Here is a 115,343-nt window from a genome sequence, read left to right on the forward strand (position 1 = left end):
ACAATTGATTCAGTCGATTGTACAGAAGTTACTGCCTCTGGGTGATGACATCACTTTTATCCCAGGCCATGGCCCCCGCTCAACCCTCGGTCATGAGCGTTTAACTAACCCTTTCTTACGTTAAAAAAGTGCCCGGCAATGACCGGGCATTTATTTTATCGCGTCACACTGATGATAGACTCGCACAGACGAGACATATTTTCAGGAGTCATGCCGGCAATATTGATCCGACCCGAGGCGACAGCGTAGATGGCAAACTCATCACGTAATCGCATAACCTGTTCTTTGCTTAGCCCGCTATAGGAAAACATTCCATTCTGATTATTGATAAATGAGAAGTCTTGTGTCGCCCCCTTTTCCTGTAACGTCTGCACGAATAGCTGACGCATACGCTGGATACGCTGGCGTACTTCTAGTAGCTCTTGCTCCCAAACCGCCTTCAAACTGTCGTCGTTCAGAATAGTGGCTACAACGGCGGCGCCATGTGAGGGGGGATTAGAGTAATTGGCACGAATTACGGCTTTGACTTGGCTAAAGGCATCCTGACCTTCTTTAGCGGTATTGGTTTTCAGCGTGAAAGCACCGGTACGTTCATTATATAAACCAAAGTTTTTAGAGAAAGAGCTACAAACAATAAACTCTTGATGGGATTCCGCAAATAAGCGTAGACCTTGCGCGTCTTCATCCAAACCTTGTCCTAGACCTTGATAGGCAAAATCGAACAGAGGAAGTAACGATTTGCGCAAAATCAGCTCTGAGAGTTGCTGCCATTGCTCCAAGGTTGGGTCTATACCTGTAGGATTATGGCAACAACCATGCAGAAGTACGATATCTCCGGCAGTCGCTGACTCCAGTGAGTCAAGCATCCCCGAAAAATTCAGTGTGTGCGTCTCTGCTTGATAGTAGTTATAAGTTACGACCTCTAAACCACTCGCGGAGAAGATATTATGGTGGTTTGGCCAGCTTGGATCACTGACCCAAATACGTTTGGCGGTAGTATGTTGCGCAAGAAAATCTGCAGCGATACGTAGGGCTCCGGTGCCCCCTGGCGTCTGCGCAGTGAAGAGGCATTGAGTGTCTAATATAGGATTGTCTGCGCCGAAAAGTAAGCGTTGGCTTGCTTGGGCATAGGCACTGTTGCCTTCAATACTGAGATAATTTTTGCTTGTTTCGGTGTCGACTATCTGCTGCTCAGCCTTTTTGACACTGACCATCACAGGGGTTTGGCCGGTCTCGTCTTTATAGACCCCTATACCTAAATTTATCTTGTTAGGACGAAGATCATTCTTATATAAATCCGCTAGCCCTAGAATAGGATCAGCCGGCGCAGCAGGGATTGACTCAAACATATTAATATCCGAATTGAAGTGTGGTAAGCATTAGGGTAGCGGTATGTCGAAATCCGTACAACGGTTTAAAAAAATTTTTCCGGTGAACAGGAGATGAAAAGTGGCTACCCCAATAGGTAGCCACAAGTAACACTTAGAATTGGTAGACAAGACCCGTTGCAACGATATTGTCGTTGTTAATGCCGAGCTTGTTATTGTTGCTAAGCTGGTTAATACGATAATCCACGTAGGTCGACATATTTTTATTAAAGTAGTAACTGGTACCGACTTCAATATATTTCACAAGGTCTACATTACCGATCCCTTCAACATCCTTCGCTTTTTGTTGGATAAAGGCTAAAGATGGGCGTAAACCGAAGTCGAACTGATACTGCGCGACAGCTTCGAAGTTTTGAGTTTTATTCGCAAAACCAGATTTAGAGACCCCATTAATATCGCTACTGATACGGGTCGCATTCTGTCCTTCTGCGTAAGTGACGGCAACATACACTGGTGCATTATCATATTTTAGGCCTACTCCCCAGACGCTGGCGGTATCGCCGCTACCGTAATCCATTGTATGTTGCTTGGTGGTACGGTTTTGTTGTTGGTAAGCGCCGGTGATGGCGAAGCTATAAGGCAGTGCATAACTGGTCGAAACGCCCCAGCCATCGCCATTAGAACGTTGTACATCATCGCGTTCATTCTTGCCTTGATACTGCAGGGCGATGTTTAATCCTTCGATTAAACCAAAGAAGTTAACGTTACGGTAGGTGGCAACGCCGGTGGTACGGCCTGTCATTGAATCGGAGTAACCAAAATCGCCACCAAATTCTGGCAGCATATCGGTATAGCTCAACACATCGTACGCAACGGCATAGTTACGTCCATAATCGAGGGACCCATACTGGTCGAAACGAAGACCGGCGAATCCTAAACGAGTTTTATTGCCGTTTTGTGCATCGCTCCCTTCACTATTATTGGCTTGTATATTGTATTCCCACTGACCATAACCAGTCATGTTCTCACTAATCTGTGTTTCACCTTTGAAACCAAAACGGACATATGAGAAATCACCATCACTGCTGTTATCATTTGAAAAATAGTGTAATCCAACAGCCTTACCGTACAAATCTAGCTTGTTACCGTCTTTATTATAGATCTCTGCAGCTTGAGCTGAAGAGATGGCTAAAAGACTTGGAACCAGTAGAGAAAGAATTTTACGCTTCATCATTAATACCCTCATGGCATTATTAATTATTTTTATGTTTTAGAGTTTGAAAGCCCGTTGCGGGCTCGTATTGAATAGCATTTTTAGCGATATTTACAACTATGTTGAAACGAAAAGAAGATAAACATCACATTTATAACCGTATCAAAAGGTAACATAATGTGACATTGTTTTTTATGCAATGATCTCAATCAACAGGCAAAAAAAAATCCGCCGAGGCGGATTTTCATTAGTAATGCTTATGTTAGAAGTTGGCACTACGAGGTGTACGGGGGAAAGCGATGACATCACGCACATTCTGTACCCCGGTAACATAGGAGACGAGGCGTTCGAAGCCTAGGCCAAATCCTGAGTGCGGAACCGTGCCATAACGACGTAAATCGCGGTACCACCAGTAATCTTCTTTATTTAAGCCCATTTCAGCTAAACGTTGGTCTAACACCTCCAACCGCTCTTCACGCTCTGAACCACCAATGATTTCACCAATACCTGGTGCAAGAACATCCATTGCCGCGACGGTCTTACCATCATCGTTCAGTCGCATGTAAAAAGCTTTGATATCTTTTGGATAGTTTTTTACCACAACTGGTGCAGCAAAGTGTTTCTCAGCGAGGTAGCGTTCGTGTTCAGATGAGAGGTCGATTCCCCATTCAACAGGGTTCTCGAAGTTTTGGCCTGATTTAAGCAGAATATCAATCGCATCGGTGTAATCAATTTGGGCGAAATCACTGCTAACGAACTTCTCTAAACGGCTGATTGCTTCTTTGTCTACACGCTCTGCAAAGAAGGCGAGGTCATCTGCACGCTCAGTTAACACCGCATTGAAGCAGTATTTTAACATTGCTTCGGCTAGCGCTGCGGCATCGTCTAAGTGAGCGAAGGCAACTTCCGGCTCAACCATCCAGAATTCCGCCAAGTGACGGCTAGTGTTGGAGTTTTCTGCACGAAATGTTGGGCCAAAAGTATAGATTTTGGACAATGCGCTAGCATAAGTCTCACCATTTAGCTGACCTGATACGGTAAGGAATGCTTCTTTACCGAAGAAGTCTTGGCTATAGTCGACTTTGCCCTGATCGTTACGAGGTAGATTTTCCATATCGAGGGTTGAGACACGGAAAAGTTCACCAGCTCCTTCGGTATCCGAGGCAGTGATCAATGGCGTCGAGACCCAAAAATAGCCTTGCTCGTTAAAAAAGCGGTGGATAGCTTGTGCAAGGGTGTTACGAACGCGTGCGACTGCACCGATCAAGTTCGTACGAGGGCGTAAGTGTGCCACTTCACGAAGGTATTCAATACTATGGCGTTTTGCCGCCATTGGATAGCTATCTGGGTCTTCAACCCAACCCACAACTTTGACAGCTGTCGCTTGAATTTCGAAAGATTGCCCTTGGCCAGGAGACGCTACAACGGTACCAGTGACTTCAACGGAGCAGCCAGTCGTGAGGTGTAACACTTCATCTTGATAATTACTAAGCGAATTATTAACAACCGCCTGAACAGGATTAAAGCAGGAGCCATCATAAATGGCGATAAAGGAAATACCAGCTTTGGAATCTCTACGGGTACGCACCCAGCCACGCACTGTAACTTTTGACTCTACAGCTACACGACCGTCTAGCACGTCCACGACAGGCACTATGCTCATAATTATCTCTCTGTTAGATGGAATCACTATTGAATAAGGTAGGATATGTTACTCAGGCAGGGTAAGTAAACAAGCAAAATAGATAGAAAAAAAAGGTTTAGGCCAGATTATCTCTGGCCTAAGGTTAGCCTGTACAATTTATCTTCGGTAAGTCGAAGGCTTTTTCCAACGCTTTAACGAATGAAATGTCTTGGCAGATGGTTTTCCCAGGGCTATCAGACAACTTGGCAACTGGCTTTCCATCACAACTCGTCAACTTAATCACGATATTCAATGGGTCGACGCCAGGAAGATCACAGGTTAGACGAGTACCAACTCCGAAGATAATGTTGATGCGTGGATCAAAGTGACGGTAAAGTTCAAGCGCTTTATCTAAGGTTAAACTGTCAGAGAAAACTAAGGTTTTCTCGCGAGGGTCAATGCCTAGCGATAGATAGTGCTTGATGATTTTCTCACCCCACGCAACAGGATCGCCTGAGTCGTGACGCACCCCTTGGTAACGGTTAGCAAAGTTAAAACCAAAATCTCGCAGAAACGCATCGGTAGCGATACAGTCGGTTAACGCTATACCGAGCATGTCATTATACTCTTCTAACCACGCCTGTAGTGCGGCGCGTTGGCTATGTGCTAACTCTGAACTGATCTGCTGATGTGCTTGAAACCATTCGTGAGCTTGTGTTCCAACTGGCGCTAATTGATGACGACGCGCGATATCATAATTACTGGTTCCGACAAGCCAAGGAACTTCTCTTACTAACTCTGCTACCACTGATTCTTGCACTGACTGGGAGAAACGACGACGAGTTCCAAAATCCATTAATTTAAAACGCGACATATCGAGGTCAGCCGAGTCTGCTTTAAATTTTGTAAGCTTAGTATTCAGCAGCCCTAATGCATCAGCAGCGGTGACGTTAGGCGAACGGTCACGATGGACGATTTCAGAGATCAAGGCTAAAAGCGGGACTTCCCAAAGAATCACTTCGATCCATGGACCAGCAATGGTCAGTATTAACTGCCCATGTTGATTGCTTACTTTGACTTGCTGCGGGTCAAAGCGGAAGGTCTTAAGCCAATTTAGATAATCGATGGTAAAAAAGGGCAGGGAAGCTAAATAACGGTATTCTTCATCCGTTAAGGCCAACTGCTGCATGGCATTGATTTGCGCGATGATCTCATCGGCATAACCGCCGAGTAATTCATCACCCCGGCACCTAAACTCAGCGGTGACGGATAAATGTCGATAGCGATGAAACACCGCTTGCTGCATATGCAATTTATAAGCATCTGTATCAAGCAGGGTGGTCAGTATCGGAGAAGCAAGTGATTTCATAGTGCTTATCGGCATCCTTTAGACATTATCGCTCTGCAGCCCAGCAGAAATAGTCGTTATATCAGGCAATAGTATAGCTTGTCGCCCTAAAAAGTGAATTGGATCACACCATAGATTATTCGCTAAATCGAGAATAAATTGTGCTAAATGTTAAAATTATGTTCATGGTAGGGCACGACTTGCTGTTGAGCACTGGAATCTGGTATAGAGAGCACCTAGACTTTGAGGTAACACTCTATTATTGACATGGACATGGCATGACACAGCAACCACAAGTTAAATATCGCAAAGATTATACTGCGCCTGAATTTACCATTACTGATATCGACCTAACGTTTCATCTTGATGAAAAAAAGACTAAGGTGCTCGCGGTAAGCCAAGTGAAGCGTTGCGATGCCTCTGCAAAAGACCTTCTATTACAGGGCGAAGGCTTAGTCCTCGTCAGCGTCAACATCAATGGTGAGTTGTGGCAGGACTATGCTATCGAGTCGGGTAATTTATTACTACGTAATGTTCCAGAGCAATTTACCTTAGCAATCGAAAACGAGATCCATCCTGATCAGAATAGTGCACTCGAAGGGCTTTATAAATCGGGTGAAGCCCTCTGTACTCAGTGTGAAGCTGAAGGATTTCATCATATCACATGGTACTTAGATCGCCCGGACGTGCTCGCGCGGTTTAGTACGACGATATACGCTGACAAACAACGTTATCCTTATTTACTCTCTAACGGCAACCGTATCGATGGCGGTGAATTGGACAATGGCCAGCATTGGATTACTTGGCAGGATCCCTTTCCAAAACCCTGCTACCTCTTTGCATTAGTGGCAGGACATTTCGACGTATTACGCGATACTTTCACAACACGCTCTGGGCGTAACGTCGCACTCGAGATATTTGTTGATGAAGGGAACCTTGACCGTGCGGGCTGGGCGATGACCTCGCTAAAACAGAGCATGAAGTGGGATGAAGAGCGTTTTAATTTAGAATATGACTTAGATATCTTTATGATCGTCGCCGTCGACTTCTTCAACATGGGCGCGATGGAGAATAAAGGGCTTAACATCTTTAACTCCAAATATGTGCTGGCTAAACCAGAAACAGCTACCGATAAAGATTATCTTGGTATTGAAGCGGTGATCGGTCATGAATATTTCCACAACTGGAGTGGAAACCGTGTCACCTGCCGTGATTGGTTTCAGTTAAGTCTAAAAGAAGGGCTAACCGTCTTCCGTGACCAAGAATTTAGTTCCGATCTAGGGTCGCGTGCGGTCAACCGGATTGATAATGTTCGAGTGATGCGGGGCGCGCAGTTTGCTGAGGATGCGAGTCCTATGGCTCATCCAATCCGCCCAGAGCAAGTGATGGAGATGAACAACTTCTATACCCTGACCGTTTACGAGAAAGGCTCTGAAGTGATTCGTATGATCCACACTTTGTTGGGAGAAGAAAAATTTCAAGCCGGCATTGCACTCTATTTCCAACGTCATGATGGCAGTGCAGCGACCTGCGAAGACTTCGTTAAAGCGATGGAAGATGCATCGGGGGTCGATCTGACACAATTCCGCCAATGGTACCGCCAGTCAGGGACGCCGATCCTCACGGTAGAGGATGATTATGATCCGAATAGTGAAACCTATACACTAACCGTGACGCAGGAAACCCCTGCTACGGCCGATCAGGCTGAGAAAAAGCCACTGCATATTCCTTTGGCTATAGAACTCTACGATAACGAAGGACAGGTGATCCCACTGCAGTATAAGGGTGAGGCTATCGACCCAGTGCTAAATGTGACTGAAACGACGCAAATTTTTGTCTTCGATAAGGTATGGTTCCAACCAACACCGGCATTACTCTGCGAGTTTTCTGCGCCGGTTAAATTGCATTATCAATGGAGCGATGCGCAACTTACCTTCCTAATGCAGCATGCTCGTAATGCCTTTACTCGTTGGGATGCCGCGCAAAGCTTATTAGCCATCTATTTGAAATTAAATATTTCGCGTTTCGCTCAACAACAGCCATTATCGGTTCCTCGTCATGTTGTCGATGCATTCCGATCTGTACTGGTAGATGAATCCATCGATCCTGCTCTTAAAGCACAGATCTTTACGCTCCCCTCTGAGAATGAAATTGCCGAATGGTTCGACGTCATTAACCCTACTGCTATCGCTGCAGTAAGGGCTTCACTGTTACAACTGCTCGCCACCGCCTTGGTGAAAGAACTTAAGACCACTTATGATAGTAATCAATGTGGGGAATACCGGGTTCAGCAAGAAGATATCGGAAAACGTTCGCTGAAAAATATCGCGCTATCTTACTTAGTCTTTGCAGAGCCGGAACTCGGAGAGCAATTAGCGGTAAGCCAGTATCAATCTGCTAATAATATGACTGATGCATTGGCTGCGATAAGTAGCGCCGTTTCAGCACAGCTCCCCGCCGCCGACCAGCTTCTTGCCCAATGGGATGAGCGTTGGTATCAGGATGGATTAGTCATGGATAAGTGGTTTATCCTACAAGCTACACGTCCGGGAGAGCAGGTGGTAGACCACGTCCGCCAGCTGTTAACGCATCGCTCCTTCACTATGAAAAACCCTAACCGAGTGCGTTCATTGATCGGAGCCTTCTGTTCTGCAAACCCGGCAGCGTTCCATGCTGAAGATGGTTCAGGCTATCAATTCTTGGTTGAGATGTTGACGGATCTTAATCATCGCAATCCGCAAATTGCAGCGAGAATGATTGAACCGTTAATCCGTTTGAAACGATACGATGAAGGCCGCCAGCAGCTGATGCGTGCAGCATTAGAGCAACTTTTAACATTAGATAATCTTTCTCGGGACCTATACGAAAAGATTACTAAGGCGCTAGCGGCGTAGTCACTCCTTCCAAGCTCTAGGCACCAGGCCTAGGGCTTATTTCTGCTGTCTACACGAGTTAAATTTACTTTCACCTTAAAAATGCTACCATCCCACCCTGACTGATGTCCGTCGCAATTACTATTGTCAGCCTTTGGAGGGGAAATGTTGTATCCATTAATTCGTTCTGCGCTATTCCAGTTTGATGCCGAAAAAGTTCATGAAAATACTATTCATGCGTTGAAAAAAGTTAGCGGAACGCCCTTTGAAGCGTTAATCACCCAACGCCTAGCCAATAAGCCGGTCGAGTCGATGGGGATTACTTTTCCCAATCCAGTAGGGTTAGCCGCAGGATTGGATAAAAATGGCGAATGTATCGATGCTTTTGCCGCGATGGGTTTTGGGTTTATCGAAATCGGTACAGTGACCCCACGTGCACAAGCGGGTAACGATAAACCTCGGTTATTTCGTCTCGAACAGGCGGAAGGCATCATTAATCGGATGGGCTTCAATAATCAGGGTGTCAATCAACTGGTCGAGAATGTAAAGGCTTCTCGCTACCGCGGTATTTTGGGTATTAATATTGGTAAAAATAAAGATACTCCGGTGGAACAGGGTAGTGATGATTATTTATTCTGCATGGAAAAGGTATATGCCCATGCCAGTTATATTACTGTAAATATCTCTTCACCTAATACGCCCGGCCTACGATCTTTACAATATGGCGAGGCACTGGATGAGCTATTGGCATCGATCAAAACCAAACAAAGTGATCTTCAACAACGTCATTTAAAATATGTGCCAGTAGTGGTCAAGATCGCGCCGGATCTTTCCCTTGAGGAATTAATTCAAGTTGCAGATAGTTTAGTCCGACATAATATAGATGGAGTGATTGCAACGAATACCACGTTAGATCGCTCCTTAGTGACGGGCCTGCCTTATGCGAGTGAAGCAGGAGGATTGAGCGGCCGCCCAGTCCAATTGAAATCGACAGAGATTATCAGACAATTACACAATGAATTAAACGGGCGCTTACCTATTATCGGTGTCGGCGGTATTGATTCATTGATGGCGGCGAAGGAAAAACGGGCTGCTGGTGCGACTTTATTACAAGTTTATTCTGGGTTTATTTATCACGGACCTAAATTAATAAAAAATATTGTGATGGGTATTTAATCAATGATCGACTCGCACAGATAAAATGGTTTATTTTTTGTGCGATGTCGTTTATATTTCATTCAGATTTGGTAATGAGTAACATTTTTTTTAATAAATTTTTTATTAAAGCTTAAGACTATTTAGGGGTAATTTATGAATTTAAAACCCGATGATTGCTGGCAGTGGCATTACGATTCGGAACAGGATTCCGTTATGTTAGATTTTAATGATGGGACAAGCTTCGCTTCTCAGTTCTCATCTAAGATGCTCATTCCTGACGCTTTTTCCTCTCATCCCTTCTGCGTAGAAGATGCGACGCTTTTCGAACAGTTCGCCGAGAGCTGCCATCAAACCCCCCTTGACGAAACGCAATCTCGACAACTTATTATTAATGGCTTAATAGCGTACCGGTTCCTGAAACCGCAAATGCCAAAAAGTTGGCATTTTGCCTCGCGTCGCCAAGCCCTTCAGCCTGAAGTCGGCGAAATGGTTCTCACCGAGCTCACCAGTAACAATGAACAAGCGCTACTTATGGTGGTGGAAACTAATCAACAAGCTTCCTTATGTGTGGTTGCCCAGCCTGAACTGTTATTAAACAGCGGTAAATCACTTCGCCTTGGCGATGCAATTAAGATTATGAATGATCGTCTCGCTGCTTGGCAGCCAGAACAAGTAGTCGTGTTTGAAAAAGTAGGTTAATTAAGCTCAAGCTTTAACGGACCTGCTTCTGGAACACAACAACAGCTTAATAAGGTTGATGCCGATAGCGCATGACTGTTTAATGCTTTGACTGAACCTGATAATTTGGTGAGACGACAGCTGCCACAACTGCCCATTCGGCATGAGTAGGGAATGGAGTGTCCTTGTAGTTCTAATTGTTCTAGCAAAATCTGTTGGTTATTACCCGTAAAGCGCTTCCCCGCAAACTCAATCTCTATTGCTTTATCCATTGGCGCAGTTCGGGGCATAACGTGAGTCGCTTCCTCTTCGCACCGCTCATTATAAAAACGTGGTGGTTTCGTTTGTAACACTGATAGGCCGTCGCCGACTTGGATTATCCCGCTATTACGGGCAATCAAATTGAGTCCGAAATCGATATCACCACTGCCATCAGCAGCCTGACGAAACTGTGTTAACGTGCGCATGGGTTCACCCTGCGGATGCTTGCGAGCGTTACGATTATTAACAGTAGTAAGAATACAGCGGCTGCAGGGTTTGGCCACGTCAAAAATAATGTCCCCAATACGTACCACAGCCCAATGATCTTCTTGCCATGGCTCAGCCCCTGATACCACAAGGTTTGCTCTGAACTGTTCAATAGCGACGCCAGCAGGACAACGATTTTGTAGATCGTGTAATGAGCCTTCGTTAACTAATAGGAAAGGGTAGCCATCAGCAAAAGAGAGTGGAAGTTCAGGCCGTTTCTTTATTTTGCGCTGCGGGGTTTCGCCAATCCACCGCAATTGCACTGGGTGCGGGAAAAATTGGCTTAGCCACTTATTGATCGCATCGGGCGCAATTTTCGCCGTAAAGTGATTACCCCACACTTCGGTTGGATAATTAATCGTTGAAAAATCGTCAAGCTTAATCCAAGCATGCTGTTGATCGGGGGCTTTAAGGTAAAGACCTTGTTGTGTCAAGGTCGGTGTAAACAACAACATTTCAGGGTATTTACGGGCTGTAACGAAGGTTCCATCCTCTAATGTCACCATAAAATGGCGGTCCCACGCCAACCCCGTCTCCTGCACTAACGCATGGGAAAGCTGAGTACCTTGCATTGACTTAACGGGATATGTGAAGAGTTTGGCGAGGCTAATCATGAGAAGGTGTCTCTTTCGTACGTAACTATTGCAGTAACTTTATGACATAGCGTTGTGATTCGCTATACTAGGCGCAAATTTTCTGATCTTAAGATATTAATTATGAATTCTCTTTTCGCCAGCACCGGTCGTGGACTGGAAGAACTTTTAAAAACAGAACTTGAGGGTTTTGGTGCTCAAGATATACGACTGGTACCGGGAGGTGTTCACTACAGTGGTAACGACGAGGTGATGTACCGGAGTTTACTCTGGAGCAGAATCGCCTCTCGAATCATGTTACCCCTTGGAGAATTCAATGTTTTTAGTGACCTTGATCTCTACGTTGGCGCACAGTCCATTGCCTGGGATGAAATCTTCGAACCGGAATCCTCATTCGTTATCAATTTCCAAGGCACGAACGATGAAATCCGTAATAGTCAATTTGGCGCGCTTCGGATCAAGGATGCCATCGTTGACAGTTTCACCCGTAAAAATCTCCCTCGTCCTAATGTCGACCGAGATTACCCTCATATCCGTATTAATGCGTGGTTACATCGCGATAAAGTGAGCATCTCCTTAGATTTAAGTGGGGATGCTTTACATCAACGTAATTACCGCCACGCTACCGGTCAAGCACCGCTTAAAGAGACATTAGCAGCCGCGATCATTATGCGCTCGGGCTGGAAACCAGGAACACCGATGGTCGATCCCATGTGTGGATCCGGCACGTTATTAATCGAGGCGGCAATGATAGCGGCTGACCGCGCGCCTGGATTACTGCGTGACCACTGGGGCTTCTACGCTTGGAAAAAGTTTAATGAAAGCGAGTGGGATAAGGTTGTCGCTGAGGCACAACAGCGTGCAAACTTAGGTATGCAGAGTAAGCAAATCCGTTTCTTCGGTTATGACAAAGATGGCCAAGTTTTAGAACGCGCGCAAACCAACGCACGTCGTGCTGGTGTAGCGCCCTTTATCAGTTTTAAACGTCAAGATGCGATTCAGCTTAAAAATCCGCAGCCGGAAGCGGAAGTGGGTACCGTCATCAGCAACCCACCTTACGGTGAACGTCTTGAGAACGAACCGGCACTTATTGCCTTACATAGCCAATTAGGCCGAATTCTTAAAGCGCAGTTTGGTGGTTGGAACTTATCGCTCTTTAGCGGTTCACCTGAGCTACTCGACTGCTTACAGTTACGTGCTGACCGTCAATTCAAAGCTAAGAACGGGCCGTTAGATTGCGTACAGAAAAATTATAAACTTCGTGCACCGGTAGAAGGGCAGGTCGTGGGTGAGTTAGCGCCAGATTTTGCTAACCGTCTACGTAAAAACATTAAGAAGTTGGATAAATGGGCGAAGCAGGAAGGGATTGAATGTTATCGCATCTACGATGCTGATCTCCCTGACTATAATATCGCTATCGACCGCTACGCCGACTGTGTCGTGGTTCAAGAGTATGCGCCACCGAAAACGGTTGAGCCGCATAAAGCTCGTCAACGTTTGTTCGACGTGATTAGCGTGACTTTACAAGTCCTCGAATTGCCAGCAAATAAGTTAGTGCTCAAGACCCGTGAACGCCAAAAAGGCACGCAGCAATATCAAAAATTGGCGACGAAAAATGACTTCTTCGAGGTAAGCGAGTTCAATGCACACTTTTGGGTGAACTTGACGGACTACCTCGACACGGGGCTGTTTATTGACCACCGTCTAGCACGTAAAATGCTGGGAGAAATGAGCCGGAATAAAGATTTCCTCAACCTGTTTGCCTATACCGGTACCGCCAGTGTACACGCAGCGTTGGGCGGAGCCAAGTCGACCACCACAGTGGATATGTCTCGGACATACTTGGAGTGGGCAGAGCGTAATTTCCAGTTAAATGATATTTCTGGGCAATCGCACCGCTTAATTCAAGCCGATTGCTTGAGCTGGATTAGAGAATCACGAGAAACGTTCGACCTCATCTTTATCGATCCACCCACCTTCTCTAACTCTAAACGGATGGAAGAGAGCTTTGATGTGCAGCGCGACCACCTGTCGTTGCTGACTGACCTGCAGTATCTATTACGGACCGGTGGCATCATCATGTTTTCAAATAATAAGCGTGGATTCCGGATGGACCACGAGGGCCTTGCCGCTATCGGTTTACAAGCGCGTGATATCACCGCTAAAACACAATCTCAAGATTTCTCGCGCAATAAACACATCCACAATTGTTGGTTGGTTACGCGTGTTGGTCAGGAACAATAACTATGTCATTAATTAGTATTCATGGGGCTTGGTTGTCCTATAGCGATGCACCATTACTGGATAACGCTGAATTACATATTGAAGAAAACGAGCGAGTTTGCTTAGTCGGCCGTAATGGCGCGGGAAAATCGACCCTGATGAAAATCATCAATCAGGAAGTGCCTCTCGACGATGGCCGTATTGTGTATGAGCAAGATTTGGTTATCGCGCGCTTACAGCAAGATCCTCCAAGGAACATTGCTGGTTCTGTCTATGATTTTGTTGCCGAAGGGGTTGCGGAGCAAGCTCAGCACCTCAAAGCTTATCACGCGATTTCTCATACCGTGATGCAAGACCCAAGTGAAAAGAATCTCAATGAGATGGCTCGCTTACAGGCCGTGCTTGACCACCAAAATCTCTGGCAGCTCGAAAGCCGCATCAACGATGTGTTGCTGAAAATTGGTTTAGATGCCGATACTGAGCTCTCCTCTCTGTCCGGGGGATGGTTGCGTAAAGCCGCTCTGGGGCGTGCGCTGGTCTCCAATCCAAAAGTATTGATGCTTGATGAACCGACCAACCACTTAGATATTGAAACCATTCACTGGTTAGAAAACTTTCTCAAGACGTTTAACGGAAGCATCATTTTTATTTCGCATGACCGTTCTTTTATTCGGAATATGGCAACACGAATAGTCGATCTTGATCGCGGTAAACTCGTCTCTTGGCCGGGAGATTATGATCAATACCTGCTAGGTAAAGAGGAAGCATTACGAGTTGAAGAGCTACAAAATGCAGAATTTGATCGTAAATTAGCACAAGAAGAAGTGTGGATCCGCCAAGGTATTAAAGCTCGCAGAACTCGTAATGAAGGACGGGTGCGGGCGCTTAAAGCATTACGTCGTGAGCGTTCTGAGCGCCGTGAAGTGATGGGCAAAGCGAATATGCAGGTCGGTGAGGCAAGTCGTTCCGGTAAGATTGTCTTTGAGCTGGAAGATGTGGTCTATCATGCAGGGGGTAAAACGCTGGTGGACCAATTCTCTGTGCAAGTGCAGCGTGGTGATAAAATCGCCCTAATTGGTTCTAACGGCTGTGGAAAGACCACCTTACTGCGCTTAATGCTAGGCCAACTTAAGGCTGAACAAGGTCGTGTGCACATAGGGACTAAATTGGAAGTGGCTTATTTCGACCAGCACCGTGCCGAATTAGACCCGGATCGTACCGTCATGGATAACCTGGCAGAAGGTAAGCAAGAAGTGCTGGTAAATGGTAAGCCTCGCCACGTGCTTGGCTATCTGCAGGACTTCTTATTCCATCCTAAACGTGCCATGACTCCGGTTAGGGCGCTGTCAGGGGGGGAAAGAAACCGTTTATTGCTGGCTAAATTATTCCTGAAACCGAGTAACTTGCTAATACTCGATGAACCGACCAACGATTTGGATGTTGAAACCTTAGAACTTCTCGAAGAGTTAATCGATGGTTACCAAGGTTCAGTGCTATTGGTTAGCCACGACCGTCAATTCGTTGATAATACCGTGACAGAATGTTGGATTTTCGAAGGTGACGGAGAAATAGGTCGCTATGTAGGGGGCTACCATGACGCTCAACACCAGCGCAGTACATCTCGGGGGACTCAGCGTAAGTCTCGTCCAGCACCTGTGGTGGAGAATCCTGTCGTTGATCAGAATAAATCATCCGTCGCTAAAAAAGCTCCTGCTAAACTAAGCTATAATCTGTCTCGTGAGCTTGAACAGCTTCCGCAGAAGATGGAAAATTTAGAGACTGAGATCGCGAAATTACAGAGCACGATGACAGACGCCAGCTTCTTCAGTCGTCCCCATGATGAGACTCAGCCGATCATTGATAAATTAGCGACGTTAGAAGACGAGTTCAATACTGCCTTCGAGCGCTGGGAATATTTGGAAAATCTTAAGAATGGTGAATAACGCATTGGTGCAGCATGAGTAGCCATTGCCATCAGGATCAGACTCACCGCTGGGTGCTATGCCCCCACTGTGATATGACCACTAAGCTACCCGGCCTTGTGCCGGGTACGCGTGCGACTTGTATGCGCTGTGAAAGCACTTTGGCAACTGCTTGGCAAGAACCTCTCCGCCGGCCAATGGTTTATGCATTCTCAGCTATCGTCATGTTAATTTTGGCCAATCTTTTTCCCTTTATTAGTATTAGCGTAATGGGAATGACTAACCAAATAACGTTACTCCAAATTCCGCAAGCAATGGTCGATGATCAATATCGTTTCTTGGCAACGATATTTCTACTTTTTGTTCAGATTATCCCAGCTATTTGCCTTGCCAGTGTCTTAATCCTTACTCTAAACCGACGCTTACCTCATCAACTGACCATTCCCCTTGCGAAGGGCCTGTTCTATATGAAGAACTGGGGGATGGCTGAGATTTTTATGGCAGGGGTTTTAGTCAGTTTTGTGAAGCTAATGGCTTACGGTAAAATTGGACTAGAGTTAGGGTTTTGGCCATGGTGCCTATTTTGCCTTTGCCAATTACGCACATTTCAATGCCTTGAGCGTCATGTTATTTGGCAGCGGATTAGCCCTGTTCCTCCTCTACCAAAAGAACCGGTTGCAGGTATCAGCGGATTAAACCAAAACTTACGTAGTTGCCCCTGCTGTACAGCGATAGTGGCAGCCGATGAACCCTATTGCCCCCGTTGCCACCAACGCGGACATGCACGTAAACCGCAAAGCTTGCAGTGGACGCTCTCATTATTAGTCACTTCACTCCTTTTATATATTCCCGCCAATATTATGCCGATTATGGTGACTGATGCCCTAGGTAGTGCATCAGGATCAAACATCATGGCGGGGGTAATTTTTTTATGGAACGAGGGATCCTGGCCGATAGCGATGATAATTTTTGTCGCCAGTATCCTTGTACCCAGCATGAAAATCCTCGCCATTGGATGGTTAAGTTGGAATGCGGGCGGCTATGGTTCGCGTGATAACCACCGCATGCAGATCATTTATGAAATTGTCGAGGTAGTAGGGCGATGGTCAATGGTCGATGTTTTTGTTATCGCCGTACTTTCAGCTTTGGTCCGTATGGGGGGATTGATGAATGTTTACCCGGCTGAGGGCGCATTGCTATTTTGCTTAGTCGTTATTCTAACGATGTTTTCTGCACAAGCCTTCGATCCCCGCTTACTGTGGGATCGTGAAAGTATTAAAAAGAGTGAGGAAGAGTCCATTGAGTAATAATCATTTTGGTGAAGCCAAGATTAAACAAATCAAACGCTGGTCACCGGTATGGATCGTACCCATCATCACCATCCTGATAGGATCATGGATTATTTATTACCATTTCTCGCATCAAGGACCGGAGGTGGTTCTTGTCACCAATAATGCAGAGGGTATCGTTCCAGGCAAAACGGCAATTAAAAGCCGTAGCGTTGATATTGGCATGGTCGAAAGCGCACAGCTTAGTGACGACTTGCAGCACGTTGAGATCCGCGCGCGGTTGAATACTGGTATGGAAAAGATGCTTCATAAAGATAGTATCTTCTGGACGGTGAAACCCCAAATCGGGCGTGAAGGCGTGACGGGTCTCGGGACCTTATTGTCAGGCTCTTATATTGAACTCCAAGCTGGAAGCAAAGGCGATGAATTGGCTCAGTATAATCTGCTTGATTCACCACCACTGGCTTCACCCGACGCGAAAGGTATTCATATTAGCTTGAATAGTGATCAAGCTGGCCAACTCAATGCCGGTGATCCGGTATTGTTTAGAGGATTTCGTGTTGGCTCGGTAGAAAAAAGCCGCTTCGACGCAGACCAGCGACAAATGGAATACCAACTTTTCATTCAAGCGCCTTACGATAGCTTGGTGACAAGCAATGTTCGTTTTTGGAAAGATAGTGGTATTGCTGTCGATATGTCCGCTTCGGGGATGCGCGTTGAAATGGGCTCTCTCGCGACATTATTTAGTGGGGGCGTCAGTTTTGATGTGCCTGAGGGGTGGGACCGCGGTGTCGCAGCGGAAAATAAAGCGCATTATCACCTCTTTAATGACCAACGAAGTATAAATGACTCACTTTATACCCAGCATACTGACTATCTATTATTCTTCAATGAATCTATTAGGGGCCTACAAGAAGGCGCGCCAGTTGAATTCCGCGGCATTCGTTTGGGTACTGTAGCGCAAGTTCCTTTCATCATTCCTAATATGTTGAAGAAATTGAATGGCGACTACCGTATACCTGTGTTAATTAAGATCGAACCTGAACGTTTCTCGAAAAAATTAGGAGCTGATTTTAATTTACAACAACGGTTGGCTGATGGGCTTCAACATGGGTTAAGGGCTAGCCTTAAAACGGCGAATTTGATTACTGGTGCGCTGTATGTTGATTTAGACTTCACTACCGATGCGGGTCCTTACAAAGGTCCTTCAAAGATAGGTCAATATAATATCATTCCGACCGTTAATGGCGGATTGACGCAGATGCAGCAAAAGGTAATGTCGATTCTTGATAAGTTTGAGAAGCTTCCTCTGAATCCATTGTTAACCGAGGCAACGGGTTCTCTCAAAGAGAGCCAAAAAACGATGCAACAGCTGCAAATCACTTTGGATCATGTTAATCAAATTACTAACAGTCCAGCGATGAAAACACTGCCGCAAGATATGCAGCAAACCCTGCGTGAGTTGAATCAGAGTATGAAGGGATTACAACCAGGCTCACCGGCTTATAATAAGCTCGTCGGTAACCTACAACGTTTGGATCAAGTTCTCGCAGAACTGCAGCCGGTGCTACGTACTTTGAATAACAAAAGCAATGCGCTAGTGTTCGAAGCCTCACCCGGTAAAGATCCACAACCTAAAAAGGCTAAATAGTGAAAAGACTTTTAATGGCACTGCTGGCTGTCTGTTTGACCGCTTGCAGTAGTAGCGAATCAACCAAGTATTATCAATTGACGACACCGCAGGGTGGCGCATCGGTTGCGACATCGACTTCTGCGTTCGGGCAGCAGCCGAAACACCTCTGGGTACAATCTATCAATGTGCCAGACGCGTTAGCCAGTACCGGAATTGCTTTCCAAACGTCTGACGTGGAATATCGCTTGGCTGAGCAAAATCTCTGGGCTAGCCCCCTAGACCAGCAATTACAACAAACATTGGTGACTAACTTAAGTAATCTGCTGCCGAATTGGTTAGTCACCAATAGCACTTTGGCGGGAGATAACGACTCATTAGCCGTAACGGTTACCGCATTTCAAGGGCGCTGGGACGGGCATGTACTAGTGAAAGGTTACTGGATCTACCAGCATCAAGAAAAGGTGGTGCGTCGCTCATTTGAGCAAATGGTTCCACTCAAGGATGATGGCTATCCTGCTTTGGTACAAGCGCTCTCGCAAGCATGGTACCAAGAAGCCCAACAGGTAGCGTCACAGATTAATCCTTAAATATTGTTAATAACTGAATAGTTTGACTTAGCTCAAAACTCGCAAAGCTGTTCAAAAAATACTCGTTGATCTCATTACGAGAGAGGGGTACAAAGGAGGAGGTGATGAAGTTATCACCGCTTCTTTTAACCAACTATCTTTATGAGGGTAAACGGATATGAAGAGACAAAAACGCGATCGTTTGGAACGAGCTTACTCACTGGGGTATAAAACGGGAAAAAGCGGACGATCGAAAGAACTCTGTCCCTATCAAACGTTAGACTCAAGGTCACATTGGTTAGGAGGTTGGCGTAAGGCCATTGAAGAACGCTCAGCTTTCGCATAAATCAGACATAAAAAAAGCAGATTTTACAAAATCTGCTTTTTTTTGGGCAGCCGGTTTTAGAAAGATTCAGTATCTTTGAACAGGCCCACTTTTAGGTCTGTGGCGGTATAGATTAATTTACCGTCTACAAATACTTCACCATCTGCAACGCCCATCACTAATTTACGATTAATAACGCGTTTAAAGTGGATTTTATAAGTGACTTTCTTAGCTGTTGGCAGAACTTGTCCGGTGAATTTCACTTCACCTACACCTAATGCACGACCTTTACCTTCTGCGCCCAACCAGCCCAAGTAAAACCCGACTAACTGCCACATAGCGTCTAAACCTAAGCATCCTGGCATAACAGGATCGTTGACGAAATGGCACTTAAAAAACCAAAGTTCTGGGTTGATGTCGAGTTCAGCTTCGACGAAGCCCTTATCAAAGTGACCTCCGCTCTCAGACATGAGAACCACTCTGTCCATCATTAACATATTATCTGCAGGAAGTGGTGGTCCATTTTCACCAAATAATTTTCCTTGTCCAGACGCGATGAGGTCATCTTTGCTGTAGGATTCGCGTTTATCTACCATAGTTACATTTAGCCCTTTTCAATTGAAGCCCGAAGAATAGCGTACACTTGTACGCTGAGCAAGCGTTGTTAATCACGCTTTAGCCAGTTAATCCATCGAGAAGGAGAAAAAAAACCTCCTGACTCTTTCACCGGCTGTTGGGCTTCATCTATACGTTGTTGGATAATTTCTAGAAGCGATTCATCATCATTATCAGTCACCCAAGGTAACGACATCAACAGTTGGAAAGCTTGTTCAACTGAACTGACCGGCCAAAGGTGAAACTGCTGCTGTTCGACTGCCTCAATGACTTCATCTGACAACGATAAATGGCTACAATTCCGTTCTGGTAAAATTACTCCTTGCTTACCTGTCAGTCCCTGCTGTGAGCAAAGGGAGAAGAAGCCCTCAATTTTTTCATTTAGCCCGCCAACTGGCTGCACATTACCAAATTGGTCAACAGAGCCGGTGACGGCGATAGATTGTTTGATTGGTTTGAGAGATAACGCACTGATCAGCACTGCTAACTCAGCCAGAGAAGCACTATCGCCGTCGACCTCAGCATAGGATTGCTCAAAAACCATTGAAGCGGAAAAAGGAAGCTGTTGTTCAAGTTCGAGCTCAGCCATTAACCAAGCATCAATGATCATCATCCCCTTAGTATGAATGTTGCCAGATAGCTCAGCTTTACGTTCCACATCATTAATTTCACCATCGCCATAATGAACTAAGCAGCTTATTCTTGAAGGTTCGCCCCATGGCCTCGGGTGGCCGGGTAGATCCAGAACGGATAAACCATTGATTTGTCCAACCCTCTTTCCTTGAGTTTCTAATAAGCTATGCGGCGCCGCTAGATCGCGTTGTAAGGTATCAGGCAAATAACTTTCGCGCCATTTCTGTTGCGCTAGCGCTTCACTAAGGCTACTTTCTACCAAAGATTGGCCTGCAGCATAGGCAGCACCAAGCTGCTTCTGTAACCACGTAGGATTGATTGGGAATCGTTGCTGCTCACCAGTATAGCGTGAAGCTTCGCGAGCTAAGCGCAATAAAAAACCAACATCTGGCTCAGGAAGCTTCAAGGTACGTGCTTGCAAGGCTACCCAACTTGCCCAATCGATAACTTGCTGATCGGTTTTAATTTCTGCAGTTTCTTCTATTTCGGTATAGACAGCATTGGCATGTAATTCAGGTTCGCTGTCACTAAATTCAGCTAAGCTTTCACGACTCCCCACTAGAATTAAGTTTAAAGAAAGCGGGTAATCCGGGATATGAATAGGAATAGGGCGGCGAGGATCCGGAGAATACCAAGCAATAAATTGTTCACTGATAAACTTTTTTAAACGTAACCACATTAATGGTTGAGAAAGTAGGCAGTGGACTGAGAGGATTAATGTCCCACCATTAGCTTTGTGCAACAACCCTAACTCAGGTGTCCAATGACCTTGCTGTTCAGAGAGGTAACCAAATAATTGATCTGATTCAATCCAATCAGCATAATAAACACTAGGCTTATCCGGATGTTCGGTTATTTTCTCTAATAGAAATTGATTAGCAGCAGGCGAGTAGTAACGCCAGCGATCAACGGCTTTTACTGATAACCTTTGCTCGACGATCTGTGCGAGCGTCCTCACATTAGTGGGGTGCTCTTCAAGCTTAATCAAAAGTAATGGCTTAATAGGATTACGATCAAGTTGGTCAATCGCATTGAGCAGCCTTGGCTGTAACGTTTCTAAGCCAGATGCCTTGGATGATAAGCCCTTAGTGAAAAGCGGCGCTAAATGCTGCGCATCGGGCATTAGTTCTTGCCATGAAAGTGTTGAGCTAGTCAAAGTAATCTTATTTTGCCTTGGACGTAAAAAGGCGATTATAGCTTAGTTCGCCACCCGACACCATGTAGCCAGTATGCGATGTACACGACTCTAATTATGTCTGCAGAAAACTGTAAAGCTGATATTCTACTATCAAGTGATTAATTTTAAGGAACCTGATGAAATATTTACAACTAGAGAATCTCGAGTCAGGCTGGAAATGGAAATATCTCATCAAGAAACACCGAGAAGGCGAATTGATCACTCGTCATATCGAGCAATCGGCGGCTGATGAGGCGATAAGATCACTGATAAGTTATGAGCACCAACCAGATAATATCTTAATGTGGATAAACGAACATATGAATCCACAATTATCGATTAGAATGAGTCAAACTATCCGCGCACGACGCAAACGTCATTTTAATGCTGAACAACAGCACACACGCAAAAAGTCGATAGATTTAGAATATTTGGTATGGCAGCGACTAGCCGGTCTTGCTCAAAGAAGAGGAGCCACTCTCTCAGAAACTATTGTTCAACTCATTGAGGACGCAGAACGAAAAGAAAAATACGCCTCACAAATGAGCTCCTTAAAAGAAGATCTCGCTTCAATATTGGGGTCAAAAAAAGGATAAAAAAAACCCCGCCTAAGCGGGGTTTTCTATAATGTTATCTTAGCCTTGTGGCTGAGAAACAACATCTTTAACGCCTTTAACTTCGATTTCTACGCGACGGTCTGGACCTAAGCAGTCGATCAGAGCAGCACGTTTCTTAACGTTGTCACAGGTGTTGCCTGTTACAGGGTTAGATTCACCCATGCCACGTGCAGAGATCTTGTTAGAAGGGATACCTTTAGATACTAAGTAATCCACAACTGATTGAGCACGTTTCTCAGACAGGTTTTGGTTGTAGCTATCAGAACCGATACGGTCAGTGAAGCCCAGAACCACAACAGAACCATCTTTAGGATCTAAGTTGCTTAACTGAGAATACAGTTGATCAAGAGCTGATTGGCCAGAAGTTTTCAGCGTAGCTTTGTTGAAGTTGAACAGTACGTCTGATTTCAGAGTAAAGTGCTTAGTTTCAACAACTGGAGCTGGAGCTGGTGCTGGAGCTGGTGCTGGAGCAGCATCATCTTGACCGAAACGGTAAGATAAGCCAAGGCTCAGCATGCCGTTGTCTGGACGAGCACCAGTGGTATTGCGATCACCGATGTTGTTAACCCATTGGTATTCTAAACGAGTTGCCCAGTTTTGGTTCAGAGCGTACTCGAAACCAGCTGCAGCCAACGGAGAAACACCAGTATCGATGTTACGGTGACCTTGGTAGTCTTTAGCATCTACACGCCACAACATACCACCTAAACGAGTGTAAACGTCTAAGTCGTCAGTAATTGGGTAGCTGAGTTTAGCAGCAAGTTGGACACCTTGACCGATGAATGCGCCGTGGTTTTGACCAGTATATTTCATACGGCCTAACCAATCGTAGCCCATTTCGAAGCCTAAGTATGGGTTTGCTTGATAACCAACGAATGCACCAGCACCTAATTGGTTGTCACGCGCTTCGTTAGTTACTTGGTAGTGGTTACCAGAGAAACCGGTGTCGTGGTATTGAGACCAACCTAATTTACCACCAACGTACCAAGTGTCGTCTTTTGGTGCAGCTTGAGCAACGGTAGTTGCTAAACCTGCCAGTGCCACTGCAATTGCGATAGCTGTTTTTTTCATTTTGCGCCTCGTTATCATCCAAAATTGGCAATGAGCATAAATTTTGCTCTGGGTTGCAATTCTTTGCTGGGTCTTTTTCGCTCGTTTTATACTCAGCTAAAACTGGAGGTTTTAGAGCACCCTAGCGAGCTAAAGTCTACAACGTGTTTAAAAACTTACAAGTAAGATATAACGATGTACAGTAAAAAACAGCATTTTATACACATTCAGTTACATTTAAAACTGAACTTCATTCGTGATAAAAAACTGGATAGGCCTTGGAAACGTTGTCCTGCCTGAAAACGGTAAATAATTAGGTCAGAATAAATTTTGATAAAAAAATTGTTCAGAAAAATCTCAATAAATCTAAAGAAATGCAAAAGTTGGAATTTTTTGCTGAGTTATTTGTCTGGCCGAAGGAGTAAGTGGGGGATTTTTGTGCAAAATAAACACCACTGTATCTGACTCTTTAGCAAGAAAATTGAGGCTGTTTTGTTGTTCAACTGTCAATGTACTGTTTAACCATACAGTAATAACACTATAATTCTCGGATTTTATAGCTCGAATCATAGAATCAATCTTTTGATCATCGGTTAGCAAAGGGATTTGTACTGATTTATTTAAAGAAATCCCTGAGTGCTCTAACCAAGAACGATCCAATTTATTCTCAGGAGTTAGCCACAACATCCATTTCGCTTGTTCACCAAGCTGCTTCACTGCCGGTAAAAGGAGTAAGTTAAGTAAGGCAGGCGAGGCATTATCATAGCAAATTTGATTTATACCGCTTACCGATGGAGAGACCTTAGGCATAGTATGTATTTGCTTTGAAAAATCATTAACAGAATGGGGGATGGTCATGATTAGCTCCTGTGTACTGTATGTATATACAGTAATTCGACTTACCCTAAAGATCAATCATTTCTTTCACCTTTGGTCAGATTTGGAATGTATCCCGAGCATTTTATAATTATTAATTGAACATGTACTTTAAGTTATTTAAGGTAAAAGGGTTAATAAGGATATTCATATCAATGGCTTAGGTTGTTCTTGATCAGGAGGATCACAATGATTAGTTCTCAGGAATGTATTGTTCAGTTTAAGAAAAAAATTACCCTTTTAGGGGATATTGACTTCAAAACGCAGTTTGGCGGCTATTCTTTATCAATTGATGGGGTTGTATTTGCTTTGGTCAAACAGGGTACGGTTTATTTAAGGGGGAGCGAGGCGATGTCTTTCTATCTAGCTTGCCGCCCCCTTACGCCTTTCGAGTTTTGCAAAAGAGGCAGTGCCGTATCGCTGAATTACTTTGCAGTAGATAGCGAGTTATGGTGTGACGAAGTCAACCTATTGAAACTCTCCCGTTCAGCATTAGTCGATGCCAAGAATTGTAGAATTTATAAGCAATCTCATCGTCGGTTAAAGGATTTACCGAACTTAGGTATTCGTTTCGAAACGTTGTTAAAAGAAGTCGGTATTCATACTGAGGAACAACTTCGGCAAACAGGTGTTGAACAGAGCTGGATATTGATGCATCAACTTAATAAGCATTTAGGACTATCCACTCTCTACTATCTGCAGGGAGCTATAATGGGGTTACATCATGCTGTAATACCCCATCATATTCGCGAAGGACTTATGGCTTGGCATAAAGAGTTCACTGCACACTCGACGCAAAGTAGTGTTAGCGGTATTAGAAGGTTAGGAGTGGCTCTTTAACTTTATTTAACTCCCTTAAAGTATTAATGATAAGTGAAACTTGTTGAATAATCAGGGCTTTTTGTGGCTCATCTTCAATCACTATTGAATTCGCTAATGTTGTTAGCGTATTCAGTGTTTGTTGGATTTCTTCATCACTAAACTTCTCATAATCTTCTGCACAAGCAGAAAGTGCAAAAAGAAGTTCCAACAGTTGAGGATTATAGGTGCGTTGCCGATGGGACCCCAATGCCGCGATATAGCTCAGTAGGCTGTGATTAGTGCAGAGGATTGAAAAGGAGGCTTCTTTAGCATCTGATGATGGCCACATTCTGTTTTCTGTTGAAGTGATAACTGAAGCCAGTTCTGCATCAGCATTATGTGCGTCCCTGCGTGCAATACGATAGGAAACTCGATTATCTTTACCTTCTTTATACTGTTGTGTGACTGCCTTGAGATAACGAGCGTTTGCCCTATAGGCTTTACTGATAACGGCAGAAAATTGCCGATAGTGCCAATCTGGAAAAATGAAGGTCACTGCAAGCCAAGCCAACCCACATCCTATCAACGTATCGATAATTCGTGGTAGCGCGACATTGAAGCCTTCACCGAGTAGATTGAAACAGAACAACACCATTAGTGTGATAAAGAGTGTTGCTTGGGCGTATTGGACTTGCCTAAACAAAAAGAATAAAACGCCAAATAGTACAATGGCTACTAGTTGTCCGGGCAGAGAGGGAATTAACCACAGAAGTGGTAGCCCGATCAATATTCCAGCCAAAGTACCGATGACTCTCAAAGCTAAGCGTCGCTTAGTAGCCGAATAGTTTGGTTGGCAAACAAAGAGTGAGGTTAATAATATCCAATACCCGCGCTCTAATCCTATAGACTGTATAAATATATAGCCTGTGCAGAGCACGAGACTTACCCGAACCGCATGTCTAAAAAGAACAGACTTTGGCGAAAGGTGGCTTTTAAAACGCGATTTAATATCCTGCCAGCCTCTCAGCCCCTCAAATGAGAGTTCGGTATCAATTTTTTGCCAATCGGTATTAGAGAGTTGTTCTGATTCGACAGAGGCTAATTGTTGATCGACTGCGCGTAAATTTTTAAGGAGCCATCGTAGACGCTCGCAGGTTTCCTTTTCTGCAAAGGGTAATATTCGTTCCAATGCAATATCTGCATTGGCTAATGCGCGCTCAAAATGGCGGTTATGTTGGTAATCTTGCTTAGCCTGAATACTTTCGGCAATTTCTCGGCACGCCATTGCTTGTTGCCTAAGTAGCCGTTCACAGCGAAACATTAGCTCGTTAAAGTGCCAATTATTTTGCAAACTAAAGTGGTCGATGTGGGATGAGTTGGCTCGTTCGTGAATCTCTTGTGCGACAAAATAGTAAAGTAAAGCACGTCGACTGGAACTACTGGCCCTATCTCCGCGGAGCCTACTCTGTATTGCTGTCTTAACGCTATTTAATTGTTGGACCAATTGGCTGTTCGCTAGAGAGACTTTATAAAGAGGGCGTTCACTGTGTGTCGTGCCATCAGGATCAAACAATGTCGCTTTGGTTTCTAAATAGCGTGCAAGGGAGCTATAAGTTTTGATCAATTGAGCTTCAACGGGACGAGCGGGGAAGAGAAGATGATGAACAAGAGTAAATATATAATACACGCCAGCGCCTGCTAAGAGGAATAGAGGCTGAATATACCATTTAGGAAACAGCCCTATGCCTAACATCGTATAGATTGCTATTAAGATAGCACCAAAGGCTATGGTGGCGTAGCGCTGCCCAAGCGCCCCTAACATGATAAAGGTCCAACTGGACAGCCCTAGTCCGCAAAGGAAGAGTAATGGGTGAGGAAAGAGTAGTTCAACGCTAATGGTCGCAATCGAAAAACAGACCAGTGTTATCACAATATTTTTCAACCGCCCGGTTAAGCGATCATCAATATCGGTTAAGGCAGCCGCAACAATGCCTAATATCAATGGAATAGCCCATATCACCGCGTGATGGTACCAGGCAAAAAGCGCAACACAGCTCATTGCGACAAAGATCCTTACAGGTTCTTGCCATAAATGGTTGAGGATATAGTGTTGCCAATATTTATTTAGCACGTTGCGACCAGCCATCATTATTTACCAAATTGAAGACGCGCAGCATTTTCACGCGCAATTTTAGCTTCCTCAACGCTGACGACTCTGCGTCCAACTGGCCACAACGCAATGACCGCAATTTTCAAATGCGCGATGCCTGTCGGGATACCAATTAGGGTCAGGCATTGTGCTATACCGATCGTGATATGAGAAAGACATAGCCACCATCCAAACAATACTAGCCACACTATATTTAATAAGGTGCCGCCTGAATTTAAAAGCCTGCTTTTATTTTCAGGTCTTAACAAATCGACGTGTACTGCCTCGTTACCAAAGGGTACGAAAGAAAGCTTAGTAATCTCCCAACAAGAACGGGTCAGTGGCAGCGTAAATATAAAGACGATGGTCAGTAAAGTGACGACTAACCATGAAAGGCTTGTAAGGAACCCGCCAAGGAAAAAATTCAAAATATTAAGCACACTACGCATGCAATGTTTATCCCTATTAAAGATTGTTTCAGAGTAGATTTATCTGGAGGCCAAACCTGATGGCAGTTAAAATCGTCAGCAGTGATAGTGTAAAACAATGGCCAGGTGCATGGAACTAAAAGCAACGTCAATCGGTAAGAAGCTAGCACAGCATCCCTATCATCGGGTTCGAATGCTTGCTGCAGGTGTCGAAGTCTCTGGTGATCATCATGAATACATTATTCCTTTTAATCAATTAATTGGGATTCGTTGCAAGCGCGGCATGGTGTGGGGAGAATTAGAGTTCCAATTAGCTGATGATAAAGTTGTCCGTTTACACGGGACCGAATGGTCAGAGACGCAGCGATTTTGGCAATATCTGATGAAATCGTGGCAGTCCTGGACACAACAGATGGTTGACATCAGTGACCAAGTGCTCAGGGAACTCCAGCAGTTTATTCTCGATACCGTGCAGAAAGACCGCTGGTTAACCCAAGACGCTTTACAAGGATTACAAACGCATGTCCAAGAAGTGTTGGCTGCTTTACCCTTACCAAGTGAACGTCTTCAAGCCTTTCCAGACACCTACACTCATTGGCAATATTGCCATGCGTGGTTAACCGCGCCCGAAACTCAACGGCAATATCGTAACGACCAATGGATAACCCAACTTGAATCGACTTATGCAGAGTTCTTTGCGACGGTGGAAAGCTCTCCTTTGAATGCTTCTCAACGTAAAGCGGTGATGAATGATGAAAGGTCTGTACTCGTTTTAGCCGGAGCGGGGAGTGGTAAAACCTCGGTATTAGTGGCGAAAACAGCTTGGTTACTGATGCGTAAACAGGCGCAAGCAGATCAAATTGTTATTTTAGCTTTTGGACGTAAAGCTGCTGACGAACTTAACCAGCGGATAACGTTACGTACGGGGGCATCAACTATCACCGCGAAAACATTCCATGGATTAGCATTGGCTATCATCCAGCAAGTCACGAATAAGACCCCTATCATTACTGAATTAGAAAGCAATATCACTGAACGACATAAGTTGCTGCTTGATCACTGGATAGGACAGTGCAGCCAGAAAAAAGCTGCAGCCAATCAATGGCGACAGTGCCTAGAAGAGGATTTAGGTTGGTCGTTAACTGAAACGGATTTTTGGCAGCAGCCTGATATTCAGAAAAAGATCCCCCTCATACTAGATAAGTGGCTTGGACTTATCAGGATGCAGGGTGGCAGCCAAGCTCACATGATCGAACAGGCGAAGGAAGATGATCGCCCATTGTTCACAAAGCGTATTAAATTGATGTCCCCGATTGTCAAAGCGTGGAAAGCAGCGTTGAAAGCGGAAGGGGCAGTAGACTTCTCGAGTTTGATCGAACAAGCCTGCGGTCTGATTGAGAAGGGACGATTTATTAGCCCTTGGAAATATCTGTTGGTCGATGAATTTCAAGATATTTCGCCGCAGCGAGCTAAACTCATCTCATTGTTACGTCAACAGAACAAACATAGTCATCTTTATGTGGTCGGCGATGACTGGCAAGCCATTTACCGTTTCGCTGGCGCACAGTTGGATCTCACTACAAAATTCGCAGATTATTTTGGTGAAGGCGCGGTTTGCCAATTAGAGACCACTTACCGCTTCGATCAGCGGTTAAGTGATATTGCGTCACAGTTTATTCAACAGAATCCATCACAACTAAGTAAGACTATTACTAGCGTACGCCCAGGCAATAAAAAGTCGATCACGCTACTCTATGAAACGCAATTAGAGGGTCTGCTCGATAAGCTCAGTGGTTTCGCGACCCAGCAAGAGACCATTTTGCTGCTAGGACGTTACCACTACCTTAGACCGAAAGTACTTGATAAAGCGGGAACTCGCTGGCCGAATTTAACTATCGATTATATGACTATCCATGCCAGTAAAGGGTGCGAGGCAGATTTTGTGATCCTTTGTGGAGTGAACGCCGGAAAAGAAGGTTTTCCGGCCGAGCCGCAAGAAACCATTATTGAGCGGGGGTTATTAGTCGAACAGGAAGCTTATCCCTTTGCAGAAGAACGTCGACTGGCCTACGTCGCGATGACTAGAGCAAGACAACGATTATGGATAATGTTTGATCCTAAAAAACCTTCACCTTTCGTCGAGGAACTTAAACAAGCAGGCGTGCCTATCGCGAAGAAACCTTAAGCCCCGAAAGGGGCCTAATGGCGAAGCAGGGGAGAGCTAATTTTAGAACGAACCCGCTCGGCAATATCGTCCATCTCCGGATTATCAAGGTGCTCGTTGAGAATTTCACCTGTCAGTTGCGATTCTGCCACATAAGTCTGGACCGTCTCGCCACCCTCATCTTCCATAACGACATAGTACCAAGGAAGCACTAATAGCCCTTCGTGGATGATTAAGCTGGACGGTGTCGGGGTTTGTAATGCATAGGCAGGGTCCATATCGACAATCACCCCCAAAGCGCCCGTCAATTGATGACGAACTTGTTGACCAATTCCGAATTTACACTTGATCATAATAGTCTCCAACTCAGTATTAATCAGAGACATGGGGGCGATAAGTCGTTTTTCAAGTCAGTAAACTTGGCAAACAAAGCCTTTTAAATATAACCCTTCAGGGTAAGCACTGCTGACCGGATGATCGGCTGCTTGACGGAAGTGTTCAATGAATTGTGCTGTTTTCCCGGCATCGACGGCTGCATCAGCCACAATTTTTTGGAAGAGTTCAGTTGTCATGAGTCCGGAGCATGAGAAGGTTAATAAGAATCCGCCGGGGCGTAAAAGTTGCATCGCGAGCATATTAATATCTTTATATCCTCGACAAGCTCCCATTAATTGATTTTTATTTTCTACAAACTTCGGTGGGTCCATCACGATGACATCGAAGCATTGGCCTTCATCGCGATAACGGCGTAGTAATTTAAACACATCATCACGCAGGAACTCAGCCTTCGATAAATCGAGTTGATTCAGCTCAATATTCTGGCGGGCAATGTCGAGGGCTTCTTGTGAGGTATCTACGCTGGTCACTTTTTTACAACCACCGATTAAGGCGGAAACAGCGAATCCTCCAGTATAGGAGAAGCAATTTAATACTTCGGCATCCTTGGCATAACGGCGTAATCCAAATCGACTGTCACGTTGGTCGAGGTAATAACCGGTTTTATGACCATGTTGAATATCCACTAATAATTTCATGCCATGTTCAGTGATAGGTAAGAGCGCAGGGGGAGTGTCCCCTGAAATCACACCTTGCTCCTGTTCAAGACCTTCTTTTTTTCTCACGGCAACGTCGGAGCGTTCGTACAAATGGCAATCTGGGAAAAGTTGCTGTAAAGCTGTTGTTAGGGCGGGGCGTTGATATTCTGCGCCTGCAGACAGCAGTTGTAGAACTAAAAATTTACCGAATTTATCGATGGTAATGCCTGGCAAGCCGTCAGACTCTCCAGCGATCAACCGATAGCTGTCCAGGTCATCTTTTGCCGCGAGCCAGGTCCGTAATTTCAGCGCTTGTTCAAGTTTACGCGAAAAAAAATCGATATCGATAGATTCGTTAGGGTCAAAACTCCACACCCGCGCACGAATCTGTGAGGAAGGTGAGAACGCGGCTTTCGCTAACCAACGACCATGAGCATCACAGACATCGACGGTTTCGCCTGATGTTGCTTTGCCTTCCATCTTATTAATTGCCCCAGAGAAGATCCAAGGGTGCTTACGAAGCAGTGATTTTTCGCGTCCTTTTGCAAGGATAATTCGTGCAGTCATAGTAGTCTTAACGTTAAGGGTAATAGATTAGGTGTGCGTACGATAAGCACGTTTAGCGGTCATGCTTGAAATAGTTTCTCACAAACACTTAGCAGGCTTCGGGAGCCCTGCGATTTTTGTTGCTTGCTTAGCGGGGCCGTCCGGGAAAAGTCGGAACAGATAGCGGCTATTCCCTTTTTCTTCACCAAATTTTTTTGCCATCGCTTTTACTAGCATCCGAATTGCGGGTGAGGTATTGAACTCGGTGTAGAAATCTCTAACGAACAGAATAACTTGCCAATGTTCTGGCGTAAGGTCGATCTGTTCTTGCAGGGCAATCGCTTCGGCTAAGGCTTCATTCCAATCACTGCTGTTTTTTAAGTAACCTTCGTTATCTGTCTCTATCGTTCTATTATCGATAATCATCATTCATATCTCATGAAACCATTAGCAGAATGGTATCAAGAATTTTACCAAAAAAAATAGCCTTTATTTCTAAAGGCTACATGCTTATCTTCGACCCTAACGCTAGTCGTTACGAGAAGCAAACCCTAATAAGCTGAGTAGGCTTAAAAAGATATTATAAATCGAGACATATAAGCTAACTGTCGCACGAATATAATTTGTCTCTCCCCCCTGTATGATATTGCTGGTTTCCCACAAAATCGCGGCGGAAGAAAATAGAATAAACAGTACACTAATGGTCATTTGTAATGCTGGAAGTTGTAAAAATAGATTGGCGATGACCGCGACAAGTAATACTACGAAGCCTGTTATCAACACTCCATTTAAAAAAGACATGTCGCGTCGAGTCGTCAATACATAGGCTGAACAGCAGAAAAAGACAAGCGCAGTACCGGCCAAAGCGAAGGCTATGGTCTCGCCCATACCCGTGCTTAAATAACGGCTAAGAATAGGTCCTAAGCAGTACCCCAAAAACCCCGTAAACGCGAACGCTGCCAATATACCGATTGGCCGATCGGCTAAGCGATGGGTTAAGAACATCAACCCATAAAAGCCGACTAAGGTTAAAATAAAACCAGGTGCTGGGAGATTAAACATCACACTAGCGGTCGCCGTCATTGCTGAGAAAGCGAGAGTTAACCCTAATAGGAAGTATGTATTACGTAGCACGTGCGGTGTCACTGAGGTATGGCTGGTGCTGTGTGAAGTGATAATTTTTTCCATGATGAATCCTTTTATTATTTTTTACTTGTACAAAGTAATCCTTACTCATCGAGGATTGAAGGGGGTTTACCCATCTTTACCTCGCAGGGGAGTGTTTAGTTAGGTTTTTTTGTCTGTTTAATCATCATAAAACCGCTTTTTGCTTCTTTTTCAAGCGAACAGACCATTTCGCTATTTACAACGAATGGGGGAGTGTTTATAGTGCGCCTCATTGCGGAGGGGTGGCCGAGCGGCTGAAGGCAGCGGTCTTGAAAACCGCCGATGGGCAACCATCCGAGAGTTCGAATCTCTCCTCCTCCGCCACTTACTTAGGTAAGGGCATAATAGTATTGTGTCGTAGTAAAAAAATTGCGGAGGGGTGGCCGAGCGGCTGAAGGCAGCGGTCTTGAAAACCGCCGATGGGCAACCATCCGAGAGTTCGAATCTCTCCTCCTCCGCCACTATTTAAGAAACCAGCCTAAGGCTGGTTTTTTGCATTTCTGCAGCCATCAATGTTCTTCTCTATCTCGCCATACTCGTTAATGACCAATAGGAATATTGGCCAAGTCATTTAAGTGCTTAGCAAACGAGTAATCTACATAAATTTTAACGTTAGTTTTTTTATCAACTGAAAGGAGACTCTGTGAAATCGCCTGTTGCGTTGAAGGTATCCCGCCAAGAAGTTACGTTGATCCTTATCACGATGTTATGGGGAGCGACATTTCTTATTGTTCATCATGCGATGCAAACCGCCAGCCCCTTCTTCTTCGTCGGAGTCCGTTTTGCCGTCGCGGCCTTACTTTTAGCCGCAGTATTCTGGCGAAGCTTGGCGGGGATAACGGTGAAGGATATACAAGCCGGAACATTAATCGGCTTTTGTATTGCTATAGGATATAGCTTTCAAACGTGGGGAATGCAGACTATCTCCAGTAGTCAATCGGCTTTTATGACGGCGATGTACGTTCCATTGGTGCCATTGCTGCAATGGATTTTTCTTAAACGTCCACCGCGGCTCATGTCTTGGTGTGGCATTATTCTCGCTTTCGTTGGACTCTTGCTGTTATCGGGCAATGCAGGGGAAACGGCTCAGGGGTTGGGAATCGGTGAATATGTCACATTACTTAGCACGTTAGCGATCGCTGGAGAAATTATTCTGATCAGTGGCTTTGCTGGGCAGGTCGATACTAAGCGTGTCACCATTATTCAACTGGCTGCAGCTTCACTGTTTTCGTTTCTATTCATGGTACCAGCCGGAGAGACAGTGGCTCACTTTTCGCCGACCGTCATTATTAGCGCAGCAGGACTAGGATTAATGAGCGCTATTATTCAATTGACTATGAATTGGGCACAACAGAGTATCTCACCGACACGTGCGACAGTTATTTATGCTGGTGAACCGGTTTGGGCCGGCATTGTGGGACGCATTGCTGGGGAAGTCTTACCAAGCCTTGCATTACTCGGCGGAGTACTTATTGTGGCTGGTGTCTTGGTCAGTGAATTGAAAATTAAACGGCGAGTTAAACAAGCCTAATAAAACCAGATGGGCGGTGTCGCCCATCTCGCTGTTAACTATGACTGAATCGATTTACGCTTGAAAAACCAGCCGATGGCCAAAAGGATAAACCACAATGGCGTAACGGTTAGTGCTTGACGAGTATCCGGCTGTAGGGTTAACAATACGATGATAAAGGCAAAGAAGGCCAACACCACCCAGCACATCACAACGCCGCCCGGCATTTTGAACACAGAACGTTGATGCTTTTCTGGAAACTTTTTACGATAAACCAGATAAGAGCAGAGAATAATTGACCACACGAACATAAATAAAATTGCGGAAACGGTCGTGACTAAGGTGAAAACGGTCATGACATTCGGAATTAAATAGATCAACGCGACGCCCAAGAACAGACAAAGGCACGAAAACAGTAATCCATTGACCGGAACGGAACGCTTAGATAATTTCCCGAACATCTTGGATGCCACGCCCTGCTCAGATAAGCCAAAGAGCATACGACTCGTAGAGAATATCCCGCTGTTAGCCGACGAAGCTGCTGAGGTGAGTACCACAAAGTTAACAATCCCTGCGGCAGCAGGCAGACCAATTAACACAAACATGGCGACAAAAGGACTGCGAGCAGGATCAATCTCATTCCAAGGCGTTACAGCCATGATCACACAGAGCGCTAACACATAGAACATAATGATGCGTAATGGGATAGAGTTAATCGCTTTAGGCAGTACTTTTGCAGGATTATGGGTTTCTGCTGCAGCTGTACCCACCAACTCGATGCCGACGAAGGCAAATACCGCAATTTGGAATCCGGCAAAAAAGCCAGATAGTCCCTTAGGAAACATGCCGCCATGAGACCAGATATTATTAAGCGAAGCATAAGTACCATTGGGTAGGGCGTAATGCGACGCGACAAGGACAATCCCCACGACGATTAAACTAATGATGGCAATAATTTTAATGATGGCGAACCAGAATTCCATTTCACCGAATAATTTTACGGTAGCAATGTTAAGTATTAGGAAAGTTGCGACACAGAGAATTGCACTTAACCATACCGAGAAGTCGGGAAACCAGAATTGGAAATAAGCGCTGATCGCCACGATATCTGCTACACCGGTGACTACCCAACAGAACCAGTAGGTCCATCCGGTAAAGTAGCCAGCCCAAGGGCCTAGTAGGTCAGCGGCGAAATCACTAAAGGACTTATACTCCAAGTTAGCCAGCAATAATTCTCCCATTGCCCGCATCACAAAAAAGAGCATAAAGCCGATTAGCATGTAGACAAATATAATGGAAGGGCCGGCAAGGCTAATGGTTTTACCTGAGCCCATAAACAATCCGGTACCAATAGCTCCACCAATAGCGATTAATTGTATATGTCTATTATGCAAACTGCGTTTAAGTGAACCCTCACCCTTATCTGGGTGTTGGGGATCGGTGAGATTCGTCATGAAAAATTTCCTGTGATGATGATCAATCGTTGTTGTTATTTTTAGAACGTCCTAAGGGTTTGTAACATAATCTACTTCGTTTTGAGAATAGGGGGGAGGTGATTCGAGGTCATATCAGGCTAAATAACTGAGCATAGGTGAAAATACCTCCTGAAACAGGAGGTCATTATAAGTTAGGCAAGATAAGCGGCTTTAATTTGTTGCAACAACGCGGTGAATTGCGTCTTATCCTCTCCTTCTTCTAACGAAGACAGTTGGCGCTCCATTCGCAGGATTGCCTTACCGGCATCCACTTGTCCCATGGACTTGAGCATGCAAGCTAATAACATCTTCATACAGGTAACTTCTTTAGACAAACTTTCAACATCTTGAGCAGTAGTTATTGCTGAGCTCATTATGTTTTCTCCAATAGGTAAATAAACTGGGGAGAGTGTAGCACAATAACGTTATTTCTAGATAGCAGCATGCCTAGCTGAGAATGGTTATCTGAGCCATACTGAGTAAGAGTGAGACAAGCTTGAGCCATTATAGATAATAAGTAGACTTAGGACGGCAGTGTGACTGAACGATTTGATGCAAAAGAATTTTTAAAACATGTAACGCACCAACCTGGCGTGTATCGTATGTACGATAACAAACAGCAGGTGATTTACGTGGGGAAAGCGAAAGACCTCAGGAAACGGCTGAGCAGCTACTTTCGCCAAAATGTGGGTAGCCGTAAAACAGAAGCCCTGGTAGCGAATATTTCACATATAGATGTCACCGTTACTCATACTGAAACCGAAGCCTTATTGCTTGAGCACAACTATATCAAGCTCTATCAACCTCGTTACAATGTTTTATTAAGAGATGATAAATCCTATCCTTTTATCTTTCTAAGTGGCGATAAACATCCACGTTTGGCGATGCATCGCGGTGCTAAGCAAGCGAAAGGGGATTATTATGGTCCATTTCCCAACGGGTATGCAGTTAAAGAGACCTTAATTCTTTTGCAGAAAATTTTCCCTATACGGCAATGTGAAAACAGCGTGTATCGAAATCGAACTCGTCCCTGCCTCCAATATCAGATCGGACGTTGTTTAGGGCCTTGTGTTGAAGGTTTGGTGAGTGAAGAAGAGTATAAACTCCAGACGGATTATGTGCGGTTGTTCCTTTCTGGCAAAGATGACCAAGTCCTACGACAGTTGGTAACGAGAATGGAGCAGGCGAGCCAAGCGCTTAAGTTTGAAGAAGCGGGGAGATTGCGGGATCAAATTCAAGCGGTCCGCCGTGTGACGGAGAAACAGTTTGTCTCTAATCAAGGCGATGACCTTGATGCAATCAGTGTTGCCTACGATGCCGGACTTGCCTGTGTCCATGTACTCTTTATCCGTCAGGGTAAAGTATTGGGCAGTCGCAGCTACTTCCCTAAAGTCCCGGCTGGCACGGAATTAACCGAAGTGGTGCAAACTTTTGTGGGGCAATTCTATTTACAGGGAAGTGAGTCCCGTTCGCTGCCAACGCAAATTTTAGTCGATTTTCCATTACCAGAAAAAGAGGTGCTTAGTGAGTCGTTATCAGAATTAGCGGGCAGGAAAATTCAGTTACAGACCCAGCCTCGAGGTGATAGGGCGCGTTATCTAAAACTTGCTCGGACTAATGCGACCTCCGCATTGGTGGCAAAACGCTCGCAATACTCAACACTTTCTCAACGCTTTAAGGCATTGATGGAATACCTGCAGTTACCGACACTGCAACGTATGGAGTGTTTCGATATCAGCCACACGATGGGCGAGCAAACTATCGCTTCCTGCGTCGTCTTTGATCCGCAAGGACCCGTTCGTGCCGAATATAGACGATTTAATATTGAAGGAATAACGCCGGGCGATGACTACGCCGCAATGCGTCAAGTACTACGACGCCGTTACGGTAAACCTTTGGAACCGGAAAAGATCCCCGACCTCATTATTATTGACGGCGGAAAAGGGCAGTTGGCGCAGGCAATCGAGGTCTTTGCAGAACTAGACGTGCCTTGGGATAAAACCAAACCCTTATTACTTGGTGTAGCGAAAGGCAGTGACCGTAAAGCGGGCCTTGAAACGCTGTTCAAATTGCCTGTCGGAGAGGGAATGTCACTCCCAGCTGATGATCCGGCTCTACATCTTATCCAGCATATTCGTGATGAGTCCCATAATCATGCTATAGCGGGTCACAGAAAAAAACGGGCCAAAGTAAAATCGACGAGCTCACTCGAGGAAATAGAAGGTATTGGACCCAAACGTCGCCAGCAACTGTTGAAATATATGGGCGGATTGCAGCCGCTTAAAAATGCTTCTATTGATGAAATAGCCAGTGTGCCGGGTATTTCTCAAAGTTTGGCAGAAAAAATATTCTATTCACTCAAACACTAGCATTGAAACGGTGTGCACAATGTAGGAACATAAGGCTTCGCTCTCACTGCTAGGCCTTTGTTGCATATGCAATTTACAATACCGACGTATCTTACGTTCTTTCGCGTGATCTTGATCCCGTTCTTCGTCCTCGCTTTTTATTTGCCTTTCAGTTGGGGGCCTACGGCTACAGCGCTTCTTTTTGTCATTGCCGCTGTGACAGATTGGTTCGATGGCTTTCTCGCACGTCGCTTAAAACAAACAACCGCCTTTGGCGCTTTTCTCGATCCGGTTGCGGATAAAGTGTTGGTCGCCATAGCGCTCGTTCTGGTAACTGAACACTTTCATAGCTGGTGGATTACGCTACCCGCAGCGACCATGATTGCCCGTGAAATTATCATTTCAGCGTTACGTGAATGGATGGCTGAAATTGGCAAACGTAGCAGCGTAGCCGTATCGTGGATAGGGAAATTCAAAACTAGCGCCCAAATGTTTGCGTTATTAGCATTGCTCTGGCGTCCAAGCGAAGCGTTTACGGTAGTGGGAATTATCGCGTTGTATGTAGCGGCTATCCTAACCTTTTGGTCAATGTTCCAGTATCTCAAAGCATCAAGTAACGATTTAATGAATTCTTAAGCGTTTTTTGTTTATCAATCCGGCATTATGATGTTTTTTCAGTCGGTCGTGAATGAATTACTAAAAAAAGTGTCTGTGGCTATTGCCAACCCTAAGAAGACAGTCCATAATAGCCACCATTCCGAACAGGGATATGAATTAACACTTTGAAAAACAAGAAGTTAGTTCGACTTAATGTAGTAAGCTTGCTTGAGCAAGTGTAAGAATTATGGCGCGTTGGCAGAGTGGCTATGCAGCGGATTGCAAATCCGTGTACCTCGGTTCGACTCCGGGACGCGCCTCCAAATTCTGCCCAGGTGGTGAAATCGGTAGACACAAGGGATTTAAAATCCCTCGGCTGTAAGGCTGTGCGGGTTCAAGTCCCGCCCTGGGCACCAAAAATAGTAATTATAAGCACTTTGTGCAATGTCGAATAACCGCTTAAGCGGCTGTCAGTTTCAAGGTTAACCCTGCTTGGGTAACTGAGTAGTAAGATCACCGTAACAGTTATGTTGGTGATAAATAGAATTTGCCCAGGTGGTGAAATCGGTAGACACAAGGGATTTAAAATCCCTCGGCTGTAAGGCTGTGCGGGTTCAAGTCCCGCCCTGGGCACCACCGGTTCTAATGTATAAAAATGAGCACTCTGTGCAAATTTGCTTAACCGCCGAAAGGCGGTTTTTCTTTTTCTAAGAAAAATATTTCCGATTACCTCTCATTCTCCTCGTAAATAAAGTCTCTGCTGGGCTGGATATAACCCAGTCAGTGTTCGGTCATCAGCATCAAATAACCACTAACTTTCTCAATACCCCCCAGGTCTACTCGTATCACAAAAAAAGGCCAACACACTTTAGTCAGCCGTGTTGACCTTGATAAGTCACCTTATTGATAAGCAGCCTGCTATTCCTTTAATTTTTTCCGAACTTCTTTCACTTGGTTGGCAGTGACAGCAGGCGCGGCATTATTCCAACTGTTACGTACAAAGGTTAAAACATCCGCTACATTTTGGTCAGTAAGATTCCAACCTAATGCAGGCATTGCTGGCCTAGTGGGGGCTGCGGTGGTTCCGCCTGCACGGCTTCCGGCAACAACAACATGAATTAACGAAGTGGGATCACCATTCACCAGTGGTGTATCCGCGAGTTGAGGAAAGAGATGTGCAACGCCTTCTCCTTGCGAAACGTGGCAGCCACTGCAGCGATCAGCATAGATGGCCTTACCATTTATCATTTGTCGATCATCAGCTGGAAGAGGGGTTGGCTTTTCTGTTTTACTGCTCTCTGTTAACGATTTTAAATAAAGAGCCGCGGCATTCAGATCGGCATCTTTCCAATACTGGGTCGAGTTTTCGACGGCTTCAGCCATGGGACCGCTAGCAATATCGTAGCGATTGGCGCCCGTCTTCAAATAGTCCACTAAATCTTGCTGCGACCATTTTCCAACACCTGTATGGGCATTATTAGTGATATCTGGCGCATACCAACTTCCTAGTAAATTCCCTGATAAGGCGTAATTGGCTTTGTCACCCCCTAAAATATTTTTAGGGGTATGACAGGTCCCACAGTGGCCAAGCCCTTGTACTAAGTAGGCTCCTCGGTTCCACTCTGCTGACTGTTTGGGATCGGGCTTATATACTCCTTCATTGAAATTAATACTGTTCCACAGGTGTAAACTTGTTCTCAGATTAAAAGGAAAAGGTAGCTGATTAGTCTCTACCACTCGATTGATAGGTTGAACGGATTGTAAGTATGCCCACAAGGCCCGGTTATCCTCGGAAGTCACTTTGGTATAAGCGGTGAAGGGCATTGCACCATAGAGGAGATTTCCTTCGCGATCGTGGCCTTTATGCATGGCATTTTCAAAATCAGCAAAAGTCCATTTACCTATTCCTGTTTCGGGGTCTGGGGTAATATTGGCGCCGACCAACCTACCAAAAGGAGTGTCTATCGTCACGCCACCGGAAAAAAGCGGCTTGCCGGGTTGAGTATGGCAAGCCGTGCAATCACCCAGTTGTGCGATATAACGTCCCTTACTCACTAAATCCCAAGAATCTCCACCACTTTCAGCTTGTACGCCGGCGGCGACCAGAAACAATAGGGTGGATGCTGACAATAATAATTTTTTCATGACATCATCTCCCCAGGCTGTTTAAGGTATTGGGTGCGAATATAATGTGCCGTACGAAAGGCGAGTGCACCGACAGTTCCGGTAGGGTTATAACCTGGGTTATTCGGTACTGCAGAGGCGCCGACGACGAATAAATTTGGGATCCCCCATACCTGACAAAATTTATTTACTGAACTTGTAGAAGGGTCACTTCCCATGACGAAGCCACCGACGACGTGAGACGATTGATAATCACCGTTTGCCCAAGGACCTTTTCGGGGTTGTTTCTGAATTTGCTGGGGATTCATCACTTTTGCAATCTCAGCGACTTTATCCGTCACGTACTGCGCCATCCGCTGGTCGTTTTCTGGGAAATCAAAGGTGATACGCAATAAGGGGCGACCGTGGGGATCGTTATAGTTGGGATCAAGAGAGAGATAATTCGTTTTCTGTGGATAGCTACTTGCTTCACAGCCAATACTCATCGTCGTGAGATAATGCTCAACGGTCGCTTTCTTCCAAGCCGATCCCCAACGCGGTGTGCCGGGAGGAACTGGGCGAGAAGCGATGGGCGCTGAACCGATTGGAGTGACGCGTGTTGATCCCCCTCCAACGAAGCCAAGTCCTGAATGGTCGAAATTATCATTGTTGAATTCATCGATTCCCATACCAATCGCACCCGCACCAATGAACGGATTCAATATTTGATCTGTAAAGAATAAGCGAACATTGTTTGCCGTTTGGTAGCAATAATTACGGCCAGTGGTGCCTTTTCCTGTCATGGGGTCATAAGGAATACCGACGTTGGATAATAACATCAAGCGAACATTTTCGAAGGTAAACGCCGCGACAATCACAATGTTAGCGGGCTGTTCATAACGGTCGCCATTACTATCAATATAGACGACGCCGGTCGCTTTTTTACCTGTACTATCTTTCAAGACCTCTAATACTTCGCTATTAGTGCGGGCTTCAAAATTTGGCATATCAACCACTGCAGGAAGCACGTTAACAATCGCACTGGCTTTTGAGTAGTTGGCACAGCCATAGTTTGTACAGAAGCCACAATAGGTACAGGGACCCATAGTGACACCATACTGATTGGTATAATGTTGAGAAGCTAGAGCGGAAGGAACATTAAAAGGTTTATACCCCATTTCGGTGGCAGCTTTGGCGAATAAGGTCGGCGCAATGGTCTGCGTATTCGGTGGGTTAGGATAGTCACGATGACGGGGGCCTTCAAACGGATTACCGCCCTCAATAATTTGTCCGTTAATGTTCCCAGCTTTCCCAGAAACCCCTGCAACGCGCTCGAAGGCATCGTAGAAGGGTTCGATTTCCTCCCACTCCATTCCCCAATCTTGGAGCGTTAATCCTGGGTCGACTTCTTTACCATATCGCTCACGCAGATGACTGGCCAACCGGAAGTCTGCAGGTTGATAACGAAACGTTAATCCAGCCCAGTGATTACCCGCCCCCCCGGTTCCATTTCCTGGGTGAAAAGAACCCCAAAAGCGCATAGGTAAGGCTGTCTCCAGTGGCGAGTTTCTCATCGTACAAGTATTTTGCGCGGGCCTAAGCATTAGCTCTTCACGTGCGTTGTAGCGTAATTCATCTGCTGCCGTAGCAATGTTAAAATCTTTCGCGGTATCTCGCCAAGGCCCACGTTCTAGGCCAACGACGTTAAGCCCTTGATCGCATAACTCTTTGGCTAAGATGGAGCCAGCCCAGCCCAAACCGACGATGACAACATCAGTAGAAGGTAATTTTTTTATCATCTTTTTAACCCTTTGCTGTCCAGGCTTCACTGCCCCTAATTGAGATAGGAACGAGATCCAATTTTTGGTCAGTTTTTGTTAGAAAATCGCGATAATCGTATCGTGCCCCTGGAAAGCCAATCATTTTCCAGCTCACCATATCTTTATTTCCACCATAAATAGGATCGGCAAAAAAACCTTCCATGGTATTTGTTAGCACTTGGTCAAAGAACATTTTGCTATCAATATTGGCTAACTGGATGGCATTGTTCTCCAATGCTGTCAGTACTTCATTGCGTATTTCGTTGTTCAGGCCGCTGAACTTTTTTTGGTATTTAGCCAAGCAATATTGATTTAGGGAGGCAATGCCTAAGCGATAGCGTTCACGTGGGACGAGGGGAGACTGGTCGCCTTGCGCGGCGGTACCTGCCTGAAAAGGTGCTTGCCGATAATTACGGCTGGCATCGCCATAAGATCCTGCGAGTTGACGATCAATAAATATCGTACAGCCAGCTTCTTTACCATTGCAGGAATATTCATCAGAGGGGATTAATTGGCTGACAATCGCATCAATTTCAACGGCTTCATCAGGGGTGAAAAATTGCAGGCCAGGCGTTTCGTCAATAATGGGATTATTATGGTCGAAGAGCATCCAGCGCGGGATGCCGGTAATGGTAGTACTCTGCGCAGGAGATACCGCAGCAAGAGTTAGGCCAGCAGCAGAGCCTGAGATTAGCCGTCTACGACTAATCCCTTTGGTTGAAGGATCAGACATTTATGTCTCCTTATCGACATTACTTAAGCAGATAACTTACCGATATAGTTCGCGGGGTCTGTAAAACCCTCTAAGAATTGATGTTAATTTAAAGTTAACACTTTGTGTACTTTATTTTAGTGTTAATTTGGTTAGATGTTAGTTGAAGCAAATAGGACTAAAAGAGGAGTGATGTAAAAATCATTGCATTTATAGCGTTAAACGTGAAGTTGATAAAATGAAGTCACTATTAATTCCTACTAACCCAACTTGGATAGGGTTAGATGCGTAACGATAAGAGAATAATAAATGATAGCAGTGTGCAAATTGCACCATCGAACGCGCTTCAACTCCTGACGTAAGATTGGTAGCAGGAAGATAAAAATAGGCTGATGGGAAAGTAGTGTAATAAATTTTTAACCAATTGATGGACAATCACAGGAATAAATTTGATTAAAATCAGAGGTATTAAGATTTATATCGTTTTAAACAATATAAATACTGTAATGGTATTTAACGCTATGGAATGCGAATTGCAATTTTCAAAGACAATTTTTTATTGAAAAGGGCAAGAGAAATGTTCTATTCGCCAGAAGTATTGATTGATGACCACTCTGTAGAAACTTTTCAAAAGGATGGTGTAGTCCTATTCAAAGGGCTTTTCAAGGGGTGGATTAATCCGCTTTCCGAAGGAATTGATGAGCTTATGGCTAATCCTAGCGAATACGGTATTGCCAGAACAGTTATCCCGACAGACGGCTCGGCTCCTTTTTTTCAAGATTATTGTAATTGGTCGCGGATAAGATCCTTCAAAGATTTTGTCTATAACTCACCAGCAGCCGAAATTGCAGCTAAATTGATGAGACCGAGAACGGCTAAATTTTTCCACGAACATACTCTTGTGAAACAACCCGGAGGAACTACGATTACCCCATGGCATCATGACCAACCTTATTACTGTGTTAACGGAAAACAAAATGTCAGTTTCTGGATCCCCCTTGATCCGGTTGAACAATCAATCTCCCTGCGCTGTATTCGTGGTTCCCATTTATGGTCAGATGAGTTTAGCCCTATCCGTTTTAATGGTACTAAACTTTATGACCATGAAAATTTTAAAGAAATACCTGATATCGATGCGCATCCAGAAGACTACGATATCGTGAGTTGGGCATTAGAACCTGGCGATGCAGTGGCCTTCCATTACCGCACCGTACATGGTGCATCCGGGAATCATTCTCCGCGAGCTCGTCGAGTATTTTCCGCCCGTTGGGTCGGTGATGATGCGACATTTGTAGAGCGAGGAGGAATAACTTCACCTCCTTTTCCTGAGTTAACCCTTAAACATGGACAGCCGCTTATATCGCCATTATTTCCACAAATCTGGCCTTTATAATTGAGTATACGAGTACGGGTATTCCACAAAGTCCAGTGAAAATGCTGTGCACCTCAAAAGTATTAAGTCTGAATATTCGCTCGATCAAACGATTTATCTGCTTTTAAGGAAAACTTTATGCACAGTACCGATGTCGATATTTTTCATAATTCACTATTAAGTGCTATGGGGGGAAGTTAATTCTCCTTCAAAGCAACGTTAAAACGAATTTATTAAGGCAGTAGTGATCACTGTGGGATTAAACATGGCCTTTTCACCCGTTGAGTATATGGCCAACGGAAAAAAAGCTGGTTTTTATGTTGAAATACTCGAAGTCATTGTCAAAGCTGTCAATATGGAAGCCCTTAATATTGACCCTTTTCCTAATTTGATTTTCAGGATTACAAGGCAAATATTTTGGTATTATCAATATCCTGTTGGTTGATCACATTAGATAGATTGGTAGTGATCGACATGGTCTTTGATCTCAAAAGGATGAGAAATTCGAGTTTGAGCCGATAGTCTATCTGTTTTTATTCCCTACGCCTTACCTGCAGGTTTTCACACTCAATTTTTAAAGAATTGAGTAGCAACGTCATCTCCTACAATTTTTGACAGATCATTATTGAGCATCAATTTAGTGCAGTGCTCCTTAATTTTGCATTATTTTTTTGTGCACCTTAACCCCTTTTTCCTCTTCGTCTTGACTTGAGTTTTTTAGCATTTTGGAAAAGTTTTTTTAACCGCACAAAATTTTTTTTAACGTCACTAAATCGCATAAAATTTTTTCCACCGATATTGGCATACATCATGCTAGATGACTCTAAAGAAAGCATTTTTTTCTGAAAAGTTCTCTTACACCCGCCAATAAGGTGAACGTATGCTAAGTTTTGATCCGGATAATCTTTCGTTTTGTACTGGGAACTATATTGATGGTCAGCATATCCCATCAAACAATGATCAGATTCAAGTCCATCGCCCCTCAGATGGTAAACCCTATGCGCTAATCCCTGAAAGCGGTATTGAGGGGGTTACCCAGGCGGTAGAGATTGCTGAAGAGAAACGAATGAGTAGTGGCTGGTCAAGCAGTTCACCCCGGCAGCGTGGAGCCATTTTGCGTCGATGGGCAGAGTTAATTGAAGAGGATGCCACTTATCTTGGACAACTCGAAGCTTTAGGGTCTACACGTCCCATTACTGATGTCATCAACCACGAGATTCCGTTTACTGCAGAGGCAATCCGTTTTTACGCGGAATGTGCTGATAAGTATAGCGGTGATTTATTACCGACCCGAAAAGAGAGTCTAGGGATGTTGATCCCAGAGCCTTATGGTGTCGTCGGAGCAATTACCCCCTGGAACTTTCCTCTATCAATGGCTTCATGGAAGTGTGGTCCAGCCTTGGCAGCGGGTAATGCGGTAGTGTTAAAACCTTCGGAACTCACTCCATTTTCGACACTTCGTTTAGCGGAATTGGCGGTTAAAGCGGGCTTACCTGCGGGCGTACTCAACATCGTTCAGGGTAGTGGTCTTCACACTGGAAGCGAGTTAGTTAAACATCCGCTTATTCGTAAAGTTTCATTCACTGGATCGACGGTGACAGGGGCGCAAATTATGAGTGATGCGGGGTTCAATGGTATGAAACCCGTCACTCTCGAGCTTGGTGGTAAAAGTCCGCAATTAGTTTTTAACGATGCCGGTAATCCCGTTGATATAGCACAACGTATTGCTCGCGGTTTCACCGCTAATGGCGGCCAAGCCTGTGTGGCAGGTACGCGGCTTATTGTTCAGCGCGCTATTGCCCCAGCGTTACTTGAGCAACTTATCCTTTTATGTCAGCAGTACCGACCAGGTTATACCTGGTTAGAAAATTCTCGTTATTCTCCCCTCATTGATAGTCGTCAGGGTAATAAGGTGCAACGCCTTATCCAGCAGTCATGCATTGAAGGTGGTGAAGTATTGGTAGGGGGTAAGCGATTCGAGCACACCGAAGGGGGCTGGTTTTGGCAGCCGACACTGCTTATCAATGTTGCAGAAGATAATTGTGCCGTACAGGAAGAAATTTTTGGCCCAGTACTCACTGTACAGTATTTCGATGACGAAGAAGAGGGGATTGCTCTCGCGCAACACGATATCTATGGCTTATGTGCTGGTGTTCATACGCAAAATTTAACGACCGCAATGCGCTCAATTCAATCTTTGAATACTGGAACAGTTTGGGTCAATCGCTATGGACGAAGCGGTGATTTCATTATTCCAACAGGTGGTTTCATGGGTTCTGGGATTGGTAAAGATCTGGGACGTCAGGCTTTCCAGGCCTGCCAGCGTCAGAAAAGTGTACTCATCGATTTTTAATTCCTTTCTTCTAAATGGAGACAACGCTATGGCTGTGTTTACCCCCAAATTTATTACTTTTGACTGTTATGGGACGTTAATTAACTTTGATATGGCAGGCGCGGCACGCCGCTGTTATGCCGACCGTGTGGGTGCCGAGATAATGCCATTATTTATAACTGACTTTGCACGCTACCGACTCGATGAAGTTCTAGGACCTTGGAAGCCCTACTACAACATTGTCGATGGAGCACTTCAACGAACCTGTCGTAAGTGGAAAGTTGAGTGGCAACCAGAGGACAGTGACTTTATTTACGAGGATTGTAAAACGTGGACGGCACATCCAGATGTTCCTTCTGGTTTGAGCAGAATTGCGCCACATATTCCGTTGGTCCTACTTACCAATTCAATGGATGACTTAATTACCCATCATGTACCCCGTTTAGGAGCGCCGATTCATATGACGATTACGGCAGAGGAAACTGGGGCGTACAAACCCGCGATGCGTGGTTTTGAAGTGATGCTTAATAAATTGGGTTGTGGCCCAGAAGATATTCTTCATGTTTCTTCAAGCTTACGATATGACTTGATGACAGCGCATGACCTCGGTATCACTCACAAGGTATTTGTTAATCGGGGGCATGAACCAGGGTGTCCTGAATATGGTTACACTGAAATCCATGATATCAGTGAGCTACCAAGTGTCGTGGGACTCTGAGGGGGAAGACGGCATGAAAATGGAATCCTTTTGGCAGAGTACGGCTCCCATTTTTACCGGAGAGTGCCAACAGCCGCTTCCAGCTACGGCTGACGTCGTGATTATAGGTGGAGGCTTTAGTGGGATTTCGGCCGCTAGAAACTTAGCACGGCAAGGGCTGCAGGTTGTTGTGCTTGAAAGTGAAAAGATCATGAGCCAAGCCTCTGCACGTAATGGTGGGCATTGTAATACCGGTGTTGCACAAAACTTTGCCAGCCTTGTTGCGAGCAAAGGACTTGAGAAGGCAACGGAATTTTACCGCGCTTATGACGATGCGGTCAGCTATGTTGCTTCAGTGATCGATGAGGAGAGAATCGATTGCGATTTTCGCTTATGTGGCAAGCTAAAACTAGCCAGTAAACCTGCACACCTCGCATCATTGCAAACTGCAGCGAAGCTAATGAGTGAAACCGTCGACCCAGAAGTGATGTTACTTTCTGCCACTGAGACACGAGATGAGGTCAGTAGCGATGCCTTTTACGGGGGGCTATTGCAAAAGCGTGGTGGCCAAATGCATATGGGAAAATTCGGTATCGGGTTGGCCCAATCAGCCGTCCGCGCCGGTGCAAAAATTTATCAACATCATGCTGTCACCGCGTTAACGCGATTATCTGGTTATCAGCATCGCATTGAGACAGCAAAAGGTTCCATCGTTGCTGAAAAAGTCTTATTAGCGACGGGCTGTTCGGATAAAGGGCCATTTCCTTGGTTTCAGCGTCGGATTGTGCCCGTTGGAAGTTTCATCATCACTACCGTGCCGTTACCTGCAACGCAACTAGCACAGCTCCTACCTCATGATCGAACCTATGTTACTTCAATGAATATAGGCAATTATTTCCGCACAACAGCAGATAACCGCTTAGTGTTCGGTGGCAGAGCACGTTTTTCAATGAGTAATCCGACACAAGATGCTCGAAGTGGCGAGGTGTTACGCGCCTCGTTGAAAACTCTCTTTCCACAACTGGCTTCAATACCCATCGATTATTGCTGGGGAGGGTTAGTGGATATGAGCGCGGATCGATTACCGCATGCTGGCGAACAAAATGGCGTGTTCTTTACGATGGGGTATAGCGGCCATGGTACTCAAATGTCGGTGTGGATGGGAAAAGTCATGGCAGACCTCATTGGGGAAAAGAAAGACAGTAATCCATGGGGAACGGAAAGCTGGCCAGCAGTACCCGGGTATTTTGGTAAGCCTTGGTTCTTACCTCTTACAGGGCTCTATTACAAAACCAAAGATCGTCTGTTCTGATTAACAAATCTATTTGGAGAGAATTGGATGAAAAACGATGATGCGAAAAATCTTCCTAATGGTCAGCTAAGTACGTTATTGAAAAATGGAACTTTAACACGCCGCGATATGTTGAAAATTTTATCGGCAGGTGCCGTAATGTCTTCGGGAATATTGAGCTTCCCTGATTTAGCAATAGCGGAAGGCGCTCCGGTAAAAGGAGGAAAGTTGAGGGCGGCGATGTCCAATTCCTCCGCAACGGATACACTCGATCCAGCTAAAGCGAATAACAGTGCAGATTATGCTCGTCAGTTTATGTTTTATAACGCACTGGTAGAAATCAATGATTCGTTAGAACCTACACCTGCTCTTGCTTCGTCTATTCACTCCGACGATGGTATTACTTGGCAGATAAAATTACGCCCTAATGTCACTTTTCATAATGGTAAGAGCTTAACGGCGGAGGATGTCGTGTGGTCTCTTATGCGTCACAAAGATCCTAGTGTAGCCTCTAACGTATTCTCACTCGCCCAGCAGTTTTCAACCATGAAGGTGACAACGCCTCAGGAGCTATCTATCGTATTGACGGGGGCAAATTTCGACTTACCCCTCATGCTGGCGCTTCCCTCATTCCTCATTGTCCCGGCTAAAACTACCGATTTTAATAAAGGTATTGGTACTGGGCCATTCAGTTGCCAAACTTTTGTACCAAGTATGCACACGGTTGGCGTACGTAATTCGAATTATTGGAAACCAGGATTACCGCATTTGGATGAAATTGAATTATTAGGGGTAACCGACCAAGCCGCTAGAGTAAATGGGTTGATGTCAGGTGATTTACATATCTGTTCTGCAATCAGTCCCGGCTATGCCAAACAGATCACAAGTTCCGGCGGACAATTTAAGATCTTAGAAAGTAAGTCAGGAATGTATACCAATTTAATTATACGTACAGACATCACGCCGGGTAAAAATCCTGATTTTGTTATGGCAATGAAATATTTACAGCCTCGTGAAATGATGGTGAAAACGGCTCTTCAAGGTTATGGAACGGTGGCTAATGACACCCCGGTTCCTCCATGGCATCCGTTATACAATGCAGACTTAAAACCTCGTCCCGTAGATATAGATAAAGCCCGTTTTCATTTGAAAAAGGCTGGCATGGCTGGGGCAAAAGTTGAAGTCATTACAACTACGACTATCGATGCGGCTATTGAAGGTGGACTCATGATGCAAGGTCTCGCTCAGCAGGCTGGTCTGAACCTCAATATCCGGCGTGTCCCTTATGAAGGATATTGGTCGGCACACTGGATGAAAGATCCGATAGGGTATGGATCGATTAACCCCCGCCCAACTATCGATTTAACATTCTCACAATTTTATCTTTCGAGTTCTGCAAATAACGAATCAAAGTGGCACAACCCACAATTCGACCAATTAGTTGTGGCTGCACGTGGAGAACAAGATTCTGCTAAGCGTAAACAGATGTATGGCGATATGCAAAAAATGATCTACGACGATTGTGGCACGCTCATTCCAATGTTTGTCAGTTCTTTGGACGGTTACAGTAATAAAGTAAAAGGACTCAAATCGTGGCCAGCGGGCATGATGATGGGCTATCGCTTCAGTGAGAATATTTGGTTATCCGCTTAATTTAACAGTGAGGAGTGCGCGATGAATCACTTTATGTTGTTGCTGATTGTCCGACGTATCGGGGCGGGAATATTGACACTGGTTATTGTTTCAATGGTGGTGTTTTTTATCACGAGTTTACTACCTGGCGATGCCGCTCAGATGATCCTCGGGCAGAACGCTACAGCGGAAACGGTTAATGCATTGCGCCACGAATTGGGCCTGGACCAACCGCTGCTGGTCCGGTACTACCATTGGTTTATTAACCTCATTACCGGTCATTTTGGTACCTCTTTCACGAGCCACATTCCCGTTGCTCAGTTAATCGCCTCACGCATTCCTGCAACCTTCGAATTAGCAGGTGTTACCACATTAGTTTCGGTCCCGCTTGCTTTATTTATTGGCATTACGGCGGCAATGAAACGAGATACATGGTTAGATAAACTGTTGGTAACTTGCACCATGGCAACCGTTGCAGTACCAGAGTTTCTCATTGCAACGGTAGCGGTAGTGATTTTTGCTGTGCGTTTACACTGGGCTTCTGCGATGTTTTTCGGAAGTCCAAGTACCGATATTCTCAGTTTCATCAAGGCTTATTCTCTACCGGTGCTAACGCTATGTTGCGTGCTAACGGCGCAGATGGCTCGAATGACACGCTCTGCCATTATTAGCCAACTCGATAGCGCATACGTGGAAATGGCTATTTTAAAAGGTGTGTCACCAGTTCGAATCGTGGTGCGGCATGTATTACCCAATGCTGCGGGTGCAATCGCTAATGCCATTTCGCTAAGTCTATCCTACCTATTCGGTGGGGTTATTATCATCGAAACTATCTTCAACTACCCAGGTCTTGCTAGTCAGCTGGTCGACGCAGTCAGCAATCGCGATCTTCCCGTTGTACAGCTTTGCGTAATGCTCTTCGCTGGATGCTATCTACTGCTCTTATTGTTGGCAGATATTATAACTATTGCGTTTAACCCGAAATGGAGAGGCTAATGAACTATTTACGTACTCCTTTGTGGTTCTTTTTTGCATTAACACCAGCTGGGCGGTTGGGGCTGGTTCTGACCTTATTTTGGATTTTTATCGCGCTTTTCGGTCAGTATCTCGCGCCTTATTCGATTAATGACATTGGTGGGGGGCCGCTATTTGGCGGGTTTTCTAAAGATTTTTGGTTAGGAACGGATTATCTGGGCAGAGATATGCTCACGCGTATTATGGCGGGTAGTCGCTATTCAATTGGCTTAGCGTTTACTGCAGCGATACTTGCCAGTGTTGTTGGAACCTTACTGGCGTTACTCGCGGCAGTGGCTGGACGTTGGATCGAAGAAGGTCTTGGCCGTCTCAACGATGCACTACTGGTACTACCAGGTAAAGTATTATCGCTAATGATTGTTGCAGTATTTGGTTCTTCGCTCACCATGTTAGTTATCACGGCGGTATTCACCTACTGGCCAGGGGCATATCGTATCGCGTTCGCTTTGGCAAGCCAGTTGCGTAACCAGGATTATATCAGGGCAGCCAAATTACGAGGTGAAAATCGCTTTTACCTCGCTATTCGAGAAATTTTACCGAACATGATTCATCCGATGTTAACTGATTTTGGTTTGCGATTTGTTTATATCGTTCTGCTACTCAGTGGCCTAAGTTTTCTGGGGTTGGGTGTACAACCACCTCAAGCGGATTGGGGAAGTTTAGTTCGTGAGAATTTACAGGGCTTATTTGATGGATCACCCGCTATTTTGATGCCAGCCATCGCTATTGCAAGCCTAACCATCGGGGTCAATTTGTTCATTGATAGTCTCCAAAATATGAGCCCAGTCTCATTAATCCGGAGGGAAGCATGAGTACTCATTTCTCGGTAAAGCCATTAGTCGTGGTCGATAACCTGCAGGTTAAAGCTATCAACAGAGGTGTTGAAACTGTTTTAGTTAGTGATATCAGCTTTTCGGTTAAGAAAGGAGAAGTTCTTGCTCTGATTGGTGAATCTGGCTCAGGAAAAACAACGATAGCGATGGCATTAATGGGTTATGCACGCCATGGCTGCCATATCACAAAGGGAAATATTTCTGTCTCCGAACAGTCTGTACGAGAGATGACGCCAGCACAGTTACGCCAGTATCGAGGTAACGATATTGCCTATATTGCACAGAGTGCGGCCTCATCCTTCAATCCGGGTATGAGAATCATGGATCAAGTCATAGAACCGGTAGTGATCCATAATGTACTGTCGCGGTCTGCAGCCCGAGAGAAAGCGATAACCTTATTTCGAGAGTTAGCATTACCTTCCCCCGAAACGATTGGGGAGCGCTACCCGCATCAAGTTTCTGGTGGTCAATTGCAACGACTGATGACCGCAATGGCACTCATGGGCGACCCACAAGTGATCATTCTTGACGAACCGACTACAGCTTTAGATGTAACAACCCAAGTTGAAGTATTGAAAGCATTCCGTCGTGTAATCTTCCAGCGTGGCATGACAGCTATTTATGTGAGTCATGACCTCGCGGTGGTTGCGCAAGTATCTGACCACATCATGGTTTTGCAGCAGGGGAAAGTCGTCGAGTACGGACAAACCTCTAAGCTTTTAACCAATGCCCAAGAGACGTATACCCACCAATTAATGAATGCAGCGCAGCATAAACCGCGTATGACTAGCTGGATACGAAATAACGACGATAGACAACCTTTACTAGAGATTCGTGATTTAGCTGTTGGTTATGGTATACGCGACCGTAACCGGGTACCCAAAATCCGTGTTCTCGAGGAGATTCATCTACAGTTATGGCGTGGGCAGGCGATAGGGATTATAGGAGAGTCAGGATCAGGTAAGACGACACTTGCCCATGCGATTGCTGGCTTGAACCCAGCCTGGGCAGGGCATATTCTTTTTAATCATCATTATATTTCCAGCCATCTCAATGAACGTCTTCCGGAAGAACTTCAACAGATCCAGTATGTTTTCCAAATGGCTGATACCGCACTGAATCCTGCTCATACGGTGGGCGATATACTCAGTCGTCCTTTAAAACGTTTTCGCCAGTTAAAGGGCAAGGCGCTATCAAAAGAAATCGATGAATTATTAGCGCTCGTTAAGTTACCCCCTTCGCTGCAATACCGTAAGCCAGCCTCTTTATCCGGTGGGCAAAAACAAAGAGTTAACTTAGCGCGAGCTCTCGCCGCTCGTCCGGAAATCATCATCTGCGATGAAGTCACCTCTGCACTAGATAGTGTTGTCGCGGCAGCTATCCTCGATTTAGTTTCAGAGCTACGCCGTAAATTGAATTTATCGGTCCTTTTTATAAGCCATGATATGCAAGCTATTCGTGCGGTCTGTGACGATATCGTAGTGATGAAGCAAGGGCGCATTATCACTCAGCTTGCCTGTGAAGATTACGACAAGCCCTCCAGTAACCTTTACTTTGAACGCCTGAAGCGAGCTGTACCAGAATTACGTCTGGGCTGGCTTGATGAGCAACAGGAATTGTGTAAAGCAGAATCATATTATTAACAGAGGATCGGGATAGCTATGCCCACACTTATTCAATATGTTCAGGATAGTTTATACCTGCCAGACTCGGCTGATGTAGTCATTCTCGGTGGGGGGATCGCGGGTGCTGCAGCGTGTTGGGAACTTGCACGCCAAGGGGTCAAGGTTGTTTTACTCGAAAAAGGGCTAGTTGGTGCTGAACAATCAAGTCGTAATTGGGGGTGGTGTCGTCAACAAAACCGTGATCAACGAGAGCTACCGTTAATTATCCACGCCTTACGACGTTGGCAGGAACTCAATGAAGAAACGGGCGAGGAATTAGGTTTTCGCAAAACGGGCCTAGTCTATGCCACCTGTAATGAACAAGATATTGCTGCTTGGGATAGATGGAACAACATGGCAAAAAGCTATGATATTCGCAGTAATATATTGAATGCCGAGCAAGCGAAGTTCATGACCCCAGGCAGTACGACGCAGTGGAAAGGTGGGGTGCATTCTCCCGATGATGGACATGCTGAGCCATCAATGGCAGCACCAGGATTAGTGCGTGCGGCGGTACGTAAGGGTGCACAAGTCTTTCAACAATGTGCGGTAAGGGGACTGGATATCAGTGCCGGAAAAGTTAGTGGTGTTATTACCGAACGAGGAATTATTAAAACTTCTAGGGTTATCTGTGCTGCGGGGGCATGGACCTCACTATTTTGCCGTCGACACGGTATCGATCTGCCTTTAGGAAATGTAATAGGTACAGCATTTCGGACTCGACCAATCAAACAAGCTATTGCCTTACCTTTTTATACGGAACGCTTTGCTGTCAGACCACAGATCGATGGTGGATATACCGTATCCGTTTCCGGCAGAGGTCGTCTAGAAGCGGGCTTCCAAGGTCTTAAATATAGTGGTCAGTTTTATTCAACTTTCAAAGCGCGCCGTAAAAATCTCACTATTGTGCCATCGCTGACCCCTTTTATTCGAGGACCTGAGACTTTGGCTTACTGGTCTTTCGATAGTGTTTCTCCCTTTGAAAAAATGCGTATTCTTGACCCGGCTGCTGACCAAGAAATAGTACAAGAAGGTCTCGCCGCAATGGTTAATGAGTTTCCTGAACTAAAGGGGGTTCAAGTGGCCCAGTCTTGGGGAGGCATGATCGATAGTACGCCGGACGCGATTCCAGTCATCAGTGAGGTAAACAAGTTACCTGGGCTAATTCTATCGGCAGGTTATAGCGGTCACGGATTTGGTATCGGCCCAGGAGCGGGTCGCCTTGCAGCTGACTTAGCCATGAATTCAACACCTATTGTGGATCCAACACCCTATCGATATTCACGTTTTATCGACGGAAGTGACCTTGACGCACCTGGGATGATGTAAGGAAAATTTAATGAAGATTCAATTACGTGCTATGCATCATAATGACCTGTCACAGGGTTTTCGATTAAGTCAGCAAGTCAACTGGCCTCATCGTTTAGACGATTGGGAACAAGCGCTATCATTGGGTGAAGGCATTGTTGCGCAGACAGAAAGCGCTATCGTCGGTTGTGCAGTATTGTGGCCTTGGGGAGAACAGCGTAGTACCTTAGGATTAGTGATTGTCGACGCTGCTTATCAAGGTCGAGGTATCGGCAAGTGTTTGATGGAAGGGTTGCTCGAAAAAGTCCCTGAAGGGAATATTCGATTGCATGCAACGGAGATGGGTAAAGGCTTATATGAAAAATACGGTTTTAAAAGACAATGCACTATTTCCCAGCATCAAACCGCACAACTTCCCGCCATTTCCGCACCAGAATTAGCCGCAAATGAATTAGTAAGACCCCTGCAAAAACATGAGTTAACTTCCTTAATTGAACATGATTTTCAGTCTCATGGGTTGTATCGCCCAATGTTATGGCAAAACCTAATTAACAGTGCTGATATCAGGGTATTAGAGAAAAGCGGAATAATTCGAGGTTATATGGCCATACGACAGTTTGGCCGTGGTTATGTTATTGGCCCCTTGTTAGCGGATGATGAGTGTAGCGCTCAAAAACTCTTCTGTTATGGTGCTAGATCGCTTGCAGGTAAATTTGTACGGGTTGACACGTACAGTAATACCGACTTCGCTGACTGGTTAGTGCAGCAGGGACTGCCTTGCGTTGATGCCCCAATCATGATGATACGAGGAGAGCCTTGGATTCGGCCTGAAGGTGCGATGTCAGATTACAGTTTTATGTCACAGGCGATGGGATAATGAGTATCGTTTATCATTCCAGCGCAGAGCGTGGAAAGTTCTGGCAGAGGTGGCTGGCAGAAAATGCTCCAGACCTCGACATGTATCTATGGCCTGAAACGGGAGACCCAACGAAAGTTCGCTATTATGTGGCCTGGGAAATCCCAGACGATCTTCTATCAAGATTTCCTCATCTAGAAGTAATATTTTCCGTCGGGGCAGGTGCTGATCAATTTAGTGCCGATCACGTCCCAGAAGGGGTCAGCGTGGTACGGATGATCGAGCCGGGATTGACCAATGATATGGCAGCGTATGTGACCTTCTCAGTGATTAGTCTCCATCGGAAGATGCCTCGTTATCTCCAACAACAACAACGGAAGCTATGGTTAAAACATGATGCGGTTCCTGCCTCGCAATGTAAAGTAGGTATTCTTGGACTCGGTAACTTGGGGAGTGCTGCAGCTCGAGTTCTTACCCATTTAGGCTATCAATGTTCGGGATGGAGTCGTAATCGAAAACATATTGATGGTGTCGCCAGTTATTTTGGTGATGATCAATTAGCCGCTTTTCTGGCACAGAGCGATATTCTGGTGTGCTTATTACCCTTGACTCATCTTACACGTGGATTATTAAACCGCGATCTCTTCGCTCAATTACCCCGTGGGGCCGGACTTGTCCATGCTGGTCGGGGACAGCAATTAAATCATGAAGATTTAATTGAGGCATTGGAGAGCGGTCAGATTAGTCATGCGGTTATCGATGTGACTGATCCAGAACCGCTACCTGAAGAGCATCCTTTTTGGACTCACCCGTCATTGTGGTTGACCCCCCATATTGCTAGTGAGACCCATGCTGAGAGTTCGGTAAAAGTATTATTCGACAATATCCGTCGTCATGAACAAGGTCGGTCAATGATTGGATTGATCGATATGAACAGGGGGTATTGATGAATATCCAAAAGTGGGTAGATATAAGGCATCATTTACACCAATACCCGGAAACTGGTTTTAACGAACAACATACGGCCGCACTTATTGCTAAGTTGCTGACAGAGTTGGGATTAGAGGTGGAAACAGGTGTCGGCAATACCGGAGTGGTAGGGGTACTTCGGGGAAGATATCAAGGTAGCCGCATGATTGGTTTACGTGCCGATATCGATGCCTTGCCGATGAACGATGAAGGGAAAAGCCAATGGCGAAGTAGCCATATGGGAATTGCACATGCCTGTGGTCATGACGGGCATACCACGATGCTCTTAGCTGCCGCAGAATATCTTGCACAACACCCTAATTTCGAAGGTAGTGTCTGCTTTATTTTTCAACCAGCAGAAGAGGGCCTGGCCGGCGCAAAAGCGATGATCGATGACGGGTTATTTAGGCGTTATCCTTGCGACGCCGTGTATGCCATTCATAACTGGCCTGAGCTGGAATTGGGTGAACTCCGTACCCGTATCGGCCCCATCATGGCAGCCGCAGATCGTTTTGATATAACGCTTGGTGGTGGAGGGGGGCATGCCGCTCAGCCTCACCTCTCAGCGGATACCTTATTGGCGACTAGCGAGCTGGTAGTGTCGTTGAATAGTCTGGTATCAAGAAAGCTCAACCCACATGAATCGGCATTATTAACCGTCACGCAAATACATGGTGGTTTGTCGCACAACATGATTCCAAGTGAAGCATCGATTACCGGTACAATTAGAACCTTTACCTCCGAGGCGAGGGATATCCTAGAGCAACAAGTACGTTTAAAAACTGAGCATATTTGTGCAGCATATGGATTACAAGCCAAGATTCGTTACAACCGTTACTACCCCGCTACCTGTAATTCAGAACGTGAAGTAACTCTTGCACTCAAGGCTGCACAGCAAGCAGGATTATCGGCGAAAGAGGCTGAGCATCCCGCACTGACCTCAGAAGACTTCTCTTTTATGTTACAAGAAAAGCCTGGCGCTTATGTCTGGTTGGGCTCAGGGCCAAGCTATCCCCTACATCATCCAAGTTATGATTTTAATGATGAGGTCATCCCTTATGGCCTTCACTGGTTCTATGAAATTGTTCAATTGGAGCTTGGCAAAATTTAATGGTTTATCGCTATTAAATTAAGTGCTTTATGCCGAAATAACCCTGATTTATACGTTCGATAACAATGCTATCAAAGGTATAAATAATGACTTACTCTCTATGCCTAACAGGAGTTAATGATGAGCGATATGGTAACGGCTACGAATAATGAGATTTGGCTTGACCGTCGAGAAAAAGGCGTTCCCCGTGGTGTCGTGACTGCCCATCCATTAGTAGTTGATCATGCTAGTGGAAGTGAAGTATGGGATACCGATGGTAAACGCTATCTTGATTTTGTAGGAGGTATTGGGGTGTTAAATGTAGGGCATAATCACCCTATGGTAACAGCGGCAGTGAAACGTCAGCTGTCTCAAGTCATGCATGTCTGTTTTCAGGTAGCAGCTTATCCGGTTTATATCAGTTTGGCTGAACGGCTCAATCAATTAATGGATAAAAATACCGCTTTTCAGAGCGTGTTTTTTACTAGTGGAGCCGAAGCAGTTGAAAATGCAGTAAAAATTGCTCGTGGTTATACGAATCGCCCAGGTATTATTGCATTTGATGGCGCTTTTCACGGAAGAACATTACTTGGTACGACTTTAACGGGTATGAGCCAGCCTTATAAACAGAATTTCGGCCCTTTCGCAGGGGGGATTTATCGTCTACCTTTTCCGAACGAGTATCGTCAAATTACTGAGCAGTATTGCCTTCAGGCTCTTGACACCCTCTTCGCTGCAGAAGTATCTCCTGAACAAGTCGCTGCGATAATTATCGAGCCAGTCCAAGGCGATGGGGGGTTTTTACCAGCGCCAACGAGTTTTATGCAAGCATTACGGGAAATTACTCATAAGCACGGTATTTTGTTAATTTGCGACGAAGTACAGACTGGATTTGGTCGGACTGGAAAAATGTTTGCTTTTGAACACTCAGATATCACCCCTGATTTAGTCACTGTTGCTAAGAGTCTTGGTGGTGGGTTACCCATTTCAGGTGTAGTAGGTAAAAAAGACATTATGAACGCTCCACTTCCCGGGGGGCTAGGTGGAACCTATGGTGGAAATGCACTAGCTTGCGCCGCAGCGTTAGCGGTATTGGATGTGATGGAACAAGAAGACTTGTTGTTGCGCAGCATCAAGTCCGGTAAAAAGCTGAATAAGCGGCTGCAACAATTAGCAGAAAAATACCCTTGTATTGGAATGGTGCGCGGTTTGGGCTTTATGCAAGCAGTTGAAATCATCGATCCTGATACGGGTAAAGAAGATGCTGAGCTGACGGCAGCAATTTTAAAGGCTGCTTTTGAAAAAGGACTTCTTTTAATTAAATGTGGTCTTCATCGTAATGTAATTCGTTTCCTTGCTCCGCTTGTTACCACTGATTCTCAGTTAGAAGAAGCGCTACACATCTTTGATATTGCCCTCGCCAAAGCTACAGGGCGTATATAATCTTGATGGCTTTTCAATGATATACCCTCTACTAACAGTATATTTTTACTATTAAGGCATGGTATATCAATATAAATTGAAGACACCAAGGTTCCATCACGAGGTATTATGAACGGTTTACTTAAACTCGATCGACTGGATATCAGTATCCTTTCTCATCTGCAAAAAGATGGACGAATCAGTAATGTTAACCTGGCCGATGCGGTAGGTCTATCCCCAAGCCCTTGTTTACAAAGAGTCAAGCGTTTGGAGGCGGCGGGATTGATTATAGGGTACGAAGCTCATATCAATCTTGTAAAGTTGACTGATTATGTGAATGTTTTCACTGAAGTAACGTTGACTGGTCATCGCCGTGAAGATTTCCAACGATTCGAGCAAGGAATAAAAAAAGTCGATGAGTTAATGGAATGTCACTTAATTACTGGAGGTTACGATTATTTACTTCGCTTTATGACTCGAACTATTGAACACTATCAAGAAGTGATTGAAGGGCTGCTCGACGCAAGCTTGGGAATTGATAAGTATTTTAGTTATATTGTCATTAAATCTCCTGTGATAAAAAATAGCGTGCCATTGAAAAGCTTATTAGATTGGGGGCATCGTGATCGAGATGTAGTTCTTTCGAATTATTAGTTTTCAACTTTACGACTCAAACGCGTCGATGGCCTCAGCGTTAAGACAATATTGTAAGGGATAGCTAAAGCCAGCTCCCCCTACAATTTATTAATCAATGACTGCTCATTCCCACCATAAATTGAGAACAATTAGAATGACTTGAAGCGGCTTGGATCTGCTGTTCGTCTAATTGAAAAGCATCCCCGGCCGCGCTATTCAATAAATATTTTTGTGATGCTTGCCCAAGAGCACGGACTTGATCCTGCGGGATTAACTTATTTTCTACCGCCGCATTAATCACACTACAAGTTCCATTGATCACATTATATTTTCCGACCGTTGCTGAATTTACCAGCCAACCGATCATCCCACCGACTAAAAGACATAAGCATAGTGAGGCAAATTTTTTCAAAGACATCAATATTCCCTTATGTGCGCTTTTGAACGTCTGCTAAGGATAATAGCGATTAATGATAAAAGTTACCAATATGATTAATTCGTCGTTAAAAGAAGGTTGCGAGGCGTAACGTGACATTTTTATCTTGTTTAAAGCCAGACTCCGTATGTTGGTCTTTACCGATCACGATTAAGCCTTGTAAATGAGGCGTAAAGAGATAAGCCATGGATGCACTTAAATAGAAGGTTCTTTGGGTATCCTGTTGATTGATACCGTCAACAGAGGATTCGCCGCCTGATATATAGCCCCCACCCACGCCAAAATGGGAAAGCGGTGAAAAACTATAACGAAGATAGGCTTGGTACTCATAGAGGGGCTTTTCGCGCAAGGTGGCTTTTGACGCGCCATAATCATTATTATGGCTAAACCAACTCACATCTGCTGCGGTATCAACGGCCCAGCGATCCGTAAAATGATGGATATACCCCGCTTGCCAGAGCATTCGCCAACGATTCTCCCCCACATTCAACGCTTTATTATGGTCATAACTACCAGTTGGTAGGTAAAAATAGGGTCCAAAAGAAAAGATATCCCGATGACTGGCGACGGTGGTAAGGAGCGGGGCGGCAAGGATAAAATCTCCGATGCCATGATTGCTGCCCAGTGCTCGCGCGCTACTGCCTGCGGTTAAATCGCCATAGGGCAAAATAAATTGAGGCTGGAGCACCGTACCATCAGAAATGCCAACGGAATGTATAAATCTTAATAGCTCGACTTGTGTCCGTAGCGTAGATGAACTCGACAATTTTTTATCTTGAAGATAGCGTTCGTGACTACTGGAATACTTTGCATAGAGTCCTAGGACGTTACCCCCAGCTGGGATAGGCTCATAATCGCCTGGCGCAATTTCTAAAGCAAAAGCTTTGGTTGCAGTAATACTGACGAGTAAAGCAAGTCCACTATTCTTTAAATTGATGTGCATTATCGTTACCTCAAGCAAGATAAAAGGTAGGCCAGCACTAAGCCAGCCTAGCGATTTAGCAATGATCGTTGGGTAAGGAGGGGGATTCTTCCAAGGGATCAAGCGTTGTAGTGCTGACGGGACTTTCACTAAACGGCATGACACAAGGACTGGGTTTATTGTTAAACAATAAACGCATCACGTCAGGGCGAGAATAATGGCCGACGGGATCTGCCGCTGATTTTGCAAAAATGAGAGCGGTAGGGTCGAGTGTTGCATAGAGGATACCCTCCTCATGCTCCCCTAAGGGGGTGGCGAGCTCTGCACCATCCGGCCCGAAGATTCGTGCGTGGCCGCCCCCGGCTTCAAGCATACTGAGTTTGAGATCATCGTCGCATAACATTTCCAGCATCTCTGGCGAAACGATGGCACAAGGAGAAATAACAAAACATTGGCCTTCCGCCGCATAAAGTCGGGAAGCAGCAATATTGACCTCTGGTCCTAATGCTGCAGTGCCTTCGCGATACAGACTGAAGCTGGGCCATGCACCAATATGGATCTCCTCGTGTTGGGAGTACATGGCGTAGCGCGTCAGGGGCTGTAAATGCTCCCAGCAGCACAATGCGCCGAGGGTACCTAATGGCGTATCGAAAGTCCGAATCGAGGAGCCATCACTTTCGCCGAAGAGAATACGTTCAACATGTGTCGCTTTGAGTTTACGTCGACGACCAACCGTTTCACCTTGGTCGCTAATAATCCACTGCCCAATATAGAGAGAACCGTGATCCTTTTCACTGTATCCCAAGACCACATGGATATTATTCTTTTTGGCCGCTTCGCGAATCTTCGTTGCCTGTTCACTCTCTAACTGTAACGAATTGTCATGATACTGCTTCACCCAATGCATATAAGCGGCTGGAGCACTGAGCCACAGAAACCAAGGATATCCAGGTATCCAAGTTTCAGGAAAAGCGATTAGACTGGCCCCATTTTGAGCGGCCTCTTCGATCAAACGGATGGTTTTGTCCACTGTTGCATTAAGATCTAGGAAAACGGGTGCTGCTTGAACGCAGGCGACTTTAACTGGCGCTTTCATAATAACTCTCCTATCAGGTGTTTTTACCAGCATAGGCTTGACGGCTGAACACTAAGTAGGACGAGAAGGAATAGATTATTGACTCACAACGCGGCAGGCGGGAGACAGGTATAAAACTTGCATAAGAATAATCAATGATGTGGTCAGATGAGGTGAATGATGATAACCCAGTTTACTACTGCACAATTACCCCCCAAAGAAAGGCATGATTACTGGCAAGAAGTGGTTTGCAATACGTTTGTCCCTTTAGCCTGTACACTCAATGATATGAACGATTTTAGTGCAAGCCTAGAAATTCGTGAGCTGGCGGAAGTGAAGGTGGTATCGATAGAGGCTTCGCCTCAGCTCGTGGAGCGGGGTAAAGAACATCGGTTTTCTTGTTCCGATGAATATATCTTACTGAGTCTAGCCCAAAGAGGTCGGGCAGGTATTCGCCAAGATAACCGTGAGGTCACTCTGTCAGCAGGTGAATTTAGCCTCTATGATACGCGCAAACCTTATCAATTATCTTTCACTGATCCATTCAAGCAAATAGTGGTGCGCATCCCCTATAAAGCGGTCATCGATCGTACGGGGCCCATCGATCATCTCACCGCGAGGCCTTTCTCTAATCAACAACCTTTCGGACGTTTAGCATATGATTTTTTTATGGGCGTTGCGGCCTTACCCGCAGGGCAGTCAGCGAAAACGCTAGGGAAAATCGCCGAACAAAGTATCGATTTATTGGCCATGGCGGTCTCGCCTCTCCTTCATCAAGAGAAAGCGACCACCCTTAGCCGTAATACGCTGCTTTATCGTATTAAACAGCATATTGCGACGCATCTCGATAGTCCCGAATTAACGCTTACTCAAGTAAGCCAGTTTTTTGGTATTTCTAGCCGATATGTAAACCAATTATTCAATGACGAACAGACCTCATTTGGACGCTATGTACTGGCGACACGCTTAGAAAGCTGCGCCGCGAGGCTTAGTCAAACACACTATGATCATCTAACCGTAAGTAGTATTGCGTATCGCTTTGGTTTTTATGATATGGCCTACTTTAGCCGGGCGTTTAAAGCGCGTTTTGGTATAACGGCTAAGGCCTACCGTAGAGAGAGCCGATACCCTGATACGTAAATCAACAATAGCAATCTACGGATGATGGGCGAGAAACTGTTCTGGTCCCTCTTGTTGTAACCACTGCTCTGTTTGGTGGCGAAGAATTTCAATAAAGTGCTGGGTTAAACTGCTATTACGACCCAGTGTCGCCGAAATAATACTGACTTGAGTGAGGGGGAGGGTTTCATTAATCGCTATTTTGCGAAGTCGTGGATTCTGAGTTAAAAGGGGCAAGCCAGCCGTCGACCAGATACTGAGCATGGTTGAATTTTCTAGCAAATATTGCGTCACTTCAGGGGACGAACAGTGAATAACATTCTGCGGTAAGGGCAAATTATACCTTGCGCAAAGCTGAGAGAGTAATGAAGGTTGTTGGGGTTCGTCCCAATCAATCCACGGGAAAGTTAATAATTTTTTGAGTGAGGTGGGGTGTTTGATGGGATGGTTATTCCCCGCGATGATAAAATTTCCTAGAGAATAGAGTAATTCGCTTTCCAGCCCCTCTTCAACAACATTATCACTACGACTCACCACGGCTACGTCCAGCTCTTTTTGTGTAATCTTACGCTGTAAAATAGGCGGCCGATTCTGCTGCGTAATAATCTTCACATTGGGGTACTGTTGTTGAAAAGCCAATACACTTTTTGCCAGCGGGCCATAACTGGTTGCCGACGTAAAACCAATACGAAGTTGACGCATGGCGTTGCCGAGTAAATGGTCAATTTCTTCTCTGGCATGATGGAGAGATTGGTCGATAGCTTTAGCGTGGCGAATGAGTACCTGGCCATATTCATTTAATTCAATCCCTCGTGCATGCCGCAGTAATATGGGTAGACCTATCTCGTCTTCAATATCGGCTATAGTTTTACTGATGGCGGGCTGGGTTAATCCTAATGACTTTGCTGCTTTACCAAAACTTCCCTGCGCGGCAACTTCTAATAAAATATTCAATTGATGTAATTTAATACGCATTCTACATCCCACTTTTATAGTGCATCGATGCACAAATTTAGCACCTAATTGATAACCAAAGTCATCACTATTTTTTATGATTGCAGTGAATTATGTTTATGGCAAAGTGAAGATCCCATTCAATCACGGAATCGTTCTCTATGACTGATTTATCGCGCCGTAAATCATTATTTGCCGTCACGCTCGGCAATGGCTTAGAAATTTATGATTTTGCTGTCTACAGTTTTTTCTCAGTGATTATTGGCCATCTTTTCTTTCCTGCAGAGAATGCGACACTCTCCCTGTTATTATCTGTTGCCACCTTTGGCATCGGATTTTTGGTGCGACCATTGGGCAGTATTATCTTAGGGCAATATGCTGACCGCCATGGAAGAAAAGCCGCGTTACAGCGTATCATGTTACTGATGGGGCTAGGGGCAATGCTGGTGGCAGTAGCCCCAACTTGGCAGCAAGCGGGTATTTGGGGACCCATTATTCTCGTGACGGGACGCCTGATTCAAGGTTTCTCCGCCGGTGGAGAAATTGGTGCAGCAACCAGTTGGTTGCTGGAAGCGGGTGAGGGACAGTCTCGGGCGCAACGGGTTAGCTGGCAGATGGTAAGTCAAGGAGCGGCTGCACTCAGTGGGGCGATAACCGGGTTTATCCTCAGTCACTCCTTATCGATTGATGCGCTTTATAGCTGGGGATGGCGAGTTCCTTTTATAGTAGGGCTTCTTATTATTCCCCTTGGGTTTTATATGCGCTCAGCGCTACCGGAAACACACTTCACTGAGCCAGCAACCGTTAAGGCGAGTTCTTCCCTCGGATTACTCATTAAACAACACAGCCGTAAACTCATTCTCGGTATTTTGCTGGTGATGAAGAGTACGACTAGCTTCTACATCATTGTCTACTATCTTCCTGCTTACATGGTCAATACGCTTGCGTATCCAGCGAGTCAGTCTTACTGGTTAAGTATGGGGGCAGCCTTAATTACCCTTGTCGCGCCGTTTTTTTTAGGTAAGTTCATTGATCGTGTTGCCAATCTGCGGGGCATTATGTTGTTCAGCATAGTGATTTCAACCGTACTGACGCTACCCATTTTCTTAGCCATTATTCATCATCTATCACTACCCCTGACGTTGACACTCATCGGTGTAGATCAAGTTATGGCTAACCTTTATGCCGTAGCGTTTTTTGTATTGATATTAGAGGCCTTCCCTGCGCCGTTGCGCGCATCAGCACTCTCGGTGATTTATGCTTTTGGCGTCACATTGTTCGGGGGATTTGCCCAGTTTAACGTTACTTTCCTACTCGATTTAACGCACAACGCCTTAGCCCCTTGTGCTTATTTGGTTCTCTGTGGCGTCATTTCATTGGGTGCCATCTACTTTTGGAAAACAAAGGCCTCATCAAAAATGGAGCAGCTATATGTTAATTAAAGAGATACTTGAACATGAAGCGCAAATGATTGCACTACGTCATGATTTCCATGCGCACCCTGAACTCGGTTTCGAAGAATACCGAACGAGCGACGTTATTGCTGAGTTACTCGTAAAATGGGGCTATACGATTGAACGGGGAATAGGAAAAACGGGAATTGTTGGAACCTTGACTGTGGGCAATGGTGGGAAGCGCCTAGGTATTCGTGCAGACATGGATGCGCTTCCTATGCAAGAGTTAGCCGAGGTCGAGTACGCCAGCCAATATCCCGGCAAAATGCATGCCTGTGGCCATGATGGGCATTGTGCCATTCTGCTTTCTGCGGCAAAGTACCTGGCCGAAACCCGCCGTTTTTCCGGGACATTACGCGTTATCTTTCAACCTTCTGAAGAGTCCATCGGCGGGGCTAGAGTGATGATTGAAGAAGGTTTATTCCAACGTTTTCCTTGTGATGCCATATTTGGTTTACACAATTATCCGCTGTTACCCGCTGGGCACTTTTTCACCAAGTCAGGACCACTGATGGCGTCGTCTGACAGTTTCACGGTAACACTTTCAGGTAAAGGCGGGCACGGCTCGGCGCCAGAACATTGCCTTGATCCGCTGCCCTGTGCGGCGAATATTGTGCTGGCGTTACAGACCATTGTCAGTCGCCATATCGATCCTCAAATCCCGGCCGTGGTGACGGTAGGTAGCGTGCAAGCGGGATCTACCCACAATATTATTCCTGACAGTGTGGTCATCAAAATTAATACTCGCTCCTTTTGTCCAGCGACTCGGGCAGAGATTGAAAAACAGATTCGTCATATCGTAACGAGCCAAGCGACCAGCTATCACTTGACCGCGAGTATTGATAAAGTGTTTGGCTATCCTGCCACCATTAATGACCCTGAACAGACCGCCTTTGCACTAGCGATTGCCCGTCAAACGGTGGGAGAAGAGTGTGTAGGCGATCCTGAAGAGTTTGAGCCTCTGATGGGGAGTGAGGATTTTTCATTTATGCTGCAGGAGATACCGGGCTGCTACCTTATGCTTGGTACGGGTAAGGCAGAAGGCGACAATTATTCTGTCCATCATCCGCGCTATGAATTTAATGATGAATGTATCGCTATTGGGGCAAGCTATTGGGCGCGTCTCACTGAATCCTTCTTAAACTAAAAAGTGTATCGCTACCTATTATTTAGGTAGCGATACGCCGTTAGGTTATTCATCACCCATCACACGCGACATTTCCATCGGCAAAGCGCTCGTAATATCACGCCCAGAAGGGCGCTGGAAAATCCCTAACTGGAAAAATCCTGCGGTCGCATACATGAACTCGAATATTTGGGATTGTGTCTCCTCGTACTCGTTCCAGAAGACGTTGGACGTAAAACAATAGATTTCAATAGGGAGCCCTTCAGCAGTGGGGCTGAGTTGGCGCACCACCACATACATATCGTTACAGATATCTTCTCTCTGCCGTAAATAACTCAAAATATAGCCACGATAAAGGCCTAAATTGGTTATGCCTTGATTAGAGGAAAGGGCGAGATTTTGGCGGATGTAGTCTGCGATTTTGTCACCGATCACTGAACCTTGTTCGTCAAGGGTTTCGGCTAAGGCAAGCGTAGCAAACGCGATACTCGATTGATCGATAAAAAAGCTCCGTTTGATGCGTCTTCCCCCTGAAGCAAACATCGGCTGCCAGTTGGTGTAAGTCTCGGTAATGAAGTTTTTAGTTGGCACTTGGGATAGCGTGTTATCCCAATTGCGAATGGTGATGGTATGTAAGGCAATATCGGTTACCTCACCACTGATATTGGCGACGGGCATTTCAATCCAATCTCCCAGTTGGATAACATGGGAGGAGGAGACTTGTATATTGGCGACAAGTGAGATGAGCGTATGTTGGAAAACCAGCATCAATACTGCGGCAATGGCTCCCAAACTAGAAATGATAATACCGGGTGATTTATTGGATAATGTTGCGATAACCAATATTGTCGCGATAGATGACACAACAATTTTACCGATCTGTACGTATCCCTTGATTGATCCGGCTTTGGAGCCATGTTTACGGGCATAGACGTCTTTGGTGGTATCCAATAACTCATTAATTAACATCGTAATATTTACGATAAACAGCACACCACAAATCGTTCTTATCGCCTCAACGAGCCCTTCCGACAGTCCAGGTATCAGTTGTGAGAGGAAATAAACGGTGACGACCGGAATAATATTGGCCAATCTTCGGGTAATTCGTAGGTCTTTTTTCTGTGTATCACGTTGACTATTAGTATGCAGAATAAATTTTCTTACGATGCTAAGTAAGAAGAATTTACAGATAACAGAGGAAACAAACCCCGCGAGTAGCATCAACGTCACGGCGAGTAGGGAGTAGGTCACAGGGTTGTTAAGTATCCAGTGCCACAGGATCAAAAGGTCTTGCATGAGAACACTCAGTAGTTGTCGACGTTAAGGGGGGCGATCATTAAATTTTTTTTAGTTTTTTTCTAGCCTAAAAATGGTTTATCTCCTGTAGCACCCCAATTTCCAGCATAAATTCTCTTCGTACTTTGGCATTTCCAATAAGGAAAATGCATAAAAATCACGTTAAGAACGTTAGTTATGCAACAAGGGATTAATAAAATAAATCCAGGGAGAGGCTAAACCACTCGTCAATGACGAAACAATTCGTTATTAATTATGGGGTGTTTTAAAGTGTAATGGCGCTTAGTTTGATTAAGATCAATATTAGGAAAAGGGAAGGGAGTTTTTTAAGATCTCTCTTTTATTGATTTTAATCAAATTAATTAGCGAGATGATCAGGGTGGTAATTTTTCTTTGATTATTTGTGCGCATAGATTTATGGGTAATCTTTTATTTTTTGTAAAAAATCACTGACAAACCCCCATTGAAAACGCCTTATATTTATTAATAAATAGTTTTTTAGATATCAGGGGTTATTAAAAAACCTTAAAAATCAGTGGTGAATGTTATATGTATTGATGTACATCAATTTATCTTATTAATATATTTAATATTTACATAATTGATTGTGTTAATTATCGCCTATGGCTGATTATTTCCTTTTTTGATAAGATTATTTCTAAATAAGCATCCTCATTCTGAGGTTTAAAAGCATTATTTCGATTAGAAAATGAATAATTAGTCGTGGTGGTTTTTACGCTAAAAACTATGACATCTTTCGACTCACTCTATCGAATTAATAAGCACTAAATAAGCGGTGTCTCTTTTCGTTCAGGCGATAACTCGTTCATCTGTCCGCCCCCGTTAATACAGGGGGGAAAGAATTATTATGCCAATCATTGGCCTATTGAAATTAACCAGACCGCTTCACTCTGAGATTAAATAATGAAAAAAAGTAGAATAGGTTTAATGACGCTAATAATCTTGTCTGTTAGCCAATCACTGAGTTTTGCCGCCCAGGCTCCTCTTGGATGGGCGGCACCCTTAACTAGCACCACACTGAAAGATGCCATCCTGTTCGCTTTTCAACGCGATCCTTCGGTAGGTCAACAGGCTGCTCAGGTCGGAATTGGTCAAGCGCAAATTGACCAAGCACGTAGTGCATGGATGCCGCAATTATCATTAAGCGGCAGCGCAGGCCATAGCCAGACAACAGATTCCAGCGGTTCCTTAAGTAACTCCACGACTTGGGGAATGAGTTTAACGCAACTGGTTTATGACTTTGGTAAAACCAATAATGCGATTGACCAAAGCGAAGCACAACGCAATAGCTATCGCTATCAGCTGATGGCAACACTCTCTTCCGTGGCAGAAAAAACGGCCCTAGATTACGTCGAAGTGCAGCGCTATAGCGCGTTAGTGCAAGCAGCTCAGCAAAATATCGTGGCGCTGCAAAGTGTTTCTCGCATGGCACAGCTACGCGCACAGGCCGGGTTAAGTTCAACCTCTGACGAACTTCAAACGCGCACTCGGGTAGCCAGTATGCAAGCGACCCTCCAACAGTATCAAGCAACCTTAATGAGTGAACGCGCGAAACTCGCCGTGCTGACAGGGATGAATGCCGCCGAGTATGCGCCTATGCCAGCCGCATTAGCGATAAAAGATACCAGTCTCAATGATATCGATTATTCATTAATCCCTTCCGTATTGGCGGCTAAGGAGATGGAATCTTCAGCTCAATATGGCATTCAAAAAGTCCGCGCACAATATTGGCCAACGATCAGTGTTCGAGGTGGACGCACTCGTTACCAGTCGAGTAACCGATCTTATTGGGATAATCAAATACAGCTCAATGTTGATGCCCCGATTTATCAGGGAGGGGCCGTTGCGGCGCAGGTAAAACAAGCCCAAGGTGCGAAAGAGGTCGCGGCAACGCAAGTGGATCAAGCTCGTTTCGATGTCCTACAAAAGGCCTCAGTAGCCCTAGCGGATTGGCTCGGCGCACAATCCCGAAATGAGGTGAATAAACAACAGGTCCTTAATGCCGATCAAACCCGTGAAGTTTATAAAAACGAATACACCCTGAATAAAAGGAGTATTAACGATCTGTTAAGTGTGGAGCAAGATGTTTGGCAAGCTATCTCTTCACAAATTAACTCCCAATATGATGCATGGGCTGCAGCCATTAATTATGCAACATCGCTCGATACATTATTACCGTTACTCGGGATTGAAAAAAACACTCGCGCGGGATTACCAGACTTAAAGTGAATAAGTTAAACAAAAACAGTTAGTTAAATATATTTAAGTGACTTTCAAGAGTAATAAGAAATTATTACTCAGGGACGCTTCATCGTTTTTTAATACCAGGAGAATAATGTGAAAACATTTGATATTGATGTTATCGCGAGGAAAACGGCTGAAAAATCCGTTTTACACGCACAAGGTAATATGGCCTTAACCCTGACGGCGCCAAGCGTTGTAGAAATTCACGGGCAAGCACAGGATGTAGTGAAATATAGTCGTCAGGGTAAAGATCTCCTGATTTATATGAAAGACGGCAGCGTCATCCGCTGCAACGGCTATTTTATGGAAGATGCGCAATCTCATGCGCACTCGGAATTAGTCTTTAACGATAATAATCAACTTACGCATATCACTTTTGACGACGTGGCAGAAGGGACAGAGTTAAGTACTACGCCATTGGTTGCACACAGTACACCGATTGACAGTATTGAACCTTTTATGGCGCAAGAAGGGGTATTAAGCGACCTGCCATGGGGATGGATTGCCGGTGCAGCGGTTGGAGGAGGAGCTATAGGCGCGCTGCTATCTAGCGGCGGTGGACACTCTAAGACGAAAGTCATTGATAATACCCAACCGGTGGAAAAGGCGACCCCGACCTTTAACGTCACCGACAATCAAGGTGACAAACAAGGGTTAGTGACGACCAATACCACCATTGACGATAATACCCCGACCTTCAGTGGGTCAGGAGAGCCTGGTGCTACCATCCAAATCAAAGATGGAGCAGGTAATACTATTGCCAGCACCATGGTCGACAGTAAAGGGACTTGGACAGTCAATCTTCCGACGCAAACTGATGGTGCCCACAGTTGGTCGGTCATACAAATTGACGGGACAAGCACCACTTCTGCAGGAACCATAGAGGTTACTATTGCGACGGCTAAAGCCCAACTCGTTATAAATACTATCGCAGGGGATAACCAACTTAATGCCGAAGAGCACCACGCTGATGTGACAATCTCCGGATTAAGCCAACAGTTAGCGGAAGGGACACAAGTTACCGTTTCTATTAATGGTAAAAACTACACGGCAAGTGTTGATGCATCAGGCCAGTGGAGTGTAGTGATGCCGGCCGAAGATGCTCAAGCCCTAGCCGATGGCAGTTGGACCGTTACCGTCACCGCGACGGACGCTACCGGTAACCATATTACCCAAACACAACAAATCACCGTCGATACACAAGCACCGAGCTTAACACTGGATACTGTCGCCGGCGATCAAGTCGTGAACGCCGCCGAGCACCAAGCCGCATTGATCCTGTCGGGGACCTCAAACGCTGCCCACGGCTCAAGCGTCACCGTCACTTTTGGTACTCAAACCTATCAAGCGACAATCGATGATCAAGGTAAATGGCAAGTCTCTGTGCCCGCCGAGACGGTGAGTAGTTTGACGGATGGCGATTATAGTTACACCGCATCAATCACAGACTCAGCGGGTAATACCGCCACAGCAAGCAGTCATTTTGTCGTTGATACCGCAGCCCCCGTCATTGTTATCGACACTTTTGCTGGCGACGATGTTGTCAATAGTGATGAACAACTGGTCGCACAGCTGCTTACCGGTAAAGTCACTGGCGCTGCAGCTGGCGATATCGTTAAGGTCAGTATTGGTGATACCGAACTTAACGGCGTGGTCGCTGCGGATGGAACCTGGAGTGTCGGCGTTCCAGCAGCCATTTTTGCCTCCCTTGCGCAGGGACAGCAATCCGTTACCGTATCCATAACTGATGTGGCAGGGAATACCGGAACTGCCACACATGATTTCATGCTGAGCGGTGCCGCACCCACTTTTTCGATTGATGCGATTAGCCAAGATAATGTCATTAATGCCAGTGAAGCACTTCAGCCCTTAGCGTTGAGTGGTAAAAGCAATTTAGCGGATGGCACCGTTGTCACCGTGACCCTCAATCGTGTCGACTATCAGGCCACTGTGGCGCAAGGTGTATGGAAAATTACCGTACCGGCGACAGAGGTGATGCAGCTCGATAATACTCTGTACACCGTCACCGTGACAGGGACAGATAGCGCGGGTAATTCAGGAAGCGCGCAAGCCTCAGTATTGGTTGATACCCATCTGCCACAAGTCACCATTAATCCTTTTGCGACCGATAACCTTGTTAATCATGACGAAATAGCGATCGACCAAACGCTCAGCGGTAGGGTCGTCGGTGCGGCGGCAGGGGATCAGATCACGGTTAGCCTTGGCGGAAAAACCTTCACCACGACAGTAGAAAAAGACTTAACCTGGCATACCACTATTCCTGCGGCGGATATGGCAGCACTCGGTGATGGTAACATTGCTATCGATGTGTCGGTGACCAATGCTCACGGTAATACTGGCGATAACTCGTTAGGGATTGATATTAATGCTCAACTGCCAGGGCTACGTATCGACACAGTCTCCGGCGACGATGTGATTAACTCCCTTGAACAGCAGCAAGATCTGACGATTACTGGCAACAGTGAGCACCTGGATGCTGGCACCATCATCAGCGTGACAGTGAATCAAATCGTTTACAGTGCAGTCGTGGATGACCAAGGCCATTGGCAAATAGGGATCCCGGCGGCAGACATGACGCATTGGCCAGCGGGTGCACTGTCAATTACGGCAACGGCAAGCGACGCGTACGGGAACAGTGCGGCAATTACTCATCCTATTACGGTGAATACCGATCAGGTTGCGCTGACTATTGATACGGTGTCGACTGACGACATGATCAATGCAGCCGAACAGCAACAACCGCTAGTCCTCTCGGGCAACACGCAACAGGTTGAAGCCGGACAAAGTGTCATTGTTAAGTTTGCGGGGCAGCTATTCACTGCTGAAGTAGAACAAGATGGCTCTTGGCATGTCACGGTGCCCGCCTCAGCAATGAGTGAATTAACCGATGGCCACACTGAAATTTCCGCGACAGTCACTAATGTCAGTGGTAATAGTTCAGAGAGTTCTCGTGTGGTTACGGTGGATACTCAACCTCCTTCTATCACTATCGATGCGATTACGGCAGATAACCAACTTAATGCAAGTGAAGCACAACAGCCGCTAATAGTTACCGGCTCGTCAACGGCTGAAGCGGGTCAGAACGTAACGATCTCGCTAGGTGGCAAAGCGTACAGCGCGACAGTTGATAAGCAAGGACATTGGCAGGTTAGCGTCCCAGCTGACGATCTTGCTGCGCTTCCCCAAGGTCAGAATGCCGTTACGGCCACCGTCGCAGATATCTCTGGCAACCCTTCTAGTGCTTCCCATGATTTTGCTGTGGATACGGTTGTGCCAGTGGTCACGATCAATACTTTGGCAGGCGATGATGTCATCAATGCGGCTGAACACCACCAAGCACAAATTCTTAGCGGGTCGGCGACCGGCGCGGCAGCTGGCGATACGGTTACTATCACCTTAAATGGCCAAACCTATACCGCAATCCTTGATGCGCAAGGACAATGGAGTACGGGTATTCCAAGTTCAGCGATCGCAGCGCTGCAAGAAGGCAAAACTGAAATCAGTGTGACCGTCACCGATAAGGCGGGTAACACCGGTACCGCGACCCACGATATTACAGTTGATACCCAAGACCCTACACTGGTCTTTGCGACGATTGCCACTGACGATGTAGTGAATGCCGATGAACACCAATCGCCGTTAACCCTTTCTGGTCAGAGCAGTGATCTGGCGGAAGGGACCACGGTGACTGTCACCTTGGCAGGGAAGTCCTATACAACAACCACTGATGATCAGGGTAATTGGTCACTGACCTTGACCGCCCAAGAGACCAACGCCTTACCCGAAGGGCAACTTTCAGTCTCTGCGAGCGCAACCAATGGTGTCGGCAACACTGTCACAACCTCGACCACCCTGAATGTCGATACACACTTACCGACAGTCAGCATTAATACCACTGCGGGCGATGATGTTATCAACGCCAGTGAGCTAGCCGCCGGACAAACACTGAGTGGCCAAGTAAGCGGTGCAGTCGCGGGCGACACCGTTACCGTACTGCTCGGTGGAAATCGTTACACCGCAACCGTGGCAAAAGATCTTACCTGGAGCATTAAGGTGTCCAGTGACGATCTCACGGCGATGGGTAACGGTCCATTGACCGTCGACGCTTCAGTCACCAATCAACATGGCAATACCGGTCATGCGCAACACGCAATAAGTATTGATGCCAATCTACCGGGGCTGCGCGTCAACACTGTCGCCGGTGACGATATTATTAACACGATTGAGCACGGCCAAAATCTTCTGGTCACGGGGTCAAGCCAAGGCCTTACCGAGAACAGTACGTTAACCGTCACGATTAATGGTAAGACCTATAGTGCTAACGTGATGGCGGATGGCAGTTGGAGTGCAGCGGTCCCAAGCAGCGATGTCAGCACCTGGCCGGCCGGCAGTCTACAAATTGCAGTGAGCGGTGAGAGCAGCGCGGGTAACCCTGTCAATATTCTCCATCCTGTCACCGTTGATCTTGCAGAGGTGGCAATCAGTATCAATACCCTGAGTGGTGATGACGTACTAAATGCTGCCGAAAAGGGGCAAGATTTAGCCCTGAGTGGGAGTACACATGATGTTGCAGCGGGTAGTGAGGTCACTATTAATTTTGCTGGGCATCAGTACCAGACAACGGTGGGTAATGACGGTAATTGGTCACTGACTATACCAGCCGCTGATATGGTCGATCTGTTAGATGGCGTTCAACATGTCGAGGTCAGTGTTACGACGTCAACCGGTAATAGTGCTCAGGCGGGCCGTGAAATCCTGGTGGACACTCAACCACCGAGCTTAACGATTGATACCTTAACGCAAGATAATGTCTTGAATGCCCAAGAGTTGGGTAGTGATCAACTGATCAGCGGGAGTAGCACGGCGCAGGCCGGCCAAAATGTTACAGTCAGCCTAAATGGTAAAGACTACACAACCACCGTGGACGCGCAAGGTCATTGGCAGGTCAAGGTTCCCGCAACTGATCTGCAAGCACTCAGCGAAGGTGACGTTTCACTCAGCGCGACTGTCGCAGATAAAGCGGGTAACAGCACCCAAGTTGACCATAGTTTCCAAGTCGATGCCCAAGCGCCTGTGATCACTATTGATAAGGTTGCCGGCGACGACGTCATCAACATCGATGAACATAGCCAGGCACAAATCATTAGTGGTAGTGCCACGGGCGGCGCGGCAGGCAATACTGTCGCGGTGACGATCAACGGCGAAACTTACACCACAGTCTTAAATGATGCTGGCAAGTGGAGCATTGGTGTTCCTGCCGCCGTCGTGTCGGGTCTTCAAGACGGTAATGTGACTATCTCCGTTACAGTCACCGATAGCGTGGGCAATGTGGGGAAAGCGAGCCACGACATTACGGTCGACACAGGATTACCCTCTATTACCATTAATTCTGTGACCAGTGATAACGTCATTAATGCCGCAGAAAAAGGGCAAGATCTTACGCTCTCCGGCAGTACCAGCCATATCGAACCAGGTAACACTGTAGTGATCGCTTTTGCAGGGAAAAGCTATTCGGTGGTGGTCGATGCCAAAGGCAATTGGACGCTTTATGTCCCTTCTTCAGCGCTGGCTGATCTTAAAGAAGGCAGTGCGCAAGTTCAGGTTTCCGTCCATAACGACAGTGGTAACAGTGCGCAGGCAAGCCATGACTATATCGTCGATAGTGCAACGCCAATGTTACAGCTTGATCCGATTAGCACCAATAACGTCCTAAACGCTCAAGAGGCACAACAGCCGCTGACGTTAACGGGAACGACTTCGGCGCAAGCGGGGCAGACGGTCACTGTCACCTTTAATAATAAACAGTACAGCGCCACCGTTGAGACGGACGGATCCTGGTCTGTCACCGTTCCACAAGAAGATGTTGCCGCCCTACAAGACGGGCAGTACAAGGTATCTGCGAGCGTAGAAAATATTGCTGGAAATAGTTCAACCTCTGCCAGCGATCTGCTTGTCGATATCACTGCTCCGGCGACCACCATTGCGACTGTCGCAGGCGACGATATCATCAATGCTACCGAACATAGCCAAGCCTTAATGATTCAAGGTGTGGCAACGGGTACACAAGCCGGTGATGCGGTCGCGGTAACGCTGAATGGTAAAACGTACAACGTGGTGGTTGATGCACAAGGCCAATGGAGCCTCGGCATTCCTGCGACCGATGTTTCCGCCATGAACGGCGGCGATTACCAGGTTATCGCGACGGTCACCGATAGAGCGGGTAATAGTCAGAGTACTACGCACGAGTTTCATGTTGATCTGACCACGCCAGTACTGAGTATCAACACCATCGCTGGCGATGACATCATCAACAGCACCGAGAAAGGTCAAGACATCACCATCACCGGTCAAGCGACAGGAGTGAACGCCGGCGCAACAGTGACGGTTATGCTTAATGGTCAGTCTTACACCGCGACGGTTGATGATAAAGGCAACTGGAGCACCGTCGTTCCAGCAGCTGAGGTAGCCAACTTAGGGGAAGCCAATTACGCGGTTACCGCCTCAGCGACTAATGAAGCCGGCAATAGTGCGACGACTTCTCATAATATCGCAGTCGGAACCCAGACCCCATTGGTGATCATTAATACCGTTGCAGGTGATGATGTGATCAACGCCAGTGAACTGGCGGCAGGGCAAACCCTCAGCGGGAAAGTGAGTGGTGCGGCCGCCGGCGACACCGTGACGGTTCAGCTTGGTGGCAACACCTATACCGCTACCGTGGCTAACGATCTGACCTGGAGTCTTAAGGTTTCTAGTGACGATCTGACCGCGATGGGCAACGGCGCCCTGACAGTTGAGGCTTCGGTCACCAATAAAACCGGTAATACCGGCCATGCCGAGCATGCAATCAGCATTGATGCGAACTTACCAGGCGTGCGGGTCGATACCGTGGCGGGTGATGATATCCTCAACACCATTGAACATAACCAAAACCTGATCATTACCGGCTCAAGCCAAGGGATCGCCGCCAACAGCGTGTTAACCGTTACCATTAACGGTAAGACCTACAGCGCGACCGTACTGGCCGACGGCAGTTGGCAGGCCGCCGTACCGAGCAGCGATGTCAGTGCGTGGGCAGCAGGTACCGTACAGATTGCAGTGAGCGGGGAAAGCAGTGCCGGTAATCCGGTGAGCATCCTGCATCCGGTTACCGTCGATCTGGCAGAGGTCGCTATCAGCATCAATACCGTTAGCGGTGATGATGTGCTGAATGCGGCAGAAAAAGGCCAAGATCTGGCGTTAAGTGGCAGCACGCACGAGGCAGCAGAAGGCAGCACCGTGACGGTGAAGTTTGCCGGACACCAATACAGCACCACCGTGGACAGTGAGGGGAACTGGTCGGTGACGGTTCCTGCCGCCGATATGTCTGGGCTATACGATGGCTTGCGCAACGTTGAGGTCAGCGTCACCACGCCAACCGGTAACAGCGCGCAAGCGGGCCGTGAAATCCTGGTCGATACCGTGGCACCAAGCCTGACGATCGATAACCTAACGCAAGACAACGTACTGAATGCCAAAGAGGCAGGCAGTGACCAGCTGATCAGCGGCAGCAGTACTGCACAAGCGGGTCAAACAGTGACAGTCAGCCTCAATGGTAAGGACTATCAGACGACCGTTGATGCCCAAGGTCATTGGCAGCTCAGCGTTCCGGCAGCCGACCTACAAGCATTAAACGATGGGCAAACCACCATCACAGCAAGCGTTGCCGATAAAGCGGGTAATAGCACTGAGGCGACGCATAACGTACAAGTCGATCTGCAAGCACCCGTGATCACAGTAGATAAGGTGGCGGAAGACGATGTGATTAACGTCACCGAGCACAGCCAAGCTCAAATCATCAGTGGCAGTGCCACTGGGGGTGAAGCTGGAAATACTGTAGTGGTTACCCTAGCGGGGAAAACCTATACCACGGTGCTGGATGCCTCTGGCCACTGGACGGTTGGGGTACCGGCCTCGGTGATTGCCGGTCTGCAAGACGGTAGCGTTAGCATTACGGTCAGCGTGACGGACAGTGCGGGGAATGTTGGCAGCACCAGCCATGATATCAAGGTAGATACCGGGTTACCGACCTTGTCCATCAACACCATTGCTGGGGATGACATCATCAACAGCACCGAGAAAGGTCAAGACGTCACCATCACCGGTCAAGCGACGGGGCTGGCTTCGGGCGCAACCGTCACGGTTAGCCTTAACGGCCATCAGTACAGTGCAACCGTCGATGATAAAGGTAACTGGAGCACGACAGTCCCGGCGGCGGATGTCGCGAACTTGGGTGAGGCAATCTACTCCGTAAGCGCGTCGGCCAGCAATGATGTCGGGAATATCGCCAATACTGTTCATGCGGTTACAGTCGGAACCCAGACCCCATTGGTGATCATTAATACTGTCGCAGGCGATGATGTGATCAACGCCAGTGAGCTAGCAGCAGGACAGACCCTCAGCGGTAAAGTGAATGGTGCGGCCGCCGGCGACACCGTGACGGTTCAGCTTGGTGGCAACACCTATACGGCTACCGTGGCTAACGATCTGACCTGGAGTGTTAAGGTTTCCAGTGACGATCTGACCGCCATGGGTAACGGCGCCCTGACAGTTGAGGCTTCGGTCACCAATAAAACCGGTAATACCGGCCATGCCGAGCATGCGATCAGCATTGATGCGAACTTACCGGGCGTGCGGGTCGATACCGTGGCAGGGGATGATATCCTCAACACGATTGAACATAACCAAAACCTGATCATTACCGGCTCAAGCCAAGGGATCGCCGCGAACAGCGTGTTAACCGTCACCATTAACGGTAAGACGTACAGCGCCACTGTACTGGCCGATGGCAGTTGGCAGGCCGCCGTGCCGAGCAGCGATGTTAGCGCGTGGGCAGCAGGCACCGTACAGATTGCGGTGAGTGGGGAAAGCAGTGCCGGTAATCCGGTCAGTATCCTGCATCCAGTCACCGTCGATCTGGCGGAGGTCGCCATCAGCATCAATACCGTTAGCGGTGATGATGTGCTGAATGCGGCAGAAAAAGGCCAAGATCTGGCGTTAAGTGGCAGCACGCACGAGGCAGCCGAAGGCAGCACCGTGACCGTGAAGTTCGCCGGACACCAATACAGCACCACTGTCGGCAGCGACGGTAACTGGTCGGTGACAGTTCCTGCCGCCGATATGTCCGGGCTATACGATGGCTTGGGCAACGTTGAGGTAAGCGTCATAACGCCAACCGGTAACAGCGCGCAAGCGGGCCGTGAAATCCTGGTCGATACTCTGGCCCCGAGCCTGACCATTGATAACCTCACGCAAGACAACGTACTGAATGCGAAAGAGGCGGGCAGCGACCAGCTGATCAGCGGCAGCAGTACGGCGCAAGCGGGGCAAACGGTGACAGTCAGCCTTAACGGTAAAGATTATCAAACGACCGTTGATGCCCAAGGTCATTGGCAGCTCAGTGTTCCGGCAGCCGACCTACAAGCATTAAACGATGGGCAGACCACCATCACAGCAAGCGTTGCCGATAAAGCGGGTAATAGCATCGAGGCGACGCACAACGTACAAGTCGATCTGCAAGCACCCGTGATCACAGTAGATAAGGTGGCGGAAGACGATGTGATTAACGTCGCCGAGCACAGCCAAGCCCAAATCATCAGTGGCAGTGTCACTGGGGGTGAAGCCGGAAATACTGTAGTGGTTACCCTAGCGGGGAAAACCTATACCACGGTGCTGGATGCCTCCGGCAACTGGACGGTTGGGGTACCTGCTTCGGTTATCGCTGGTCTGCAGGACGGTAGCGTTAGCATTGCGGTCAGCGTGACGGACAGTGCGGGCAATGTTGGCAGCACCAGCCATGATATCAAGGTAGACACCGGGTTACCGACCTTGTCCATCAACACCATTGCTGGGGATGACATCATCAACAGCACCGAGAAAGGTCAAGACGTCACCATCACCGGTCAAGCGACGGGGCTGGCTTCGGGCGCAACCGTCACGGTTAGCCTTAACGGCCATCAGTACAGTGCAACCGTCGATGATAAAGGTAACTGGAGCACGACAGTCCCGGCGGCGGATGTCGCGAACTTGGGTGAGGCAATCTACTCGGTGAGTGCTTCCGCAACCAATTCGGTGGGGAACAGTGCGAGCACCTCCCATACCATTAGTGTCGGCGGGGAAGCACCGACTATCACCATTAACACCGTCGCAGGCGATGATGTGATCAACGCCAGTGAGGTAGCGGCAGGGCAAACCTTAAGCGGTAAAGTGAGTGGTGCGGCCGCGGGCGATACCGTGACGGTTCAGCTTGGTGGTAACACCTACACCGCGACGGTGGCTAACGATCTGACCTGGAGCGTTAAGGTATCCAGTGACGACCTGACCGCCATGGGTAACGGTGCATTAGCGATCGATGCCTCGGTCACCAATAAAACCGGTAATACCGGCCATGCAGAACATGCAATCAGCATTGATGCGAACTTACCGGGCGTGCGGGTCGATACCGTGGCGGGCGATGATATCCTCAACACGATTGAGCATAACCAAAATCTGATCGTCACCGGCTCAAGCCAAGGGATCGCCGCGAACAGCGCGTTAACTGTCACCATTAACGGTAAGACGTACAGCGCCACTGTACTGGCCGATGGCAGTTGGCAGGCCGCCGTGCCGAGCAGCGATGTTAGCGCGTGGGCAGCAGGCACCGTACAGATTGCGGTGAGCGGGGAAAGCAGTGCCGGTAACCCGGTGGCTATCCTGCATCCGGTCACCGTCGATCTGGCAGAGGTCGCTATCAGCATCGATACCGTTAGTGGTGATGATGTGCTGAATGCGGTAGAAAAAGGCCAAGATCTGGCGTTAAGTGGCAGCACGCACGAGGCAGCAGAAGGTAGTACCGTGACCCTGACGTTTGCCGGACACCAATACAGCACCACTGTCGGCAGCGACGGTAACTGGTCGGTGACAGTTCCTGCCGCCGATATGTCTGGGCTATACGATGGTACAAGCCAAGTTGAGGTGAGCGTCACAACGCCAACCGGCAACAGCGCGCAAGCGGGCCGCGAGATCCTGGTCGATACTGTGGCCCCGAGCCTAACCATTGATAACCTCACGCAAGACAACGTACTGAATGCAAAAGAGGCGGGCAGCGACCAGCTGATCAGCGGCAGCAGTACTGCACAAGCGGGTCAAACGGTGACAGTCAGCCTCAACGGTAAGGACTATCAGACGACCGTTGATGCCCAAGGTCATTGGCAGCTCAGTGTTCCGGCAGCCGATCTGCAAGCGCTAAGTGATGGGCAAACCACCATCACAGCAAGCGTTGCCGATAAAGCGGGTAATAGCACTGAGGCGACGCACAACGTACAAATCGATCTGCAAGCACCCCTGATCACCTTTGATCCGGTAGCGGGCGATAACATCATTAGTTTTGCAGAACACTCGCAAGCTCAAATCATTAGTGGCAGTGCCACCGGTGGTGAAGCCGGAAATACTGTAGTGGTTACCCTAGCGGGGAAAACCTATACCACAGTGCTGGATGCCTCCGGCCACTGGACGGTTGGGGTACCTGCTTCGGTTATTGCCGGTCTGCAAGACGGGACAGTAAGCATCACCGCAACGGTGACGGATAGTGCAGGTAACGTGGGACAGCAAAGCCATGACGTGGTAGTCAATTCAGCCGAAGTGGGCTTAACCATCGAGACAGTGGCGCAAGATGATGTGATTAACGCTGCAGAAGCGGGAGAAGCTCTGACGGTACAAGGGGGGAGTACAGAGTTTGCCAGTGGTACAACGGTAACCGTGACGCTTAACCAGAAACAATATACGGCGACTATTGATGCTAAGGGTCACTGGCAGCTAGAGGTTCCAGCCGCTGACGTTATGGCGCTGAAAGATGCGAGTAATTATGTGGTGAGCGTTGTCGCCTCAGACAGTGCAGGAAATAGTGCGCAAGCCTCTCACTCCATCACAATCGATACTACGGCTCCGGTTATTAGTATCAATACGGTTGCGGGTGATGATGTACTAAATGCTGCAGAGCAACAGCAACCTCTTGTATTGAGTGGTAGCACCACGGCGCAAGCGGGCCAAACTGTTACAGTAAGCTTAGGCGACCACAGTTATACCACTACGGTGAAGGCTGATGGTTCGTGGCAGCTCTCCGTGGCGAGTGATGACCTACAAGCGCTTGCTCAAGGAACTCACAGTGTCAGCGTATCCGTAACGGATCTTGCCGGGAATGAGGGAAGTACCTCTCATGACTTAACGGTAGACACGCAAGCACCGACGATCACTATCGACACCGTTGCCGGTGATGACATCATCAATAGCGATGAACAGCAAGCAGGTCAAACCTTCAGCGGAAGCTCCACGGCTGAAGCGGGCCAGTCAGTCACTGTGACCTTTAATGGCCACAGTTACACGACAACTGTTGATCAAGATGGCAAGTGGTCAGTGAAGGTTTCGGCTCAAGACCTGGTGGGTTTACATGATGGTGATTACACCATCACTGCAGTCGTGAGTGATAAAGCGGGAAATCCTGGGCAAACCACGCATGCGGTAACGCTCAATGGTGACGTCCCAACGATTACCATCAATACCTTCGCGGCAGATGATGTGGTGAATGCTGCAGAACACAGTCAACCGTTAATCGTTAGTGGGACCACGACGGCTCCAGCAGGACAAAGCGTCACTATTACGTTAAATGGTAAGACTTATACCGCGGTCGTCGATGATAAAGGGAATTGGCAAGCCACGATCAGCAGTAAGGACATTACTGCGCTTGCGGATGCTGAAACCTATAGCCTCCACGCAGAAGTCACTAATAGCATTGGTAATAGTGGTTCAGCAGACCACAGTATCAATGTTGATATCACTGCGCCGAGTATGGGGATCTCTATCGATGCGTTACAAGATGATACGGGGTTAAGTGCAACAGATTTCATTACTAACGATGCGAAAGTGGTACTGAACGGTAAATTATCGGCCGCCTTAGCGGATGATGAACACGCCGAAATCAGTCTTGATGGTGGAAATACTTGGCAAACCCTCACCCTAACAGGCAACAGCTGGTCGTTCAGTGATGGACGCAGCTTAGCTGACGGTTCTTGGAACTATCAAGTTCGGGTGATTGATGATGCGGGTAACGTGGGGGCGACGGCTGAACAAAACGTCATTATTGACACCACGGCGCCTGATGCCGCGTCGATCACTATCGATGCGATCAATCAGGACACCGGGCTGTCGGATCACGATTTTATTACCAGTGATACCCAGTTGTCAGTAACGGGTACCCTTAGCGCAGAGTTAGGTCAATATGATCACGCACAAGTCAGTATTGATGGGGGGAAAACCTGGGTAGATGTCAGCGTCAGCGGCAAAACATGGACTTATGTCGATAGCCGTACGCTCACCGATGGCAAATACAACTATCAAGTGAGAGTCATTGACGAAGCTGGCAATATTAGCGGTACCGCAAGCCAAGTAGTCACCATTGATACGCAGGTGCCTGATGTCAGTAAGACAATCTCGATAGATAGTATTGATCAAGACACGGGACTGCATAATAACGACTTTATCACTAGCGATACCTCCTTAACGGTAAACGGGTCATTAGGCGCCTCACTCTCTGCAAACGAATATGCGCAGATCAGTGTAGATGGTGGCAAGACCTGGCAAAACGTGAGTGTTATTGGCACGAAATGGAACTATACCGATAGCCGAACCTTAGCAGATGGTAACTATACCTATTGGGTACGAGTGGTCGATGCAGCAGGGAACGTCGGCGCGTTCAGTCAACAACAAGTCACGATCGATACAGTTGCGCCGGATGTGGCAGAGAAGATTACGGTTGATGATATTTCCGTCGACAGTGGCTTTGATGCTCACGACTATTTAACTAACCAAACATCCTATGTGTTAGAAGGCTCATTAGGTAAAGCATTACAAGCTAATGAGTACGTGCAGGTCAGTGTCGATGGTGGCAAGACCTGGGTAACTGCCAAGGTTGACGGGACCTCTTGGAGTTATGCAGAAAGTCGGACCCTGACGGATGGCGTCTACAGTTACCAAATTCGGGTTATCGACGAAGCGGGGAATGTTGGTTCAACGGCAACACAAAAAGTGACGGTAGATACGACTGCTCCAGATTATGGTATTTCGATCGATGGGATCAGCGATGATACTGGGCAGTCCGCGACAGACTTTATTACTCAAGATCAAACCTTAACGCTAAAAGGTTCGATTGGGAGTGTATTGGCCAGTGATGAGCGGGTGCAGATCAGTCTGGATGGCGGACAAACCTGGGTAGACGTCACGGTGAATCATCAACAGTGGACCTACAGTGATAGCCGTACCCTCGCGGATGGCGATTATCAATATCAGGTTCGTATCATTGACCAAGCCGGCAACGTTGGCTCGGTGACTCAGCAGACTGTCACGGTAGATACCACACCTCCAGCCAGTCAAGGGACTATCGTCAGCTACACCGATGATCAAGGTGAACGTCAGGGAGACTTTGGCACTCAGGTCGCGACTGATGATACCGCACCAGTGATTAATGGCACCTTGACACAAGCGGTAGGTAAAGGCGACATCGTACAACTGTTCCGCGATGGCGTTTTACTGGGCTTAGTGACCATGACTGACTCAACGCATTGGACCTATCAAGAGAGTAATTTGTCCGATGGCAAACACAGTTATTTTGTCCGTGTAATGGATTTAGCGGGCAACTATACCGACTCTACTGGATTTGATCTGAAAGTTGATACGTCAATACCGACGACGGTCGCGACGGTAAATTCGATCACTACGTCTGATACCACGCCTATTGTGAATGGGACGGTCTCGGCAAGCTTGGAAAATGGTGAGTATATTCAAGTGACTGTCGGAGGCCAAACCTATACCTCGGAAAACGGTGGGGCGGTAGTCGTAGATTACGCCAACAACACTTGGTATTTACAGGTGCCAAATAGCGCTGCGCTAGCGGTCGATAGTTACGATGTTACCGCACAGATTAAGAGCAGTGCGGGTAACGGTAATACGACTGGCTTAGCGCATGGCAGTCTGGTGGTGAATACCGACAGCGTTAACACGGATTGGGCAACCGTTGCCGGTGCAAGTAATAACTCAAACATGCTTATTGGTACTGATAGCCAAGGATTGTGGACGATTGGAACAAATGGCCAGATCTACAATGGCACTGACGTTTCCAGCTACGATAGTAATAAATTGACTAACACCCGTGGGGCAGCTCTTGTCAACATGACAGGTGCTGATGTGAATCGTAGCGGCGTACAAACGATTTATGGGACGGAAACCACCTACGATAACAGCACGCAAATCACCTGGACCTTTGATGGCAGTAATTATAACGGCTCACAATTGGCGATGGGGACCACTATCTGGTATGGCGGCGTAATGGCCTACGACCGGACGGGGGATGGTTACCTTGATTTGGCTTACGGTGATGCGGGGATGGACTCCCTCACTTACCTTAACAATAACAAAGGTGTATTGACCCCAGATGGAACAGGTGGCGAAAGTAGCTTCTATGGGCAATTCGATTCGGGTCGTGAAATTTCCGGGGTTGACCTCAATAACGACGGAACCGTAGATATTGTTCAGCATACTAACCGCGGAGGAGCCTATACCTTAACAGTTATCACTAACAAGGGAGATGGTACTTTAGCAATTGGTCAAGATGTCACTAATGTATTTGTTGGTAACGGTGCTAACAGTACTAATGCTGCGTCCATGACCTGGGCGGACTTTAATGGCGATGGCTACATGGATCTGTATATCGCGAGCGGCTCCAAAGGGAACCCTGGACTCATTTATTACAATGATGGTACGGGGAAACTGGCGAGCACCGGGACGGCGGTAGAAACTAATGCGGCGGCGACCCAAGGTTATCTCTCCGCAGCAGTGGATTGGAATGGTGATGGCCAGACCGATATCATCAAGTTGAGTACCTATGGCGGTTCACAAACTGCCACGCTGTTTACCAATAACAATCATGGTGCCAGCTTCTCGGCCAGCAACCTCGCCAGTAAGTTGGTGAATGTGACCGGTATGGCAACCCTGGATTACGACTGGAATGGTACCCAAGACCTGCTGGTTTCTCAGCAAAACGGTCAGGTGGTATTGATCCAGAACAATAATCAGATTGCTAAGGGTACGGCGATGCATTTACGTATCGTAGACAGTGAAGGGATCAATGTTTTTTATGGAAATACCGTTAATCTGTACAACTCCGCTGGTAAGTTAGTGGCCTCACAAATAATCAATGCCCAGTCAGGCATTGGTGTGAACGACACTTCAGCTTTAGTAAGTTTCTATGGCTTAAATCCTGATGATACTTATTCGGCTCAATTAGTAAAAATTACTAATGGAAAGTCGGACAATGTGACCTGGGATAACCTCGAAGCGGGTGATGGAAAAGAGAGTTATGCACTGACGGCTGATGCGGCGACAGGCGGACACAGTGGCACCCTAACCGGGACAGGCTATAACGATACTTTTGTTGCAGAAGAAGGATCCTATACCTATAACGGCGGCGGTGGCTGGACGACCAGTTCTGACCATGACAGTTGGAGCACAACGGGTGGAGTCGATGTGGTGGATTATCGCAATGCGACGGCGGGCGTCAATGTCGACCTTAGCATCTCCTCGGCTCAGGATACCGGCTTCAATACCTCGCGTTTAGTCAATATTGAAGGGATCAACGGCTCGGATTTCAATGACGTTATCACGGGAAGTAAAGGGGATAACCAATTTGAAGGTCGTGGCGGGAACGACACCTTTAATATCGGCAATGGCGGTCACGATACGATGTTGTATAAGTTGATCAATAGCGCTGACGCAACAGGCGGAAATGGTAGCGACGTTGTCAATGGCTTTACTGTCGGCAGTTGGGAATCCACCGCGGATACCGATCGTATCGACTTAAGGGAGCTATTGAGCGGCTCGGGCTATAAAGGCGATGGTTCAGCCAGTTATGTTGACGGCGTGGCAACGATTGATGCCAGTGCCGGTAACATCACCGACTACCTCCATGTTGTGCAAAATGGCAGTAATACCGAAATCCAAATTGATAGAGATGGAACGGGCGGCCAGTTTGATGCGACAACCGTTGTCACGCTAAATGGTGTGCAAACCGACTTAGCGACCTTACTGGCTAATCATCAGCTGTTAGTGGTGTAGTGGCCTCTCCCCATGGGGAAACTCATGGGGACTCTTTTCCTTCCATACCGTCCAGGTCGGCGGGATGCTCCTTAATTTAGGATCATCCCGCCGACCTGGATAATTCTTGAGTTGTTTGAGTAGGTATTTGTTATGAAAACCCATCCGCACTATGAGCCTTGGTTGCAGGCGATGTTGAGTGTTGCAAAATTTTATCGTCTGGATTTCTCTCAAGAACATGTCCGGATGACCATCAATCACGAAAGCCAGTCTCCTGAACAATGGGTCTTGGAAGACATGGCGAAACAATTGGGTCTTAGCCTGCGTACCGTGGCGGCGGATCCGCGTCTTCTCGACCCCTATCGTCTGCCCTTGGTGGTGGAACTGACTGAACAACAAATTGCTGTCATTACCAAAATGGATGATAACGGTTCGCTAAGCGTTCAATTTAGCGGCGAACAAGGCTTGGAGACCACGCTAACGCGGGAAGAACTCGTAGCACGCCTGCAACGCATCATGGTATTACGTCCGGCAGAATCGGTGCGTGATGCGCGCGTCGATGACTATATTAAACCTTATGAAAAAAATTGGTTCTGGCAGCTCGCCCTGAAAGATTGGCGTCGCTACAGCGATATTATGATCGTTGCGTTGGTCGCCAATGTCTTAGCGCTATCAGGCATGATTTTTTCAATGCAAATCTATGACCGCGTCGTCCCCGCACAATCTGTGCCAACACTTTGGGTACTCTTTAGTGGGGTAATGATTGCGATTTTATTCGAGTTTGCGATGCGTATGCTGCGTGTCCATATTTCGGATGTGATCGGTAAGCGCGCCGATTTACGGATTTCCGAACGCGTCTTTGCCCATGCGCTACGTATTAAGAATGGCATGCGTTCACGCTCAACAGGATCTTTTATCTCACAAATCAGGGAGCTTGAGTCGGTTCGTGAATTGATCACTTCGACAACTATCTCTGCCTTTTCCGATTTGCCTTTCTTTTTATTTTTTGTGGCGATTTTATGGATGATCGGTGGGCCACTAGTCTTTGTCGTGTTATTAGCCGTACCACTGTTAGTGATACCGGGGTTATTGATTCAGATCCCGCTGGCGAAATTATCGGCAGAAGGGATGCGTGAGTCGGCAATTCGTAACGCGACGTTAGTCGAAGCGGTGCAGGGTATTGAAGACATCAAACTGATGCGTGCGGAGCAGCGTTTTCAGAATCAGTGGAACAATACTAACGACGTCGCTGCGACAGTTGGCATGAAACAGCGTTGGTTGACCGGCTTATTGATGACCTGGACGCAAGAGGTCCAATCGATCGTCTATGCCGTAGTACTGTTGGTGGGTTGCTACTTAGTCATGAGTGGGGATATGACTACCGGTGCACTGGTCGGAACCTCCATTCTTGCCTCACGGACTATTGCACCGCTCTCACAAATTTCTGGCGTACTGTCACGTTGGCAATCGGCGAAAGTCGCCCGTAAAGGCCTCGACGATTTGATGCAACGACCGATCGATGATCCCCTAGCCAGTAAACGCGTTCACAAATCGCATATGCAAGGTCATTATCAGCTGAAGAACGTCAGTTTCTACTATGACGAAGAAGAGAAAACAGAAGTAATAAGCCTTGCGCAACTTAGCATCAAACCCGGCGAGAAAATCGCCTTATTAGGGCGCAATGGCTCTGGGAAGAGTACCTTACTGCAACTACTCGCCGCCATGCAGGAACCCCAAGCGGGCACTATTTTGCTAGACGATATCGCGCTAGCACATCTCGATCCCGCCGATTTACGGCGTGATATGCAATTATTGACCCAACACGCACGGCTATTTTTCGGTTCGATCCGCGACAACATTACGCTGGGGAATCCGTTGGCCAGCGATGAAGAGATCCACCATGCACTGACCTTAAGTGGAGCACTCGATTTTGTGCGTAACCAAAAGCTGGGCTTGAATGCGATGATCAATGAAGGGGGTTTTGGTATGTCGGGCGGACAGCGACAGGCATTATTACTGTCGCGTGCCATATTAACCTCGCCATCCATTTTATTATTGGACGAACCGACTGCTTCTTTAGACGAGATGAGCGAACAACATTTTATTCATGCGTTACGCCAGTGGCTGAATCCTAGCAAAACACTGGTAATTGCCACCCATCGCCTAGCGGCCCTTGAACTGGTCGATCGGATTATCATTCTTGATAACGGCAAAATTATCAAAGATGGCCCGCGTGACGCGATTTTGCAGCAGAGTGGACTGTCACGCCCAGGGGCAACGCGTCGAGTGACCTTACGTAATACGCCGGCTACTGAGGAGACCAACGCATGAGTGAAATCAATCAATTCAATAGTCGCTTACGGGAACCGAAATTACCGCGTTCAACGCTGGTTGCCTGGAGCCTGTTTGCCTTACTCTGCGTGTTTATTACGTGGGCGAGTTTTTTCCACTTGGATGAAGTGACGACCGGCAATGGTAAAGTCGTGCCTTCCTCACATGAACAAGTGATTCAATCGTTGGAAGGGGGCATCGTCCACAAATTATTTGTGAAAGAGGGCGATATTGTTGAACAAGGTCAACCCCTTGCCCAGTTAGACCGGACTAAAACGCAGTACAGTGTGATGGAGAGCGAGTCGAGGTTAAATGCTGCACTGGCGACGGCGGCACGGCTGAACGCTGAAGCGAATGGTACCCCGTTAACCTTTCCCGCAGAGATCAGGAATGACAGTGGGTTGATTAAACAAGAAACCGCGCTGTATGACTCACGACGCGCCAGTTTAACAAAAGGACTCGCGGGATTACGCGAAGGGGTGGTGTTAGTGCAACGTGAACTGACCATGACGCAGCCGTTAGTGAAATTGGGCGCGGCCAGTAATGTCGAAGTCTTACGCTTACAACGGCAGAAAAATGATCTGGAAAGCAAAATCACTGAGATGCAAAACCAGTATTACGTAAAAGCCCGCGAAGAGTTAGCGAAAGCGAACGAAGAGATTGAAGCGCAACGCTCAGTTACCCGTGGCCGGGAAGACTCATTGACTCGCTTGACCTTTAATGCCCCATTGCGTGGCATTGTTAAAGATATTGATGTGACCACGGTGGGCGGCGTTATTCCTCCTAATGGAAAGTTAATGACCTTGGTACCGCTTGATGACCAAATGGTGATCGAAGCGAAAATCTCCCCACGGGATGTGGCGTTCATTCATCCCGGTCAGAAGGCAATGGTAAAAATTACCGCTTATGATTACTCCATTTTTGGTGGGTTACCAGGAGAGGTCACCATGATCTCGCCGGATACCATTCAAGATGAGGTGAAACGCGATATTTTTTACTATCGTGTCTATATTCGCACCAATAGTAATCATTTGGAAAACCGCGATCATAAGCAGTTCCCCATTTTTCCCGGCATGATTGCGACGGTTGATATTAAAACCGGTCATAAAACGGTATTACAATATCTGATTAAGCCGTTGAATAAGGCGAAAGAAGCGTTACGCGAACGCTAAACCCACCTAGGTCAGGCAAAAGGATTTACCTGACCACCTTAAAGCTTATTCCTGTTATCGATAGTCTTGATTTAGATCAAATTAAACTTATTTTAGCCAGTAAGATGTTGCTGATTTCGATTATTTTGTTATGTTTTGACATAAAGTTACATTATTTTTTTACGAATTCTTAATATTTCAGAGTCAAGTATGCCGTCAAGGATGAAGACCCTTTCTTATACTATCCAAGTGATAATGGTCGGTTTGACAGTTTTCACTGCATTAGCCCACGCCGCCCCCTTTATCGACCAGCAACAACAGCATATCCAGACGCAGCAATCAGCTAAAGAGGCCCAACTTACGCCTGCGACGCCCGATATCTCACTCGATAAATCGTTACCGAAAAATATCGAAGGTCCTTTTGTTCAGGAAAGCCCGTGCTTCCCAATAAAAACAGTGCATTTGACTGGAACCGATCCCTTACCTTGGTGGTTTCGGGCGCAGGCGATCGCCGATCAGGGGGTGGGGCACTGTCTTGGTGTGCATGGGATCAATCAGTTAATGGGACGAATACAAAACCGGTTGATTACCCACGGATGGGTAACCTCTCGCGTGCTGGTTCCCGCTCAAGACCTCAGTCAGGGAGAATTAACGCTGTCGGTCGTCGCAGGAAAGTTGGGGCAAGTGCGTTATGCGGCAGGCTCTGATCAGCGTGCGACCTTGGCAACGTCAGTCCCCGGCTCCTCTGGAAAATTATTGGACCTGCGTGATATCGAACAAGGACTTGAAAATCAACAACGCCTGCCCACCGTTGAGGATACGATGGAAATTGTCCCGGGTGAAAAAGAGGGTGAGAGTGACGTCGTCATCACTCGTCGACAGGCGAAAATATGGCGGGTCAATCTTTGGGCCGACGACTCGGGAACCAAGAGTACAGGTCGTACGCAAGTCGGTGGGATGTTAGCTTTAGATAATCCCTTTTCACTCAGTGATTTACTCTATGTTTCCGCCAGCCATGACATTGGATTTAAAGGACATAAACAGAGTAAAAATATCAATGGCCATTATTCTGTTCCTCTCGGCTACTGGTTGCTTGAAGTAACAGGTGGCGAATATGACTACGTTCAGAATGTGGCGGGATATAACGGTGATATCCGCTACTCTGGAAAAAGTAAAAATCTTAATGTTGGGGTGAGTCGCGTCATTCAGCGTAACGCCAGCGGTAAAACCACACTGCGCAGTAGCTTGCTGATCCGTGAATTACAAAACTATATCGATCGTAGTGAAATCGAGGTGCAGCGCCGACGAACCAGTGCGTGGCAGTTAGGTCTTGACCATCGGCATTATTTTGGTCCCGTTACGCTTAATGGCAGTGTAAATTACCAACATGGTACCCGTTGGTTCGGAGCGTTACCCGCCTATGAAGAGCAATACGAAGCGGGTTATCGCGCGACGGCGAAAAGTAAAATATTGACTTGGAACCTTGGATTGGACTGGCCTTTTCAGCTGGCTGACCAGAACTTCCGTTATCAACTCACCTATCTTCGCCAACAGAGTTCAACGCCATTGACCTCTCCCGATCAGTTAGCGATTGGAAACCGTTGGACAGTTCGAGGCTTTAACGGCGAACGCACGCTCAGCGCCAGCCACGGCTGGTATGTACAAAATACGGTTGCTTGGCAGACGCCGCTGCCGAGTCAAGAACTCTATCTTGGCGCGGACTATGGCGAAGTCGGGGGGCGTAGTGACGGCTCTACGCTGATTGGCCGACATTTAGCGGGCAGTGTAGTCGGGGTAAGAGGAGCCTTGTCGAGCATGGGATTGGGATATGACCTCTTTGCAGGGACGCCATTAGCTAAACCCAAGGGGTTTAAGACTGACAAGGTGACCTTTGGATTTAGCGTAAATTGGCAGTATTAATACAGGGATGAAAAATGAATAAGCACTGTTACCGGATTATTTTTAACCGTTGTCTACAACGACTGGTGGTCGTGTCGGAGTTGGCACGACGTGCAGGGGGGCCGTCGACGTGCAGTCAACCTGTACAACCTTCGATGCTCGCGACACTCCGACCGCTACCCTTTGCGCTGATGATCGCGGGGAGCGCCATCAGCCCTTTAGCCAACGCCGCCGGCATTGTTGCTGATCCGAATGCCCCCCGGGGGCAGCAACCCACGGTACAACGAACCGGTAACGGCTTACCTCAAGTGGATATCCGCGCCCCAAACAGCAAAGGGCTGTCTCATAACACTTATCGTCAATTTGACGTTGATGAACGTGGCGCGATTTTAAACAATAGTCAACATGCGACACCGACTCAGTTAGCGGGTCAAATTGCCGGTAACCCTTGGCTGGCGAAAGGCTCTGCCAAAGTGATCCTTAATGAAGTCAACAGCGCGAACCCTAGCCAGTTGCGTGGGTTTATCGAGGTGGCGGGACGTAAAGCCGATGTCATCATTGCTAACCCGGCAGGGATCAGTTGCAGCGGTTGCGGTGTGATCAACGCAGGGCGTAATACGTTAGCGGCTGGGCGGGTTCGATTAGAAAATGGCCAAATCGCGGGTTATGACGTTGATCGTGGGCGCATTACCATCAGCGGTACAGGGATGAACGGCACAGGTCAAGATTATACTCGGCTGATTGCGCGTGCGGTCGAGGTCAATGGTCGCGTGCAAGCGGGTGATCTTAAAGTCACTACCGGGCATAACCAAACCGATGCCGACGGCAACGTCGTAAAGGTTAAAAACGATGATCCCGCTGGACGCCCCACCTTTGCCATCGATACAGCCGCCTTAGCGGGAATGTATGCCAACCGTATTACGTTGGTGGGGACTGAGCAAGGGGTCGGGGTGCGTAACCGTGGCGAGATCGGCGCGGCACAAGGCCACTTCACGTTGGATGCCAGCGGTAAATTAACCAATACAGGGGTTGTGCAAGCTCAGCAAAACGTTGCTCTACACACGGCAGGGATGGATAACACCGGGCAAATCGCTGCAGCAGGCAACATTACCGCGGCCAGTCAGGGGGACATTAACAATGCTGGGCAAATTCGCGCGCAAGGTGATCTGCAACTCTCAGCAAGCGGGCAATTAGTCAGTCAGTCCAGTTCGACCTTAGTGGCCGGGCATAATGCGACACTGCAAGCCGACACCATCACTAACCAGCATGGCAGCGCCTTAGGGGCGGGTATTGATGCACAAGGTCAAGCGACGGCCGCGGGCCAGCTTAGCCTTGCCGCGACCCAACAATTGCAGAGCCACGGCACCCACCTCAGCCATGATCACATTAGCCTAACGGGTAAAGAGGTTGATCTAAGCGATAGTCAGACCCAAGCGAATCAGGTGAAGGTGACGGCTCAGGAAGGCGATTTACACCTTGACCGCGCGCAGCTTGCTGCCCAGCAGGTGACTCTGAGCACCCCAGGAAAGCTAACCAATCGGCAGGGTAGACTGATTGCTCAGGCAGTCGATCTGACCGCCACCAAAGGACTGGATAATCATGGGGGCGCCATTATTTCACAAGGCCCGCAGGCATTGAGGCTCGATAGCGAACAGATCGACAACACGCAAGGCACTCTTGCCAGCGCCAGCGACCTTAGCCTAACCAGTCAAGATCTCAATAACCGAGGGGGCTTGGTACAAGCCACGGACGGACTGTCGATTACGACTCAGGGCGGAACCCTCACTAACGCCGACACCCAAGCCGATAGCTTGGGCTTGAGAGCGGGTGGAACGCTTGCGATACAGGCGCAAACCCTCGATAACCGTAGCGGATTGATGGCGGGCAAAACGATTACCGCCACAGGCGAGCAGTGGGATAATCGTCTAGGCGAGGTGATTAGCGACCACGCGTTAACCCTTAACGCCTCGCAACTCGCTAATCAGCAGGGTTTACTCAGTGCACAAAACGGGTCGCTTAAGGTACACACAACCGGGGAGCTGAACAATCAATACGGCACGTTGCAGAGTCAAGCTGCGCTGACGCTGACGGCAGATTCACTGAATAATGATCAAGGAAAGATTGTGGCCGCGCAATCTGGCGTCACGGTTCACACTCAGGGAGCACTGATCAACCATGCTGGGAGTATTTCGGCCCGTGACCAGGTTAGCCTAGACAGTGCCGCGCTGACTAACCAGCAGGGAAAAATCACCGCTGTTGAGGGACCGCTGACCCTCAGCACCGCCGGTGTCGTCGATAACCGTCAGGGGGTGCTGCAAACGGGCGGCGCGTTCGCCGTTACGGCAGGGCAACTGAATAACCAAACGGGGACGTTACACTCGACGCAAGGCCAAGGGGCGTTACATCTTAGCGAGAGCTTGGATAACCAACAAGGTCTGATCAGTGCCGCCAAAGACTTACAAATTGAGAGTGGTCAGCTGAATAACCAAAAGGGGGTGCTGATCGCCAAAACGCTCGACCTGCAGACAACAGCCTTAACCAATCAGGCGGGGCTGATCCAAGGCAGTGACCGCCTCGCCATTACTACGCAGGGTCAAACGCTTAACAATCGCGAGACGGATAGCGCGAGTCTTGGCCTACGCTCCGCGGGGGAGCTTATCCTCAACAGTGGTGAGCTAGACAATGCGAAAGGCGTGATTGCGGGGCGTGACCTTGCAATTACGGCACAGGGTCTTGATAACCAGCTAGGCAGCCTGCTTGCCAGCGAGACAAACCAGTTAACGCTACAAAGCTTACAGAATGGTCAAGGGTCAATACAGTCGGGGGGGAATACCTCGGTGGATCTGGGGCAAGGTGAATTTGCCAATCAGCAAGGCCAACTGCTTGCTGGCGGTAGCCTTACCCTGCAAGCGGGGGTGCTCAATAATCAATCCGGGCAACTGCAAGGTGGACAAGGTCTGTCACTGAGTGGCACACAACTCAACAACCAAGGCGGTAAAGTGCTATCGGGTGCCGATCTGTCAACCTTGGTTGCCCAAGCGATTAACGATCAGGGAACGCTCTATGCGGCGGGTAATGCACAGATCACCGCCAGCGAGTCAATCCGGAATCAGCACGGGCTAATGAAGGCGGGAGAACAGCTCAGGCTGTCCACTCAGCAGCTGGATAATCAGCTCACACGTGATGAAGGGCAGGGGATTGAAGCCCAAACTCTCGCTATCACCGCGGCGAATCTGGATAACCGTCAAGGCAGCTTACGCGCAGGCGAGTCACTGCATACACAGGTGAGTGATACCTTGGCTAACCAACAGGGACTGCTTTCCTCGCAGGGGCAATTAACGATCGGCATACCAGGCAGTGGCGTGAGTTTGAATAATGACCAAGGCGATATTGTCGCCAATGGTGATGTCGCGCTAACGCTTGGCCAGTTCACTCAGGTTGGTCGGGTGACCGGGGGCAATAACCTGAGTATAGAGGTCGGCAGCGATTTTCAACAAGACGGCCAATTGGCGGCTGGAAACGATCTGCAGCTGAATACCGCAGGTCACCAACTGAACAATAGCGGTAGCTTGACGGCAGGCCAGCATCTGACCTTGACCAGTGATCGGCTCACTAACCAGCAGACGGGTGAGATCAACTCAGGCATCACCACAATCACTAGTCATTACCTAGAAAATCAAGGCTTAATCGACGGTGGGCAAGTGTTGCTGCACGCCGATGAACTTCACAATCGTGGTACGGGAAGAATTTACGGTGATCAATTGGTCATTGATGCCGCGCTAATGACCAATGAGAGTCTTGAGAATAAAGCGGCAACCATCGCCGGACGAGAAAGTCTGCTTATCGCCACCGATCACCTCACTAACCAAGATAATAGCCTGATCTACAGCAACGGCGATCTACAGATAGGCGGTGCCTTGGCTGCCGATGGCACGCTTACTGGTCAGGCAACACAGGTTGATAATCTCAGTGCGACCATTGAGGCAATGGGCCGTCTGGGGATCTCTGCGCAGCACATTGAGAACCGTGACACGCACTTAACAGTTAGCGATGACCTGCAAACGGTGTCGAGCCTTAATGATCTGGTCGAGATTGAGTTTTGTACCGGACGTAAATGGACAGATGCCTGCGGTCGTACCGATGGCGTGCATTATCGGTTCGATGCCACCATCGATAAATCCAAATCTCGCGACTATAAAGTGGTGTTTAACTTCGATGCGCAAGGGCGCAGTTATGCGCTGGATGCGCAAGGTAACCGCGTCAAATTTACCATTGATGGCAAAGAGGATTATCTCTATGTCTATCAGGATGCCCGAAACGGCATTATCTACTTCCACCAACCGGGTGTGACGGATGCCGGACGGCGATTTAATGTTTTCAATTTCGACCAGGTCACCAAAGCCCAAACGGTCAGCAATCAACAGAGCGCGATACTGCGTAGTGGTGGCGATCTCGTCTTAAACAGTGACTTGCATAACAAAGATAGCCAAGTGGTGGCAGGCCAAGCGTTAGTCATTAATGGCGCGGTGAATAACGAGGAAACCGAGGTCAAGCAGACTCTCGAACAACAAGGTGAACGACTGGCGGGCGGGCGACGCAAACAGCATAAGCAAACGCGCTATGAAGGCCCGGAAGTCTATCAACCCCCGGTCAGTGAGTTAACGTTACCGCTGCATCTGACCGCCCAGCTTCAAGGCCAAGGTGTCGGTGAGGGGAAAACTATTGCCACACAGGTTGCGCCCCCCACAGCGACCGCCGGGGCATCTGATTTGTTGGCCAATGTCGCCTTAGCAAAACAAGACCATCAAGCTTTAGTGACCGACGTGCCCCTCCCCGCACCCGTCGATGCCTCGACACAACTGGGGGAGACGGCCTCTGCAGGCAATTGGGTTATTCGCACCACGCATGCGCCGGTTAACATACCTACTACCAGCCTCTATCAGCTTCATCCCGGTACCGACAGTCAGTATCTGGTCGAAACCGACCCGCAATTTACGCGGGGTAAATCCACGGTAAGTAGTAGTGATATCTATCAAGACCAGCTTATCAAGCGATTAGGCGATGGCTATTATGAGCAATCCTTGGTGCGCGATCAGATTGTCCAAGCGACCGGACAGCGGTTCTTAACCGGTTATAGCAACGATGAAGCGCAATATCGTGCGCTGCTCACCAGTGGTAAAGCCTTTAGCGAGCAATTTGGCATCGCTCCGGGGACCGCATTGAGTGCAGAACAGATGGCTCAGATGACCAGCGATATGGTGCTAATGGTTAATGAGCGTATCACCTTATCCGATGGCACCACCCAACTGGTGGCGGTACCCAAGCTCTATGCTCGAGTTGATAAAAATCAGTTGAGTGGTAACGGCGCATTGTTAGCAGGTAACGCCGTTCAGATCACGACCGCGCAGGATCTGCTCAATAGTGGCACTATCGCTGGCCGCGGGCTGACCGCGATTTCAGCAAGCAATCTCCTTAATCTGGGTGATATTAGTGGCAATACCACTCAGTTATTGGCGAGTCACGATATTGTCAACCGGGGCGGCCAATTACTGGGCGGTGATCAACTCACCTTACAGGCAGGGCATGACATCCTCAGTCAAACCGAAAGCTTTCAACGGGGGAGTGAAGCATGGACTGGACGCCAAGCGGGGATAGCGGTAACGGGCCAACAGGGCCAATTAACGCTGCAAGCCGGGCATGATATCCAGCTGACTGCTAGCGTCTTAAGTAATCAGGGCAACGAGAGCACGACGCGGGTGATTGCTGGTCATGACCTGAATCTTGATACGGTAAAACAAAGTCACGCAACGGACTATACTCGCGGTAAAAAAGATTATGACCATAGTCTAGAGACCCATGACCAAGGCTCCGTCATTAATGCTGGTGGCAGCTTAACGATGCAAGCCGGGAACGATATGACCTTACGCGCTGCAGAAGTGACAGCAGGGGGCGATGCGACACTGACGGCGGGTCACGATTTGACGTTACTCAGTGGTCAGGATAGCTGGGATCAGTCGACCTATATGAAAACCAAAAAACGTCACGGTTTATCGAAAACGACGACTGAGGTAGCCACCAGTACCCATCAGATCAACGCAGTAAGCAGTTCAGTCTCCGGCGATCAGGTGACGCTGCTCGCAGGGCACGACCTGCGTTCAGAAGCCGGTAATATAGTGGGGGATAATGCCGTTAAGCTACTGGCAGGTAATGATGTGGTGATCACCACAGCCGAGGAGTCTGATCACTCAACCAGTATGACTAAGAAGAAGAAATCAGGGTTAAGTGGTACCGGTGGGATCGGCTTCACTGTCGGTACCTCATCGCAAAAAACGGATCAAGACGACCGCAGTAATGTACAAAAAGGCAGCGTGATCGGCAGCACTCAAGGTAACGTTACGGTGACTGCCGGTAATCAGGTGACCCTGCATGGCAGCGATCTGTTAGCTGGCCAAGATATGGCGATAAGTGGCAAGAGTATCGATATCAGCGCGGCAGAAAATAGCCATACCGCCCTCACCAAAACCGAACAGAAGTCGAGTGGATTAACCCTAGCGCTGAGCGGCGTGGTGGGGAGCGCTTTAAACACGGCCACTCAACAGGCCCATTCGGCGGCTAAGGAAGACAGTGGCCGGTTGGCGGCGTTAAAAGCGACCCAATCGGTATTAACCGGTTACAGTGCTAAACAAGCCAGTGATCTCAATAATCTAAAGCAAACGCCGCAAGACGCGATGGGGGTTAACCTCTCTTACGGTAATCAACGCGCCCACTCCGAGCAGAGCGTCGTGCAGCAGACGCATGCGGGCAGCCAACTCACCGCCGGGCGCGACCTAAGCTTACAGGTTACCCAAGGGGATATCGATATTGCGGGCAGTCAGCTTAAAGCTGGACGTGATACGACACTGAGTGCCGCACAGGATATCCTACTGCACTCCAGCCAAGACAGTGAAACCCTGAGCGGTAAAAATAGCAGCCACGGCGGGTCGTTAGGGATAGGGATTGGTGCGAGCGGCAATAGCGCTGGCATCAGCATTTCTGCCAGCGTCAATGCCAGCAAAGGCAAGGAGAACGGCAGTTCCCTGACCCACCAAGAGACAACACTCGACAGCGGCGGTGCAGTGACCTTACTTAGCGGTCGCGATACCACGCTAACCGGTGCACAGGTCAATGGCGAACGGATTGCAGCAGAGGTTGGGCGTAACTTAACGCTGACCTCTGAGCAAGACAGCAACCGCTATGACTCCAAGCAAAAAAGCGCCAGTGCGGGCGGTAGCTTTACCTTCGGCTCGATGACCGGTTCAGGGAGTGTCAATCTTAGTAAAGATAAGATGCACAGTACCTATGACAGTGTGCAAGAACAGACTGGGCTGTTTGCAGGCAAAGGTGGCTTTGATGTCAAGGTGGGTGAACATACCCAGCTTAATGGTGCGGTGATTGGCTCGACCGCCAGTGCCGAGCATAACCGCTTAGAGACCGGCACCCTCGGTTTTAGTGATATCGAAAACCAAGCAGCCTATAAGGTCGAACACCAGAGCGTAGGCGCCAGTACTGGCGGCGGTATGGCGAACTTTATCGGTAATCTTGCTAATGGTTTAGCCGTTGCAGGCAACAAGGAAAAAAGCGATAGCTCAACCACCCATGCTGCGGTGAGTGATGGCACGATAATCATCAACGACACCGCCAAGCAGCAACAGAATGTTGATGACCTGAGCCGCGATGTGGCCCATGCCAACCAGATGCTTAGCCCGATATTCGATAAAGAAAAAGAGCAGCAACGGATGCAGACGCTGCAGTTAATCGGTGAAATAGGCAATCAAGCCGCCGATATCGCGCGTACGCAAGGGGAGATAGCAGGGTTTACTGCCGCTAAAGCTGAGCACCCGACCTATACCGATGACCAACTGCGTGAGACAGCCGAGTTTAAACAAGCGAGCAAGCCTTTTGGAACCGGCGGCGCAATACAACAGGCTATTACCGCCTCAACCGCCGCAATACAAGGGTTGGCGGGGGGTGATATCGCTAAGGCGTTAGCGGGCGGTACCGCACCCTACATAGCCGAGGTTATCCATCGCCAAACGACCTCTGCCGACGGAGAGGTAAATAAAACTGCCAACCTAATGGCGCATGCGGTAGTGAATGCAGCATTATCCTTGGCTAAGGGTGAAAATGCGTTAGCGGGAGCCAGTAGTGCGGTAACGGCAGAAGCGGTGGGGCTGATTTCGCAGGCCTATTATGGTAAAAAAGCACCTGAGCTGGATGAGTCACAGAAACAAACCATTAGTGCCTTAGCCAGTTTAGCCGCGGGATTAGCGGGCGGACTGGTGGGTGGCGATACGGCAAGTGCAGTATCAGGGATGCAGACCGGGAAGGTGACGGTTGAGAATAATGCTCTGAGCGGCCTGGATGGCTTCGGAAAGGGTCTGTCTGATTATGGCCAGGCTCAGTTTTCGCTGGGCACTTCCATGATAAAGAGTGGTACATCACCGGATGATATCGCCGCGGCACTGTCCAAAGCAGCTAAAGGTGATATGCCGGAAGGGCAAAATGCAGCAGAGGGACTGCTGGTAGCCTGGGGTAATTTCTTTGGCGTACCTTTAGATGTCGTTATGTCTAATGAACAAATGACGCCACAGAAAGCGGCTGAAATACTTTCCAGTGGTGTGCCAACCAGTGAAGCAAAACTGTTGCAATATGTGGCGGCTAAAGCGTTTTTAACAATTTCAAAGAGCACCACGGTTAAAGCCGAAACAGGAAATTCTCTGATCTACCATGAAAATTTTGGTGGACATGCTATAGAGAAGCATGTAGCTAAGTCTGATGCTGAATTAATTGCTCGATTTAAAGCAGAACCAAGGCTTAATGCGTCTTCAACATTTTTTAATAATGGAGTAGCAGACAAGGCGATAGGCAATGGTATTTCTGCAAATCAGAAACAGCTTGCAGACTGGCTCTCTGGCGACCAGGCAAGACTGGTTTTGCAGCATGAGGAAAAATTTAATGTCGGTAAAGTTATACATAAAGGTGATAGTGCCTCTCAACTATCTAATAAACTAACCATAGTTATAGATAGAGATCCATTAATGCCAAATGGTTACCGGATACATACTGCATATCCAAAATAATTACAGGAATATATGAAATTTGAAAATATTGCCTATTTACTAGGTGCTTATTTTCATCAAGACTGGTTCTATGATGCTCCCAGTCCTGATGATGTAATTAGAAACTTTATCGAAAGGGAGTCGACAGCTAGGATATTAGCCCTTAAACAGGAGCTTGACCAGTTATTAGATAGTGATAAGGCATCGATCTCTGATAGCTTCATCATTGATAATAATGGATATTATGATCCTCATGTTGACGGATTAACAGTTTACGAATGGCTAAAAAAAATACAAATGATGCTAATTTGACGTTGCACTAATAGAAATCCCGGCCATCTAGCCGGGATTTTTTTCACATGCTGTTCACTCCTCAATTAGCCGTATAATCCGTTTTCCCTGCTGACAATTCACCTCAACCTTCTTCCCTGTCTTAAATCGCAGTCTCTCATCCAGTGACCCTGCAGCGTAATCGAGGGTGAAGGCCGATGTTTACGTATTGCCGAATATATTCCACGGTATAACGTCTTGATCGGGTTATGCCTGTCCCTTACTTGTTGCGAATGGTTTAGCCGTTGCGGGCAACAAGGAAAAAAGCGATAGCTCCACCACCCATGCCGCAGTGAGTGATGGCACGATAATCATCAACGACACGGCGAAGCAGCAACAGAATGTTGATGACCTTAGCCGCGATGTGGCCCATGCCATATCGATGACCAGCTGCGTGAGACAGCCGAGTTTAAACAAGCTAGCCAGCCTTTTGGTACAGGCGGTGACATACAGCGGGCCATTACTGCCTCAACCGCCGCAATACAGGGGTTAGCGGGAGGGGATATTACTAAGGCATTAGCGGGCGGTGCCGCACCTTACCTAGCAGAAGAAATCCATAAAAGAACAATCACTGGTGATAAGGTTAATATCCCCGCCAACCTGATGGCGCATGCGGTAGTGAATGCGGCATTATCCCTGGCGAAAGGTGAAAATGCGTTAGCGGGAGCCAGTAGTGCGGTGACCGCTGAGGCGGTAGGGCTGATTTCTAAGTCGTATTATGATAAAAAGCCTACCGAGCTCAAAGAAGATGAAAAGCAAACCGTAAGTGCACTAGCCAGTTTAGCCGCAGGATTAGCGGGTGGACTGGTGGGTGGTGATACGGCAAGTGCAGTATCAGGGATGCAGACCGGGAAGGTGACGGTTGAGAATAACTGGCTGAGTGGCCTGGAAGGCTTCGGTACTGGCTTTCAGAATAATGTCCAGGCCCAGGGATCGCTGGTAAATAATACCAATCTAACTGATGAGCATGGCAAAGTACTTAATCCGGCAACACCAGAGCAAATTAAGTATGCTTCGGACAAGCTAGTGACGGGGCAATTACCTCCCGGACAGAATGCCGCTACAGGGTTAATTACTGCTTGGGGCGCAGGAATGTCAACAGTAGTAGCACCTGTTCTTCTTCCCACTACAGCGACGGCGGGAAGCATTATTGGTGCCAGTGTAATAGGTGGCGCGGCAAATGTGTTTAATCAATTGAATAGTGGCGGACCTTTCAGTGCCACCGATGCACTTATTGCTACAGGCATCAGCGGAATCACCCAAGGTAAAGGGTTCTGGTTTACTGAAGCCGCAAGTGTGGGCGGAGCCTATGTTGGGGCTAAGTTGCAGGGGCAAGATACACTTCCGGTTGTTGCAGGTGCGGTGATTGGTACTGGGATTGGTGCTGGCGGAGGTAAAGCTGTTGAAACTGGGAATAAATATTTCCCGATTGTCTCAGATAAAACCGCCGGTATTGCTGGGGCTGTTATTGGTTCTGGTGCAGCAGAGGTAGCTGGCTCTGAAGTTCAAAAACAGCTGGAGAAATAAAAAATGAAACATATGATATCCGCCATGAGATTGGTGTTTTTCTTCTTTTTACTTACAACACTAACGTTGTTTTTTATTCGATTAGGTGTAGCTTCTATATTTATGATTAAAAATGGATATTTCTATTTTGAATGGGTAGATAATACAATTGATTCGTTAAAAAGAGGTGCTGTTATTGGTTCAGTTTTGAGTATTGGCATTTTGTTTTTATCCAACCTAAAAGAAAATAAACAAAAAGAAGATCCATCCTCAAAGTCATAAAGATCCGACCCCGGCACAGGCCGGGGTTACCTTAACCGCCGCTTACTCCCTAACCAGCCGTATAATCAGCTCTCACATCCAGTGGCCCCGCAACGTGATCTATGGTGAAGGCTGATGTTTAATGTGATCCTGGACATATCCTACGGTATAACGCCTTGATTGATTTGTGGGTGAGCCTGTCTCTGGCTTATGAAGTATCTTAGCCATAATCAACTCCTACTGAGTAGGTTGTAGTTAGCTCCACCACCCATGCCGCAGTGAGTGATGGCACGATAATTATCAACAACACGGCCAAGCAGCAACAGAATGTTGATGACCTTAGCCGCGATGTGGCCCATGCTAATCAGACGTTTAGCCCTATATTCGATAAAGAAAAAGAGCAGCAACGGATGCAGACGCTGCAGTTAATCGGTGAAATAGGCAATCAAGCCGCCGATATCGCGCGTACGCAAGGGGAGATAGCAGGGTTTACTGCCGCTAAAGCGAAAATCGACACTTTAACGGCCCTTTCCACAGCAAATAAGATCGGGCAAAAAAAGTTAAAAGCCGTACTTACAGATTTGTTTTTTGATGGCTGAGGCCCATTAGCGCAGGGTACTGGCAGCCGGTTGTTTGAACCGCCACACTCCCCATAATGTGAGAAACCACAGTGGAGAAATCATGACGGCCTTCAACGTGTCTTTATCGAAAAACATCATCACCACCGCCAGTAGGAAAAATAAAAGGGTCAACCAAGCCATGGGTCTGCCTCCTACCATTTTGAATTGCGATTGCTGATGCAGATCGTCTCGACGCCTACGATAGACCAAATATGCCGCAAGGATCATTCCCCAGCTAAATATCACCAAAATCGCCGCTAAGGTAGAAATAATAGTAAACAGCGTCACAACATTGGGGATAAAAAATAGCAATAAGGTTCCACTGAGCATACAAAAGCATGAAAAGAACAGGCTTCTGACAGGAATTCGTGTCACGCGCGACAGAATACGAAATTGCCAGTGGGCATGTTTATCGACGGATAAACCATACAGCATTCGCGTACTGGAATAGACCCCGCTATTGGCAGAGGAGATGGCGGCACTCAGTGCGACAAAATTAATAATCGCGGCGGCGGCGGGCAATCCGGCTTTAGCAAACAATGTAACGAAGGGGCTTACATCGGGTGAGACATGTTGCCAGGTGGTAACTGAAATAATCACCGCCATCGACAATAAATAGAAAATAATGACGCGGATAGGTAGTGCATTGATGGCGCGAGGCAAAATACGTTCAGGGGTTTTGGTTTCGGCCGTCATCGTTCCCAATAATTCGATGCCCGTAAAAGAAAAAATAGCAATTTGGAATCCGGCAAAAAAGCCGCCGATACCATAGGGTAATAGGGTAGAGGGATCGACCAGATGTTGTAAGGACGCTGTCACCCCATCGGGAGATTGCCAACCGGTCAAAATCATAAAGCCCCCCATGCCTATTAACGCAATGATGGTGATGACTTTGATTAATGCAAACCAGAATTCGGTCTCTGCAAACATTTTTACGGACAATAAATTCAATAAACAGAGGAATAACAAGGTGGTCAGTGCAGGCCCCCATGCGGGCAGATCAGGGAACCAATATTGTACATAGCCTCCGCACACGACAACATCTGCAATACAAGTCACAATCCAGCTTAGCCAATAGCTCCAGCCGAGGAAAAAACTCGCTTGAGGGCCTAAATAATCCCTGACGAAGTCGGCGAATGAGAGATAACCTTGTTTGGAGAGTAACACTTCTCCCATTGCCCTCATCACCATAAAACTAAAGAAGCCGACAATAAGGTAAATGAGTAATATTGAAGAACCGGCCATATGAATACTTTGCCCGGCTCCCATAAAGAGCCCGGTACCTATTGCTCCCCCTAAGGCTATCATCTGAATATGGCGTCCACCTAAACTTCGGTGTAGCGTCGTGGTTGATGGGGTTGCCGAGTGTTGTTGATGAGGTGGATGCAAAGAAGAGGGCATAGATCATCCTTAGTTATGAGAAATGCAAATCTGTGACGCGTTCTAATAACAAGCAGGCACGTTGACCCACCGCGACGTTTGCATTAGGAAAAAGCAGATAGTGAGCAGGCTCCTCGACTTGCCATGTTCTCGAGGGTTGTTCGGCTAGGAGATAACCCGCAGCCAGTTGTGTGAAATTCTTTATTTCTTCTGGTAGATAAAGTTGGAAGTGCTGATCGCCTCGAATCACACTTGTTTTAACGTTGAAATACAGCAGATTTTTACGCTGAACCTGTGGAAGAGGACAATTAGTGATAAAAGCCTCTATAGCTTGAAATATAGGCGACGAGTCGTTGAGATTATTTTCACCAAACCTCTGCACTTTCCCCAGTTCCAACGTTACGCTCTGTGCGCCATGAACTGCGGCGGTATAGTGGGAAAAAGTGGACCCTGGCTCCGTATGCTGAACTAATGCATCGAGTTCGCCGCTCGCCATTAACCTCAGCAATATAGTAGAAATCTGTGGATGGACGGCAGGGATAAGTGCAAATTTCGGATAATGTGATCCGCGAATCGCAGTATGCATATCCAAATGGTAACGCGGTACGGTATCCGCTTCACCACTGCGTAAATAAAAGGCACTGACGTGTTTTTCTATTTCAGCTACACGCCGCGCCTCATCTCCCTCAATACCCCGATGCTTCCCACAAAATAGCCGGTTCATATCATAGTCAAGATAACGCTTTGCCTTCTGCATCGCCGGTATATTGCCAAAAATAAATAGTAAAGCATGGCCTTGGTAATCAGATTGGCTGACTAGGTTCTCCATAAGCCGTAACAGCTGTTCAATCGGTGCCGTCTCATTACCGTGGATCCCGGCAGACAACACAGTTGCTTGTTGCCATCCGCATCGGGGGAGCAATTGGAGAATTCCGTCGTCTAACCAAGTCGCTTCAAAATTAGCCGAGATAGTTAGCGACGAAAGCTGGTGCTGCAAAAGTTTTTCTACCAGAGACATAATCTTCTCCTCAGCGCTGGAATGCATAGACCGAACCTAACGATAACAATGTTGTTAGCTCATCGAGAGCTGTATGCACTTCGTCAATCAGTTGTGGGTCTGCAAGGTCCTGAGTCGAGAATCGATCACGATAATGCGTGTTGACCCAGGCTTTTAAGGCGTCATAGCGCGCTTGCGTCATTAAACTATGCGGGTTGACGGCATTGAGCTCGCGCTTGCTTAGGGCAACTCGTAATCGTAAACAAGCAGGTCCTCCGCCATTACGCATACTTTCGCGTAAATCAAATGACGTGATGGCGCGGATTGGCGTTTGTTGATTCTCGACTAAAGCTTGTAAATAGGCCCAAACGTTTTCTTTTTGCCGACATTCCTCGGGAACAATCAGAGACATTACCCCCTCACGGGTGGTCAATAATTGGCTATTGAATAAATAACTGGCAACAGCATCTTCGACGGAGACCACCGCTTGGGGCACTTCAATTCCCTTGAAGTCGATAGCCAGTCGGTCGCTAGCTCGCTGAAGTTCGGTCAATAAGGCCTTGCTATTCACGAAGGCCTGTTGATGGTAGAAAAAAACGTTTTGATTACTGACCGAAATGACGTCGTTATGAAAAACCCCTTGGTCGATCACTGCTGGGTTCTGTTGAGCATAAAAGGTATTTTCAGGGGAGAGTTGATGCAAACGAGCAATGGCCTCACTGGCTTCGCGTGTCTGACGAGCGGGGTAACGTTGCGGTTGTAACGCATTACCCGTTACCTGACGGCCATACACGAAGAGTTGAATACCAGGCTGGTCATAGTCAGCACAAAAACGATTATGATTAGCAGCCCCCTCATCCCCAAAATCGCCATGCGAGGGGAGCGCCTCATGGTGGGCGAAATAATCCGGATTGTTGAAGGTTGCCCGCAGAATATCGGCGGTAATGGCGGCTTCGTAATGGCGGTGCAACTTATTATTAAGATTTGCCACGGTAAAATGAACACGATGGTCGAGACTATCCGCAGAAGGTGAGACGGTTGCCGCATTGGCCGTCCACATGGAAGAGGCAGAGCTGAAAGCGGAGAGTAAAAAGGGGTGCTTAGCCGCTTGGGCGATAACTGCCGCGGGGGACCCTTGAAAACCGATCTGTCGTAAAATCTCAAGGTTGGGTCGAGGCTGAGGTGGCAATATCCCCTGAACAAAGCCCATATCCGAGAGGGCTTTCATTTTGTTTAACCCTTGCAAGGCGGCTTGCTTTGGATTTGAGGTTTGATTTTTATTATTAAGAGAGGCTTCATTGCCAATTGATAGCCCCGCATAGTGGTGAGTTGGGCCGACCAAGCCATCAAAATTCGCTTCTATTCCAGACATAGGTTTTCTCGTTAATCGTTGAAGGGGGGGAGACCCGGCAATGTTGCAGCAGGGAGCGTTAGCTGGTCGCTGATTAAGGAGGCCATAGGCCAGGCACAATAATCGGCGGCATAGAAGGCGGAAGGGCGATGATTTCCAGACGCGCCAATCCCACCAAAGGGGGCGGAGCTTGATGCGCCCGTGAGCGGTTTATTCCAATTAACAATTCCCGCGCGGGCGAACTGCTGCAATTGTTCGAACTGTGCTTGCTGGCCGGAAATCAGTCCGATAGCCAGTCCGAAGCGGGTGCGGTTAGCTAGTTCAATCGCGTCGTCGAATGTCTGATATCGTATGACGCTAAGGAGAGGGCCGAAATACTCTTCATCGGGTGCGTCAATCTCGGTAATATCGATAATACCGGGCGTAACAAGACTGGCCGTTGGCGTCGGTTGCGTGAGGGGTAAGAGTGCGGTGGCCCCTAAGTCAATCAGATGCTGTTGGGCGGCCAATAATTGCGAAGCGGCCGTCAATGAAATCACGCCACCCATAAAAGGTTCTGGCTGGTGTTGCCAATCCCCCACGCTGATAGATTGCGTGGCAGAAATTAACGCGTGAAGTAATTGGTCGCCTTGTGGACCCTCTTTGATTAACAGACGTCTGGCGCACGTACAGCGTTGTCCTGCAGAGAGAAAGGCCGATTGCAGGATAAGGTTGATTGCCGCGGCAATATTGGGGGTATCAACATCCTCCACAATCAGAGCATTATTACCCCCCATCTCCAAGGCAAGTATCTTCTCGGGATGTCCGGCCAACAGTTTATGGAACTGAAACCCGGTAGAGGCACTGCCAGTGAACAATACCCCATCCAGCTGTATCGTATTCAGCAAGGCTTGTCCGGTCGATTTATCTCCTTGCACGAGATTCAATACCCCCGCCGGTAACCCTGCTTGTTGCCAAAGTTTGACAGTAAACTCTGCCGTTAATGGGGTGAGTTCGCTGGGTTTAAATATCAAGGTATTTCCTGCGATCAGAGCAGGAATGATGTGACCGTTGGGTAGATGACCCGGGAAGTTATAGGGGCCAAAGACGGCCATGACGCCATGGGGTTTATGTCTAAGCTCTGCTGATCCCTCTGCGAAAGGCAGTTGATGTGTCCCTGTACGTTGATGCCAAGCCTTTTCAGAAATTTCACCTTTGGCAATCATAGATTGCACTTCTGTACGAGTCTCCCATAAAGGTTTACTGGTCTCGAGTGAAATAATACGAGCGAGTGCCTCCTTTTCGTTGGCCAGCAGCTTAACAAAGCGGTGAATGACCTCAAGGCGCTGGTCGAGCGATTGTTGAGACCAGGAATAAAAGGCGTTCCGTGCGGCCTGGCAGGCTAAAGCGACCTGCTCATCGGTAGCGATTAAACCCTGCCAAATGACAGCTTGTGTGAGGGGATTACGTTTGACTAGCTCAGGCCCTTTACCAGCCTGCCAGCAATCATCGATATAGTGTGTTGTCATACAGTTGCCTCGCGAGGACTTAAGGGTGCAATACGTGCGGGATGATCATCGTCAAGCAAAAGGGCATCAAGATGATGCTGCGTTAACTCGCCCTCAGCCAGGATGGCGCGAAATTGGTTAAAATGGGTATTAGAAACCACATAGCTCTGATCATAAAAAGTAGGTATCCGATCAACACTATAGAGCTGACTCTCTTTGATAATGCGAACGTCATCCATATTGGCCTCAATGACCGGACCCGCATCAAAAATATCGACGGATCCCCGCCACCGAAATCCTTCCTTTTCAAGAATCGCTCTTGCCGGGGCGGTATTGGGATGGACTTGGCCAATAACGGCTTGCGCGGCCTCTGGAAGTAATAGGGTATAGATAGGGTAGGAAGGCATTAGCTCAGCAATAAAGGTTTTCATACCAATACCGGTCAAACGATCGGCATCGGCGAAGGGGATATCAAAAAAATGCTTACCTAGTGCGTCCCAAAAAGGTGACTGACCTTGTTCATCGACGACTCCCCGTAACTCAGCAAAAAGAGAGGGTGAAAAAGCGTCACGAAACGACGCAATAAACATGAATCTTGCTTTGGAAAGAAGTTGTCCATAGCGATTCTTTTGGTAATCGGGGTCGAGAAATAACGTACAGAGTTCACTGTGGCCCGTATGGTCATAACTTAAATTAAGCACATCGAGGTTTTTATAAATCCCGAGTTCTTTCGAAGCTTTGACGGTACGTTGTAGTCGAAAATTATAGAAAGGCTCACTCAGTCCCACCGCCACTTCAATGGCGCTTACGCCAAAGACTTTTTGGGTCTCGGTATCTTCCAGCACAAAGAGAAAACCTTGATCGCTACGCGGCAGGGTTTGATTAAAGGTATCGATACTTCGCGTTATCTTCGCGGCTAAACGGGCTTCATCATGGGGCAGCGATGTCATTCCTACACCAACACGAGCGGACAAGGCTAAAATATCCTGTAAGTCCTCATGCTTAACAGGTCGAAAAATAACCATCATTACCCCTTAGGCGCCGTGTACTAGTGGTTCGAAGGCTTGTGTAAGGCGTTCGAAGGCGACATCGATATCTTCATAGGGAATGGTTAAGGCGGGGGCGAAGCGTAACACATCAGGACCCGCTATCAAGACGATTACGCCTTGCTCGGCCGCCACTGTCGTTAGCATTTTGGCCTGACCTACCCAGTGAGGTGTGAGTTGGGCGCCAATCAGCAGACCCTGTCCACGGATCTCGGAAAATAGCCCCAACTGCTGATTAAGTTGAGTCAGTTTTTCAATAAAGTAATCATGCCGATTTACTACGCCCGCTAAGCAGTCAGCATTGAGCTTATCAACGACCGCCCCGCCAACCGCTGCCGCTAAGGGGTTACCCCCAAAAGTACTGCCGTGAGTACCGGGTTGAAAACTTTCGGCCCAGGCTTGTTTGGCGAGAAGCGCGCCGATAGGGAATCCTCCCCCTAATCCTTTTGCACTGGTCATCAAGTCAGGTTCTACCCCATAAGCTTGATGGGCATAGAGGTAGCCGGTTCTTCCTGCCCCCGTTTGTACCTCATCGAAAATTAGCGTCACGTTATGCTGATCACAGAGGGCGCGTAAACCTGAAAGAAAGTCGGGACTGGCAGGTATCACGCCGCCTTCGCCAATAATCGGTTCAACGATTATGGCGCAGGTTTTTGCAGAGATAGCAGCTTCGACCGCCGCAAGGTCGTTGAAGGGCAGATGGGTGATCCCTTGTGGCAGGGGGGCATAATCTTCAGAATATTTAGGTTGCCCCCCGACGGATACAGTAAAAAGGGTTCGACCGTGAAAAGCGTGCTGAAAGGCAATGATCTCATTTTTTTCAGGGCCGTAGTGATCGCGTGCATATTTCCTAGCCAGTTTTAAGGCCGCTTCATTAGCCTCGGCGCCGGAATTACAAAAGAAGACTTTATCTGCAAAAGTTGCCGTCACTAATTTACGGGCGAGGTTTAGGACGGGTTCGTTTGTATAACCATTTCCCACGTGCCACATTTTATTCATTTGTTGCTGCAGCGCGTAATGTAGGTCCGGATCATTATGGCCGAATGAATTCACTGCAATACCACCCGCTAGATCGATATAGTGTTTGCCATCTTGGTCCCAAATCTGTGAACCTTCTCCTTTTATTGGAATAAACTTAGCGGGTGAAAAACAGGGGACCATATATCGATCAAAGTCGTCTCGAGTTATGTTAACAGCCATTACATCCTCTCCCAAATTTTACGCGTCAATTAAGAATAAAGGTATCTGGGGCCTACCCCTATTCGGTCAAGACACGGACAGCGTTTACTTGAAGGTTTTCTTGATGCTGCCTCGACGAAATAAATCCGTCAACAGAATAAAAAATGACTTATGCAAATTTTGACCCCCTTCAACATTATGAAATTATTATAAAAAACTTATTTTATGCAGTTTAAAGAATAAAAATTGCATAGATATGCACACTAGTCCCTATAGTTAATTATTAGATTTGCATCCTTATTCATAAGAAAAAGATCTACTTCAGGGGTAATTAACAATTATTCGCTAAAAAAAACTTGCGCTCATTTATAAAAAGTGCAGAGGTTCAACAAAAGAACGTATCGGCATCGTAGTGAGATGAAAAATAATAGATAATTGTTAGTGTTTTTATTTGAGTATCGGGTGGAGACTAAGAGCGGTTATTGATTGTTAATTAAGATTATTTTGGGGTGGTAATGATAAAAGTAATAATGCAAATAGGATCTGTGGTTAATATTAACTGATTTTTGAAAATGATTTTTAATCAATTGCAATGGTAATAACATTTGCAATGAATTTAGTTTTTACAGATTCAATTATTATTTTGGCTATTACAGCGCCTGAGTTATTCAAGAATTAATAGTTAGCGATTAAATTAAGTAGAGCTAGCTGAGTTTAGGCTTCATTGGTGGTCCTCGTTGATAACAGTTGGCCCCAATAGGGCGATAATTCAGCCTCCTGGATAATAAACCAATAACATCCTAACGCTACTGGGTATAGAGCTATCTCCAACACTGCTTCATGATAAATACTTACTTATCCGTTTGTGGGTTTACGGCCTTTTACCAAGTGTCTCTGCTGATAACTTGGTTAATTTGCCCCATCGATCACGCTTTTCGGTAAATAACCCGATTATCCATATTGATATCAGGATTATCCTGACACTCTCTCTTTACTAGGAAGATACTCAGCGATATTGCAGAACCTATAAACATCATTAGATGCCCATCAATATGGAGATAATCCCATGAAGGAAGGTCAATTGTCGTTCAGAGAGAAGGTTGCGTACGGCATGGGGGATGCTGGTTGCAATATGATTGGCGGTGCAATAATGCTTTTCCTCAATTATTTTTATACTGATATTTTTGGGCTGACGCCAGCAATGGTTGGAATATTACTCCTCTCGGTAAGGGTCGTTGATGCCATCATCGATCCGATGATGGGGGCGATTGCTGATCGAACTACCAGTCGCTGGGGGCGGTTTCGACCTTATTTATTATGGGTAGCGCTACCCTATGCGTTATTTAGTGTGGTGATGTTTACCACGCCGAATTGGAGTCCTGAGAGTAAAATTATCTACGCTTTCGTCACCTATTTTCTCATGTCAGTAACCTATACCGCCATCAATATTCCTTATTGCTCCTTGGGGGGCGTGATCACTGCTGACCCCCATGAACGGGTCGCCTGTCAATCTTATCGCTTTTTTATGGTAGGCATTGCAACGCTTATTCTCTCCTCCACGCTGCTCCCGATAGCGGACTTTTTTGGTGGCGGGGATAAGGCTCGCGGCTATCAAATGTCGATGGGGGTAATGGCAATCATCGCTTTGTTGATGTTTCTGTTCTGCTTCGCTTATGTGAAAGAGCGTATTCAACCGGCGATCCCTTCCAAGCATGCACTTAAATCCGATTTAAAAGCTATTTGGAAAAACGATCAATGGGTGCGTATTTTACTGCTGACTTTTTTTAACGTCTGTCCAGGATTCATTCGTATGGCGGCGACCATGTACTACGTGACCTGGGTCATGGAGAAGTCGACCTCTTTCGCGAGTCTATTCATTAGCCTAGGTGTCATCGGAATGATGCTGGGCAGCGCGTTGGCAAAGCCACTGACGGATAAATTCTGTAAATTAAAAGTCTTCTTCTGGACCAACATCATACTGAGTCTCTTTTCCTTGGGCTTTTATTACTTAGATCCTCATGCCACCTCACTGATTCTCGTCGCGTATTTTATTCTAAATGTTTTGCATCAATTACCGTCACCGCTTCATTGGTCACTGATGGCGGATGTGGACGATTATGGCGAATGGAAAACGGGCAAACGTATCACGGGGATCAGTTTTTCTGGCAATATCTTTTTCATTAAAGTTGGCTTAGCGGTGGCGGGAGCGATGGTGGGTTTCTTGCTATCGACTTATGGTTACCAAGCTGGGGCAGCCCAGCAAAGTCCTCAGGCACTGGATGGCATTGTGATGTTATTCACTCTCATTCCGGCTGTGGGCTATCTGATCACGGCAGGGGTCGTGCGGTTATTAAAAGTCGACCGTGAGACGATGCGAAAGATCCAAGCTGACTTAGCGATTCGTCGTCGTCAGTATCAGGAACTGAGAAAGCCGAGCAACGTCAGTCGGCATCAACAATCCAGTGTTAATAGGAGTTAAACGATGAGTGATTACCCCAATCCCCTGATAGAACAGCGTGCGGATCCCCATATTTATCTTCATTCAGATGGCACCTATTATTTTATCGCATCAGTGCCTGAGTACGACCGGTTAGAGATACGCCACTCACCCACCTTAGTGGG

The 115,343-nt window shown here is 47.1% G+C and carries 77 protein-coding genes and 5 tRNA genes (2 of these 82 cut by a window edge); 51 read left to right on the forward strand and 31 right to left on the reverse strand.

All coding sequences use genetic code 11. From position 1 onward, the window contains the following. Positions 1 to 124, forward strand: partial view of an MBL fold metallo-hydrolase gene (locus QJR74_RS05570; protein ID WP_304373973.1) — the 3' portion only. Its footprint begins 506 nt before the window's first position; 124 of the gene's 630 nt are visible here — the last part of the coding sequence; the start codon falls outside the window, past its left edge; it ends in the stop codon at positions 122 to 124. A 31-nt stretch (positions 125 to 155) separates the two neighbouring features. On the opposite strand, the gene QJR74_RS05575 is transcribed toward QJR74_RS05570, so the two are convergent. The 4 genes from QJR74_RS05575 to pncB all read right to left on the reverse strand — a co-directional run bounded on the left by QJR74_RS05575 (position 156) and on the right by pncB (position 5,534). Then, complete coding sequence (locus QJR74_RS05575; protein ID WP_304373570.1) at positions 156 to 1,349, reverse strand: amino acid aminotransferase; 1,194 nt, start codon at positions 1,347 to 1,349, stop codon at positions 156 to 158. 133 nt (positions 1,350 to 1,482) lie between these two features. Then, complete coding sequence (locus QJR74_RS05580; RefSeq protein ID WP_304373571.1) at positions 1,483 to 2,562, reverse strand: porin; 1,080 nt, start codon at positions 2,560 to 2,562, stop codon at positions 1,483 to 1,485. A 241-nt stretch (positions 2,563 to 2,803) separates the two neighbouring features. After that, positions 2,804 to 4,204: an asparagine--tRNA ligase gene (gene asnS, locus QJR74_RS05585; RefSeq protein ID WP_304373572.1), complete on the reverse strand. Its 1,401-nt coding sequence runs from the start codon at positions 4,202 to 4,204 to the stop codon at positions 2,804 to 2,806. Positions 4,205 to 4,328: 124 nt separating this feature from the next. Then, complete coding sequence (gene pncB / locus QJR74_RS05590) at positions 4,329 to 5,534, reverse strand: nicotinate phosphoribosyltransferase (RefSeq protein WP_304373573.1); 1,206 nt, start codon at positions 5,532 to 5,534, stop codon at positions 4,329 to 4,331. A 257-nt stretch (positions 5,535 to 5,791) separates the two neighbouring features. On the opposite strand from pncB, the gene pepN reads away from it, so the two are divergent. The 3 genes from pepN (at position 5,792) to QJR74_RS05605 (ending at position 10,243) form a co-directional block, all read left to right on the forward strand. After that, positions 5,792 to 8,407: an aminopeptidase N gene (gene pepN / locus QJR74_RS05595; RefSeq protein ID WP_304373574.1), complete on the forward strand. Its 2,616-nt coding sequence runs from the start codon at positions 5,792 to 5,794 to the stop codon at positions 8,405 to 8,407. Positions 8,408 to 8,551: 144 nt separating this feature from the next. Beyond that, the gene (pyrD, locus tag QJR74_RS05600) at positions 8,552 to 9,562 is read left to right on the forward strand and encodes a quinone-dependent dihydroorotate dehydrogenase (RefSeq protein WP_304373575.1); all 1,011 of its coding nucleotides are present in this window, start codon (positions 8,552 to 8,554) and stop codon (positions 9,560 to 9,562) included. Between the two features lie 135 nt (positions 9,563 to 9,697). Then, positions 9,698 to 10,243 (forward strand): cell division protein ZapC, encoded by a 546-nt coding sequence (locus QJR74_RS05605; protein ID WP_304373576.1) that lies wholly within the window; start codon positions 9,698 to 9,700, stop codon positions 10,241 to 10,243. On the opposite strand, the gene QJR74_RS05610 is transcribed toward QJR74_RS05605, so the two are convergent. Beyond that, positions 10,240 to 11,364, reverse strand: a complete 1,125-nt coding sequence (locus QJR74_RS05610) for a YcbX family protein (RefSeq protein ID WP_304373577.1) — start codon at positions 11,362 to 11,364, stop codon at positions 10,240 to 10,242. The two genes, QJR74_RS05605 and QJR74_RS05610, sit on opposite strands and share 4 nt — an antisense overlap. Before the next feature lie 102 nt (positions 11,365 to 11,466). Here QJR74_RS05610 and rlmKL point away from each other — a divergent pair, with 102 nt between their 5' ends. The 6 genes from rlmKL (at position 11,467) to rmf (ending at position 19,322) form a co-directional block, all read left to right on the forward strand. Next, positions 11,467 to 13,587 (forward strand): bifunctional 23S rRNA (guanine(2069)-N(7))-methyltransferase RlmK/23S rRNA (guanine(2445)-N(2))-methyltransferase RlmL, encoded by a 2,121-nt coding sequence (gene rlmKL / locus QJR74_RS05615; RefSeq protein WP_304373578.1) that lies wholly within the window; start codon positions 11,467 to 11,469, stop codon positions 13,585 to 13,587. Between the two features lie 2 nt (positions 13,588 to 13,589). Next, positions 13,590 to 15,509: an ABC transporter ATP-binding protein gene (locus QJR74_RS05620; RefSeq protein ID WP_304373579.1), complete on the forward strand. Its 1,920-nt coding sequence runs from the start codon at positions 13,590 to 13,592 to the stop codon at positions 15,507 to 15,509. 14 nt (positions 15,510 to 15,523) lie between these two features. Beyond that, on the forward strand, positions 15,524 to 16,795 hold the full coding sequence (pqiA, locus tag QJR74_RS05625) for a membrane integrity-associated transporter subunit PqiA (RefSeq protein ID WP_304373580.1): 1,272 nt from the start codon (positions 15,524 to 15,526) through the stop codon (positions 16,793 to 16,795). Beyond that, entirely contained in the window at positions 16,788 to 18,428 is a 1,641-nt protein-coding gene (pqiB, locus tag QJR74_RS05630) for an intermembrane transport protein PqiB (protein WP_304373581.1), read from the forward strand. Before pqiA ends, pqiB begins: the two co-directional genes overlap by 8 nt. Next, complete coding sequence (pqiC, locus tag QJR74_RS05635; RefSeq protein ID WP_304373582.1) at positions 18,428 to 18,997, forward strand: membrane integrity-associated transporter subunit PqiC; 570 nt, start codon at positions 18,428 to 18,430, stop codon at positions 18,995 to 18,997. Before pqiB ends, pqiC begins: the two co-directional genes overlap by 1 nt. A gap of 157 nt (positions 18,998 to 19,154) precedes the next feature. After that, positions 19,155 to 19,322: a ribosome modulation factor gene (gene rmf, locus QJR74_RS05640; RefSeq protein ID WP_092674719.1), complete on the forward strand. Its 168-nt coding sequence runs from the start codon at positions 19,155 to 19,157 to the stop codon at positions 19,320 to 19,322. A 56-nt stretch (positions 19,323 to 19,378) separates the two neighbouring features. Here rmf and fabA read toward each other — a convergent pair whose 3' ends face one another. Both fabA and QJR74_RS05650 read right to left on the reverse strand, forming a co-directional pair. Beyond that, complete coding sequence (gene fabA, locus QJR74_RS05645) at positions 19,379 to 19,897, reverse strand: bifunctional 3-hydroxydecanoyl-ACP dehydratase/trans-2-decenoyl-ACP isomerase (protein WP_092674722.1); 519 nt, start codon at positions 19,895 to 19,897, stop codon at positions 19,379 to 19,381. Between the two features lie 68 nt (positions 19,898 to 19,965). Then, positions 19,966 to 21,705 (reverse strand): Lon protease family protein, encoded by a 1,740-nt coding sequence (locus QJR74_RS05650; protein WP_304373583.1) that lies wholly within the window; start codon positions 21,703 to 21,705, stop codon positions 19,966 to 19,968. Between the two features lie 158 nt (positions 21,706 to 21,863). On the opposite strand from QJR74_RS05650, the gene matP reads away from it, so the two are divergent. Further along, positions 21,864 to 22,322 carry a macrodomain Ter protein MatP gene (gene matP, locus QJR74_RS05655; RefSeq protein ID WP_304373584.1) on the forward strand — a complete coding sequence of 153 codons (459 nt, stop codon included), beginning with the start codon at positions 21,864 to 21,866 and terminating at the stop codon, positions 22,320 to 22,322. Positions 22,323 to 22,361: 39 nt separating this feature from the next. Here the strand turns inward: matP and ompA are convergent, their stop codons facing one another. Together ompA and QJR74_RS05665 are read right to left on the reverse strand one after the other, a co-directional pair. Beyond that, positions 22,362 to 23,414 (reverse strand): porin OmpA, encoded by a 1,053-nt coding sequence (ompA, locus tag QJR74_RS05660; RefSeq protein ID WP_304373585.1) that lies wholly within the window; start codon positions 23,412 to 23,414, stop codon positions 22,362 to 22,364. A 345-nt stretch (positions 23,415 to 23,759) separates the two neighbouring features. Beyond that, a complete protein-coding gene (locus QJR74_RS05665) occupies positions 23,760 to 24,251 on the reverse strand; it encodes a SulA-like leucine-rich domain-containing protein (protein WP_304373586.1) in 492 nt (163 codons plus the stop codon). Between the two features lie 207 nt (positions 24,252 to 24,458). Between QJR74_RS05665 and QJR74_RS05670 the strand changes: the two genes are divergently transcribed. Beyond that, entirely contained in the window at positions 24,459 to 25,109 is a 651-nt protein-coding gene (locus QJR74_RS05670; RefSeq protein WP_304373587.1) for a TfoX/Sxy family DNA transformation protein, read from the forward strand. Here the strand turns inward: QJR74_RS05670 and yccS are convergent. Then, positions 25,084 to 27,219: a YccS family putative transporter gene (yccS, locus tag QJR74_RS05675; protein ID WP_304373588.1), complete on the reverse strand. Its 2,136-nt coding sequence runs from the start codon at positions 27,217 to 27,219 to the stop codon at positions 25,084 to 25,086. The two genes, QJR74_RS05670 and yccS, sit on opposite strands and share 26 nt — an antisense overlap. Then, positions 27,219 to 27,668, reverse strand: a complete 450-nt coding sequence (locus tag QJR74_RS05680) for a YccF domain-containing protein (protein ID WP_304373589.1) — start codon at positions 27,666 to 27,668, stop codon at positions 27,219 to 27,221. Before QJR74_RS05680 ends, yccS begins: the two co-directional genes overlap by 1 nt. A gap of 109 nt (positions 27,669 to 27,777) precedes the next feature. Between QJR74_RS05680 and helD the strand changes: the two genes are divergently transcribed. Next, the gene (helD, locus tag QJR74_RS05685; RefSeq protein ID WP_304373590.1) at positions 27,778 to 29,832 is read left to right on the forward strand and encodes a DNA helicase IV; all 2,055 of its coding nucleotides are present in this window, start codon (positions 27,778 to 27,780) and stop codon (positions 29,830 to 29,832) included. Between the two features lie 14 nt (positions 29,833 to 29,846). On the opposite strand, the gene hspQ is transcribed toward helD, so the two are convergent. From hspQ to yccA, 4 genes are all read right to left on the reverse strand, one after another. Further along, a complete protein-coding gene (hspQ, locus tag QJR74_RS05690) occupies positions 29,847 to 30,164 on the reverse strand; it encodes a heat shock protein HspQ (protein WP_304373591.1) in 318 nt (105 codons plus the stop codon). Positions 30,165 to 30,221: 57 nt separating this feature from the next. Further along, entirely contained in the window at positions 30,222 to 31,412 is a 1,191-nt protein-coding gene (rlmI, locus tag QJR74_RS05695; protein ID WP_304373592.1) for a 23S rRNA (cytosine(1962)-C(5))-methyltransferase RlmI, read from the reverse strand. Positions 31,413 to 31,490: 78 nt separating this feature from the next. Beyond that, positions 31,491 to 31,820 (reverse strand): sulfurtransferase TusE, encoded by a 330-nt coding sequence (gene tusE, locus QJR74_RS05700; RefSeq protein WP_304373593.1) that lies wholly within the window; start codon positions 31,818 to 31,820, stop codon positions 31,491 to 31,493. A gap of 99 nt (positions 31,821 to 31,919) precedes the next feature. Next, positions 31,920 to 32,579, reverse strand: coding sequence for an FtsH protease modulator YccA (gene yccA / locus QJR74_RS05705; protein WP_304373594.1), 660 nt, complete (start codon positions 32,577 to 32,579; stop codon positions 31,920 to 31,922). A gap of 215 nt (positions 32,580 to 32,794) precedes the next feature. Between yccA and QJR74_RS05710 the strand changes: the two genes are divergently transcribed. The 3 genes from QJR74_RS05710 to QJR74_RS05720 all read left to right on the forward strand — a co-directional run bounded on the left by QJR74_RS05710 (position 32,795) and on the right by QJR74_RS05720 (position 34,089). After that, positions 32,795 to 32,882 (forward strand) — tRNA-Ser (locus QJR74_RS05710). 49 nt (positions 32,883 to 32,931) lie between these two features. Next, a tRNA-Ser gene (locus tag QJR74_RS05715) sits at positions 32,932 to 33,019 on the forward strand. 242 nt (positions 33,020 to 33,261) lie between these two features. Further along, complete coding sequence (locus QJR74_RS05720; RefSeq protein ID WP_304373974.1) at positions 33,262 to 34,089, forward strand: DMT family transporter; 828 nt, start codon at positions 33,262 to 33,264, stop codon at positions 34,087 to 34,089. Between the two features lie 38 nt (positions 34,090 to 34,127). Here QJR74_RS05720 and cycA read toward each other — a convergent pair whose 3' ends face one another. Beyond that, positions 34,128 to 35,522, reverse strand: a complete 1,395-nt coding sequence (gene cycA / locus QJR74_RS05725; RefSeq protein WP_304373595.1) for a D-serine/D-alanine/glycine transporter — start codon at positions 35,520 to 35,522, stop codon at positions 34,128 to 34,130. A gap of 173 nt (positions 35,523 to 35,695) precedes the next feature. Beyond that, on the reverse strand, positions 35,696 to 35,917 hold the full coding sequence (locus tag QJR74_RS05730) for a DUF2594 family protein (protein WP_304373596.1): 222 nt from the start codon (positions 35,915 to 35,917) through the stop codon (positions 35,696 to 35,698). A 162-nt stretch (positions 35,918 to 36,079) separates the two neighbouring features. Between QJR74_RS05730 and uvrC the strand changes: the two genes are divergently transcribed. The 5 genes from uvrC (at position 36,080) to QJR74_RS05755 (ending at position 39,124) form a co-directional block, all read left to right on the forward strand. Then, a complete protein-coding gene (gene uvrC, locus QJR74_RS05735; protein WP_304373597.1) occupies positions 36,080 to 37,912 on the forward strand; it encodes an excinuclease ABC subunit UvrC in 1,833 nt (610 codons plus the stop codon). A 66-nt stretch (positions 37,913 to 37,978) separates the two neighbouring features. Further along, on the forward strand, positions 37,979 to 38,527 hold the full coding sequence (gene pgsA, locus QJR74_RS05740; RefSeq protein WP_304373598.1) for a CDP-diacylglycerol--glycerol-3-phosphate 3-phosphatidyltransferase: 549 nt from the start codon (positions 37,979 to 37,981) through the stop codon (positions 38,525 to 38,527). A 210-nt stretch (positions 38,528 to 38,737) separates the two neighbouring features. Continuing rightward, a tRNA-Cys gene (locus QJR74_RS05745) sits at positions 38,738 to 38,811 on the forward strand. A gap of 6 nt (positions 38,812 to 38,817) precedes the next feature. Next, positions 38,818 to 38,904: transfer RNA gene (locus tag QJR74_RS05750), tRNA-Leu, on the forward strand. A gap of 133 nt (positions 38,905 to 39,037) precedes the next feature. After that, positions 39,038 to 39,124: transfer RNA gene (locus QJR74_RS05755), tRNA-Leu, on the forward strand. Between the two features lie 282 nt (positions 39,125 to 39,406). On the opposite strand, the gene QJR74_RS05760 is transcribed toward QJR74_RS05755, so the two are convergent. Genes QJR74_RS05760 through QJR74_RS05770 form a run of 3 tightly spaced genes read right to left on the reverse strand, consistent with a single transcriptional unit; the run spans position 39,407 to position 43,144 of the window. Further along, complete coding sequence (locus QJR74_RS05760; RefSeq protein ID WP_304373599.1) at positions 39,407 to 40,633, reverse strand: c-type cytochrome; 1,227 nt, start codon at positions 40,631 to 40,633, stop codon at positions 39,407 to 39,409. Next, a complete protein-coding gene (locus QJR74_RS05765) occupies positions 40,630 to 42,390 on the reverse strand; it encodes a GMC family oxidoreductase (protein ID WP_304373600.1) in 1,761 nt (586 codons plus the stop codon). Before QJR74_RS05765 ends, QJR74_RS05760 begins: the two co-directional genes overlap by 4 nt. Positions 42,391 to 42,394: 4 nt before the next feature. Beyond that, entirely contained in the window at positions 42,395 to 43,144 is a 750-nt protein-coding gene (locus QJR74_RS05770; RefSeq protein WP_304373601.1) for a gluconate 2-dehydrogenase subunit 3 family protein, read from the reverse strand. Between the two features lie 556 nt (positions 43,145 to 43,700). Between QJR74_RS05770 and QJR74_RS05775 the strand changes: the two genes are divergently transcribed. The 15 genes from QJR74_RS05775 to QJR74_RS05845 all read left to right on the forward strand — a co-directional run bounded on the left by QJR74_RS05775 (position 43,701) and on the right by QJR74_RS05845 (position 60,278). Then, positions 43,701 to 44,516 carry a phytanoyl-CoA dioxygenase family protein gene (locus QJR74_RS05775; RefSeq protein WP_304373602.1) on the forward strand — a complete coding sequence of 272 codons (816 nt, stop codon included), beginning with the start codon at positions 43,701 to 43,703 and terminating at the stop codon, positions 44,514 to 44,516. Positions 44,517 to 44,760: 244 nt separating this feature from the next. Beyond that, positions 44,761 to 44,940 carry a hypothetical protein gene (locus QJR74_RS05780; protein ID WP_304373603.1) on the forward strand — a complete coding sequence of 60 codons (180 nt, stop codon included), beginning with the start codon at positions 44,761 to 44,763 and terminating at the stop codon, positions 44,938 to 44,940. 435 nt (positions 44,941 to 45,375) lie between these two features. Beyond that, positions 45,376 to 46,848, forward strand: coding sequence for an aldehyde dehydrogenase family protein (locus QJR74_RS05785; RefSeq protein WP_304373604.1), 1,473 nt, complete (start codon positions 45,376 to 45,378; stop codon positions 46,846 to 46,848). Positions 46,849 to 46,876: 28 nt separating this feature from the next. Continuing rightward, positions 46,877 to 47,545 carry a haloacid dehalogenase type II gene (locus QJR74_RS05790; RefSeq protein ID WP_304373605.1) on the forward strand — a complete coding sequence of 223 codons (669 nt, stop codon included), beginning with the start codon at positions 46,877 to 46,879 and terminating at the stop codon, positions 47,543 to 47,545. Positions 47,546 to 47,558: 13 nt separating this feature from the next. After that, a complete protein-coding gene (locus QJR74_RS05795; RefSeq protein WP_304373606.1) occupies positions 47,559 to 48,836 on the forward strand; it encodes an NAD(P)/FAD-dependent oxidoreductase in 1,278 nt (425 codons plus the stop codon). 27 nt (positions 48,837 to 48,863) lie between these two features. Further along, positions 48,864 to 50,468, forward strand: a complete 1,605-nt coding sequence (locus QJR74_RS05800; RefSeq protein WP_304373607.1) for an ABC transporter substrate-binding protein — start codon at positions 48,864 to 48,866, stop codon at positions 50,466 to 50,468. Between the two features lie 21 nt (positions 50,469 to 50,489). Beyond that, on the forward strand, positions 50,490 to 51,443 hold the full coding sequence (locus tag QJR74_RS05805) for an ABC transporter permease (protein ID WP_304373608.1): 954 nt from the start codon (positions 50,490 to 50,492) through the stop codon (positions 51,441 to 51,443). Continuing rightward, positions 51,443 to 52,294 carry an ABC transporter permease gene (locus QJR74_RS05810; protein ID WP_304373609.1) on the forward strand — a complete coding sequence of 284 codons (852 nt, stop codon included), beginning with the start codon at positions 51,443 to 51,445 and terminating at the stop codon, positions 52,292 to 52,294. The genes QJR74_RS05805 and QJR74_RS05810 overlap by 1 nt, the downstream gene beginning before the upstream one ends. After that, the gene (locus tag QJR74_RS05815) at positions 52,291 to 53,958 is read left to right on the forward strand and encodes an ABC transporter ATP-binding protein (RefSeq protein WP_304373610.1); all 1,668 of its coding nucleotides are present in this window, start codon (positions 52,291 to 52,293) and stop codon (positions 53,956 to 53,958) included. Before QJR74_RS05810 ends, QJR74_RS05815 begins: the two co-directional genes overlap by 4 nt. Positions 53,959 to 53,976: 18 nt before the next feature. After that, positions 53,977 to 55,308 carry an NAD(P)/FAD-dependent oxidoreductase gene (locus tag QJR74_RS05820; RefSeq protein WP_304373611.1) on the forward strand — a complete coding sequence of 444 codons (1,332 nt, stop codon included), beginning with the start codon at positions 53,977 to 53,979 and terminating at the stop codon, positions 55,306 to 55,308. Between the two features lie 10 nt (positions 55,309 to 55,318). Continuing rightward, a complete protein-coding gene (locus tag QJR74_RS05825; protein WP_304373612.1) occupies positions 55,319 to 56,164 on the forward strand; it encodes a GNAT family N-acetyltransferase in 846 nt (281 codons plus the stop codon). Then, a complete protein-coding gene (locus QJR74_RS05830; RefSeq protein ID WP_304373613.1) occupies positions 56,164 to 57,090 on the forward strand; it encodes a 2-hydroxyacid dehydrogenase in 927 nt (308 codons plus the stop codon). The genes QJR74_RS05825 and QJR74_RS05830 overlap by 1 nt, the downstream gene beginning before the upstream one ends. Further along, positions 57,090 to 58,223 (forward strand): amidohydrolase, encoded by a 1,134-nt coding sequence (locus tag QJR74_RS05835; RefSeq protein WP_304373614.1) that lies wholly within the window; start codon positions 57,090 to 57,092, stop codon positions 58,221 to 58,223. Before QJR74_RS05830 ends, QJR74_RS05835 begins: the two co-directional genes overlap by 1 nt. A 117-nt stretch (positions 58,224 to 58,340) precedes the next feature. Then, positions 58,341 to 59,645 (forward strand): 4-aminobutyrate--2-oxoglutarate transaminase, encoded by a 1,305-nt coding sequence (gabT, locus tag QJR74_RS05840; RefSeq protein WP_441007634.1) that lies wholly within the window; start codon positions 58,341 to 58,343, stop codon positions 59,643 to 59,645. 108 nt (positions 59,646 to 59,753) lie between these two features. Then, positions 59,754 to 60,278, forward strand: coding sequence for an Lrp/AsnC family transcriptional regulator (locus QJR74_RS05845; protein ID WP_304373616.1), 525 nt, complete (start codon positions 59,754 to 59,756; stop codon positions 60,276 to 60,278). 94 nt (positions 60,279 to 60,372) lie between these two features. Here the strand turns inward: QJR74_RS05845 and QJR74_RS05850 are convergent, their stop codons facing one another. From QJR74_RS05850 to QJR74_RS05860, 3 genes are all read right to left on the reverse strand, one after another. After that, the gene (locus QJR74_RS05850; RefSeq protein ID WP_304373617.1) at positions 60,373 to 60,678 is read right to left on the reverse strand and encodes a hypothetical protein; all 306 of its coding nucleotides are present in this window, start codon (positions 60,676 to 60,678) and stop codon (positions 60,373 to 60,375) included. A gap of 85 nt (positions 60,679 to 60,763) precedes the next feature. Further along, positions 60,764 to 61,639: a transporter gene (locus tag QJR74_RS05855; protein WP_304373618.1), complete on the reverse strand. Its 876-nt coding sequence runs from the start codon at positions 61,637 to 61,639 to the stop codon at positions 60,764 to 60,766. Positions 61,640 to 61,694: 55 nt separating this feature from the next. Continuing rightward, positions 61,695 to 62,714, reverse strand: a complete 1,020-nt coding sequence (locus QJR74_RS05860) for a carbon-nitrogen hydrolase family protein (protein ID WP_304373619.1) — start codon at positions 62,712 to 62,714, stop codon at positions 61,695 to 61,697. Positions 62,715 to 62,870: 156 nt separating this feature from the next. Between QJR74_RS05860 and QJR74_RS05865 the strand changes: the two genes are divergently transcribed. After that, a complete protein-coding gene (locus QJR74_RS05865) occupies positions 62,871 to 63,833 on the forward strand; it encodes a helix-turn-helix domain-containing protein (protein ID WP_304373620.1) in 963 nt (320 codons plus the stop codon). Between the two features lie 15 nt (positions 63,834 to 63,848). On the opposite strand, the gene QJR74_RS05870 is transcribed toward QJR74_RS05865, so the two are convergent. Then, positions 63,849 to 64,787 carry a LysR family transcriptional regulator gene (locus tag QJR74_RS05870; protein WP_304373621.1) on the reverse strand — a complete coding sequence of 313 codons (939 nt, stop codon included), beginning with the start codon at positions 64,785 to 64,787 and terminating at the stop codon, positions 63,849 to 63,851. A gap of 140 nt (positions 64,788 to 64,927) precedes the next feature. Here QJR74_RS05870 and QJR74_RS05875 point away from each other — a divergent pair, with 140 nt between their 5' ends. Together QJR74_RS05875 and QJR74_RS05880 are read left to right on the forward strand one after the other, a co-directional pair. Next, positions 64,928 to 66,208, forward strand: coding sequence for an MFS transporter (locus QJR74_RS05875; protein WP_304373622.1), 1,281 nt, complete (start codon positions 64,928 to 64,930; stop codon positions 66,206 to 66,208). Next, the gene (locus QJR74_RS05880) at positions 66,198 to 67,367 is read left to right on the forward strand and encodes a M20 aminoacylase family protein (protein WP_304373623.1); all 1,170 of its coding nucleotides are present in this window, start codon (positions 66,198 to 66,200) and stop codon (positions 67,365 to 67,367) included. The genes QJR74_RS05875 and QJR74_RS05880 overlap by 11 nt, the downstream gene beginning before the upstream one ends. A gap of 45 nt (positions 67,368 to 67,412) precedes the next feature. Here QJR74_RS05880 and QJR74_RS05885 read toward each other — a convergent pair whose 3' ends face one another. Then, positions 67,413 to 68,642 carry a mechanosensitive ion channel family protein gene (locus QJR74_RS05885; protein WP_304373624.1) on the reverse strand — a complete coding sequence of 410 codons (1,230 nt, stop codon included), beginning with the start codon at positions 68,640 to 68,642 and terminating at the stop codon, positions 67,413 to 67,415. Between the two features lie 924 nt (positions 68,643 to 69,566). Here QJR74_RS05885 and QJR74_RS05890 point away from each other — a divergent pair. The 10 genes from QJR74_RS05890 (at position 69,567) to QJR74_RS05935 (ending at position 105,260) form a co-directional block, all read left to right on the forward strand. Beyond that, entirely contained in the window at positions 69,567 to 70,892 is a 1,326-nt protein-coding gene (locus QJR74_RS05890) for a TolC family outer membrane protein (protein WP_304373625.1), read from the forward strand. A gap of 108 nt (positions 70,893 to 71,000) precedes the next feature. Then, entirely contained in the window at positions 71,001 to 88,106 is a 17,106-nt protein-coding gene (locus QJR74_RS05895; RefSeq protein WP_304373626.1) for an Ig-like domain-containing protein, read from the forward strand. Between the two features lie 132 nt (positions 88,107 to 88,238). Beyond that, positions 88,239 to 90,416: a type I secretion system permease/ATPase gene (locus QJR74_RS05900; protein WP_304373627.1), complete on the forward strand. Its 2,178-nt coding sequence runs from the start codon at positions 88,239 to 88,241 to the stop codon at positions 90,414 to 90,416. Next, positions 90,413 to 91,588, forward strand: a complete 1,176-nt coding sequence (locus QJR74_RS05905) for an HlyD family type I secretion periplasmic adaptor subunit (RefSeq protein ID WP_304373628.1) — start codon at positions 90,413 to 90,415, stop codon at positions 91,586 to 91,588. The genes QJR74_RS05900 and QJR74_RS05905 overlap by 4 nt, the downstream gene beginning before the upstream one ends. Before the next feature lie 201 nt (positions 91,589 to 91,789). Then, positions 91,790 to 93,487 (forward strand): ShlB/FhaC/HecB family hemolysin secretion/activation protein, encoded by a 1,698-nt coding sequence (locus QJR74_RS05910; protein WP_304373629.1) that lies wholly within the window; start codon positions 91,790 to 91,792, stop codon positions 93,485 to 93,487. A gap of 14 nt (positions 93,488 to 93,501) precedes the next feature. Continuing rightward, a complete protein-coding gene (locus QJR74_RS05915; protein ID WP_304373630.1) occupies positions 93,502 to 102,585 on the forward strand; it encodes a two-partner secretion domain-containing protein in 9,084 nt (3,027 codons plus the stop codon). Between the two features lie 12 nt (positions 102,586 to 102,597). After that, the gene (locus tag QJR74_RS05920; RefSeq protein WP_304373631.1) at positions 102,598 to 102,876 is read left to right on the forward strand and encodes a contact-dependent growth inhibition system immunity protein; all 279 of its coding nucleotides are present in this window, start codon (positions 102,598 to 102,600) and stop codon (positions 102,874 to 102,876) included. A gap of 621 nt (positions 102,877 to 103,497) precedes the next feature. Beyond that, positions 103,498 to 104,421 carry a VENN motif pre-toxin domain-containing protein gene (locus QJR74_RS05925; protein WP_304373632.1) on the forward strand — a complete coding sequence of 308 codons (924 nt, stop codon included), beginning with the start codon at positions 103,498 to 103,500 and terminating at the stop codon, positions 104,419 to 104,421. A 3-nt stretch (positions 104,422 to 104,424) separates the two neighbouring features. After that, positions 104,425 to 104,682, forward strand: coding sequence for a hypothetical protein (locus QJR74_RS05930; RefSeq protein ID WP_304373633.1), 258 nt, complete (start codon positions 104,425 to 104,427; stop codon positions 104,680 to 104,682). Between the two features lie 257 nt (positions 104,683 to 104,939). Beyond that, the gene (locus QJR74_RS05935; protein WP_304373634.1) at positions 104,940 to 105,260 is read left to right on the forward strand and encodes a hemagglutinin; all 321 of its coding nucleotides are present in this window, start codon (positions 104,940 to 104,942) and stop codon (positions 105,258 to 105,260) included. A gap of 6 nt (positions 105,261 to 105,266) precedes the next feature. Here QJR74_RS05935 and QJR74_RS05940 read toward each other — a convergent pair whose 3' ends face one another. The 6 genes from QJR74_RS05940 to QJR74_RS05965 are packed head-to-tail and all read right to left on the reverse strand — an operon-like array spanning position 105,267 to position 112,742. Next, positions 105,267 to 106,682, reverse strand: a complete 1,416-nt coding sequence (locus QJR74_RS05940; protein ID WP_369685584.1) for an amino acid permease — start codon at positions 106,680 to 106,682, stop codon at positions 105,267 to 105,269. A 13-nt stretch (positions 106,683 to 106,695) separates the two neighbouring features. Then, positions 106,696 to 107,679: a succinylglutamate desuccinylase gene (gene astE, locus QJR74_RS05945; protein ID WP_304373635.1), complete on the reverse strand. Its 984-nt coding sequence runs from the start codon at positions 107,677 to 107,679 to the stop codon at positions 106,696 to 106,698. A 10-nt stretch (positions 107,680 to 107,689) separates the two neighbouring features. Continuing rightward, positions 107,690 to 109,030, reverse strand: a complete 1,341-nt coding sequence (gene astB, locus QJR74_RS05950; RefSeq protein WP_304373636.1) for an N-succinylarginine dihydrolase — start codon at positions 109,028 to 109,030, stop codon at positions 107,690 to 107,692. A gap of 11 nt (positions 109,031 to 109,041) precedes the next feature. After that, positions 109,042 to 110,517: a succinylglutamate-semialdehyde dehydrogenase gene (gene astD, locus QJR74_RS05955; protein ID WP_304373637.1), complete on the reverse strand. Its 1,476-nt coding sequence runs from the start codon at positions 110,515 to 110,517 to the stop codon at positions 109,042 to 109,044. Next, entirely contained in the window at positions 110,514 to 111,521 is a 1,008-nt protein-coding gene (gene astA / locus QJR74_RS05960) for an arginine N-succinyltransferase (RefSeq protein ID WP_304373975.1), read from the reverse strand. Before astA ends, astD begins: the two co-directional genes overlap by 4 nt. A gap of 9 nt (positions 111,522 to 111,530) precedes the next feature. Beyond that, positions 111,531 to 112,742, reverse strand: coding sequence for a bifunctional succinylornithine transaminase/acetylornithine transaminase (locus QJR74_RS05965; RefSeq protein ID WP_304373638.1), 1,212 nt, complete (start codon positions 112,740 to 112,742; stop codon positions 111,531 to 111,533). 1,045 nt (positions 112,743 to 113,787) lie between these two features. On the opposite strand from QJR74_RS05965, the gene QJR74_RS05970 reads away from it, so the two are divergent. Together QJR74_RS05970 and QJR74_RS05975 are read left to right on the forward strand one after the other, a co-directional pair. Further along, positions 113,788 to 115,200, forward strand: a complete 1,413-nt coding sequence (locus tag QJR74_RS05970; RefSeq protein ID WP_304373639.1) for a glycoside-pentoside-hexuronide (GPH):cation symporter — start codon at positions 113,788 to 113,790, stop codon at positions 115,198 to 115,200. Positions 115,201 to 115,203: 3 nt separating this feature from the next. After that, positions 115,204 to 115,343: the 5' portion of a glycoside hydrolase family 43 protein gene (locus QJR74_RS05975; protein WP_304373640.1), read on the forward strand. The gene runs 808 nt beyond the window's last position; the window shows 140 of its 948 coding nt (coding positions 1-140); the start codon lies at positions 115,204 to 115,206; its stop codon lies beyond the right edge, outside the window.

It is taken from the genome of Tatumella ptyseos (assembly GCF_030552895.1).
Lineage (GTDB): Bacteria > Pseudomonadota > Gammaproteobacteria > Enterobacterales > Enterobacteriaceae > Rosenbergiella > Rosenbergiella ptyseos_A.

What these genes read in the sequence shown, in the direction of transcription:
- QJR74_RS05770 (WP_304373601.1), bottom strand. Translation starts at nt 43,144, where the DNA reads ATGTCTGATCCTTCAACCAAAGGGATTAGTCGTAGACGGCTAATCTCA.
- cycA (WP_304373595.1), bottom strand. Translation starts at nt 35,522, where the DNA reads ATGACGAATCTCACCGATCCCCAACACCCAGATAAGGGTGAGGGTTCA.
- QJR74_RS05860 (WP_304373619.1), bottom strand. Translation starts at nt 62,714, where the DNA reads ATGAAAGCGCCAGTTAAAGTCGCCTGCGTTCAAGCAGCACCCGTTTTC.
- QJR74_RS05795 (WP_304373606.1), top strand. Translation starts at nt 47,559, where the DNA reads ATGAAAATGGAATCCTTTTGGCAGAGTACGGCTCCCATTTTTACCGGA.
- QJR74_RS05890 (WP_304373625.1), top strand. Translation starts at nt 69,567, where the DNA reads ATGAAAAAAAGTAGAATAGGTTTAATGACGCTAATAATCTTGTCTGTT.
- QJR74_RS05905 (WP_304373628.1), top strand. Translation starts at nt 90,413, where the DNA reads ATGAGTGAAATCAATCAATTCAATAGTCGCTTACGGGAACCGAAATTA.
- QJR74_RS05815 (WP_304373610.1), top strand. Translation starts at nt 52,291, where the DNA reads ATGAGTACTCATTTCTCGGTAAAGCCATTAGTCGTGGTCGATAACCTG.
- QJR74_RS05920 (WP_304373631.1), top strand. Translation starts at nt 102,598, where the DNA reads ATGAAATTTGAAAATATTGCCTATTTACTAGGTGCTTATTTTCATCAA.
- QJR74_RS05680 (WP_304373589.1), bottom strand. Translation starts at nt 27,668, where the DNA reads ATGCGTAGTGTGCTTAATATTTTGAATTTTTTCCTTGGCGGGTTCCTT.
- QJR74_RS05605 (WP_304373576.1), top strand. Translation starts at nt 9,698, where the DNA reads ATGAATTTAAAACCCGATGATTGCTGGCAGTGGCATTACGATTCGGAA.
- pyrD (WP_304373575.1), top strand. Translation starts at nt 8,552, where the DNA reads ATGTTGTATCCATTAATTCGTTCTGCGCTATTCCAGTTTGATGCCGAA.
- QJR74_RS05610 (WP_304373577.1), bottom strand. Translation starts at nt 11,364, where the DNA reads ATGATTAGCCTCGCCAAACTCTTCACATATCCCGTTAAGTCAATGCAA.
- pncB (WP_304373573.1), bottom strand. Translation starts at nt 5,534, where the DNA reads ATGAAATCACTTGCTTCTCCGATACTGACCACCCTGCTTGATACAGAT.
- QJR74_RS05670 (WP_304373587.1), top strand. Translation starts at nt 24,459, where the DNA reads ATGATTAGTTCTCAGGAATGTATTGTTCAGTTTAAGAAAAAAATTACC.
- QJR74_RS05575 (WP_304373570.1), bottom strand. Translation starts at nt 1,349, where the DNA reads ATGTTTGAGTCAATCCCTGCTGCGCCGGCTGATCCTATTCTAGGGCTA.
- yccA (WP_304373594.1), bottom strand. Translation starts at nt 32,579, where the DNA reads ATGGAAAAAATTATCACTTCACACAGCACCAGCCATACCTCAGTGACA.
- astD (WP_304373637.1), bottom strand. Translation starts at nt 110,517, where the DNA reads ATGACAACACACTATATCGATGATTGCTGGCAGGCTGGTAAAGGGCCT.
- QJR74_RS05900 (WP_304373627.1), top strand. Translation starts at nt 88,239, where the DNA reads ATGAAAACCCATCCGCACTATGAGCCTTGGTTGCAGGCGATGTTGAGT.
- QJR74_RS05835 (WP_304373614.1), top strand. Translation starts at nt 57,090, where the DNA reads ATGAATATCCAAAAGTGGGTAGATATAAGGCATCATTTACACCAATAC.
- QJR74_RS05845 (WP_304373616.1), top strand. Translation starts at nt 59,754, where the DNA reads ATGAACGGTTTACTTAAACTCGATCGACTGGATATCAGTATCCTTTCT.
- QJR74_RS05910 (WP_304373629.1), top strand. Translation starts at nt 91,790, where the DNA reads ATGAAGACCCTTTCTTATACTATCCAAGTGATAATGGTCGGTTTGACA.
- QJR74_RS05785 (WP_304373604.1), top strand. Translation starts at nt 45,376, where the DNA reads ATGCTAAGTTTTGATCCGGATAATCTTTCGTTTTGTACTGGGAACTAT.
- QJR74_RS05820 (WP_304373611.1), top strand. Translation starts at nt 53,977, where the DNA reads ATGCCCACACTTATTCAATATGTTCAGGATAGTTTATACCTGCCAGAC.
- QJR74_RS05880 (WP_304373623.1), top strand. Translation starts at nt 66,198, where the DNA reads ATGTTAATTAAAGAGATACTTGAACATGAAGCGCAAATGATTGCACTA.
- pgsA (WP_304373598.1), top strand. Translation starts at nt 37,979, where the DNA reads ATGCAATTTACAATACCGACGTATCTTACGTTCTTTCGCGTGATCTTG.
- QJR74_RS05775 (WP_304373602.1), top strand. Translation starts at nt 43,701, where the DNA reads ATGTTCTATTCGCCAGAAGTATTGATTGATGACCACTCTGTAGAAACT.
- QJR74_RS05800 (WP_304373607.1), top strand. Translation starts at nt 48,864, where the DNA reads ATGAAAAACGATGATGCGAAAAATCTTCCTAATGGTCAGCTAAGTACG.
- QJR74_RS05885 (WP_304373624.1), bottom strand. Translation starts at nt 68,642, where the DNA reads ATGCAAGACCTTTTGATCCTGTGGCACTGGATACTTAACAACCCTGTG.
- helD (WP_304373590.1), top strand. Translation starts at nt 27,778, where the DNA reads ATGGAACTAAAAGCAACGTCAATCGGTAAGAAGCTAGCACAGCATCCC.
- QJR74_RS05810 (WP_304373609.1), top strand. Translation starts at nt 51,443, where the DNA reads ATGAACTATTTACGTACTCCTTTGTGGTTCTTTTTTGCATTAACACCA.
- pqiA (WP_304373580.1), top strand. Translation starts at nt 15,524, where the DNA reads ATGAGTAGCCATTGCCATCAGGATCAGACTCACCGCTGGGTGCTATGC.
- QJR74_RS05580 (WP_304373571.1), bottom strand. Translation starts at nt 2,562, where the DNA reads ATGATGAAGCGTAAAATTCTTTCTCTACTGGTTCCAAGTCTTTTAGCC.
- hspQ (WP_304373591.1), bottom strand. Translation starts at nt 30,164, where the DNA reads ATGATCAAGTGTAAATTCGGAATTGGTCAACAAGTTCGTCATCAATTG.
- QJR74_RS05620 (WP_304373579.1), top strand. Translation starts at nt 13,590, where the DNA reads ATGTCATTAATTAGTATTCATGGGGCTTGGTTGTCCTATAGCGATGCA.
- rlmI (WP_304373592.1), bottom strand. Translation starts at nt 31,412, where the DNA reads ATGACTGCACGAATTATCCTTGCAAAAGGACGCGAAAAATCACTGCTT.
- QJR74_RS05825 (WP_304373612.1), top strand. Translation starts at nt 55,319, where the DNA reads ATGAAGATTCAATTACGTGCTATGCATCATAATGACCTGTCACAGGGT.
- QJR74_RS05870 (WP_304373621.1), bottom strand. Translation starts at nt 64,787, where the DNA reads ATGCGTATTAAATTACATCAATTGAATATTTTATTAGAAGTTGCCGCG.
- QJR74_RS05850 (WP_304373617.1), bottom strand. Translation starts at nt 60,678, where the DNA reads ATGTCTTTGAAAAAATTTGCCTCACTATGCTTATGTCTTTTAGTCGGT.
- QJR74_RS05855 (WP_304373618.1), bottom strand. Translation starts at nt 61,639, where the DNA reads ATGCACATCAATTTAAAGAATAGTGGACTTGCTTTACTCGTCAGTATT.
- QJR74_RS05915 (WP_304373630.1), top strand. Translation starts at nt 93,502, where the DNA reads ATGAATAAGCACTGTTACCGGATTATTTTTAACCGTTGTCTACAACGA.
- QJR74_RS05720 (WP_304373974.1), top strand. Translation starts at nt 33,262, where the DNA reads ATGTTATGGGGAGCGACATTTCTTATTGTTCATCATGCGATGCAAACC.
- QJR74_RS05790 (WP_304373605.1), top strand. Translation starts at nt 46,877, where the DNA reads ATGGCTGTGTTTACCCCCAAATTTATTACTTTTGACTGTTATGGGACG.
- QJR74_RS05970 (WP_304373639.1), top strand. Translation starts at nt 113,788, where the DNA reads ATGAAGGAAGGTCAATTGTCGTTCAGAGAGAAGGTTGCGTACGGCATG.
- tusE (WP_304373593.1), bottom strand. Translation starts at nt 31,820, where the DNA reads ATGATGATTATCGATAATAGAACGATAGAGACAGATAACGAAGGTTAC.
- QJR74_RS05805 (WP_304373608.1), top strand. Translation starts at nt 50,490, where the DNA reads ATGAATCACTTTATGTTGTTGCTGATTGTCCGACGTATCGGGGCGGGA.
- pepN (WP_304373574.1), top strand. Translation starts at nt 5,792, where the DNA reads ATGACACAGCAACCACAAGTTAAATATCGCAAAGATTATACTGCGCCT.
- QJR74_RS05665 (WP_304373586.1), bottom strand. Translation starts at nt 24,251, where the DNA reads ATGACCATCCCCCATTCTGTTAATGATTTTTCAAAGCAAATACATACT.
- QJR74_RS05765 (WP_304373600.1), bottom strand. Translation starts at nt 42,390, where the DNA reads ATGATAAAAAAATTACCTTCTACTGATGTTGTCATCGTCGGTTTGGGC.
- ompA (WP_304373585.1), bottom strand. Translation starts at nt 23,414, where the DNA reads ATGAAAAAAACAGCTATCGCAATTGCAGTGGCACTGGCAGGTTTAGCA.
- matP (WP_304373584.1), top strand. Translation starts at nt 21,864, where the DNA reads ATGAAATATTTACAACTAGAGAATCTCGAGTCAGGCTGGAAATGGAAA.
- rmf (WP_092674719.1), top strand. Translation starts at nt 19,155, where the DNA reads ATGAAGAGACAAAAACGCGATCGTTTGGAACGAGCTTACTCACTGGGG.
- astE (WP_304373635.1), bottom strand. Translation starts at nt 107,679, where the DNA reads ATGTCTCTGGTAGAAAAACTTTTGCAGCACCAGCTTTCGTCGCTAACT.
- asnS (WP_304373572.1), bottom strand. Translation starts at nt 4,204, where the DNA reads ATGAGCATAGTGCCTGTCGTGGACGTGCTAGACGGTCGTGTAGCTGTA.
- QJR74_RS05875 (WP_304373622.1), top strand. Translation starts at nt 64,928, where the DNA reads ATGACTGATTTATCGCGCCGTAAATCATTATTTGCCGTCACGCTCGGC.
- QJR74_RS05925 (WP_304373632.1), top strand. Translation starts at nt 103,498, where the DNA reads ATGGCGCATGCGGTAGTGAATGCGGCATTATCCCTGGCGAAAGGTGAA.
- QJR74_RS05930 (WP_304373633.1), top strand. Translation starts at nt 104,425, where the DNA reads ATGAAACATATGATATCCGCCATGAGATTGGTGTTTTTCTTCTTTTTA.
- QJR74_RS05865 (WP_304373620.1), top strand. Translation starts at nt 62,871, where the DNA reads ATGATGATAACCCAGTTTACTACTGCACAATTACCCCCCAAAGAAAGG.
- gabT (WP_441007634.1), top strand. Translation starts at nt 58,341, where the DNA reads ATGATGAGCGATATGGTAACGGCTACGAATAATGAGATTTGGCTTGAC.
- QJR74_RS05940 (WP_369685584.1), bottom strand. Translation starts at nt 106,682, where the DNA reads ATGCCCTCTTCTTTGCATCCACCTCATCAACAACACTCGGCAACCCCA.
- QJR74_RS05830 (WP_304373613.1), top strand. Translation starts at nt 56,164, where the DNA reads ATGAGTATCGTTTATCATTCCAGCGCAGAGCGTGGAAAGTTCTGGCAG.
- QJR74_RS05780 (WP_304373603.1), top strand. Translation starts at nt 44,761, where the DNA reads ATGGCCTTTTCACCCGTTGAGTATATGGCCAACGGAAAAAAAGCTGGT.
- fabA (WP_092674722.1), bottom strand. Translation starts at nt 19,897, where the DNA reads ATGGTAGATAAACGCGAATCCTACAGCAAAGATGACCTCATCGCGTCT.
- rlmKL (WP_304373578.1), top strand. Translation starts at nt 11,467, where the DNA reads ATGAATTCTCTTTTCGCCAGCACCGGTCGTGGACTGGAAGAACTTTTA.
- QJR74_RS05965 (WP_304373638.1), bottom strand. Translation starts at nt 112,742, where the DNA reads ATGGCTGTTAACATAACTCGAGACGACTTTGATCGATATATGGTCCCC.
- QJR74_RS05760 (WP_304373599.1), bottom strand. Translation starts at nt 40,633, where the DNA reads ATGAAAAAATTATTATTGTCAGCATCCACCCTATTGTTTCTGGTCGCC.
- astB (WP_304373636.1), bottom strand. Translation starts at nt 109,030, where the DNA reads ATGTCTGGAATAGAAGCGAATTTTGATGGCTTGGTCGGCCCAACTCAC.
- astA (WP_304373975.1), bottom strand. Translation starts at nt 111,521, where the DNA reads ATGGTTATTTTTCGACCTGTTAAGCATGAGGACTTACAGGATATTTTA.
- QJR74_RS05730 (WP_304373596.1), bottom strand. Translation starts at nt 35,917, where the DNA reads ATGAGCTCAGCAATAACTACTGCTCAAGATGTTGAAAGTTTGTCTAAA.
- yccS (WP_304373588.1), bottom strand. Translation starts at nt 27,219, where the DNA reads ATGATGGCTGGTCGCAACGTGCTAAATAAATATTGGCAACACTATATC.